Source organism: Pseudomonas sp. Sample_10, from assembly GCF_004321495.1.
Classification (GTDB): Bacteria; Pseudomonadota; Gammaproteobacteria; order Pseudomonadales; family Pseudomonadaceae; genus Aquipseudomonas.
In genome coordinates, this window is record NZ_RCOE01000209.1 from 1 (window position 1) to 96743 (window position 96743).

Annotated in this window: 94 protein-coding genes and 10 pseudogenes; 68 read left to right on the forward strand and 36 right to left on the reverse strand. The window is 55.3% G+C overall.

Annotated features, from left to right (window positions below):
* Positions 1 to 371 (reverse strand): annotated as a pseudogene (locus tag D8U18_RS20135) (glutamine synthetase); the annotation flags it as partial.
* Between the two features lie 161 nt (positions 372 to 532).
* On the opposite strand from D8U18_RS20135, the gene D8U18_RS20140 reads away from it, so the two are divergent.
* Entirely contained in the window at positions 533 to 1465 is a 933-nt protein-coding gene (locus D8U18_RS20140) for a helix-turn-helix domain-containing protein (RefSeq protein ID WP_130904817.1), read from the forward strand.
* Here D8U18_RS20140 and D8U18_RS20145 read toward each other — a convergent pair.
* Positions 1462 to 2058, reverse strand: coding sequence for a cupin domain-containing protein (locus D8U18_RS20145; protein ID WP_130904818.1), 597 nt, complete (start codon positions 2056 to 2058; stop codon positions 1462 to 1464). The two genes, D8U18_RS20140 and D8U18_RS20145, sit on opposite strands and share 4 nt — an antisense overlap.
* Before the next feature lie 76 nt (positions 2059 to 2134).
* A complete protein-coding gene (locus D8U18_RS20150; RefSeq protein ID WP_131108233.1) occupies positions 2135 to 4090 on the reverse strand; it encodes an FAD-dependent oxidoreductase in 1956 nt (651 codons plus the stop codon).
* 282 nt (positions 4091 to 4372) lie between these two features.
* Here D8U18_RS20150 and D8U18_RS20155 point away from each other — a divergent pair, with 282 nt between their 5' ends.
* The 18 genes from D8U18_RS20155 to D8U18_RS20240 all read left to right on the forward strand — a co-directional run bounded on the left by D8U18_RS20155 (position 4373) and on the right by D8U18_RS20240 (position 26788).
* Positions 4373 to 5167: a class II aldolase/adducin family protein gene (locus D8U18_RS20155; protein WP_131108234.1), complete on the forward strand. Its 795-nt coding sequence runs from the start codon at positions 4373 to 4375 to the stop codon at positions 5165 to 5167.
* A gap of 252 nt (positions 5168 to 5419) precedes the next feature.
* Positions 5420 to 6067 carry a TetR family transcriptional regulator C-terminal domain-containing protein gene (locus D8U18_RS20160; protein WP_056855302.1) on the forward strand — a complete coding sequence of 216 codons (648 nt, stop codon included), beginning with the start codon at positions 5420 to 5422 and terminating at the stop codon, positions 6065 to 6067.
* Positions 6068 to 6142: 75 nt separating this feature from the next.
* Positions 6143 to 6859, forward strand: coding sequence for a response regulator (locus tag D8U18_RS20165; protein ID WP_056855303.1), 717 nt, complete (start codon positions 6143 to 6145; stop codon positions 6857 to 6859).
* On the forward strand, positions 6859 to 7638 hold the full coding sequence (locus tag D8U18_RS20170; protein WP_131108235.1) for a transporter substrate-binding domain-containing protein: 780 nt from the start codon (positions 6859 to 6861) through the stop codon (positions 7636 to 7638). The genes D8U18_RS20165 and D8U18_RS20170 overlap by 1 nt, the downstream gene beginning before the upstream one ends.
* Positions 7635 to 9896 (forward strand): ATP-binding protein, encoded by a 2262-nt coding sequence (locus tag D8U18_RS20175; RefSeq protein WP_131108236.1) that lies wholly within the window; start codon positions 7635 to 7637, stop codon positions 9894 to 9896. Before D8U18_RS20170 ends, D8U18_RS20175 begins: the two co-directional genes overlap by 4 nt.
* Positions 9897 to 10102: 206 nt before the next feature.
* Positions 10103 to 11515 (forward strand): amino acid permease, encoded by a 1413-nt coding sequence (locus tag D8U18_RS20180; protein WP_130904822.1) that lies wholly within the window; start codon positions 10103 to 10105, stop codon positions 11513 to 11515.
* A gap of 330 nt (positions 11516 to 11845) precedes the next feature.
* Complete coding sequence (locus D8U18_RS20185) at positions 11846 to 12637, forward strand: enoyl-CoA hydratase-related protein (protein WP_130904823.1); 792 nt, start codon at positions 11846 to 11848, stop codon at positions 12635 to 12637.
* A 42-nt stretch (positions 12638 to 12679) separates the two neighbouring features.
* Complete coding sequence (locus tag D8U18_RS20190) at positions 12680 to 13840, forward strand: acyl-CoA dehydrogenase family protein (RefSeq protein WP_130907526.1); 1161 nt, start codon at positions 12680 to 12682, stop codon at positions 13838 to 13840.
* 18 nt (positions 13841 to 13858) lie between these two features.
* The gene (locus D8U18_RS20195; RefSeq protein ID WP_131108237.1) at positions 13859 to 15958 is read left to right on the forward strand and encodes an acetate--CoA ligase family protein; all 2100 of its coding nucleotides are present in this window, start codon (positions 13859 to 13861) and stop codon (positions 15956 to 15958) included.
* A gap of 10 nt (positions 15959 to 15968) precedes the next feature.
* A complete protein-coding gene (locus tag D8U18_RS20200; protein ID WP_131108238.1) occupies positions 15969 to 17576 on the forward strand; it encodes a 5-guanidino-2-oxopentanoate decarboxylase in 1608 nt (535 codons plus the stop codon).
* 24 nt (positions 17577 to 17600) lie between these two features.
* Positions 17601 to 18791, forward strand: coding sequence for an aminotransferase class I/II-fold pyridoxal phosphate-dependent enzyme (locus tag D8U18_RS20205; protein WP_131108239.1), 1191 nt, complete (start codon positions 17601 to 17603; stop codon positions 18789 to 18791).
* The gene (locus tag D8U18_RS20210) at positions 18784 to 20199 is read left to right on the forward strand and encodes an aldehyde dehydrogenase family protein (protein WP_131108240.1); all 1416 of its coding nucleotides are present in this window, start codon (positions 18784 to 18786) and stop codon (positions 20197 to 20199) included. The genes D8U18_RS20205 and D8U18_RS20210 overlap by 8 nt, the downstream gene beginning before the upstream one ends.
* Positions 20200 to 20297: 98 nt before the next feature.
* A complete protein-coding gene (locus D8U18_RS20215) occupies positions 20298 to 21899 on the forward strand; it encodes an ABC transporter substrate-binding protein (RefSeq protein ID WP_131108241.1) in 1602 nt (533 codons plus the stop codon).
* Positions 21900 to 22071: 172 nt separating this feature from the next.
* Entirely contained in the window at positions 22072 to 23031 is a 960-nt protein-coding gene (locus D8U18_RS20220; RefSeq protein WP_056855312.1) for an ABC transporter permease, read from the forward strand.
* A gap of 3 nt (positions 23032 to 23034) precedes the next feature.
* Positions 23035 to 23862: an ABC transporter permease gene (locus D8U18_RS20225; RefSeq protein WP_056855313.1), complete on the forward strand. Its 828-nt coding sequence runs from the start codon at positions 23035 to 23037 to the stop codon at positions 23860 to 23862.
* Positions 23863 to 23864: 2 nt separating this feature from the next.
* Positions 23865 to 25508 (forward strand): ABC transporter ATP-binding protein, encoded by a 1644-nt coding sequence (locus D8U18_RS20230; RefSeq protein WP_131108242.1) that lies wholly within the window; start codon positions 23865 to 23867, stop codon positions 25506 to 25508.
* A gap of 9 nt (positions 25509 to 25517) precedes the next feature.
* A complete protein-coding gene (locus D8U18_RS20235; RefSeq protein WP_131108243.1) occupies positions 25518 to 26225 on the forward strand; it encodes an NAD(P)H-dependent oxidoreductase in 708 nt (235 codons plus the stop codon).
* Positions 26226 to 26332: 107 nt separating this feature from the next.
* On the forward strand, positions 26333 to 26788 hold the full coding sequence (locus D8U18_RS20240) for a YMGG-like glycine zipper-containing protein (RefSeq protein WP_130907533.1): 456 nt from the start codon (positions 26333 to 26335) through the stop codon (positions 26786 to 26788).
* 13 nt (positions 26789 to 26801) lie between these two features.
* Here the strand turns inward: D8U18_RS20240 and D8U18_RS20245 are convergent, their stop codons facing one another.
* The 3 genes from D8U18_RS20245 to D8U18_RS20255 are packed head-to-tail and all read right to left on the reverse strand — an operon-like array spanning position 26802 to position 30505.
* Positions 26802 to 27845: a DUF2955 domain-containing protein gene (locus D8U18_RS20245; protein ID WP_131108244.1), complete on the reverse strand. Its 1044-nt coding sequence runs from the start codon at positions 27843 to 27845 to the stop codon at positions 26802 to 26804.
* Complete coding sequence (locus tag D8U18_RS20250; protein WP_131108245.1) at positions 27835 to 28974, reverse strand: HlyD family secretion protein; 1140 nt, start codon at positions 28972 to 28974, stop codon at positions 27835 to 27837. The genes D8U18_RS20245 and D8U18_RS20250 overlap by 11 nt, the downstream gene beginning before the upstream one ends.
* The gene (locus D8U18_RS20255) at positions 28967 to 30505 is read right to left on the reverse strand and encodes a TolC family protein (RefSeq protein ID WP_131108246.1); all 1539 of its coding nucleotides are present in this window, start codon (positions 30503 to 30505) and stop codon (positions 28967 to 28969) included. Before D8U18_RS20255 ends, D8U18_RS20250 begins: the two co-directional genes overlap by 8 nt.
* Positions 30506 to 30743: 238 nt before the next feature.
* Between D8U18_RS20255 and D8U18_RS29240 the strand changes: the two genes are divergently transcribed.
* The 11 genes and pseudogenes from D8U18_RS29240 (at position 30744) to D8U18_RS20310 (ending at position 43202) form a co-directional block, all read left to right on the forward strand.
* Positions 30744 to 32747, forward strand: coding sequence for an aminotransferase class I/II-fold pyridoxal phosphate-dependent enzyme (locus tag D8U18_RS29240; protein ID WP_131108247.1), 2004 nt, complete (start codon positions 30744 to 30746; stop codon positions 32745 to 32747).
* A gap of 27 nt (positions 32748 to 32774) precedes the next feature.
* Positions 32775 to 33557 (forward strand): transporter substrate-binding domain-containing protein, encoded by a 783-nt coding sequence (locus D8U18_RS20265; protein WP_130931825.1) that lies wholly within the window; start codon positions 32775 to 32777, stop codon positions 33555 to 33557.
* A 143-nt stretch (positions 33558 to 33700) separates the two neighbouring features.
* Complete coding sequence (locus tag D8U18_RS20270) at positions 33701 to 34414, forward strand: ABC transporter permease subunit (RefSeq protein ID WP_056855322.1); 714 nt, start codon at positions 33701 to 33703, stop codon at positions 34412 to 34414.
* An 18-nt stretch (positions 34415 to 34432) separates the two neighbouring features.
* Positions 34433 to 35131, forward strand: coding sequence for an ABC transporter permease subunit (locus tag D8U18_RS20275; protein ID WP_056855323.1), 699 nt, complete (start codon positions 34433 to 34435; stop codon positions 35129 to 35131).
* Complete coding sequence (locus D8U18_RS20280) at positions 35131 to 36096, forward strand: DMT family transporter (protein WP_131108248.1); 966 nt, start codon at positions 35131 to 35133, stop codon at positions 36094 to 36096. Before D8U18_RS20275 ends, D8U18_RS20280 begins: the two co-directional genes overlap by 1 nt.
* A gap of 14 nt (positions 36097 to 36110) precedes the next feature.
* Positions 36111 to 37127, forward strand: coding sequence for a succinylglutamate desuccinylase/aspartoacylase family protein (locus D8U18_RS20285; protein WP_131108249.1), 1017 nt, complete (start codon positions 36111 to 36113; stop codon positions 37125 to 37127).
* 245 nt (positions 37128 to 37372) lie between these two features.
* Positions 37373 to 37727 (forward strand): annotated as a pseudogene (locus D8U18_RS29080) (cupin domain-containing protein); the annotation flags it as partial.
* 285 nt (positions 37728 to 38012) lie between these two features.
* Complete coding sequence (locus D8U18_RS20295; RefSeq protein WP_131108250.1) at positions 38013 to 38696, forward strand: hypothetical protein; 684 nt, start codon at positions 38013 to 38015, stop codon at positions 38694 to 38696.
* Positions 38693 to 40717 carry a hypothetical protein gene (locus D8U18_RS20300; protein WP_131108251.1) on the forward strand — a complete coding sequence of 675 codons (2025 nt, stop codon included), beginning with the start codon at positions 38693 to 38695 and terminating at the stop codon, positions 40715 to 40717. Before D8U18_RS20295 ends, D8U18_RS20300 begins: the two co-directional genes overlap by 4 nt.
* Before the next feature lie 9 nt (positions 40718 to 40726).
* Entirely contained in the window at positions 40727 to 41725 is a 999-nt protein-coding gene (locus D8U18_RS20305; protein WP_131108252.1) for an ATP-binding protein, read from the forward strand.
* 97 nt (positions 41726 to 41822) lie between these two features.
* Complete coding sequence (locus tag D8U18_RS20310; protein WP_131108253.1) at positions 41823 to 43202, forward strand: hypothetical protein; 1380 nt, start codon at positions 41823 to 41825, stop codon at positions 43200 to 43202.
* Positions 43203 to 43976: 774 nt separating this feature from the next.
* Here the strand turns inward: D8U18_RS20310 and D8U18_RS20315 are convergent.
* A complete protein-coding gene (locus tag D8U18_RS20315) occupies positions 43977 to 44435 on the reverse strand; it encodes a helix-turn-helix domain-containing protein (RefSeq protein WP_131108254.1) in 459 nt (152 codons plus the stop codon).
* A gap of 230 nt (positions 44436 to 44665) precedes the next feature.
* On the opposite strand from D8U18_RS20315, the gene D8U18_RS20320 reads away from it, so the two are divergent.
* The 4 genes and pseudogenes from D8U18_RS20320 to D8U18_RS20335 all read left to right on the forward strand — a co-directional run bounded on the left by D8U18_RS20320 (position 44666) and on the right by D8U18_RS20335 (position 46899).
* The gene (locus D8U18_RS20320) at positions 44666 to 45244 is read left to right on the forward strand and encodes a hypothetical protein (protein ID WP_131108255.1); all 579 of its coding nucleotides are present in this window, start codon (positions 44666 to 44668) and stop codon (positions 45242 to 45244) included.
* Positions 45245 to 45292: 48 nt separating this feature from the next.
* Positions 45293 to 46021 (forward strand): annotated as a pseudogene (locus tag D8U18_RS20325) (metallophosphoesterase).
* A 67-nt stretch (positions 46022 to 46088) separates the two neighbouring features.
* A complete protein-coding gene (locus D8U18_RS20330; RefSeq protein ID WP_131108256.1) occupies positions 46089 to 46493 on the forward strand; it encodes a hypothetical protein in 405 nt (134 codons plus the stop codon).
* 49 nt (positions 46494 to 46542) lie between these two features.
* Positions 46543 to 46899, forward strand: coding sequence for a hypothetical protein (locus D8U18_RS20335; protein WP_131108257.1), 357 nt, complete (start codon positions 46543 to 46545; stop codon positions 46897 to 46899).
* 358 nt (positions 46900 to 47257) lie between these two features.
* On the opposite strand, the gene D8U18_RS20345 is transcribed toward D8U18_RS20335, so the two are convergent.
* Positions 47258 to 47557 (reverse strand): hypothetical protein, encoded by a 300-nt coding sequence (locus D8U18_RS20345; RefSeq protein ID WP_131108259.1) that lies wholly within the window; start codon positions 47555 to 47557, stop codon positions 47258 to 47260.
* A 197-nt stretch (positions 47558 to 47754) separates the two neighbouring features.
* Here D8U18_RS20345 and D8U18_RS20350 point away from each other — a divergent pair, with 197 nt between their 5' ends.
* Positions 47755 to 48054 carry a hypothetical protein gene (locus D8U18_RS20350; RefSeq protein ID WP_131108260.1) on the forward strand — a complete coding sequence of 100 codons (300 nt, stop codon included), beginning with the start codon at positions 47755 to 47757 and terminating at the stop codon, positions 48052 to 48054.
* Positions 48055 to 48145: 91 nt separating this feature from the next.
* Here the strand turns inward: D8U18_RS20350 and D8U18_RS20355 are convergent, their stop codons facing one another.
* Complete coding sequence (locus tag D8U18_RS20355) at positions 48146 to 48445, reverse strand: hypothetical protein (RefSeq protein ID WP_131108261.1); 300 nt, start codon at positions 48443 to 48445, stop codon at positions 48146 to 48148.
* Between the two features lie 347 nt (positions 48446 to 48792).
* Here D8U18_RS20355 and D8U18_RS20360 point away from each other — a divergent pair.
* The 3 genes and pseudogenes from D8U18_RS20360 to D8U18_RS20370 all read left to right on the forward strand — a co-directional run.
* Positions 48793 to 48957: pseudogene (locus D8U18_RS20360) on the forward strand (DUF4113 domain-containing protein); the annotation flags it as partial.
* Positions 48958 to 49160: 203 nt separating this feature from the next.
* Entirely contained in the window at positions 49161 to 49409 is a 249-nt protein-coding gene (locus tag D8U18_RS20365) for a type II toxin-antitoxin system PrlF family antitoxin (RefSeq protein ID WP_131108262.1), read from the forward strand.
* 135 nt (positions 49410 to 49544) lie between these two features.
* Positions 49545 to 50255 carry a hypothetical protein gene (locus tag D8U18_RS20370; RefSeq protein WP_131108263.1) on the forward strand — a complete coding sequence of 237 codons (711 nt, stop codon included), beginning with the start codon at positions 49545 to 49547 and terminating at the stop codon, positions 50253 to 50255.
* Between the two features lie 7 nt (positions 50256 to 50262).
* On the opposite strand, the gene D8U18_RS20375 is transcribed toward D8U18_RS20370, so the two are convergent.
* A complete protein-coding gene (locus D8U18_RS20375) occupies positions 50263 to 50583 on the reverse strand; it encodes a hypothetical protein (RefSeq protein WP_131108264.1) in 321 nt (106 codons plus the stop codon).
* A gap of 454 nt (positions 50584 to 51037) precedes the next feature.
* On the opposite strand from D8U18_RS20375, the gene D8U18_RS20385 reads away from it, so the two are divergent.
* Together D8U18_RS20385 and D8U18_RS20390 are read left to right on the forward strand one after the other, a co-directional pair.
* The gene (locus tag D8U18_RS20385) at positions 51038 to 51403 is read left to right on the forward strand and encodes a histone-like nucleoid-structuring protein, MvaT/MvaU family (RefSeq protein WP_131108266.1); all 366 of its coding nucleotides are present in this window, start codon (positions 51038 to 51040) and stop codon (positions 51401 to 51403) included.
* Positions 51404 to 51549: 146 nt separating this feature from the next.
* Complete coding sequence (locus D8U18_RS20390; RefSeq protein ID WP_131108267.1) at positions 51550 to 52326, forward strand: SDR family NAD(P)-dependent oxidoreductase; 777 nt, start codon at positions 51550 to 51552, stop codon at positions 52324 to 52326.
* 150 nt (positions 52327 to 52476) lie between these two features.
* Here D8U18_RS20390 and D8U18_RS20395 read toward each other — a convergent pair whose 3' ends face one another.
* Positions 52477 to 52917, reverse strand: coding sequence for a hypothetical protein (locus D8U18_RS20395; RefSeq protein WP_131108268.1), 441 nt, complete (start codon positions 52915 to 52917; stop codon positions 52477 to 52479).
* Positions 52918 to 53022: 105 nt separating this feature from the next.
* Positions 53023 to 53301, reverse strand: a complete 279-nt coding sequence (locus D8U18_RS20400) for a DUF1652 domain-containing protein (protein WP_131108269.1) — start codon at positions 53299 to 53301, stop codon at positions 53023 to 53025.
* 334 nt (positions 53302 to 53635) lie between these two features.
* Here D8U18_RS20400 and D8U18_RS20405 point away from each other — a divergent pair, with 334 nt between their 5' ends.
* Both D8U18_RS20405 and D8U18_RS20410 read left to right on the forward strand, forming a co-directional pair.
* Positions 53636 to 53890 carry a hypothetical protein gene (locus D8U18_RS20405; protein ID WP_131108270.1) on the forward strand — a complete coding sequence of 85 codons (255 nt, stop codon included), beginning with the start codon at positions 53636 to 53638 and terminating at the stop codon, positions 53888 to 53890.
* Positions 53891 to 53943: 53 nt separating this feature from the next.
* Positions 53944 to 55737: a thiamine pyrophosphate-requiring protein gene (locus tag D8U18_RS20410; protein ID WP_131108309.1), complete on the forward strand. Its 1794-nt coding sequence runs from the start codon at positions 53944 to 53946 to the stop codon at positions 55735 to 55737.
* A 95-nt stretch (positions 55738 to 55832) separates the two neighbouring features.
* Here D8U18_RS20410 and D8U18_RS20415 read toward each other — a convergent pair whose 3' ends face one another.
* Positions 55833 to 57173, reverse strand: a complete 1341-nt coding sequence (locus D8U18_RS20415) for an SDR family oxidoreductase (RefSeq protein ID WP_131108271.1) — start codon at positions 57171 to 57173, stop codon at positions 55833 to 55835.
* Positions 57174 to 57498: 325 nt separating this feature from the next.
* Here D8U18_RS20415 and D8U18_RS20420 point away from each other — a divergent pair, with 325 nt between their 5' ends.
* Positions 57499 to 57975: a hypothetical protein gene (locus tag D8U18_RS20420; protein ID WP_131108310.1), complete on the forward strand. Its 477-nt coding sequence runs from the start codon at positions 57499 to 57501 to the stop codon at positions 57973 to 57975.
* A gap of 38 nt (positions 57976 to 58013) precedes the next feature.
* On the opposite strand, the gene D8U18_RS20425 is transcribed toward D8U18_RS20420, so the two are convergent.
* Both D8U18_RS20425 and D8U18_RS29085 read right to left on the reverse strand, forming a co-directional pair.
* Positions 58014 to 58259 (reverse strand): hypothetical protein, encoded by a 246-nt coding sequence (locus tag D8U18_RS20425; RefSeq protein WP_131108272.1) that lies wholly within the window; start codon positions 58257 to 58259, stop codon positions 58014 to 58016.
* Entirely contained in the window at positions 58256 to 58510 is a 255-nt protein-coding gene (locus D8U18_RS29085; protein WP_131108273.1) for a DUF6555 family protein, read from the reverse strand. The genes D8U18_RS20425 and D8U18_RS29085 overlap by 4 nt, the downstream gene beginning before the upstream one ends.
* Before the next feature lie 275 nt (positions 58511 to 58785).
* Here D8U18_RS29085 and D8U18_RS29090 point away from each other — a divergent pair.
* Positions 58786 to 58980: pseudogene (locus D8U18_RS29090) on the forward strand (hypothetical protein).
* 359 nt (positions 58981 to 59339) lie between these two features.
* Here D8U18_RS29090 and D8U18_RS20440 read toward each other — a convergent pair.
* Positions 59340 to 59567 (reverse strand): annotated as a pseudogene (locus D8U18_RS20440) (arginine deiminase family protein); the annotation flags it as partial.
* A 388-nt stretch (positions 59568 to 59955) separates the two neighbouring features.
* On the opposite strand from D8U18_RS20440, the gene D8U18_RS20445 reads away from it, so the two are divergent.
* On the forward strand, positions 59956 to 61332 hold the full coding sequence (locus D8U18_RS20445) for a cytochrome ubiquinol oxidase subunit I (RefSeq protein ID WP_131108274.1): 1377 nt from the start codon (positions 59956 to 59958) through the stop codon (positions 61330 to 61332).
* A gap of 11 nt (positions 61333 to 61343) precedes the next feature.
* Positions 61344 to 62345: a cytochrome d ubiquinol oxidase subunit II gene (gene cydB / locus D8U18_RS20450; protein WP_131108275.1), complete on the forward strand. Its 1002-nt coding sequence runs from the start codon at positions 61344 to 61346 to the stop codon at positions 62343 to 62345.
* Between the two features lie 10 nt (positions 62346 to 62355).
* Here cydB and D8U18_RS29095 read toward each other — a convergent pair.
* Both D8U18_RS29095 and D8U18_RS20460 read right to left on the reverse strand, forming a co-directional pair.
* Positions 62356 to 62854, reverse strand: a pseudogene (locus tag D8U18_RS29095) (cupin).
* 37 nt (positions 62855 to 62891) lie between these two features.
* Positions 62892 to 63149, reverse strand: a complete 258-nt coding sequence (locus tag D8U18_RS20460; protein WP_131108276.1) for a hypothetical protein — start codon at positions 63147 to 63149, stop codon at positions 62892 to 62894.
* A 230-nt stretch (positions 63150 to 63379) separates the two neighbouring features.
* Here D8U18_RS20460 and D8U18_RS20465 point away from each other — a divergent pair, with 230 nt between their 5' ends.
* A complete protein-coding gene (locus D8U18_RS20465) occupies positions 63380 to 63616 on the forward strand; it encodes a hypothetical protein (RefSeq protein WP_131108277.1) in 237 nt (78 codons plus the stop codon).
* Positions 63617 to 63800: 184 nt separating this feature from the next.
* On the opposite strand, the gene D8U18_RS20470 is transcribed toward D8U18_RS20465, so the two are convergent.
* Positions 63801 to 64379, reverse strand: coding sequence for a chemotaxis protein CheB (locus tag D8U18_RS20470; protein WP_131108278.1), 579 nt, complete (start codon positions 64377 to 64379; stop codon positions 63801 to 63803).
* 142 nt (positions 64380 to 64521) lie between these two features.
* On the opposite strand from D8U18_RS20470, the gene D8U18_RS20475 reads away from it, so the two are divergent.
* Positions 64522 to 64746 carry a DUF2188 domain-containing protein gene (locus tag D8U18_RS20475; RefSeq protein WP_131108279.1) on the forward strand — a complete coding sequence of 75 codons (225 nt, stop codon included), beginning with the start codon at positions 64522 to 64524 and terminating at the stop codon, positions 64744 to 64746.
* 61 nt (positions 64747 to 64807) lie between these two features.
* Here D8U18_RS20475 and D8U18_RS20480 read toward each other — a convergent pair whose 3' ends face one another.
* Together D8U18_RS20480 and D8U18_RS20485 are read right to left on the reverse strand one after the other, a co-directional pair.
* The gene (locus tag D8U18_RS20480) at positions 64808 to 65251 is read right to left on the reverse strand and encodes a low affinity iron permease family protein (RefSeq protein ID WP_131108280.1); all 444 of its coding nucleotides are present in this window, start codon (positions 65249 to 65251) and stop codon (positions 64808 to 64810) included.
* A 159-nt stretch (positions 65252 to 65410) separates the two neighbouring features.
* Positions 65411 to 66631, reverse strand: a complete 1221-nt coding sequence (locus tag D8U18_RS20485) for a zinc-dependent alcohol dehydrogenase (RefSeq protein WP_131108281.1) — start codon at positions 66629 to 66631, stop codon at positions 65411 to 65413.
* Positions 66632 to 66941: 310 nt separating this feature from the next.
* Here D8U18_RS20485 and D8U18_RS20490 point away from each other — a divergent pair, with 310 nt between their 5' ends.
* The 6 genes from D8U18_RS20490 to D8U18_RS20515 all read left to right on the forward strand — a co-directional run bounded on the left by D8U18_RS20490 (position 66942) and on the right by D8U18_RS20515 (position 69388).
* Positions 66942 to 67220, forward strand: a complete 279-nt coding sequence (locus D8U18_RS20490) for a hypothetical protein (protein ID WP_131108282.1) — start codon at positions 66942 to 66944, stop codon at positions 67218 to 67220.
* 1 nt (position 67221) lies between these two features.
* Positions 67222 to 67716, forward strand: a complete 495-nt coding sequence (locus D8U18_RS20495) for a CinA family protein (protein WP_131108283.1) — start codon at positions 67222 to 67224, stop codon at positions 67714 to 67716.
* An 11-nt stretch (positions 67717 to 67727) separates the two neighbouring features.
* Positions 67728 to 68246: a hypothetical protein gene (locus tag D8U18_RS20500; RefSeq protein ID WP_131108284.1), complete on the forward strand. Its 519-nt coding sequence runs from the start codon at positions 67728 to 67730 to the stop codon at positions 68244 to 68246.
* Positions 68247 to 68253: 7 nt separating this feature from the next.
* Positions 68254 to 68700 (forward strand): YetF domain-containing protein, encoded by a 447-nt coding sequence (locus D8U18_RS20505; RefSeq protein WP_131108285.1) that lies wholly within the window; start codon positions 68254 to 68256, stop codon positions 68698 to 68700.
* 92 nt (positions 68701 to 68792) lie between these two features.
* Positions 68793 to 69020, forward strand: coding sequence for a PLD nuclease N-terminal domain-containing protein (locus tag D8U18_RS20510; RefSeq protein ID WP_131108286.1), 228 nt, complete (start codon positions 68793 to 68795; stop codon positions 69018 to 69020).
* A gap of 140 nt (positions 69021 to 69160) precedes the next feature.
* Complete coding sequence (locus tag D8U18_RS20515) at positions 69161 to 69388, forward strand: PLD nuclease N-terminal domain-containing protein (RefSeq protein WP_110749947.1); 228 nt, start codon at positions 69161 to 69163, stop codon at positions 69386 to 69388.
* Between the two features lie 271 nt (positions 69389 to 69659).
* Here the strand turns inward: D8U18_RS20515 and D8U18_RS20520 are convergent, their stop codons facing one another.
* The 3 genes from D8U18_RS20520 to D8U18_RS20530 all read right to left on the reverse strand — a co-directional run bounded on the left by D8U18_RS20520 (position 69660) and on the right by D8U18_RS20530 (position 70675).
* Positions 69660 to 70184: a DUF4142 domain-containing protein gene (locus D8U18_RS20520; RefSeq protein WP_131108287.1), complete on the reverse strand. Its 525-nt coding sequence runs from the start codon at positions 70182 to 70184 to the stop codon at positions 69660 to 69662.
* Positions 70185 to 70296: 112 nt separating this feature from the next.
* The gene (locus D8U18_RS29245; RefSeq protein WP_277752484.1) at positions 70297 to 70431 is read right to left on the reverse strand and encodes a hypothetical protein; all 135 of its coding nucleotides are present in this window, start codon (positions 70429 to 70431) and stop codon (positions 70297 to 70299) included.
* 34 nt (positions 70432 to 70465) lie between these two features.
* Positions 70466 to 70675 (reverse strand): hypothetical protein, encoded by a 210-nt coding sequence (locus D8U18_RS20530; RefSeq protein WP_131108288.1) that lies wholly within the window; start codon positions 70673 to 70675, stop codon positions 70466 to 70468.
* 359 nt (positions 70676 to 71034) lie between these two features.
* On the opposite strand from D8U18_RS20530, the gene D8U18_RS20535 reads away from it, so the two are divergent.
* From D8U18_RS20535 to D8U18_RS20545, 3 genes are all read left to right on the forward strand, one after another.
* Entirely contained in the window at positions 71035 to 71919 is an 885-nt protein-coding gene (locus D8U18_RS20535) for a manganese catalase family protein (protein WP_131108289.1), read from the forward strand.
* 225 nt (positions 71920 to 72144) lie between these two features.
* Positions 72145 to 73074, forward strand: a complete 930-nt coding sequence (locus D8U18_RS20540) for a ZIP family metal transporter (RefSeq protein ID WP_131108290.1) — start codon at positions 72145 to 72147, stop codon at positions 73072 to 73074.
* A gap of 136 nt (positions 73075 to 73210) precedes the next feature.
* Positions 73211 to 73711, forward strand: coding sequence for a ferritin-like domain-containing protein (locus D8U18_RS20545; RefSeq protein ID WP_131108311.1), 501 nt, complete (start codon positions 73211 to 73213; stop codon positions 73709 to 73711).
* Positions 73712 to 73770: 59 nt separating this feature from the next.
* Here the strand turns inward: D8U18_RS20545 and D8U18_RS20550 are convergent, their stop codons facing one another.
* Complete coding sequence (locus D8U18_RS20550; RefSeq protein ID WP_131108291.1) at positions 73771 to 74280, reverse strand: DUF892 family protein; 510 nt, start codon at positions 74278 to 74280, stop codon at positions 73771 to 73773.
* 195 nt (positions 74281 to 74475) lie between these two features.
* Between D8U18_RS20550 and D8U18_RS20555 the strand changes: the two genes are divergently transcribed.
* Complete coding sequence (locus tag D8U18_RS20555; RefSeq protein ID WP_131108292.1) at positions 74476 to 74694, forward strand: DUF2934 domain-containing protein; 219 nt, start codon at positions 74476 to 74478, stop codon at positions 74692 to 74694.
* 514 nt (positions 74695 to 75208) lie between these two features.
* Positions 75209 to 75361: a hypothetical protein gene (locus D8U18_RS28785; RefSeq protein ID WP_177435045.1), complete on the forward strand. Its 153-nt coding sequence runs from the start codon at positions 75209 to 75211 to the stop codon at positions 75359 to 75361.
* A 34-nt stretch (positions 75362 to 75395) separates the two neighbouring features.
* On the opposite strand, the gene D8U18_RS20560 is transcribed toward D8U18_RS28785, so the two are convergent.
* Positions 75396 to 76772: a saccharopine dehydrogenase C-terminal domain-containing protein gene (locus D8U18_RS20560; RefSeq protein ID WP_131108293.1), complete on the reverse strand. Its 1377-nt coding sequence runs from the start codon at positions 76770 to 76772 to the stop codon at positions 75396 to 75398.
* 249 nt (positions 76773 to 77021) lie between these two features.
* Here D8U18_RS20560 and D8U18_RS20565 point away from each other — a divergent pair, with 249 nt between their 5' ends.
* Entirely contained in the window at positions 77022 to 77231 is a 210-nt protein-coding gene (locus D8U18_RS20565; protein ID WP_131108294.1) for a hypothetical protein, read from the forward strand.
* 70 nt (positions 77232 to 77301) lie between these two features.
* Here the strand turns inward: D8U18_RS20565 and D8U18_RS20570 are convergent, their stop codons facing one another.
* Positions 77302 to 77538, reverse strand: a complete 237-nt coding sequence (locus D8U18_RS20570) for a hypothetical protein (RefSeq protein ID WP_131108295.1) — start codon at positions 77536 to 77538, stop codon at positions 77302 to 77304.
* A gap of 166 nt (positions 77539 to 77704) precedes the next feature.
* Between D8U18_RS20570 and ligD the strand changes: the two genes are divergently transcribed.
* Positions 77705 to 80257, forward strand: coding sequence for a DNA ligase D (gene ligD / locus D8U18_RS20575; protein WP_131108296.1), 2553 nt, complete (start codon positions 77705 to 77707; stop codon positions 80255 to 80257).
* A gap of 103 nt (positions 80258 to 80360) precedes the next feature.
* On the opposite strand, the gene D8U18_RS29250 is transcribed toward ligD, so the two are convergent.
* Positions 80361 to 80564 (reverse strand): DUF6555 family protein, encoded by a 204-nt coding sequence (locus D8U18_RS29250; protein WP_131108297.1) that lies wholly within the window; start codon positions 80562 to 80564, stop codon positions 80361 to 80363.
* Positions 80565 to 80607: 43 nt separating this feature from the next.
* A complete protein-coding gene (locus D8U18_RS20585; protein ID WP_131108298.1) occupies positions 80608 to 81024 on the reverse strand; it encodes a response regulator in 417 nt (138 codons plus the stop codon).
* A gap of 265 nt (positions 81025 to 81289) precedes the next feature.
* Between D8U18_RS20585 and D8U18_RS20590 the strand changes: the two genes are divergently transcribed.
* A complete protein-coding gene (locus D8U18_RS20590) occupies positions 81290 to 82471 on the forward strand; it encodes a zinc-dependent alcohol dehydrogenase (RefSeq protein WP_131108299.1) in 1182 nt (393 codons plus the stop codon).
* Between the two features lie 392 nt (positions 82472 to 82863).
* Here the strand turns inward: D8U18_RS20590 and D8U18_RS20595 are convergent, their stop codons facing one another.
* Positions 82864 to 87003: a CheR family methyltransferase gene (locus D8U18_RS20595; RefSeq protein ID WP_131108300.1), complete on the reverse strand. Its 4140-nt coding sequence runs from the start codon at positions 87001 to 87003 to the stop codon at positions 82864 to 82866.
* Between the two features lie 395 nt (positions 87004 to 87398).
* On the opposite strand from D8U18_RS20595, the pseudogene D8U18_RS20600 reads away from it, so the two are divergent.
* Both D8U18_RS20600 and D8U18_RS29100 read left to right on the forward strand, forming a co-directional pair.
* Positions 87399 to 88096 (forward strand): annotated as a pseudogene (locus D8U18_RS20600) (glycosyltransferase family A protein).
* Between the two features lie 28 nt (positions 88097 to 88124).
* Positions 88125 to 88370, forward strand: coding sequence for a hypothetical protein (locus D8U18_RS29100; RefSeq protein ID WP_131108301.1), 246 nt, complete (start codon positions 88125 to 88127; stop codon positions 88368 to 88370).
* Between the two features lie 603 nt (positions 88371 to 88973).
* On the opposite strand, the gene D8U18_RS20615 is transcribed toward D8U18_RS29100, so the two are convergent.
* Positions 88974 to 89696, reverse strand: coding sequence for an OBAP family protein (locus D8U18_RS20615; RefSeq protein WP_131108312.1), 723 nt, complete (start codon positions 89694 to 89696; stop codon positions 88974 to 88976).
* A gap of 245 nt (positions 89697 to 89941) precedes the next feature.
* Here D8U18_RS20615 and D8U18_RS29105 point away from each other — a divergent pair.
* Together D8U18_RS29105 and D8U18_RS29255 are read left to right on the forward strand one after the other, a co-directional pair.
* Positions 89942 to 90214: pseudogene (locus tag D8U18_RS29105) on the forward strand (transposase); the annotation flags it as partial.
* Positions 90214 to 90476 (forward strand): annotated as a pseudogene (locus D8U18_RS29255) (kinase); the annotation flags it as partial. The pseudogenes D8U18_RS29105 and D8U18_RS29255, both read left to right, overlap by 1 nt.
* Positions 90477 to 90681: 205 nt before the next feature.
* On the opposite strand, the gene D8U18_RS20630 reads toward D8U18_RS29255, so the two are convergent.
* Positions 90682 to 91251 (reverse strand): GNAT family N-acetyltransferase, encoded by a 570-nt coding sequence (locus D8U18_RS20630; RefSeq protein WP_131108303.1) that lies wholly within the window; start codon positions 91249 to 91251, stop codon positions 90682 to 90684.
* Positions 91252 to 91654: 403 nt separating this feature from the next.
* A complete protein-coding gene (locus D8U18_RS20635; protein WP_241664342.1) occupies positions 91655 to 91870 on the reverse strand; it encodes a DUF2934 domain-containing protein in 216 nt (71 codons plus the stop codon).
* Between the two features lie 455 nt (positions 91871 to 92325).
* Here D8U18_RS20635 and D8U18_RS20640 point away from each other — a divergent pair, with 455 nt between their 5' ends.
* Both D8U18_RS20640 and D8U18_RS20645 read left to right on the forward strand, forming a co-directional pair.
* Positions 92326 to 92553 carry a PLD nuclease N-terminal domain-containing protein gene (locus tag D8U18_RS20640; protein ID WP_131108305.1) on the forward strand — a complete coding sequence of 76 codons (228 nt, stop codon included), beginning with the start codon at positions 92326 to 92328 and terminating at the stop codon, positions 92551 to 92553.
* Between the two features lie 635 nt (positions 92554 to 93188).
* Positions 93189 to 93410 (forward strand): hypothetical protein, encoded by a 222-nt coding sequence (locus D8U18_RS20645; RefSeq protein WP_131108306.1) that lies wholly within the window; start codon positions 93189 to 93191, stop codon positions 93408 to 93410.
* A gap of 965 nt (positions 93411 to 94375) precedes the next feature.
* Here the strand turns inward: D8U18_RS20645 and D8U18_RS20650 are convergent.
* The 3 genes from D8U18_RS20650 to D8U18_RS20660 all read right to left on the reverse strand — a co-directional run.
* Positions 94376 to 95932, reverse strand: a complete 1557-nt coding sequence (locus D8U18_RS20650; RefSeq protein WP_131108307.1) for an IS66 family transposase — start codon at positions 95930 to 95932, stop codon at positions 94376 to 94378.
* Positions 95933 to 95993: 61 nt separating this feature from the next.
* Complete coding sequence (gene tnpB / locus D8U18_RS29110) at positions 95994 to 96359, reverse strand: IS66 family insertion sequence element accessory protein TnpB (RefSeq protein WP_347237907.1); 366 nt, start codon at positions 96357 to 96359, stop codon at positions 95994 to 95996.
* A partial coding sequence (locus tag D8U18_RS20660) for a transposase (protein WP_206663170.1) occupies positions 96326 to 96743 on the reverse strand: 418 nt, incomplete at its 5' end. The genes tnpB and D8U18_RS20660, both read right to left, overlap by 34 nt.

Here is a 96743-nt window from a genome sequence, read left to right on the forward strand (position 1 = left end):
ACTTTCTTCAGCACGTTGCGCGGCGACAGTTCGATCGGGTTGCCGAACTTGTCGAAGGTGTCGTGGATCACGATGGCGGTCGGCTCGATGGCCCATGGCACCACGTAGACGGCGTCGGCGTCCGGCTTGCAGACCATGTCGATGTCGGCCGGGTCGAGCAGGTCGTAGTAGATGTCGTCGTCGACAAAGTCCCCGGTTACCGTTTGCAAAAGCACACTTTCCGGCAGGCGCATGCCTCGCTCATGCAGGAACTTGTTGGTGGGTGCAATTTTGCCGCGTGCGATGCCGGTCAGGTCGCTGACGACGCACTCGACTTCGGTAATCTTGTGATCTTTCAGCCAAGTGAACAGCTGATCGAAAGGGACATTCATAAAGACCTCGTTATTGGTTTTATTAACGCCAGGAGAGGCCGGTTTCATCCGCCGGACACTTCCCCTGTAGCGCGTTGACGTCTATCTTGGGCGAGCCTCGCGGTTCCATCTATCCACTTTAAGCAGCACAAAGCGCACCAAAAGAGTGCGCAAGGTCACCCATGACAAACGGCAATTCACTCCAGGTTCAAGCGTTCAGCACCGTCGATGTGGCCGAGCAAATCCGTGTCACGCCGGGCTGGACTCAGCATTACCAACAGATGTCACCGGGGCATTTCGCCGGTCTGGTGCGCTATCTGGATTTACAGGGCGTGGAGATCTACGAAGAGCACATGAACACCCGGGTCGAGCAGAATTTCAGTGCACCGCAGGGGGCGCTGGCGTTCTGTTTCGATCGCAGTGACAACGCGCTGTACGTGTTGAATGGTGAAAGCCGCAACATCTGGATCACCCCGGAGAACTACCAGGAAATCGCCGTGGTGTTCGGTCCGGAGTTCGTGCAACGCAATCGCCTCGATGTCGCCCGGCTCGAAGGGTTGTTCATGGCGCCGCTCAACTCACAGCAGAACGCGTTGTTCTGCCGTTGGCTGAGCAGCACGCTGACGCGGCTGTCGCAGACGTTCGATCCGCCGACCCGGGAAGCGCTGACTCAGCAATTGCTGGATGACTGTCTGTTTATTCTCGACAACGCCTGCGTCTGTCTCGATCAAGGCGCGTTGCAGCGCCGGGCCGGAGAGCGGGCGATCATGAAGCGGGTAGGGGAATGGGCAGCAGACACTCCGGAAGAACACCTCAACCTGCTGGAGCTGTCCCGGGTTGCCGGTGTTTCACTGCGCCAGTTGCAGCATGCGTTCAAGGCCTATACGGGCATGGCGCCAACCCAGTGGCTGCGACTGCGGCGCCTGAACAGTGCCCGCCGTGAATTGCTCAGCCGCACGCCGACGCAAACCACCGTGGCAGAAGTGGCCATGCATTGGTCGTTCTGGCATTTGGGGCGGTTTTCCAGCAGCTACCGTGCACTGTTCAAGGAGTTGCCGAGCGACACGCTCAAGCGGGCAAGTGCCACTCAACCCATTGGACGTGGCCGGCGTTAAAACGTCGGCGGGGTAATCACCCAGATCACTACCGCATCGACTTCACCAGGGTTGCCGTAGCGGTGCGGTTCCCGGCTGGAAAAGCTGAAGCTGTCGCCTTCACAGAGCTGGAAATGGCGCTCGCCAACCCACAACTCGAAGCGCCCCGACAGCACATACCCGGCTTCCTCGCCTTCGTGGCTGTAGCTTTGCTGGCTGTAGGTGCCGGGCGGAAAACGCGAGTGGAGCATTTCCAGCTGTTGATTGGGTTGCGGCGTGAGCAACTGGTCGACGATGCCATCCTCGTAATGCACGCTCAGTCGGCTGTTCTTGCGCACCACGATGCCGTCATCTTCGGGGGCGGTATTGGCTTCACTGGCGAAGAACCACTGGATGGTCACGCCGAGGCTGCGGGCAATATTGAACAGCGCCGGGATCGACGGATAGGCCAGGTTGCGTTCCAGCTGGCTGATGTAGCCGGCGGTCAGTTCGCTCTGTTGCGCCAACGCTGCCAAGGTCATGCCCCGACGTTTGCGCAGGCCGCGAATTCGCGTGCCGAGAAAGTGCGGCTCTGCGGCGCCGGTTGCGGGCTGTGTGGTGTTGCTGTTGCTCATGGTCAAATCCGAACCGGAAGGAGTGGCGCAAACCCCTGTAGGAGCGAGCCGTTGATGGCCCGGAGTATAAACAGGCTTAAAGCTCCCACGCGACTTTCAGACCTTCATAAATCGCTTCTTCAGCCGTGCGCGGCGCGAGGCAGTCGCCGATACGGCGAAACTCCACCAAACCTTGCAGTTCGGCACCCAGCGTGTCGACCGGTTGATGGCCCTGGCACAGTACCAGCGTGTCGATATTTTCCAGCAGCATCGGCTCACCACTGGCGGTGTGTTGCAGATACACGGTGTTGTCATCACAACCGTACAACCGGGCGTACGGAATGATCGGGATGCCCAGTTTGTGCAATTCACCGGCCAGTTGATCGCGGACATACAACGGCAGGTTTTCCCCGCAATGGGTGCCGTTGACCGCCAGTTGCACCTGATGCCCGGCGCGGGTCAGGCGCTCGGCGATGCCGGGGCCGATCCAGTCGCAGCGCCAGTCGACCACCACTACCGAGCGGCCAATCTGCACCTCTTCGCGCAGCACTTGCCAGGCGTCCACCACCTGCAATTCGCCACCGCGTTCGAACATGGGCCAATAAGGTTCGGCGCCGGTGGCGATGATCACCATGTCCGGTTTTTCCTGCTCCACCAAGGCGCGGTTGACGCGGGTATTACGCACCACGCGCACACCGGCCAATTCCATCTCCCGTTGCAGGTTGGTGCTGGCCCCACCGAACTCGCTGCGCCGTGGCAGCAATTGCGCGAGCAATACCTGGCCACCGAGTTGCGGACTGGCTTCGTACAGCGTCACTTCATGCCCACGTTGTGCGGCGACGGCGGCCGCTTTCATCCCGGCCGGGCCGCCACCGGCGATCATGATCCGTTTGCGTGTTTTAGCTGTTTGCCGTTCGCCAAAGACCAGCTCCCGACCGGTTTCCGGGTGCTGGATGCAGGAGATCGGCAAGCCCTTGTGGAAGTGGCCGATACACGCCTGATTGCAGGCGATGCACGCGCGCACGTCTTCGGCGCGACCAGTATCGGTTTTGTTGGGCATCTGCGGGTCGCAAATCAACGCCCGGGTCATGCCGCAGACATCGGCCTGGCCCCGAGCCAGAATCAGCTCGGCTTCCTGGGGCTGGTTGATGCGCCCTGTGACGAACAGCGGAATATCCAGACTGGCCTTGAACGTCCCGGCTTCCCTGGCCAGGTAAGCCGCCTCGATCGCCATCGGCGGCACGATGTGCACGGCACCGCCCAGCGACGCCGAGGTGCCGGCGACGATGTGCACGTAATCGAGCTGAGTTTGCAGCGACTGCACGGCGGCCAGGGATTCGTCTTCGGTCAGGCCTTCGGGATCGCGCTCATCGGCAGAGATGCGCAGGCCGATGATGAACTGCTCGTCAGTGGCGGCGCGTATTGCAGCGATGACTTCGCGAAGAAAACGCAGGCGCTGTTCGAGTTCGCCGTTGTAGCCATCGGTTCGGCGGTTGACCCGTGGATTGATGAATTGCGCCGGCAGGTAACCGTGGCTGGCGACCACTTCCACGCCATCGATGCCGGCCTGATGCAAGCGGCGGGCGGCGGCGGCATAGCCGGTGACAATCTCATCGATCATCGCCTGGTCCAACGCGCGTGGCATCACCCGGAAGCGCTCGTTGGGCACCGCCGAGGCCGAGTAGGCCACCGCCAGCAAGCCGTCGCTGGACTCCATGATTTCCCGGCCCGGATGGAACACCTGGGACAACACCACGGTGCCGTGGGCGTGGCAGGTTTGCGCGAGTTTGCGATAACCCTCGATACAGGCATCGTCGGTGGCCATCAGCACATGGGAGGTATACCGCGCGCTGTCATGCACGCCGGCCACTTGCAGCACGATCAACCCGACACCGCCTTCGGCACGCGCCCGGTGATAGGCGATCAGTTGCTCGTTGACCAGATTGTCAGTGGGCATCGACGTGTCATGACCGCTGGACATGATGCGGTTTTTCAGGCGCTTGCCACGGATCTGCAAGGGTTCGAACAGGTGCGCGAAAGCAGGTGTCGGCATGGTGCGGGCTACTCCAGGCAGGCTGACTTTGTAGGAGCGAGCCTGCTCGCGATGGATTCAAACACGCCGCGGGGTATCAGGTTCACGGTGTCATCGTTGACGTCCATCGCGAGCGGCTCGCTCCTACAAAATTGTCAGTTGATGTTGTTTTTTTCTATAGAAATTTACCTGTAGTAAAAAATCAATCTATTTCTTTACTTTGGTGCACGGAAAGCGACTGGACGTTCAACACGTCCAGCCTTACTGTCTGCCCCAGCCGATCAACCTGGAGAACCATAAAAAATGATTGAGATCGCGAGCCATCTGACTGCCGCCCCGGGGCGCAGCGCCATCGAACAGCGACTGCGCGAGGAACTGGCCGCGTGTTATCGCCTGATCGCGCACTTTCGCATGACTGACCTGATCTTCACCCACATTTCGGTGCGCCTTCCCGGGCCGGACCATCATTTTCTGATCAACCCCTACGGGCTGATGTTCGATGAGATCACGGCGTCGAATCTGGTGAAGATCGGTCTGGATGGCCGAGCCGTCGAATCGTCGCCGTACCCGGTAAACCCGGCCGGTTTCGTGATTCACAGCGCGATTCACGGTGCCCGCGAAGATGCGCAATGCGTATTGCACACCCACACCCGGTCCGGCTGCGCGGTGGCGGCACTCAAGTGTGGTTTGTTGCCGGTGAACCAGATTTCCATGGAGTTCTATGGCCGCGTTGCTTATCACGAATATGAAGGCGTGGCGCTGGACATGAGCGAGCAACAGCGCTTGGTGCAGGACCTTGGCGACAAGCCGGTGTTGATGCTGCGTAACCATGGTTTGCTGACTGTCGGTGAAACCGTCAGCCAGGCGTTTTTGCGCATGTATTACCTGGAAAAGGCCTGTGAGATTCAGTTGGCTGCTCAGGCCGCCGGTGAGCTGGTACTTCCATCCGCCGAGGTCTGCGCGCACACCGAGCGCCAGTTCAATGATCCGGGGCGACCGTTGGAAGAGGGCGAACTGAGCGATCCGGATGCGATGCAACTGGCCTGGGCGGCGATGTTGCGGTTGCTGGAGCGGGTGGCGCCGGGTTATCGGGACTGATCTGGATTCTCGGCTGTTGAGGCGGGCCTCATCGCTGGCAAGCCAGCTCCCACAATGTTTTCAGGTGTGCATAGATTTTGCGTACACCCACTAACCCTGTGGGAGCTGGCTTGCCAGCGATGGGGCCCGATCATGCTCCGAAGTCTTTCAGGCTGGTAACTGACTGGAGGTTTTTCCTGTTCTTGCTGTACAGTCGTTCAACTCGCGGGCCATTCGCGAGTCCCCATGATTGAATCCAGGAGCGTAATGCCGATGAATCAGGAAGCCCGTTTTTCCCGCATGGAACCGGAGTTGCGCAAGGCCAACCTGATCGAGGCCACGTTGACGTGCCTCAAGCGCCACGGCTTTCAGGGCGCCTCGATCCGCAAGATTTCCGCCGAGGCCGGTGTGTCGGTGGGCTTGATCAGCCATCACTATTCCGGCAAGGACGAACTGGTGGCCGAAGCCTACATGGCGATCACCGGCCGGGTCATGACCCTGTTGCGTGACGCCATGGAGCAAGCGGCGCCCAATGCCCGCGAACGTCTGTCGGCGTTTTTCCGTGGGTCGTTCTCCGCCGAACTGCTCGACCCGCAACTGATCGACGCCTGGCTGGCATTCTGGGGCGCGGTGAAAACCGCCGAGGCGATCAACAAGGCCCACGATCACTCCTACGGCGAGTATCGCGGCATCCTGCGCAAGGTGCTGATGGAACTGGCACAAGAAGAAAACTGGGAAAACTTTGACGCCGATCTCGCGGCGATCAGTCTCAGCGCATTGCTCGATGGCTTGTGGCTGGAGTCCGGCCTCAACCCTGGCACCTTTACCCCGGAGCAAGGCATTCAGATTTGCGAAGCCTGGGTCGACGGTTTGCAGGCCGGTGGCCGCCAGCGTTTCTGCATACAGACGAGTAGCTGTTGATCACCCGTTCAGCAGTGGCTACTCTCTGGCGCTGATGCAACACCCTTCTAATAAGAAACAAGCAGGACACCAGCAATGACTCCTCGGGTACTGGTCGTCGATGACGATCCGCTGATTCGCGAACTGTTGCATGCCTACCTTTCGCAGGAGGGCTATGAGGTGCATAGCGCCGCCACGGCGGAACTGGCCGAAACCTTTCTGGCCAGCCAAAGCGTCGACCTGGTCATGCTTGATATTCGCCTGCCGGGCAAGGACGGCCTGACCCTGACCCGCGAGCTACGGGTGCGTTCGGAAGTGGGCATCATCCTGATCACCGGGCGCAACGATGAAATCGACCGCATCGTTGGCCTCGAATGCGGCGCCGATGACTACGTGATCAAGCCGCTCAACCCACGTGAGCTGGTATCCCGGGCGAAAAACCTGATTCGTCGGGTCCGCCACGCGCAGACGCCGCCACCGGTCGCCGCTGTGTCCAAACCGGTCAAACAGTTCGCCGATTGGGCGCTGGACACCGACCGCCGCCGACTGATCGATGCGTCCGGCAGTGAAACCTTGCTGACCCACGGCGAGTATCAGTTGCTCAGCGTGTTCCTGCGCAACAGCGGTCACACGCTCAGTCGCGACCAGTTGATGGACCAGATCCGCAACCGCGAATGGGTGCCCAATGACCGTTCCATCGACGTGCTGGTGGGGCGTTTGCGCCGCAAGTTGCATGACGATCCGGCGGAACCGCAGTTGATCATCACCATTCACGGCGCCGGTTATCTGTTCACCGCCAGCCTGGCGGCGTGATGGCTGCAGTCAGGCTGCTCTGCCTGATATTGGCACTGGTGGCGGGCAGTACGTCCGCGGCGCAGGCCGTGCGCTATTGCGATTACCCGGTGTACCCGCCGATTTCCTGGAGCGATGGCAAGCACGTCCGTGGGCTGGCGCCGAGCGTGGTGAAAAAACTGTTCGGCCAACTGGGCTACGAGGTTGAAGTGGTGGTGCTGGGCAATTGGAAGCGTTGCCTGCTCGATGCGGCCGAAGGACGGGTCGACGTGGTCCTGGCGTACAGCACCGCGCAGCGCGAGCAAAGCATGCTGTTTTCCTCGGTCCCGGTGCTGCGCGAAGAAGTCGCGCTGTTCGTCAACCGGCAACACCCGGTGCAGTTCGAGCAGTTGCAAGACCTGGCGCGTTACCGGGGCGGACTGTTGTTCGGCGAAAGCTACGGCGTGGAGTTCGATCGCATGGTCGCGCAAAACAACAACATCGAATGGGTCTCCGATAGCCGCCAGAATTTCGGCAAGCTGATTCGCGGGCGCATCGATTTCATCACCCAGGAACGCCGCACCGGCCAGCTCTACGTCGAAAGCCTGGCCGGCGCGCAAGACATCGTCGCGTTGCCCACCGCCCTGAGCGTCGATTATCTGCGGGTCGCCGTATCCCGCCGCTCGCCACTGGCCGGGCGCATGGCGGACATCGATGCGCAACTGCAGCGCATGGTCGATGCCGGTGACATCGAGCGCCTGCTCAATGAAAGCGAAGTCACCTACCGTGACATGATCAATCTGCCGGCGAACACCCCATGATCCGCGGCAGATCCGGTGGTTTATTGCGGCGTCTGCTGCTGTTCATTCTGTTGTTCAGCCTGTGCTTTACCGTGCTTGCCAGTAGCGTACAGCTGTATATCGAGTACCGGCGCGAGATGCGCGAGATCGATTCGCGCATGGAGCTGATCCGCGCCGGGTACCTGGCAAGCCTGGAGCGCAGCCTGTGGGATCTGAACCAGGAACAGTTGAACGTGCAATTGCGCGGGCTGGTGGACTTTTCCGACGTGGCACGGGTGCATCTGATCAGCACCGATTTCGATCTGGTGCAGGGCAACCCGCATCCGATCGGGCCGCTGCGTATCGAGCGTTTTGTACTGGACTATCAACCACCGTCCGGCCCGTTGCGCCAACTGGGCGAGCTGGAAGTCAGCACCGATCTGGGGGCGGTGTATCAGCGCCTGTATGCCAGCGGCTTGACCAGCCTGTTGTGGATGGGCGCCTTCCTGTGTGGCCTGGCGGTGGCGTTGTCCGGCCTGTTTTATCGCCTGGTGACCCGCCACTTGCAGGTCATGGCCGAATTTGCCCGGCGCATTGCCGCCGGTCAGTGGCAGGAACCCCTGCGCCTGGGCAAGAGCCGTAGCGCCAACGAAGATGAAATCGACACAGTCGCCCACGCCCTCGACGACATGCGCCGGGCAATCCTCAGCGACATCGAACGCCGCGAATCCGATCGACTGGCCTTGCAGGACAACCGCGACGAATTGTTGAAAATGGTCGAGCGGCGTACCGCCAGCCTGATGCGCGCCAAGGATGAAGCCGAAGCGGCCAACCTTGCCAAGTCACGGTTCCTGGCGACCATGAGCCATGAGTTGCGCACGCCGCTCAACGGCATTCTCGGCATGGCTGAGTTGCTGCGCGATGCCCGGCTGGACGAGCGCGACGGCAAACGGCTCGATGCACTGCACAAGGCCGGCGAAGGTTTGCTGACCATCCTTAACGAAGTGCTGTTCTTCGCCAAGTTGGAGGAGGGCGCGAGCCTGCCGGAGCCGGTGGATTTCTCGGTTCGGCAATTGCTCGATGAAGTGCTGACGCTGCTGGAGCCGAAGGCCTTGGCCAATGACACGGTGCTGCAGTGTCGAATAGATCAGCGGGTAGCCGAGCGTTATTACGGCGCCGAACAGTTCTTGCGCCAGGTCTTGAGCAATCTGTTGGCCAACGCGATCAAGTTCACCGAGAACGGCGAGGTCAGTGTCGATGTGGCGTTACTCGCGCAACCTGAAGGCAATCGCGCAGATCGCTTGCGGGTGAGCGTCACCGACAACGGCATCGGCATCGCGCCGCCGATGCAGGCAAAGATCTTCGAGCGTTTCACCCAGGCCAGCGATGAAGTGGCGCAGCGTTTCGGCGGCACCGGGTTGGGACTGGCGATCTGCAAACACCTGGTGGAGCAGATGGGCGGGAGCATCGGTGTCACCAGTGAAGTCGCGCGGGGCAGTTGTTTCTGGTTTGAACTGACGCTGCAACCTGCTGTTGGCCTGACGAGTCCGGTGCCGGTGGACGTGCCGGGGCCGGCGTTGAAGGTTCTGGTGGTGGAGGACGTGGCGCTTAATCGGGAAGTGGTTTCGGGTTTGCTGGAGCGCGACGGCCATCGGGTCTGGCTGGCCGAAGAGGGCGAACAGGCGCTGCGCCAATGTGCTGCGCAGGCATTCGACCTGATTCTGTTGGACGTGCATCTGCCGGGCATGAGCGGTGTGGAACTGTGCAAAAGACTGCGCAGCCTCGACGGACCGAACCGCACCGCACGTATTTTTGCCCTGACCGCCAGTGTGCAACCGGCACTGGTGCGCGGCTATCTCGATGCCGGCATGGACGGGGTGCTCGCCAAACCGTTGAAACTGGCCAATCTGCGCAAAGCCCTGAGGGAGCAACGATCGACTCCGCCACCGATGCACGAAGACAGCGCGATGGACTGGCCGCTGCTGCAAACCCATCGCGACTTGCTGGGCGAACAGAAAGTGCAGGGGCTGCTGGCAGTACTGCGCGAATCGATCCTGCAGCATCGTGAGGCGTTGCGTGAAGCCATTGGCGCCGAAGACGGGACCGAAGTCGCGCACCTGGCTCATCGACTGGCGGGAAGCTGCGATTCGTTGGGGTTTCGTGCGTTGGCCAATGCGTTGCGTTCGCTGGAGGACGCCGCACGAATCAACGATGAGGCGGCCGTGCGCCTGCTGGCGCCGCAGGCCGACGGGCAATGCCAACGGGCGCTGGACACGCTGGAACCGCTGTTGCAGAGCTGACGTACAAGTTTGTTACGACTTTGCACAACTTCGATCTTTACGTTCAACGCGACCTTACATGGCTTTCCAATAATCGACGCAACCGCCGCAGCGCGGTCTTCGAAGCTTATTGGAGATAATAATAATGAATGGCCGTAAAGCTGATTTCTCCCCGTGCCCTGACGTCCTGTCATGCACTGCGTACCTCACTGACTTGGGGTGCTGACATGAACGAAAATACTGATCGCAAAGGCATTCACCTGACCCGCGCCCTGAAAAGCCGGCACATCTTCATGCTGTCCCTGGGCGGGGTGATCGGCACCGGGCTGTTCATGGGCTCCGGCGTGACCATCAATCAGGGTGGCCCGGTTGGGGCGATTCTGGCGTATCTGGTGGCCGGTTTCCTGATGTACCTGGTGATGGTCTGCCTGGGGGAACTGTCGGTGCAGATGCCGGTATCGGGATCGTTCCAGACCCACGCCACCAAATACATCGGCCCGGCGACCGGGTTCATGATCGGTTGGGTGTACTGGATGAGCTGGGCGACCACCGTCGGCCTTGAATTCACGGCCGCCGGGATGCTGATGACACGCTGGTTTCCGGACGTGCCGATCTGGTACTGGTCGGCGCTGTTCGTGGTGGTGCTGTTCGGTATCAACGCGCTGGCGACCCGGGCGTTCGGTGAAGCCGAGTATTGGTTTTCGGGGATCAAGGTGGCAGCGATTCTCGGTTTTATCGTGGTTGGCGTGCTGGTGATCTTCGGGGTGATGCCGCTGAGCAGCGGTGCTCCGGCGCCGATGGCGAGCAACCTGATTGGCGATTCGCTGTTCCCTAACGGCTTGTCGGCAGTGTTCGCGGTGATGATGACCGTGGTCTACGCCTTCCAGGGTTGCGAAATCATGGGCGTAGCCGCTGGCGAAACCGATCAGCCGGAAAAGAGCATCCCGCGTGCGGTGCGCAACGTGGTGTTCCGCGTGCTGATTTTCTATGTGCTGGCGATCATCGTGCTGTCCGCCATCGTGCCGTGGCAGCAAGCGGGGCTGATGGAAAGTCCGTTCGTGCAGGTGTTTGACATGGTCGGCATTCCTTACGCCGCCGACCTGATGAACTTCGTGATCCTCACTGCGATCCTGTCGGTGGGCAACTCTGGCCTGTATGCCTCGACGCGCATCCTGTGGGCGATGTCGAAAACCGGCATGGCGCCCAAGAGCCTGTCGCCACTGAGCAAACGCGGGGTGCCGCTGCGTGCCTTGAGTATCACCTTGTGTTTCGCTTTGGTGTCGCTGATGACCAGCTTCATCGCGGCTGACACTTTGTTCATGGTGTTGATGGCAGTGAGCGGGATGTCGGGCACTGTGACCTGGATTGTCATCGCGCTGGCGCAATACAAATTCCGCAAGGCCTACCTGCGCGAAGGCGGCAAACTCAGCGATCTGAAATATCGCGCACCGTGGTTCCCGGTACTGCCACTGATGTGCATCACGCTGTGCTGCTCGCTGTTCGTGTTCCTCGCATTGGATGAAACCCAACGGCCATCGCTGTACTGGGGCTTTGGTTTCATTGCGCTGTGCTACGGCGCGTACTTCCTGATTCACCGCAAGCGCCAGGGCGTGTTGGCGCCGAGCTTGCCCACGGTGTAATCCCTTCAATCCGTACATCCCCTGTGGGAGCCAGCCTGCTGGCGATAGCGGAGCATCAGTCAACAGAGATGTTGAATGTGATGACGCTATCGCCAGCAGGCTTGCTCCCACATTGGTTTTGGGGAGGCCGTAGCGAGTTGTTCGAAGTTGTAACAGCGCCACCGGCTTGCGCTCGCGCCATCAGAAAAAATTCAACAAAACCAATGCTTTAGAGATCCATAGAGCTTGTTACAGCTCATTCCACCAACAATTGCTGCCTTGCTGAACACTCGTTTAGTATGGCTTCAAGTCGCATCACCTCAGACTCATCAAAATAATTCGAGGATTCGCATGACTACTCATGATTCGCTGCTCAGCCAGGTCGAAGCAGGCGTTGCCTGGATCACGCTCAATCGCAGCGCACAGCGCAACGCGCTGGACATCCCGACCCTGAAAAACCTGCAGGCGTTGCTCGATCGCTTCAACACCGATCCAGCGGTGCGCGTGGTTGTGTTGACTGGCAGCGGTCGCAGTTTCTGTGCTGGCGCCGACCTCGATGAGTGGGCCGACGCCGAAGCCCGCGGCGCATTGGAAACCTACGGCTGGACCGAAACCGCCCACGCCTTGATGACGCGTCTGCACAGCCTGGAAAAACCCACCATTGCCGCTATTAACGGCACCGCCGTCGGCGCCGGGATGGATTTGACCCTGTGCTGCGATCTGCGCATCGCCGGGCAGTCCGCGCGGTTCAAGGCCGGCTACACCAGCATGGCCTACTCGCCGGATGCCGGCGCCAGTTGGCATTTGCCACGCCTGATTGGCAGCGAACAAGCCAAACGCCTGCTGTTTCTCGACGAATTGTGGGGCGCTGACCGTGCTCTTGCAGCCGGGCTGGTCGGCGAAGTCTGCGCCGACGATCAACTGCTGACCGTTGCCAGCGAGCTGGCCGCGCGGCTGGCGGCCGGGCCGACATTCGCTTTCGCCCAGACCAAAAAACTCATCCGTGAAGGCGCCGAGCGCAGCCTGCCCGAACAACTGCAAGCCGAACTCGCCGCCGGACTGCTTTGCGGTCGCAGCGAAGACGGTGGCGAAGCCTTGCGCGCCGCCATGGATAAACGTCCACCACGCTTCATCGGCCGCTAAGCCTCGCCCCCCTTTATCAGCACACGAACAACAGGTAGCAGCATGAATTTCCAACTGACCCAAGAACAAGAAATGTTGGTGGACTCGGTACGCAGCTTCGTCGAGAAGGAGCTGCTGCCCTATGAGACCGAAGTCGACCGTGCCGACGAGGTTTCGCCGGAACTGGCGGCACAGATTCGCGGCAAGGCGATTGCGGCCGGTTTCTACGCTTTCAACATGCCGGAAGAGGTCGGCGGTGGCGGTCTTGATTACCTGTCCCAGGCGCTGATCGAGCGGGAACTGTCGAAAGTCTCCTGGGCGCTGCATGTGTTCGTTGCGCGACCGTCGAAAATCCTCATGGCTTGCACCGGCGAGCAGATCAACGATTACCTGCTGCCGTGCATCCAGGGCGAGAAAATCGATTGCTTCGCCCTCACTGAGCCGGGTGCCGGCTCCGACGCCAATGCGATCAAGACCCGCGCCGTGCGCGAGGGCGATGACTTCATCCTCAATGGCAGCAAACACTTCATTAGCCATGCCGGGCATGCCGATTTCGCCATCGTGTTCGCCGTGACCGACACCTACGAACACAACGGTAAAAAGCGTAACGCCGTGACCTCGTTCCTGGTCGACCGCAACACACCGGGCATGACCATTCGCCGTGGACCGAAATGTGTGAGTAACCGTGGTTACCACACTTTCGAAATGTTCTTCGACGATTGCCGCGTTCCTGCCAACAAAGTGCTGGGCGAAGTCGGCAAGGGATGGGAAGTGGCCAACGCCTGGCTGACTGCCGGGCGGGTAATGGTGGCGGCCAACTGTGTCGGCCAGGCCCAGCGCGCACTCGATGTTTCGTTGCAATGGGCGGCGGATCGCAAGCAATTCGGCCAGCCGATCGGCACCTATCAGGGCGTGTCGTTCAAGTTGGCCGACATGGCCACGCAGATTCGCGCTGCCGAACTGCTGACCCTGCACACCGCGTGGAAAATGGACCAGGGCACCATGACCGATGGCGAGGCCGGCATGGCCAAATTGTTCGCCAGCGAAGTGCTCGGACGTGCGGCTGACGAGGCGGTGCAGATCTTTGGCGGCATGGGCCTGATGGACGAGAGTCCGGTGGAGCGCATTTGGCGCAACGCGCGGATCGAGCGGATCTGGGAAGGCACTTCGGAAATCCAGCGCCACATCATTTCCCGCGAACTGCTGCGGCCACTGTTGCGCTGATCCGCCCGGAGAATTTCCATGTCGCAAACCATTCGTGACAACCTCAAACGCATGCTCGCGCCACAGCATGTGGCGTTCGTGGGCGGGCGCAGTATGGCGCGTGCCCTCAAGCGCTGCGCCGAAGGTGGCTACCAAGGGCAGATGTGGCTGGTCAATCCGCAGAACGACAGCCTTGAAGGCGTGCCCTGCGTACGCAGTATTGCTGACTTGCCCTGCGGCCCTGACGCGGTATTCATCGCCACCAACCGCGACTTGACCCTGACCTGTATCGCTGAACTCGCCGCCATCGGTGCGGGCGGCGCGATTTGCTATGCCTCGGGTTTTGCCGAAACCGGTGCCGAAGGCCAGGCGCTGCAACAACAACTGCTCGAAGCCGCCGGTGACATGGCCTTGCTCGGCCCCAACTGCTACGGCCTGCTCGACTATCTGCACAGCTGCGCGCTCTGGCCGGTGGCCCACGGCGGCAAAGCGGTGGAGAAGGGCGTGGCGGTGCTGACTCAAAGCGGCAACTTCGCTTACAACCTGTCGATGAGCGACCGCTCGCTGCCAGTGGCCTACATGGCTTCGGTTGGCAATCAGGCGCAACTGGGCGTCGCTGAGTTGATGGACGTGTTACTCGACGAGCCGCGGGTCACTGCTATCGGCCTGCACCTCGAAGGCCTGAAAAACGTCCCGGGTTTCGCCCGCGCCGCGCACAAGGCGCTGGAGAAGGGCATCCCGATCATCGCTTTGAAAACCGGCGTGTCGCAGATCGGCGCCGAACTGGCCCTGAGTCACACCAGTTCGCTGTCCGGCTCCGATGCGCTGTATGACGCGCTGTTCGATCGCCTTGGGGTTATTCGCGTCAGTGGCCCGGTGAGTTTCGTCGAAACCCTGAAAGCCGCGGCCTGCGGCAACTTGCCGGCGGGAAACAGCGTGATCGCGCTGGCGTGCTCCGGCGGTGATGCGGGGCTGATTGCCGACTACGCCGAACGCAACGATCTGGGCTTGCCAAAGCTCGATGACGGCCAGGTCGGTGAACTGGCCCAAGTGCTGCCGAGTTACGCCAACCTGGTGAATCCGCTGGATTTCACCACGGCGATCTGGGGCGACGGCGAAGCCTTGAACCGCATGCTCGACAGTGCCCTGCGTACTGAAGCCGATGCGGCGATGCTGGTGCTCGATTATCCGGCCGAGTTCACTGGCGAGCGCAAGGAATGCGACCTGCTGCTGGACCTGTTCTGCAAGGCGCTGGTACGGCACGGCAAGACCGGTTTCGTCACTTCGGCGTTCCCCGAATTACTCCCGGCCCATGCCCGTGAACATCTGCATGCCCAAGGCGTTGCGGCGTTGCAGGGTGTCGAGGATGGCCTCGCGGCGTGGGGGCGCATTGCCGGTTACCAGCGCAATCGCCGGGCTTTGCTGGAGCTGAGTGAATCGGCGTTGGTGCCGCTGTGCCCGCAAGCGCTGACAGGCGAAGGCGAATTGCTCAATGAATGGGATTCCAAACAAGCGTTAAGAGTCTTCGGCCTGCCGACACCCAACGGTGTTCTCAGCTCACCGGCCAATGCGTTGAAAGACGCCGAAGCATTGGGCTATCCGCTGGTACTCAAAGCCGTCAGCGCACAGTTGCCGCACAAGACTGAAGCCGGCGCCGTGGCGCTGAACCTCAAGGATGACGTCGCATTAAGCGCGGCCCTGGAAAAAATGCGTTCGAACATTACCGCGTATGCACCGGGCGTACCGTTCGATCAACTGCTGCTGGAGCCCATGGCCAAACCGCCGTTGGCCGAGTTGATTGTCGGCATCAAGCGCGAAAACGACTTTGGCCTGGCGCTGGTGATTGGCGCGGGCGGCATCCTGGTGGAATTGCTCAAGGACAGTCGCAACCTGTTGCTGCCAACCACCGACGGCGCCATCCGCCATGCCGTGCTCAGCCTGCGCAGCGCACCGTTGCTGCAAGGTTTCCGTGGCCGTGAAGCGGCGGATCTGGAGGCGTTGGTGGCAGCGATTCGCGCGGTCGCCGATTACGCCTGCGAAAACGCCTCGCAGTTGCTGGAACTCGATGTGAACCCATTGTTGGTCGGCGCCGATGGCACGACCGCAGTCGATGCGTTGATTCGCCTCGGCCATGCGTGAGGACATGAACATGCAAAGCAAAACCTTGACCGGTGGCCAGGCGCTGGTGCGTCTGCTGGCCAATTACGGCGTCGATACCGTATTCGGCATTCCCGGCGTTCACACCCTGGAACTGTATCGCGGCCTGCCGGGCAGCGGCATTCGCCACGTCTTGACCCGTCACGAACAGGGCGCCAGTTTCATGGCTGACGGTTATGCCCGGGTCAGCGGCAAGCCCGGCGTGTGCTTCGTCATCACCGGCCCCGGCGTGACCAACGCCGCCACCGGCATCGGCCAGGCTTACGCCGACTCGATTCCGATGCTGGTGATTTCCAGCGTCAACCACAGCGCCAGTCTCGGCAAGGGGTGGGGCAGCCTGCACGAATGCCAGGACCAACGGGCGATGACCGCGCCGATCACTGCGTTCTCCGCCGTGGCACTGACCGCCGAAGACCTGCCGGAACTGATCGCCCGCGCCTACGCGGTGTTCGACAGCGAGCGCCCGCGTCCGGTACACATTTCGGTGCCGCTGGACGTGTTGTCGGCGCCGATTACCCGCGACTGGAGCAATGACGTGGTGCGGCGTCCGACCCGCGGCCCGGCTTGTGCCACCGCCCTTGATGACGCAGCAGCCAGGCTCAACGGCGCAAAACGGCCGATGATCATCGCCGGTGGCGGTGCCTTGAATGCTACCGAGCAACTGCTGGAGATCAGCACACGACTGGCGGCGCCGTTGTTCACCAGCGTCGCCGGCAAAGGCCTGTTGCCACCGAACGCAGCGTTGAACGCCGGCTCGTCCCTGTGCGTAGAACCCGGCTGGAAGCTGATTGCCGAAGCCGACGTGGTGCTGGCGGTCGGCACCGAAATGGCCGACACCGATTTCTGGCGCGAACGCCTGCCGCTCAACGCTCAACTGCTGCGCGTGGACATCGACCCGCGCAAGTTCAACGACTTCTACCCGTGCGCGGTGGCTTTGCATGGCGATGCGCAACAAACCCTCAGCGGTTTGCTCGAGCGCCTGCCATCCAGCGTACGTGACGCCAGCGCAGCGATTGCCTCGGTTGCCGCGCTACGCGAAGCGGTCAAGGCCAGCCATGGTCCGCTGCAACAGATTCACCAATCGATTCTGGCGCGCATTGCTGCAGAGCTGCCGGAAAACGCGTTCGTCAGCACCGACATGACCCAACTGGCCTACACCGGCAACTACGCCTTCGACAGTCTCGCCATTCGCAGCTGGTTGCACCCGACCGGTTACGGGACGTTGGGTTACGGCCTGCCGGCCGGCATTGGCGCCAAGTTTGGCGCACCGCAGCGCCCCGGTCTGGTGCTGGTGGGCGATGGCGGTTTCCTCTACACCGCTCAGGAACTGGCCACCGCTGTCGAGGAACTGGACAGCCCACTGGTGGTGTTGCTCTGGAATAACGATGCATTGGGGCAGATCCGCGACGACATGCTCGGCCTCGATATCGAGCCGATTGGCGTGCTGCCGCGCAACCCGGACTTCGCCGCGCTCGCACGTGCATTCGGTTGCACCGTGACCCAGCCGCAAAGCCTGGCGGAGCTGCAAACCGACCTGCGCCACGGCTTCAAGCGCAACGGCGTGACCCTGATCGAACTCAAGCATGCCTGCGCCCATTGATCTGTATTTGAAGGATATGAAGCCATGCGCTTTTCCGATCTGACTCAACGTATCGCCGGGGACGGCGCTGCCGCCTGGGATATTCATTACCGCGCTTTGGCACTGCGCGAGCAGGGTGAAGACATCCTGCTGCTGTCCGTGGGCGACCCGGATTTCGACACGCCGCAGCCCATCGTGCAGGGCGCCATCGACAGTTTGCTCAACGGCAACACTCACTACGCCGAGGTGCGCGGCAAGCGTGCCCTGCGTGAAGCCATCGCCAGGCGCCATCAGCAACGTAGCGGGCAACGCGTTTCTGCCGATCAGGTCACGGTGCTGGCCGGTGCGCAGTGTGCGCTGTTCGCCGTTGCCCAATGCGTACTGAACCCAGGCGATGAAGTGATCGTCGCCGAACCGATGTACGTCACTTACGAAGCGGTGTTCGGTGCCTGTGGCGCCGTGGTAGTGCCCGTACCCGTGCGTTCGGAGAACGGCTTTCGCGTGTTGCCCGAAGACGTTGCCGCACGCATCACCCCGCGTACCCGTGCGTTGGCGCTCAACAGCCCGCACAATCCGTCGGGCGCAAGCTTGCCGCGCAACACCTGGCAAGCGCTGGCCGAGCTGTGCATCGGCCATGACCTGTGGCTGATTTCCGATGAGGTCTACAGCGAACTGCTGTTCGAAGGCGAGCACGTCAGCCCGGCGAGCCTGCCGGGCATGGCCGAGCGCACCGCGACCCTCAACAGCCTGTCGAAATCCCACGCCATGACCGGCTGGCGCGTCGGCTGGGTGGTGGCGCCGCCGTCACTGGCCGCGCACCTGGAAAACCTGGTGCTGTGCATGCTCTACGGTTCGCCGGACTTTATTCAAGACGCCGCGGTGATCGCGCTCGACAGTGACTTGCCGGAGCTGCACGCCATGCGCGAGGCCTATCGCCAGCGCCGCGACCTGGTGTGCGACAGCCTCGACGGATGCCCCGGCGTACGGGCGTTGAAGTCCGATGGCGGAATGTTCGTGATGGTGGATATCCGCGAAACCGGGCTCAGTGCCCAGGCATTTGCCGATCGCTTGCTGGATCGCCACGGCGTTTCGGTGCTGGCCGGTGAAGCTTTCGGCCCGAGCGCGGCCGGGCATATTCGTCTCGGCCTGGTGGTCGGCGCCGAACCGTTGCGCGATGCCTGTCAGCGCATCGCCCGTTGTGCCCAGGAACTGATGGAGGCCCAGGTTGATGCTTAACCACAAGACATTGTTTATCGATGGCCGCTGGCAAACACCTTCGGGGCAAGGCGTGGCCGAGGTCATCAACCCGGCCACCGAGGAAGTCGCCGGCAGTGTGCCGTTGGGCGATGAGCGCGACGTCGACAACGCTGTGGCCGCGGCGCGCAAAGCCTTCGCGTCATGGTCGCGCACACCTGCCAGCGTTCGCGCCGGATACCTCCGTGCCTTGGCCGAACAACTGCGCAACCGCGCCGACGAAATGGCCGCGGTCATCACCGCCGAACTGGGCATGCCGGTGCAATGGTGCCGCTCGGTGCAAGTGGACGGGCCGATCATCGGCCTTGAGCAATACATCGAGCTGACGCACTTGATGGACGAAGTGCGCGAAGTCGGCAACTCGCTGGTGATTCGCGAGTCGGTCGGTGTCTGCGCCTTTATCAATCCATGGAATTACCCGCTGCATCAACTGATCGGCAAGCTGGCCCCGGCACTGGCTGCTGGCTGCACGGTGGTGGTCAAGCCGAGTCAGGAAACGCCGCTGCACGCGTTTTTGCTGGCGCAAATGATCGAAGCCATTGGCCTGCCGGTCGGGGTGTTCAATCTGGTCAGCGGGCCGGGTTCGAAGGTTGGTGAAGCACTGGCCAAGCACCCGGATGTCGACATGGTGTCGTTCACCGGTTCTACCGGCGCAGGCGTTCGTGTGGCACAGGCGGCAGCGCCTTCAGTGAAACGGGTGTGTCTGGAGCTGGGTGGCAAGTCGCCGCTGATGATCGCCGAAGACGCCGACCTGGCCGCAGCGGTTCGTTATGGCGTGCAGGACGTGATGATCAACTCCGGTCAAACCTGCACGGCTCTGACCCGCATGCTGCTGCCAGCCAGTCGCTACGCCGAAGCGCTGGAGCTTGCGCTGGCCGAAACCCTGAGCCTGAAAATGGGCGATCCGCTCGACCCGTACAGTTTTCTCGGGCCGATGTGTTCGGCGGGGCAACGTCGCACCGTGCTCGATTACATCAAGGTCGGGCAACAGGAAGGTGCGCGGCTGTTGTGCGGTGGTGATACGCCGTCAGCATTTGAACGGGGTTTCTACGTCAGCCCGACGCTGTTCGCCGATGTCGACAACCGCATGCGCATCGCCCAGGAAGAAATCTTCGGCCCGGTGCTGTGCCTGATTCCCTATGCCGATGAAGCGCAAGCCATCCAGATCGCCAACGACTCGCCGTTCGGCCTGTCCAGTGGCGTGTGGGCCGGCAGCGCCGAGCGTGCCTTGCATCTGGGGCGGCAAATGCGTGCGGGCCAATGCTTCCTCAACGGCGCGGCGTTCAACTATCAGGCGCCATTCGGCGGTTACAAACAATCGGGCAATGGTCGGGAGTGGGGGGAAGAAGGACTGAACGAATTTGTCGAAGTGAAGGCGATCCAGGTGTGACCGTTGGCGATTCAAACGTTGTACGCACCGGGCCTTGGTCCGGTGTTTTGCGTTGTTTTGAATGGGTATTCCGTTAGCTTTTGATCAGGGGCAATCCAATGAGCGATAACAAAAACAAGATTACTCAAGCGAACCATGAATTCAGCTTCCCGCGTCGCGACTTCTTGAGGTACAGCGCCGCGGCGGCTGCCGTAGCCGGGGCGTTCTCCATGGGCCTGCCGTTTGGCGCCATGGCGGCGCAGGCGACGCCGAAACCCGGTGGTGTATTGCGCCTGGGCCTGGCCGGTGGCAGCACCACCGATTCGAAAGACCCCGGCTCCTGGGTCGATACCTTCACCTTCGTCGGGTTCTCGGCGATCTATAACACCCTGACCGAGATTGCCGTCGACGGCACGGCGATCCCCGAACTGGCCGAAAGCTGGACCTCGAGCCCGGACGCACGGGTCTGGACGTTCAAATTGCGCCAGGGCGTGACCTTCCACAATGGCAAGACCCTGACCGCCGACGATGTGGTCGCCTCGATCCAGCATCACCTCGGGGAAAAATCCAGCTCGGCGGCCAAAACCGTGCTGGGCGATGTGGCCAAGGTCAGTGCCAACGGCAGCGACAGCGTGGTGTTCGAACTCAAATCAGGCAACGCCGATTTCACCTACGTGGTTGCCGATTACCATCTGGTGATCATGCCGAGCAAGGACGGTGTGCCGGACTGGCAGGCTGGTGTCGGTACCGGCGGTTATCGTTTGAAGGATTTCGAACCGGGCGTGCGCATGACCCTGGAACGCAGCCCGGATTACTGGAAGGCAGGGCGGGCACACTTCGCCGGCGCCGAGCTGATTGCAATTGGCGATGGCGCGGCGCGAATCAACGCACTGGTCACCGGGCAAGTCGACGTGATCAACAAGGTCGACTTGAAAACCGTGGCGTTGCTCAAGCGCAACCCGAACCTGGTGATCGAGGAAACCAAAGGCGCGCAGCACTACACCTTCCCGATGCTCACCGACAGCCAGGTGTTTCAGAACAATGACGTGCGCCTGGCAATGAAGCATGCGATCAACCGCGAAACCTTGTTGGCCTCGGTGCTGTACGGCTACGGCCTGGTCGGCAACGACCATCCGATCCAGCCCGGTAGCCGCTTCATCAACACCGCACTGGAGCAGCGCACCTACGATCCGGAGAAGTCGCGCTTCTACCTGAAAAAGGCCGGCCTGGATACGCTCAAGGTGCGCCTGCAAGCCTCCGACGCGGCGTATACCGGCGCTGTCGACGCATCCGTGTTGTTCAAGGAGCAGGCCCGTGCAGCCGGGATCGACATCGATGTGGTGCGTGAACCGGCCGACGGCTTTTTCACCAACGTGTGGATGAAGCAGCCGTTTACCACCTCGTTCTGGTACAGCAGCCTGACCGCCGACCGCATGTTCAGCATCGGTTACGCCAAAGGCGCAGCGTGGAACGAAACCCACTGGGACAACCCGCGCTTCAATCAACTGCTGAATGCCGCCCGTGGCGAGATGAACGAACCGCTGCGCCGCGAGATGTACAACGAAATGCAGGGCCTGTGCCGCGATGAGGGCGGGGCGATTGTGCCGTTGTTCGCCAGTTCGGTGGCAGCGCGATCCAACCGTGTCGCGCACGGCGGGCAGACAGCGCCGTATGGCGAACTGGATGGCTTGCGGGTGATCGAGCGGTGGTGGCAGGCATAAAACCGGATCTTGAAACCTGTGGAGATCAACGGCTGATCGTTCCCATGCTCCGCGTGGGAATGTCTCTAGGGACGCTCTGCGTCCAGTGACGCGGAGCGTCACGGGCTGCATTCCCACGCGAAGCGTTGGAACGATCATTCAAGGCCTGCAATCCGTCTTAAGGAACTGCATGATGAGAAGTATTTTCAAGCTGTTGGGGCAACGTTTGGCCCTGGGCCTGTTATCGCTGTTCGCTGTATCGGTGATCATCTTCCTGGCTGTCGGCCTGCTCCCGGGGGACATCGCCCAAGCCATGCTCGGCCAGTCCGCCACTCCGGAAACCGTGGCGGCTTACCGCGCGCAATTGGGCCTGGACCTGCCGCCGCTGACCCGTTTCGGGCATTGGATCTGGCAATTGCTGCAGGGCGATCTCGGCGTGTCACTGGCCAACCAGCGACCCATCGCCGACCTGGTCGGTTCGCGCCTGGGCAACACCTTCAGCCTCGCATTGCTGGCGGCGCTGGTATCGGTGCCACTGGCGTTGCTGCTGGGCATGCTCGCGGCGTTGTATCGCAATAGCTGGTTTGATCGCTTGCTCAATACCTCGGCGTTGAGCGCTGTGTCGTTCCCCGAGTTCTTCGTCGCCTACATCCTGATTCTGCTGTTCGCGGTCAAGCTCAACTGGTTCCCGAGCATCTCCAACCTGTCGCCAGACGCCTCCCTCGGCACAGTGCTGGAACGTTCGGTGCTGCCGGTGGCAACCCTGAGCCTGGTGGTGATCGCGCAGATGATGCGCATGACCCGCGCATCCCTGATCAATTTGCTGGCCAGCCCCTACATCGAAATGGCCCGGCTCAAGGGCATCAGCCAATCGCGGATCATCTTTCGCCATGCCTTGCCCAACGCCCTGGCGCCGATCGTCAACGTCGTCGCGTTGAACCTGGCGTACCTGGTGGTCGGCGTGGTGGTGGTCGAGGTGGTGTTTGTCTATCCGGGGCTCGGTCAGTTATTGGTGGACTCAGTGGCCAAGCGCGACATTCCGGTGGTACAGGCCTGCAGCCTGATCTTTGCCGCGACGTACATCCTGCTCAACACCAGCGCCGATGTGCTGTCGATCGCCAGCAATCCACGCCTGATGCATCCGAAGGGGTAGTTCATGAACCTGTTCAAACAATTGATCCGGGCGCCGCTGAGCGCGAAATTCGGGCTGCTGGTGATTGTGCTGTACATCCTCGTGGCGTTGTTCGCGCCGCTGCTTGCACCGTTCGGTGAAACCCAGGTCGTGGGCGAGGGCTTCGCACCCTGGGGCGGGCAGTTCCTGTTGGGCACCGATAACCTGGGGCGTGACATGTTCAGCCGTCTGGTCTACGGCGCCCGCAACACCCTGGGCATTGCCTTCCTGACCACGCTGCTGGCGTTCTTGCTTGGTGGTTCGTGCGGGTTGGTTGCAGCGATCAAGGGTGGCTGGATCGATCAGGGTTTGTCGCGGGTCGTGGATATCCTGATGGCGATTCCGCAATTGATCTTCGCCTTGCTGATCCTCAGCGTGGTCGGCACCACGGCGACCTCGCTGGTGCTGGTGATTGCGCTGCTGGATGCGACCCGGGTGTTTCGCCTGTCACGGGCGGTGGCGATGAACGTGGTGGTGCAAGACTTCGTCGAAGCCGCACGCCTGCGGGGTGAAGGCCTGTACTGGCTGGTGACCCGTGAAGTGCTGCCGAACGCGGCGGCACCACTGATTGCCGAGTTCGGCTTGCGGTTCTGCTTTGTGTTCCTGTTCATCAGTGCGCTGTCGTTCCTCGGCCTGGGCATTCAACCGCCCACCGCCGACTGGGGCAGCATGGTGCGCGACAACGCCGTGCTGATCACCTTCGGCGACATCAGCCCGCTGCTGCCCGCCCTGGCCGTGGCGTTGATCACGGTCAGCGTCAACTTCGTCGTCGACTGGATGCTGCACAAGTCCAGCGGCCTAAAGGAGTGCTGAACATGACGACGTCCAAACCATTGCTGGAAATCCGCGACCTGCACATCGAAGGTCACTACGAAGACGCGTGGCATCCGCTGATCAAGGGCATCGACCTGACGTTGCAACGCGGCGAGGTCCTGGGGCTGATCGGTGAGTCCGGCGCGGGCAAGTCGACCCTCGGGCTGGCGGCCATGGGCTACACCCGTGACGGCTGCCGGATCACTGGCGGCTCGGTGCATTTCGACGGCATCGACTTGCTCAAGGCCAAACCCGAAGCCCTGCGCAAGCTGCGCGGTTTGCGCATCGCTTATGTAGCGCAAAGTGCGGCGGCCTCGTTCAATCCTGCCCATCGGCTGATTGACCAGCACGTTGAAACCGCCGTGACAAACGGAGGTATGAGCCGCGATCAGGCCATGGCCGAAGCCGTTGAGCTGTATCGCGTGCTGCGTCTGCCCAGTCCGGAAACCATCGGCCAGCGCTATCCGCATCAAGTGTCTGGCGGTCAGTTACAGCGAGTGATGACCGCCATGGCCATGGCTTGCCATCCGGACCTGATCATCTTCGACGAACCGACCACCGCGCTGGACGTCACCACCCAGATCGAAGTGCTCGCGGCGATACGCGATGCGGTGAAGACCTACGGCAGCGCGGCGATCTACATCAGCCACGATCTTGCGGTGGTCGCACAAATGGCCGACCGCATCATGGTGCTGCGTCACGGCAAACGGGTGGAAGAGGCCGTGACCCGCAAGATGCTCGGCGACCCGCAGGAGGACTACACCAAATCGTTGTGGGCGGTGCGCAGTTTCCGCACTGACCCCAAGGCGTGTCCACAGCAGGAACAGCCGCTGCTTGAACTGCGTAAGAGTTGCGCCAGTTACGGACATCAACCGGTGCTGCATGACGTTTCGTTGCAGCTGTATCGCGGCCAGACCCTGGCGGTGATCGGCGAATCCGGTAGCGGCAAAAGCTCTACGGCTCGGTTGATCACCGGTTTGCTGCCGCCCACCTATGGCGAGGTGCTGTATGACGGCCAGCCACTGCCGGCGGACTTTCGCCAGCGCAGCAAAGAGCAACTGCGGCGCATCCAGATGATCTATCAGATCCCGGATACCGCACTGAATCCACGTCAGCGCATTGTCGACATCATCGGCCGGCCCCTGACGTTTTATCTGGGGCTCAAAGGCAAAGCGATGCGCGCACGGGTCGCCGAGTTGCTGGAAATGATCGAGCTGGACCCGGCAACCTTCATGGAGCGCCAGCCCCGGGAGTTGTCCGGAGGGCAGAAGCAACGGATCTGCATTGCCAGGGCATTGGCGGCCGATCCGCAATTGATCATCTGCGATGAAGTGACGTCCGCCCTCGATCAATTGGTGGCCGAAGGTGTGCTCAAGCTGCTCAACCGCATACAGCAACAGCTCGGCGTCGCCTACCTGTTCATCACCCATGACGTTGCCACCGTGCGGGCGATTGCCGATCACGTGCTGGTGATGCAGCGGGGCAGGGTGGTCGACCAAGGCACGCGCAGCCAGATCTTCACGCCGCCGCACGAGGACTACACCGGGCTACTGTTTTCTTCCGAACCGCAAATGGACCCGGACTGGCTCGACCGTTTGCTGGCGAGCCGCACCACGAATTCAAACCCTACGCTGGAAAAAGTCTAAGGAACCACCATGAAAGTATTGATCGTCCACGCTCACCCGGAGCCGAAATCCTTCACCGCCGCCCTGCGTGATCAAGCGCTGGCCACCCTCGAAGCCCAAGGCCATGAAGTGCAGGTCAGCGACCTGTACAAAATGAACTGGAACCCAGTGGCCAGCGACGCTGACTTCTCGTCGCGGGAAAACCCGCAATACCTGGTCTACGCCCTGGAACAACGCCTCGGCGTGAAAAGCCAGTCCCTGGCGCCGGACATCCAGGCCGAGCTGGACAAACTGCTGTGGGCCGACCTGCTGATCCTCAACTTCCCGATCTTCTGGTTCTCCGCCCCGGCCATGCTCAAAGGCTGGATCGACCGGGTGCTGGTGTCGGGCATTTGTTACGGCGGCAAGCGTTTCTACGATCAGGGTGGTTTGGCAGGCAAGAAAGCGCTGGTGACGGTGACGCTTGGCGGGCGTGAGCACATGTTCGGTGATGGCGCCATTCACGGACCGCTGGAGGACATGTTGCGGCCGATCCTGCGCGGCACCCTGGCTTATGTGGGTTTCGATGTGCTGCAGCCGTTCGTGGCGTGGCATGTGCCGTATATCAGCGAAGAGGCTCGCCAGCAGTTTCTGGCTGATTACGGGCAGAGGTTGCAGCATTTGAATGATGAGCAGCCGCTGGTGTTTCCGAAACTGGCGCAGTTTGACGAACGGCTCTATCCGTTGACGAGCAACTGAATCCGTCGATGCCTCGCTGACCGTTCAACGTCCGGGGCAGGAGCGGGCCGGGGGGGTGAACTACACTGTTTCTACTTCACCCAGCCCGACTCCTTTCGGAGGTCAACATGAAACGCTTGTCACCGATCGGCCTGTGCGTTGCCTTGTCTTTTTTCAGTGTCCAGGGATGGGCGCAGACGGTGACGCCGTTGAAAGGCCAGAGTTCGCAGCAGACTCAAATGGATATCACCGAGTGCAACAACATTGCCGCCAGCCAGACGGCGTCGACCTCATCGACGCCCTCCGGAGGTCGGGTCAAGGGCGCCGTGGCCGGTGCGGCTGCCGGGGCTGCGGGCGCGCAGGTGCGCGGGCGGCAGCACGACGAGTTTTATGATCGCGTCGATGACGACACCAAACAGGATTACCGCCAGAACCGCGCCAAGGAAACCGCAGCGGCCGGTGCCGTGGTCGGTGGCTCGCGCCAGCGTCAGGAGCGACGCGCGCAGGAGAAGACCAACACCGCGAACACGGCGACGGCTTATACCAGTTGCCTGCAAGGCAAGGGTTATCAAGTCAATCCCTGAGAATCGCCGGTTGCTATGGAGCAGTGGCGGCATCCGCTCGGGTTGGTTTTTGCCGCTGTTCAAGTAAATGAACCATCAAGCACGCATACAGCGTTACGCCGATGAACAGCGCCATGCGCACGGCAAATGCGGTCTGTACGTCCTTGCCTTCTGCGCTGTCCTGAACAGATTGGCCCAGCAGGATGATCAGGGTCAGCAGGCTGTTGAGCCAGAATCCCGGGCTAAAGCGGCCCGATTTCAACCCGTAGAGCTTGCGCGCGACGATCAGGGCGAACAACAGCATCCACAAGAAGAACATCCACAAGTGGGCGAACAGGCTGAGCGCCCACCAGAACATCACGGCCAACAGCCCCCCGAGCAGGGTCGATCCGATCAGCTCGCGTGCGGCGTTTCGCGCCGAGGTCGTCGAACTCTGTTGCCCCAGGTTGACCGCCTTGAGGACGATGGGCAGGTAACTTGCCGGATCAATCAAAGCGAGCAGGAATGCCGGAACCACGATCAAGGTGGCGCGCAAGGCGATTCGGTCCACTTCGCTCGTCGGGAGGGCTGGGGAAGGGGGCTGAGCCGGTGCGTTGACCGGTTCGGGGAACAGCCAGTGACTGAACATGCCGACGATCACTGCCAGAAGCAGTCCCGAGACCATGGCCGTGATGACCATGACTGCCAGGCCAAAATCGGCAACACCCGCCGAGGAAATCAGGGTCAGGCCAATCACCAGAAACGTGACGATCAGGTTATTGCCGCCCCGCAAGCCGAAGCGAAAAACCAGGAACAGGCACAGGCCGATCAACAGCACCCCGGTGTTGGGGTAGTAACGCAGTACCGGGATCAACAACAGGCCGGTGCCGGTGGTCAGCATTGCAGCCAGCGCCAATACCACTGCTGTCTTGAACGGTAGCGGCCGATTGGCGGAAGCGAGCAGCAGTGCACAGAGCACCGGGGCTAAAAAAGGGATCGGCAGTGCCAGGCCAAAACTGGCGGCCAGGCATACCGACGTGCCAGTGGCCAGGCGCAATGCACGCTGAGCCCTGGGCGTGCGCTGTGCGCTAGTAAACATACGACAGCCAACTCATCAGCCGCAGGAACACCCGACCCAGCGGGTTCAGCAGATTATCTTCAGAGGGAAAAGCCATGACTTCCGCCTGGCCGCCAGCGCGGATGCCGCGGTTGTCACGCAGCTTCGCCAGGGCGTCAGGGGAAAACTCGATGATCACCGGGAAGCGTTGCGCGGGACGCAGCCAGTCGCGGCTGTTCTGCACGGTCGGCAGGCTGCCGGGCGCGGCGGGTTGGCCAACGCTGACGCCGTAACCGATGCTGCGTATGCGCCCCTCGAACACTTCACCGGGCAGGGCATCGAGCACAATCGACACCGGGGTTTCGGGCTTGACCAGGCCGAGGTTGTTTTCAGTCATGTCGGCGCTGATCCATACATCGTGGATGGCAATCAGGGTCATGACCGGGTTGCCGGCTGCGGCGAATTGGCCGACATCGGTGCGCAGGTCAGTGATCAAACCGGCCGAAAGGGCGCGGATCTGCGTGTTGGAAAGGTCCAGTTCAGCTTTTGACAATGCCGTCGCGGCGCTACGCAGCAGGGCGTTGTCTTCCGCGCTGCCACCCTCCGTTTCACGGGCGCGCTGGACCTCGGCGCGGGCGGCGGCCACCTGGCTGACCGCCGCTTCGCGGTTGGCGCGGGAAACTTCCAGCAAACGCACGGAAATGGTTCCCGGGTCCTCTCGATACAACCCTTCCAAGCGCTGATTGTCCTGGCGCGCCTTGAGCTCGTTGGCTTGCGCCGCACGCAAGCTGGCCTGGGCCGAAGCAATGCCGGCGGTACTGGCGCCGATCTGCCGGCGGGTGGATTCGAGGTCGGCGCGGGCACGGTCGACGGCAATCTGATACGGCTGCGGATCGATCTCGAAAATCACTTCCCCGGCCTTGACGTCCTGGTTGTTGCGCACATTGACGCGGGTTACCCGCCCCGCGACTTCCGCCGCCACCGGAATCACGAACGCACCGACCCGTGCCTGTTGCGTATAGGGCGTGAATCGGTCTGCCAGCAGGTACCACGCAAGGCTCAGGACGATCAGCAACAAAACCCACTTGATGCCTTTGCCAGTCGGGTCGGCAGCCGGTTCGGCGGGCGGCGGGGAGGGCGCGTCGGGCGTCACGGGCGCGGCTTCACTCATGGTTTTTCACCTGGTCGGGCAAAGGGGATACGGGAAGGTCGGCAGAGGGATCAGTCAGCAAATCGCCCCAGTCCGTGCGTTGCTCCATCTGCTTGCGTGTCGTGGAGTCGACTCTGGCTTGGGCGCTGTACCAACCGCCGCCGAGTGCCTTGTACAGGGCAATCACGTTGCTCACGGCATCGCCGCGACTGAGCAGGTAACTGTCCTGGAGTTCGAGCAGTGCGCGCTGTGCATCGAGTACGCGCTGGAAATCCGAATAGCCTTCGCGATACAGCGCGTTGGCCAGCTCCAATGAACGTTTGGCCGCGCCTTCGGCCTCACGCAGGATGCGTTCGCGCTGCAATGCGCGAACCAGACCATTGGCCGCATCATCGGCCTCGCGCGCGGCCTGGCGGACTTTGTCGCGGTAAGCCTCGATCAATTGCTGCAACCGTGCATCCTGCACGCGCACGTTGTTGCTGATACGGCCATAGTCGAACACGTTCCAACGCAGGCTTGGGCCGCCAATCAGGTCGAGACTGCGGGATGTCCCGCTCAAGGTATCAGCGGACCAGACGATACTGCCCAGCAACGTCAACGACGGGTAGAAATCGCTTTCGGCCACGCCGATCAGTGCCGATTGGGCGGCGACATTCAGTTCTGCGGCGCGTATATCGGGGCGACGCAGCAGCAGATTGGCCGGGACATCCTGCAGCACCGCACGGTCCACCAACGGAATCAACCCAGTGTTCTCGGCCATCAGCGGCAGCGCCCCGGGTGGACGACCAATCAACACCGCCAGGGCGTTGCGGATTCGACCGATCTGATCCTCGAGAACGGGGATTGTGCTCAAGGTGCCCAGGTATTGGGTCTTGGCTTGTTGCAAGTCGAGTTCAGCCGTCTGGCCACTCATGAACAGTTTTTCCGTGATCTCGTAATTGCGCTGTTGCTGGCGGGCGTTTTCCCGAGCCACACGCAAACGCGCTTCGGTAGTGCGCAGGGAAAAATAGGTATCGGCAACCTGAGCCCGGAGCAATACCAGCGCATCTTCATAATTGGCTTCGGCAGCGAAGTAACTGGCATCGGAAGACTCGATGGCGCGGCTGAAACGGCCCCAGAAATCCAGTTCCCAGCCCACATCGAACCCGGCGCTGTGCTGCCAGAAATGGCTGTCGACCGGGTTATTGCCGCCGGACTGGCGCCGGTTGACGTAAAGGCTGTCAACGCTGACCTGCTGCAGTTGCGGGTAGAGACCGCTTTGGGCAATGCCCAATTGTGCGCGAGCTTCCATGACGCGCAACCCGGCGATCTTCAGGCTGGCGTTGTGCGCATCGGATTCGGCAATCAACTGGTCCAGCGCCGGGTCGGCGAACACTTGCCACCACTGGCGGATGTCCGGATTCACTGTACGTTGGCTGGCGTGCTCAAGGGCCGGGGTGTTCCAGTGATCGATCCACGTTTCGCCGGGCGGTTGAAAGTCCGGCCCCAACCGCACGCAACCGCCAAGGACAAGCACGGCAGACAGCAGCAGCTGGAGGGTACCTGAATGCATTACGCGTTTTCCGACCAAGAACATCACAGCAGCATAGACGCCCGGACGACTGCCGCTGTGTTTCAACGTCACGCGGCGTAAAAACGCCACCACTGTCGCAAAAACGACCTGTTTACGCTGAACGCGAACCACCACGACTTTTCTGTTGAACGAGTGTTCAGCCTGGTCTATGTTCGTTCCACCTTCTTTCCCGGCTGGTTGCGGGCTTGCGTTTCTTCTATTTGAACGAGGCACTGGCATGCGGTTTTCACCTTTTGTTGAGCGGATCTCAGGTCAAGGTGTCGCTGCCTGGGATATTCACAATGCGGCGTTCGAAGCCCGCCGCAATGGTGAGGATGTGATCATTCTCAGTGTCGGCGACCCGGATTTCCCAACCCCCGATTTCATCACCGAAGCCGCCATCCAGGCGCTGCGCGAAGGGGACACCCACTACACCGAAATCCCCGGTCGTCAGGCATTGCGCGAAGCCATCGCGGCGCGCTACGGCAAGCTGTTCGGGCGCGAGGTGCAGGCGGCAAATGTGATCACCGTGGCCGGTGCGCAGAACGCCTTGTTCGTCACCTCGATGTGCCTGCTCAGTGCGGGGGACGAAGTGATTGCCCTCGATCCGATGTACGTGACCTACGAAGCGACGCTCAAGGCTTCTGGCGCCACCCTGGTGCGGGTACCGTGCTCGGCGATGGATGATTTCCGTCTCGACGCTGCCGTATTGGCAAAAGCCATTACTCCACGAACCCGGGCGATTTTCCTGTCCAACCCCAACAACCCCACTGGCGTGGTGCTCAATCGCGAAGAGCTGCAAGCCATCGCAGACCTGGCGATCGCCCATGACCTGTGGGTGGTCGTCGATGAGGTCTACGAGAGCCTGGCTTTCGAACGCGAGCACCTGAGCCTGGCAGCGCTGCCGGGCATGGCCGAGCGTTGCGTGGTCATTGGCAGCCTGTCGAAATCCCACGCCATGACTGGTTGGCGGATCGGCTGGATCGTTGCCGACCCCGCCCTGATCGCGCATGCCGAAACCCTGGTCCTGAGCATGCTCTACGGCTTGCCGGGGTTCGTCATGGAAGCCGCGCTCAAGGCTGTCGAGGCCCACGCTGAAGTGACCCACGGCATGCGCGACATCTATCGCCGCCGCCGTGATCTGGTGGTGAACGGGCTGTCCGATTGCCCGGGCATTTCAGTGCTCAAACCCGATGCCGGCATGTTCGTGCTGGTGGACGTGCGTGGCACTGGCCTGACTTCGCTGGAATTTGCCTGGCGCCTGTTGCGGGAGGCGAGGGTATCGGTGCTGGACGCGGCGGCTTTCGGCGAACCGGCCCAAGGCTTTGTGCGCCTGTCCTTCACTTTGGCTGAAGAGCGGCTGGCCGAGGCTTGCCAGCGCATTCGGGATTTCGTCCTGGTATTGAAGGGCGAAGCGCCGCGACCGGTGATCAACAGTGTCGCAACCGAGCCAAGGGTCGAACCGGTTGCGGCGCGGACCATGATCGAAGTCGAAAAACTGCACAAGCGTTTTGGCAATATCGAAGTGCTCAAAGGCGTGTCCCTGACCGCCCGTGAAGGGGAAGTGATTTCACTGATTGGCGCCAGCGGCTCGGGCAAAAGTACCTTGCTGCGTTGCATCAACATGCTTGAAGTGCCGGACCAGGGGCGCATTCTGGTGGACGGCGAAAGCATTCACCTCAATCACACCCGCCCCGGCGCGCCGCTCATTTGCGACGCCAGGCAACTGGTGCGCATTCGGTCCAGCCTGGGCATGGTGTTCCAGAATTTCAACCTCTGGCCCCATCGTACGGTGCTGGAGAACCTCATCGAAGCGCCGACCCAAGTCCTGCGCGAAAGCAAAGCGGAGGCCACCGAACGCGCCGAAGCCTTGCTCGAACGCGTGGGGCTGGCGGCCAAGCGCAACGAGTACCCGGCGTTTCTTTCCGGGGGACAGCAACAACGGGTGGCCATCGCCCGGGCCCTGGCCATGCGGCCCAAGGTCATGCTGTTCGATGAACCCACCTCGGCTCTCGACCCGGAACTGGTCGGGGAAGTGCTGCGGGTGATCCGCTCCCTCGCCGAAGAAGGCCGGACCATGATCCTGGTGACCCATGAAATGGCCTTCGCACGCGATGTCTCTTCCAAAGTCGCCTTCTTGCATCAAGGCCTGATCGAGGAAACCGGTTCGCCGGACGAAGTGTTCGTACACCCACGCAGCGAGCGTTGCCGGCAGTTCGTCAACGCTCATCAAACTCGCTAACGCCACATAAAAAGACGGGAAAACACCATGGGAAATCGACGTTTTGCACACTGGTTGACTGGCGCCGCCTGCGTATTGCTGGCCGGCATGAGCGCAGCTCAGGCACAGCCCATTCGCTTTGCAGTCGCCGCGGAACCTTATCCGCCGTACACCGAAAAACAGGCCAACGGTGAATGGAAAGGTTTTGAGGTCGACTTGATTCACAAGCTGTGCAGCGAAATGAAGGCCGAGTGCGAGATCAAGGAAGTGGCGTGGGACGGGATCATTCCATCGTTGTTGGCGAAGAAAATCGACGTGATTTTCTCCTCGATGTCGGTGACCGAAGAGCGCGAAAAACAGATCGCATTCAGCAAAGCCTATTACGACTCGGTGGTCGCGGTGGTGGGGCCGAAGGACGCCGTCGTCAAAAAGTACCCGGATGACCTCAAAGGAAAAACCATCGGCGTGCAGAACTCGACAGTCAGTGCGAGCTACCTGAAGACCTACTACGAAAAAATTGCCGATGTGAAGTACTACGACACCCAGGACTCGGTGAACGCCGACCTGCTCGCTGGCCGCATCGACCTGATGATGGCCGACGGCACGGCCATGGCTGCTTTCGTCAAGACCCCGGATGCCAAAGACCTGGCCTACCTCGGCGCGGTGCCATACGACCCGATCTTCGGCAAAGGCGTGGGCGCCGGTCTGCGCAAGGACGACACCGACCTCAAGAGCAAACTCGACAAGGCGATCCAGGAGTTGCTGGCGAGCAAGGACTATGACGACTTGTCCCAGCGCTACTTCGGTACAAGCGTGAAGCCGACGTTCTGACCAACCGGGCGCATATAGAACCCTGTGGGAGCTGGCTTGCCGGCGATTGACGCGACGCGGTGTGCCTGACGTACCGCCTTCGCTGGCAAGCCAGCTCCCACAAAGGCTATGCGGTACGTTCACGGTTGTTACGGGAGACTGAAATGCCTGCAATGTTCGATTTGATCAATTTCAGCGAGCAAGGGTGGGGCGGGGCGCTGCTCAAGGGGCTCTGGATGACCCTGCAGATCTCGGCCGGAGCATTCGTGCTCGGGCTGGGGATCGGCTTGCTGGTGGCCTGCCTCAAGTTGGGTGCGCCGAAACCGATTGCAGCACTGGCTCGCGGTTACACCACATTGTTCCGCGCGGTGCCGGAGCTGTTGCTGATTCTGTTGCTGTACTACATGGGTTCGATGCTGCTCAACTCGCTGATGACCTCGCTGGGTTACGAGGTGGTCAATGTCAGCGGCCCGTTGGCGGCGATCGTGGTGCTGGGACTGGTGCAGGGTGCCTACGCCTCGGAGATTTTCCGTGCGGCGATCCAGGCGATTCCCTATGGCCAGATCGAAGCAGGCAAAGCCTTCGGCTTGCACGGTTTTGGCCTGTTCCGGCGTGTCACGTTGCCAATCATGGCCCCTTACGCAATGGCGGGGATGGCCAACCTGTGGATCAACCTGATCAAGGACAGCGCCCTGATCAGCGTGGTCGGCACCAACGAGTTGCTGTACACCGCCAAGCAAGCGGCGGGTTCGACGCGTCACTATCTGTTGTTCTACCTCACGGCCGCGGCGTTGTATTACGCGGTGACGCTGGTGTCGAACTACCTGTCGGGACGGTTGGAGCGGCGTATTCGTCGCTGGATGCCTCTTGTTGACTAAACCGGCTGAGTAAATGAAATGATTCCAGCGTGGACAGTTGAATACGCATCGCTGTTGATCAGGGGGCTGCAAACGACCCTCATGATTCTGTTGATTGCCAGTGTGCTGGGTTTCTTGCTGGCGATTTTGGTAGCGCTGGCGCGAATCTCGAAGAACACAGTGATCGCCAGGGTCAGCCTGTTTTACACCAGCGTGACCCGCGGCACGCCGCTGCTGATTCAGATTTACATCTTCTACTACGGACTCGGCAGCCTGTTTGCGCAGTTCCCGCTGATTCGCGGCAGTTTTCTCTGGCCGTACCTGCGCGATGGTTACTGGTACATCGTGTTTGCCCTGGTGGTGTCGGTTGGCGCCTATGTCGGCGAAGTGATCCGCGGCGGTCTGTTGGCCGTCCCGAAGGGTGAGATGGAAGCAGCCTCGGCGTTTGGCATGACGGCTCGCCAGGCACTGTTGCGCGTGCGGCTGCCGCGGGCCTTGCGTTTGCTGTTGCCGACCCTGGCCGGGGAAACCGTGATGCTGCTCAAGTCCACGGCGCTGGCCTCGACCATCGCGGTCATCGATTTGCTGGGTGCGGCCAACGTGGTTCGGGCGCAAACCCTGCAAGTCTACGAACCGTTGTTGCTGGTGGCCGGTGTCTACGTCTGTCTGACGTTCCTGATCGAAGCCTTGTTTGCCTTTTTCGAGCGCCGGGGAACGCCGGTACGCAGGTCCGCATGATGAACAAACCGTTGGTTGACCGCTCGCTGCAAGGCATCGGCCTGTGCACCTTGGGCTACGCGTTCCTGTCGTTGCAGGACGCCGGCATCAAGTGGCTGGTGGCCGACTATTCGGTGGTCAGCATTTTGTTCTGGCGAGCCTTGGTGGTTGCGGTTGCGTGCTTGCTGATCGGGCGTTTGTCGCTGGTGCGCCGTGCGTGGCAGTCGTCCAGTCGCCGCTTGCTGGTCGTGCGCGGGTTGCTGTCGATCGCTGCGTGGCTGCTGTATTACACGGCAGCCCGGGACCTGACGCTCGCGGAAATGACCACGTTGTATTTTTCGGCGCCGATCATGGTCACGGTGCTGGCGACTACGATACTCAAGGAACGCGTCAGCGGTTGGCAGTGGTTTACCTTGCTCATCGGTTTTGTCGGCGTGGTGATTGCTTGTCGCCCCAACAATCTGGCCGATCCGCTGCCGATTGCTCTGACGCTGTTGGCGGCGATGTGCTGGGCATTCACCTATATCCAGCTGCGCCAGGTGGATGACCAGACCTCGGTGCTGGAGCAGATGCTGATCACCAACGTGGTGTTCGTCATTTGCATGGCGGTGGCATTGCCCTGGACCCATACGCCAGCGCCGACCCCGGCCTGGCTAGGCATGCTGGGAGCGGGCCTGTTGGGCGGCATCGGCCAGTTCCTGCTGTTCGCCAGTTTCCAGCGCGCCACCGCGACGGTATTGGCACCCTTCGAGTACACGGGATTGATCTGGGCGTTCCTGCTGTCGAGCCTGATCTGGGGCACGCTGATGGATGTGTCGTTGATGATCGGCGCCGGTTTGATCGCGGTCAGTGGCACCCTGGCGATGATTTTCGGCCGGCATCCCTCACAGGACGTCGTCGGTGCTGAATGCTCCGTGTCGCAACCCCTTTATCCAGCAACGACAGAACTGGAGCCTGTTGACCAGGCTGAAAAATTACGTTCATGACAGAGGGGAAGGGCATGGCGCAGGACGTTTCATTCAGCGTTCTTAACAACAATGGTGACGCGGTGCAGGTCGGCGCTTGGCGTTTCGAGGGCGCCAATTCGGGGCCGAAGGTGCACTTGCAGGCTGGGGTGCATGCCGATGAAATTGCCGGAATGCTGGTCTTGCACGTCTTGATGCAACGACTTGCAGTGGCCGAGGCCGAGGGCCGACTGAAGGGCAGCGTGACCGTGGTTCCACAGGCCAATCCCCTGGGCATCGGCCAGTTTCGCCAAGGTCGGATTCTGGGGCGCTTTCACGATGCTACCGGCCATAATTTCAACCGGGGCTTCGATCAATCAGCCGCGATGGAACAACCGGCTACGAATGTCCAGCAATGGCAAAAGAAACTGGTAGAACTGGCCGCGTCGGCAGACGTGATGCTTGATCTGCATACCGATGACGAAGCACTTCCCTATCTCTACGTGCATCGCAGTTTCTGGCCCCGAGGTCACGAACTGGCGACAGCGATGAAGATGGACGTGGCAATCATCTGGGACAATGGCGGCGATGGCTCATTCGAAGAAACCATCATCGCTCCGTGGTTGCGCGAAGGTACGACGCAAGGTCGCATGGCCGCTACCCTGGAGCTGCGAGGGCAGGGCGACGTCAACGACCGGTACGCCACGCAAGACGCCGATGGCCTGTACGCCTGGCTGTGTGGCTACGGAATTATCGACGAAGTGACCGCACTGGCCGAATGGCCTGTCGAGATCAGGGACATGGCGCAGATGGAGACCATTCTCGCGCCACAATCGGGCGTACTGATCTTTGAAAAAGAGCTGGGCGATGTCGTTGAGCAAGGCCAGCGGTTTGCTCGAATCCTGCGCCGGCCGGGAGATCCGTCTTCGCAAGTCGTCTTGTTGGCCGAACAAACCGGGCGCATGGTCACGCGTTATCGCGATCGCCTGATCCCACAAGGCGCGGTAGTGGCCAAATTCACCGGTAGCCGTGTTTCACGCAATTGGAGCGGCGGGTTGCTGGATCCGAACTGAGCGTTGAAGGGATGAATTTTATAACTACGCTAAATGCCTGTTTAGTCGAGTTAATCGCCTATCGTCGGCGAAAACACGTAAATACAAGCCAAAAAACGTTAGCAGTGCGCGACGGACTCAGCCGGACAATTGATCGTCGCACTCGAACTGGCACTGCACCAGATGCAGCGAATACCATCGACGTTACGCTCCGACAAACAAGCCATACCGACCAACAGGGACGGCTCACGATATTGCGGATGGCTGAAGATTCGCCCACAGGACATTTTCCCCCAACCAGTCAGGCGTGATGCATTACTACCATTTGGGTGACGCCATCGAGTACTCACTGATTTTCCCAGCCGGCACATTGAAAACGCAACGACGTTGTTGCCGGGTGGAGTTTGCAAATGCACATAGCTGGCGGAATCTGGAAAGCGTCATCGGCTGATGACGGGCTCATCAGGATTCGGTCTGGCCAGCGAAGCCATTTCGCCAGGGCTTGATTTTTGCCGATATGGAAATCGTCAGCCAACAAAAGAGCGCCGAAGTAACTCAAGTCCTTTCCCCCCTAAAACTAAATGCCGACAGATCATCATCTTAACCTCGATTTCAAGATAAAAAATCAAGTTGAACATTCATCATTGCTTCAAGTTGTTGGAAGTAAAATTGGCTACTTTGCAGCGCATAGAAGTGAATCTGTATCGCTGTCAGCATAACTGAATGCTTGCGATTTTTTCCTCTCGAAATACAGAGAGAAAAATACATAATTAGGCCGAAATAGTCATTTTTATCGCCGATCGCAATTGCGTAGATCTGGCTAGGTTCGAAATGGTCTCTCAACCTAAATTCATCGCGCGTAGAATAAAAGAAGCAATATTTTACCTATGCAGCAGGTGCAGTTCCATGAAGTCGACGAAGGCGGTGAAGGGACATTTGCGGAATCGTCTCATACGGACTCGGAAAAAAACTGCAGGACAAGCCAACATATGGTTGTTCTACAGCCTAAAGCTCAATCTTGACGTGCCGATAATTGGTGATCTCGAGATGCTGCATTGGGTCTCCGAGTTGGAGACACAGCCACAGGTGAGGCACTTCACAATGGATTTCCAAGTCGAGATCTCACTTCAAGAGACAGGTGAGAGCTTTGAAGAAATTACTGTAATTCGAGTTGAGAATGTAGATGGGTCGATTGAATTCCAGCAAGTCGATTCAAAGCAGTATGATTCTTGTGAGAAAGTCAGCGTACCTGTTCGATACAAAGTAGAGAATCGTATTGAGAAGAGTCGTCTGGTTGTTGTTCCGGCCGCTCACCTACAGGCTTTTTCTAAGTTGTCACTTAGTTTCTGGCTAAAAGTCATTGCATTCGTATCTCAGGTGAGAGGTTACGACCTCAGCTATGAAATGGGACAGGTTGGCATCTCAATCAGCATTTGTCGTGGCGGTACCATTGGAAGCCTCTTAGATTCGATGTCTATCGCAGATACCGCGCTAGCAGTCGGCGCTATTTGTAGATGCGTTCTCCAAGGAAATATCATTGTCGATGGCCAGGAAAGTTTTGGACTTAACACTCAGTGGAAAACACCATGAAATCCAGAATCTCTAGGGCTGAGAAAATTAAGCTTATAGCCGCGTCGATGCCATGGGAAGAAGTACGTGACGATCTGTTGGAAGCTGAAGATGCGGCGACGTTCAAGCATAGAAAACAAGCGATCACTCGATATTTGACAGGAGAACCGCTGGAGCAAATTACTGTCGCAACAGGGGTGGGGGGTAATTTCCTTAGAAAGATTATTAACCGATGTCTGACTATAGCGCCGGATGGGCTGCCTTATGGTTATCGAGCATTAATAAAAAATCGCTCCATAAAAGACTATGTGAGGAATAAGAAAGAGTGCCTTTCCTCTGGCTCGAAAAATCCTGGTATGGCCGGAATACTAGGCCAAACGTTTCATCGCTATACAGAACTGAAAGAAACGTTGGATGCTTATATATTAAAAGTAAAGGTAGTAACCCAGGATAAGAAAGCCGGGGTACAAAGCAAGGATAAAAAAAAAGAAATTGAATTAGAAAAATTTTGCAATCGCCCTAAGGACGTCCATAAAAAATTCATAGAATTGCTTGAAAGCTACCACCACCCAGAGACAGAATGGCCATTCAATACCAATTTGTTAGGGGTCAGGAGTATCACTACTTATGTAAAAGAATTACAAAATGCGAATAGTGAGAAAATTGTTCGTATGAGCGGGGACGCTGCGAAGATAGCGCACTTGTCTGTCGGAACGGGTAAGGTTCCACTAGTTGGGTTTAAGGACTTCAATGATTGCTGGATGATTGATAGCCACACCTATGACCACATTTGCACAATAGAAATATTAAATGATCAAGGGGTCCCATCGTTTGTACCTGTGACACGATTACACGTGCTTCTTATTCTTGAGCCCATATCCCGGGCTTGTGTATGGTATCGGGTCGTCTATGGTGGGGATGTTACAGCGAATGATATTTCGGCATTGGTGCGACAAGCTTTATCGAAGGTTCTACCAAAGCCTGTAGAAGTTATTCCAAACCTAGCGCCGAATCCCGGCGCGGGATTTGTAGCTGAAATGTTTCCTGAACTCGCTCAATCGCCTCCTTCGTTTATTAGCATGGATAACGCTTGGGCGCATTTAGGGGACAAAGTTTGTATCGATTTGCGGAAGGAGACTGGCTGCGCATTTGATTATGGAGTACCAAAGAAGTTCGAAAGGCGAGCGCTGATAGAAAGTCGTTTCGGGGTATTTGAGTCAGTACTTTCTCACCGCTTGAGAAGTACTGTTGGGTCTGGCCCTGGTAAAGGTCGCGCCAAAGACGCCATCGAAGCATCGATAAAATTCCGCATAACTAGCGACGTTTTGGAACATTTAACGTACGTGACTTTCGCAAATTTTAATGTCCAGTCATCCGAGGGCTTAAGATTTTCTAATCCCAAGCAGGTTATTGAACATTATCTTTCCAAAAGAGATAGCCATTTCCTTGCCCGTGTCCTTCCTGCGGACAAGCTCGCATTACTCGGAACTGCTCTTGTCCGAGAGAAAGTTTTTATCAGAGCTAGCCCGAGGCCCTTTATCAATTTTGAAAGAGTGAGGTATAGATTCACCAACCCTGACCGAGTTTTCCAACTTATTGGACAACAAATTATCATCGAGGTGAACGAATCTGATATAAGAGGTTTTAATGCTTTTTTACTAAATGGTGAGCCGTTGGGGTGGATGACCGCTGAGAGCTACTGGGGGGAGCAGCTCCACTCAAGGAAAACCCGTATAAGCATCAATAGACTAAAGTGCAGAAGAGTCCAAGAGTTTGTCAATGGCGGTAATCTGATCAAGATCTACACTAATTTTTTAATCTCTGAAGCAAATCGGAAATCCGCGGCGGAACTTGATCGCCTTAGGCATGAAGTTTCTAGAGCCAGCGGTGAACCTGTAGAGAATCCTGTAAAAAAATATGCGGACTCAAGTGCACCGCTAGAACAGCATGCAGTGGCACCTCCAGCCGCTTCGCCCGCTAGTGGTTGGGTTGTGTCAGCATTAGATTTTGATATTCATGTCTTGCTTAAGAAAATCAGGTGATGCTTGATTATGAACGAATTCGACCCCTGTGATCACGAAGCCCGTCAGTCCTTAATACGACATCATCCTTTGGTAACGAATGAGTTTACGACCTATACGCCTAGTATTCCAAAGGTTATCGGCATCGTCCTTGATGCTGTGATGCTTCACAAAAAGAGCATGTGTTTCAACGCGTTACCACAGATGGGTAAAACGAAAATCCTTCATAGTTGCGTTGCTGCGCTAGAGGGGCACCCAGATTATCAAGATCGCTTAATCATAAAAATATCGGTTGATCCATATAAGCATGAAAATGTCATACGAAACGTGTTTCGAACCTTTGGGCTAGAAATGCCAAAGATATTTAATTTGGATCTAGCGCGTGAGGATGTGATAGCAACTATTAATGGTCGCTTGAAATTAATTGAAGGAAGGCACGTCGTTTTGTTTATCGACGAGATGCAAGCTCTGAAAAATGATGATTTTGAGTGCCTTCGGTTTCTACAGAACGAATTAGCCGTAAGAAACATTAGCATGACAGTCATTGGGTTTGCGCAAACTGATATCGAAGTATGTTTGAACAATCTGCGTAAGTCCGGGCGCCCCGAGCTAATCATTAGATTTCTTAATGAGGTTGTGGCTGTGCCTTTTTGCGATAATGAGGAATGGATTAGACTGACAATCGCTCCATATGATGACGTATTAACTTACCCTGTTGGAAGCCAGTGCACATATACTCGTTTTTTTCTTCCAATGGCCTATGAAGCTGGTTTTAGGTTGGCAAATCACGCTCATGAAATATTTGTTGCTTTGGACGAAGAAAGGGTCTCTAGCAGTTTGCCGTGCATTCCCACAGTTTGTGCATTTGAAGTGTTCCGACTCATTCTATATCGGGCGCATGAACGTGACAGCCCATTTTTTACCCTTGACGCAAAAAGCTTAGCGAAAGCTATTAAGGAGTGTCAGATTGCCGGCTATGCCGCGAACTTGAAAAAAGCGAGTGCTGGTCATGCTAATGTCGCAGAGTAAGACTCTCATTCATTCAGGGTGTCGGTTCCCATATGCATCCTCTTGGCTTATTTTTATCGATCTTCTCAAGTGGAATAGGTTTAAAGGCTGCAGGCGCATGAAGGAGTTTTTGAATCCTTGTACAGATCAGAGTTATAAGAGAATTTTCTGGGAGTCTGGAAACAATGTTAATATAAAAGAATTAGAGTTAGCTATGAGTCTTGCTTCAGGGTCACTCAAATACTCATTTGTAGATGGATGGTTTCCAGGCGAGTATCATTCAAAATATCTAACATCTTGGCACAGAATGCGAATTCGCCATTGTCCTGAATGCATCGGGATGGGATATCATTCAGTGGTTTTCTATTTTTCTCGGATTACTCACTGTCCCTGGCATGGCCTTGCACTTGAATTTTGCGACAAATGCACGCGCTCTCTTGATATTGATTTCCCAGTTAGACAGGGAATTTACAAGTTTGCAAATCAATGCGCGCATTTGAGCGTTTTGCTTGACCTTGTACCATCAAACCCAATGACACCTAATTTTCTCAATGAGGTTGAAATTTGGGTAGTAAGATTTATTGAATGGGTTCAAAGCAGTATCGCATTGCTCGGTCAGTCAGCATATGAGGTGATTGCTACAACTGTCAACAATGACTTCATGGATGTATCAATTGCGATTGATTATTTGGTTCAACGCATAGGCCCACCTGGTTTTAACCATGAGCGGAGACGAGAGGCTACAATTTTATTGTTGCCACGATCTAAAAAGCCTCTCTTGAGCTACGATCATAGCATGCAGCGTTCGAAATCCGAGAAACTCGAGCCTGAAATCGGAGATAGCGAAATGAGGAGCTGTCTGAAATCGCTCCGCAGGTATATTTATCGCCGATTTGTGCGCTTTCATATGAAATGCTTTAATAGGATGAGAAAGCTGAGTCAGCCTCAATGGTATAGGCTGAACGCCAATACCATATGTCCATGTATAATGTCTTATTTGTTGGTTGTATCAAAACATTGGCATGTCACTCCATTTGATTTGCTTCATAATAATAAACATTTGGATGTGGGAGGGTTCTGGAAGATGAATTACAAAGATCGCTTGCGTGTTCGTAGCGATTTCGAATATGAAGTTATCTGCATCCTAAGTGATTTTTATAGACATTGGGACAGTCTAAGAAATCATCGCGTTACTGATGCTCACTGCATGCCTTGTCTAGATAGATTTTCAGGGAGGGTTTGGGTTTACAATTCAGGTGTTTATCAAACTGGTTCGAGAATGAGCGCTAGCGAGTTTTGGGATAGCCATCTCTTTATGGAAGATCCGTCCTTGCTTATACATAGCAGTCAAAGTCTTTGTCGGCAGTCTCTCGCCTCTTCGCTTACTGTCAATATGAATGACACTAAAGCCAAATCTTTTGTTAGAGTCGAAAATGTACTTTGTGTTCTATATAATCTCGATTCTAAACAAATTAAGACAGCTAACATAGAAATCTAGTAAACTTTCGCCTGTTATCGTGGTTGTTTAGTTCTCGCCGTAATTGGTCGCTTTTCAGCGTACCCATTGCTGACGTCAACCCCAAGCTAGTGGCAGCCTGATGGACTGTTAATCCCTCAGCCCTAAGCGCTGCTACCACTTTCAAAATGTCAGCGCTCAGCGGTCTACCAGGAGATCTCATGACCAAGAAGTCGCGGGCCTCAAATTGCTCCCGCGTCAGGCTCATACTTCCGGTGGTGTCAGAGTGGGACAGCTTTGCTGATGAATCGCACGTCCGGGCAGTCTCGAGTTCAGCAATTTTCCGAAGACGAGCGGCGTGTCCAAAAGGTCGGTATACCGTCCATCACGGATGATACGGACTGCTCGCAGCACTCCTGCGAAAGCAGATCTACGTACCCTAACTTGGCCAAAAGTGGAATTAGTTACATTTGAGGTTTACGAATTAACGCCGAATCAGTGCATTACTTGTAATTGCCGAATTAATGTAGAGCCGCGTGTTGAGGTAGCGGAGGCTGTCAGAACGATGTCACCGAGAAAACGTCGCTTGAAATTGTCCCCACCTTTCATTCCAAGATTTGCCAATGACGACGATGGATTGAGTGGAGAGACTCACCACATTTCTCTCGTCTAGCTGACGCACGCATGAGCTCTTTGATACACACCGGTTTTTAGAATCTTCCTTCTCCCCAGAGACAGCTCGCTATTTTTGTCCGCTACAGGTTTCAACACATCTAGCCAGCGATGACTCGAGTCCAGATGAGTTGATGGCAACAATCAAACCCAGAATCTCTGTACGGAAGACTTTGAAATACCTAGTGCTTCCGCGACTTCCTTTCTTGATTTACCTTCCTCTTTGAGACGCTTGACAGCGAGTCTCTTGCTGTCAGCAATTTCGCGAGCCTTAGCTTTTGATACGAGGCTGGAGCTTCGCTGCTCCTCGCGTATTTCTTCATCTAAGCCGATCGAGCGGAGATGACGAAGCTCCTCCTTCAGCTTGCCTATGACATCCAAAGAGTCCTGTCCACTCTCGATAGACTCGCACAACACCATAAGCGCCAGGGGCGTGATCTCAAGGCTCTTTGAAAGCTCCTGTAGCTTGCCTAGCGATATATTTTTCGGTGCGCCTGACTCCAAGGCAAAGGCGTAGCTCCTACTAGAGGGGAGTCGTTCCTGAGTGAGCTCTCTAGTTTTTCGTAGCGCGCGAAGCACCACTGCGAGACTCTGAGTCAGCATGACGACTTGTCCTCAAAGCGGAGGATAAGGCCAGCAAATTATTGACCCAGCTACTCTGTACATAGAGCCATTGGGTCTGCTATCGTGATCGTCTTCTTGTCTTAATCATACTTTCAAGAAGGATGCAACAAAAACATTAGGCATAAATTGACACCTGGCGAAATGGACGCGAAAAGCCGGCAAGGACTCATTCCTTTTTGTCCGAAAGCCACATTCCCCAGGCTCTTTGAATGCAGAAGAAGCGCTGTAGGGCGTGTTATGGCATCACTCACGCCTTCAGAGCTCTCAAACCAGATATTGATGTTACGGGTATAACCATCATGTTTATTTCAGATGAAACTTGTCTTCTCGGCCTACCGGGCTTTCCCGGGCCTGGCCGCACGGCTTGGCGGATGGTCGAGCGACTTTCGGAAGATTCTTGGTATCACGTTCGCTTTCGCATTTGTGAAGGAGCGAGGGCTCGGTTCAGAAAATTGATGCCATCAGACCCTTCGATGCTGAAACACCTACTCTCGCAGCGGAGCCCAGAGCACAAGATTGAGGTGGTTCAGGTTGTGACTCCCCCTTGCATGAATGGGAGTTCTTTAGAACGTATGGAAAAGTTGATCAGTGCGATCGTCGGCTACGACGGAAACGGTGAGTGCGTACTGCTTCATAAAGTCGATAGCGGAGCAATCTACAGCAGCTCTCCCGGTGTGACCGACGCAGGTTTGCTCAGCAATATTCGAATGATTTACGACGCCACGACTGCTGCCGGGAAGCATTTCCATAGCGCCAACTATCAGACCCCAACAAGAGTGACGCTCTGATAGAGGCAAGTGAACCCTGCCACGACAACGCCACCAGATGGTTAATCCATGAAGATCCAAATCTACTCAGATCTGCACCTCGGCTTCGCTGGATTCGAGCCCACCCTTAGCCACGCGGACGTCGTCATTCTCGCTGGTGACATTGATATCAAATCGCGTGGCGTGAAGTGGGCAAACGACGCATTCCAGTGCCCAGTGATTTACGCGTGTGGCAACCATGAGTTTTACGGTGGTCACATTGATCACACGCTGCGAAAAATGAAAGAGGCCGCAGCTCCTCACGTGCACGTACTCGAGAACGAAACGTTGATCCTAAATCAAACCCGGTTTTTGGTCACAACGGCCTAGACAGATTACTCATCGACGGGTGATGTCGTGGCCGCAAAACGTATTGCTTGGGACTGGATGAATGATTTCACCGTGATCAGAACCGATGTAAGTTTCCGACGTTTGCGTCCTGATGACTTGATCGCTAAATCTCAGGCGGCGTACGCCTGGCTAACTGGCGAATTAGACAAGCCCTTCGTGGGTAAAACTGTTGTCGTCACGCACCATGCACCCGCTTTGGAACACGTGAGTAGGGATTTCCCTGCACATCTCATTGCTGCGTACGCAAACAATTGGCCTGAGCTTTTGGAGAAGGCCGATCTTTGGATCTATGGACATACCCACATCGCTGCGGATTTCGTTAAACAAGGATGCCGAGTTGTGTCGAATCCTCGCGGATACCCGACCGAAGAGACCGGTTTCGATCAGGATTTTCTGATCGAGATTTGATGAGCCGTCTCTCAGTTATGAACCTTAGCGAACTGAATTTCGCTGCGTACGAATTCGAGAAAATTACATGGTTACGTTAGAAGAAATCTCGCAGCTACTTTACGGCGCAGGCGCGGAGATGGCTGGCTGGTTGGGGTCTGAGGAAGACCTGATCTATTTAGCAGCAAAGTCATTCCCAGGCAAAGCATTCTGCGTTGTTCGGCAATGGAATTTGATCGACCTTACGGTTAACCCTGATGAGAAAGAAAAGCTCACCGGGCTCGGTCTACTGCCCGCGACTCTGTTCGCGCATGAAGTCGTTTTTGATAGTCGAAATCGATTTCAGGCGGGCATGTGGGTACGCAGTAATTTCGGAAAATCCTTCGCAGAAGGCTGCATGTTTGAAACCAACAGTACGGTCTACCTTCTGCTAGGGGCAGGACAGAGAAAAGAGGCTAGCATTGGTGCTGCTTTTTCGATGAAAGCAGGGTGAGCGATGCTCGCCGGCAATTTATACAGAGTCGTATTGGAGCGTTGGCCGGATGACTGAAGTAATCGAAGTGGAGTTTCATAGTAAGGATGTGAGCGACTTTCAAATGAGGCGCTTGGTGCGAGCAAGTCTTCGAAAATACAGCGTACCCATCACCGCTTTTATCAGCGACGCGATGATCGCAGATGACAAATGTTTCGGGGTGTCTTTCGACCATTCGAAGCATGACGATGCTTACCACAGAGCGGATGGTTCCATTCTCCTCACAGGTAAAATTCAGTCAGCGAGAAAAGAAGGCCGGTTTTGGTTGCTCGATACTCAAGATGGTAATTACGTCATCGCTAGCTTCAGGCGAGACTTCGGAAGAGCTAGCTTTTTAAAGCTCCTCCAGTCCGCCGATAGATTCTAATCGGCAGTATGAAAGCCATCATTTGATTACCTGGTAGGGCCGAGTCATATGGCAGATGAACGATGGTCAGTCGTTAGGGCAATAGCCCATTTTGACGAGTTGCTCGATCAGTTGATCACGACTCGCAAACCAGTATTCGTTGATGGAGAACGCGGGATTGCGGTGTTCATTTCATTGGAGGAATGGGAGTCGATTCAGGACAAGCTCATTGCTCGAGCTCCGTCAGACCTCTGAGCATTCGCGTGCTAGGCCTCTTACGGTTTTAGTCTGCTGCGCTCCGAGTTCACCATGCGGAGCGCTTCAAGCGGCATCTGTCCTGTAATGCTCGCCATCGAGCGGAGTCACCGCTCGCCTTAGCTCAGTAACCGAGCTCGTTCAGCAGCTGTTGCAAAAAACCACGGCGCCTACGAACCGCGCACAGGATTAGATAGTCGCGGTCGGTATCGGTTGTTGAAAGATGCCCGGCGTCCACCAAGCCATGGATGTAGCCTTCAGCTTTTCCTCTCGCCTCCAGCAGGGCTTCGATGGAAGTGCTTTTGAAAATGTCGCCAGCGATGAGCTGCCACCGCTTCTTCTGGCGGTTCCCAACGGGGTCGTCGGAAAATTTCGGTGCGTTGATCAGTGTGTTGAAATCGGCACGTGCGTCAGGTGTGTTCAAAGCGGATTCTCGGAACGGTAATAACTGAGCTGAGGCTATCATGCGCACACTAAATCGCTTGTTGTTAGCTGGTTTTTGTAGGCGCTGGCGCGAAGGGACGACTTCAATGATGGTGCACGCTATCGGTGGCACCTTTGAACATTGCGGAGCGTACAGGCAGTGCTATTCAGCGAGTACATTCTTAGCTCGGAGTTGGTATGGGATATCTCAGCCTAGAGGACATCTACCCGGATGACGTACACAAATATGGCCATATGCGGGTAGGAATGACCGATCTCTATGTAAAGGATAATCATGCTATTTATGGTGTGGTTACGCGTGGCGAATACCGCCAGCTGACCAGTAGGTTACTGCGTGACGACGCGGTGCAAATGATCATCAGCGCTAAGCTCACCGCTTTGCCCGCGGACTACGATCCGTGGATGAGGCGAATCGAGCGCAATCGCGCGTTACACGCTAGGTATGGGGACAAATTCGATCCCTGGGGCGACGACTGAGAGCTCCTCACGTCCATTCACAAATGCAGCGGCTGCCTCTGTCTTGTGATGACCATTTTTGCCGTCGGACGGATTCACTGCTTGCCTGGGCTCAGTAACGGTACTCGTTCAGCAGTTTCTGCAAAAACTCACGCCGCCGCTGGACGATGCTCAAAATGAGATAGTCGCGCTCGGTGTCTCTCGTCGACAAATGCCCCGCGTCCACTAGGCCATCGATGTAGCCTTCGGCTCTGCCCCTAGCTTCGAGCAATGCCTCTTTGGATGTGCTTTTAAAGATGTCTTCAGCGATGAGCTGCCACCGCTTCATTTGACGCCGACCAACCGGGTCGTCCGAAAATTTTGGTGCGTTGATCAGTGCTTTGAAATCGTTAGGTAGGCTAGCTGTGCTCAAGGTGAGTTCTCAGAACAGTGATATCTGAGTCGAGGCTATCATGCGCACACTTAATCGCTTGCTGCTGGCTGGTTCATAGGTAGTCCTCTTCCGCGTGAACACCGTTCCAGGCAAGGGCTAGGCGCTTACGCGAAGAAGCGACTGCATCACGGCAGGACTGGTAGCAGGCGCATTGTTAGTGCGGTGGATGGGCCCGGGGGCTGCATTGACGTAGGGTGCACTTGCCGGACGCTGTTGTTAAATGGGTGTAAATGGGTGTGTAAATGGGTGTGTAATTGGGTTTGAGACGCTGAAGCTCGTTCCAAATCAATTCCTCGACTTGGAGGAGGTGCGCCTTAGCCTGCGGCGAGAAAGTGATGGGTGTTCTGGATGCCATCAACAGTCGATGGGGGCGTGGCACCCTGCGGGTAGCGAGTGTGCCGACCGATCCGGAATGGGGGATGCGCCGAGAGATAATGAGTCAGAGTTTCACTACGCGTGCTGATCAGCTTTGGACGGTGTACTGCAAGTGAGGCGGCGGTGGCGAATGACAGGAACGTTCGAAAAGTCAGCAAAACCGAATTATCCTAAATTATGGCTCAGCAATAATTATTGATGAGCCATAATTTATCGCTTAAAAAAGCCACTGGTTGGGCTCCGGAGCGACACGTCACCAGTAAAAGGGGAGGACATCCCGCAGTTGCTGCAACGTCGAACCTGCAGATAAGATTTGGTCATGAATGATCCTCTTATCCCTATCATCACGTCTGCGAACAGCATTCAGATCAAGACCGCATCCGCGCGTATCTACCCGATGGACGCGCATCTCTCCGCATCCCGAACTCTGGAGCTATTGGCGGCTGACATGACTGCGCATCCGGAGCTCATTCAGCCCGTAGATACCCGTCTGGTCGATCGCATCATTGCGCTAGTCGGTCAGGTGGATGTTGACCTCAATTTACCGCTCTCAACGGAGGACGAGTAAATCAGGGCCGCGAAACTACCCATTCCGGAAGTGGCAGGGAAGGGCCTGATCTGCGACTCGTCGGCTAAAACTAGCTCGAGTCGATCGCTTGTAATACTGTACATAAAACCAGTATCTGTGCAGTGAATCCAATCCATGAATTTTGATCAGGCCAAGGCGCTCAGGCTTCAGCAATGGCGCTCAACCCTTGACGACCACGATTTTCGTATGGAGAACCCAGAAGCACACCGGCAAACGCTCCGCGAAATGTCCGCCACGCTAGCGTCCGAAGGACTCATTGATGAGCTTCAGTGCTTCGACATGAACGAAATGGCGAATGCTGCCTATTGGCACGCTGTAGAAGAGTTGATTGACGCTCCAGCTCGATACTGCGGTGCATCGGCGTACGACGTTGTGAAACATGGCAGTGCAGAAATATTGGGCATAGTCAGGCGGTCGATTTTCTACCACACGAGCACTCTTGCTGAGGCCAACATCGCAACGTACGACGGCAAGATTTACCGAAATGCGGATGGCGCGAATCTAGTCTTCAGCCCATCCGGAGTGATTGCGGGGATCAAAGGGCTGACGCTAACTTTGCCTGATGGGCAACGGTTCGAGCTCGTCGAAACCGGGCGGACTATCGAAGGAATCTTCCGGGAGCCAACGGACGATCCAGATGTCTACCGTGGCCTGATCGACACCGCTCTCGTGGCCAAAGAAAGCCGAGACTTGCGCTCGTTCGAAAAGCTTCGCCCATTGATTAACCTAGCGAAGTTTCGTGTCTGCCCGGTATGCCTTGATCGCTTCGAGCTTCAGGAGGACTGCGCCGCTTGTGGTGGTCAAGGATTTGTGGCGAAGCTATAGGTGCTGGTCAGCGATTGGTGCTTAGGGAGCGGTACCGCTCCGCATAAGGTGTATTGGCCACCTGATACCTATTGAAGTCCGGACTGCCATCGTTCCACCAAACCGGCCCGCGCTCCCCGAGCGCCACCTTTGCCGCTTGGACATGCTCCCGGGCTACTGTCAGCTCTCCATCATCGCCAGATGCTTTCGTTGCCTTTACATCACGCCGCGCTGTCATCAAGTCTTTGACCAAGCGCTGCCGCACATCTTCATTGAGCGAGGTGTTGCTGCAGCGCCACAGCTGTCCTTTGACTACAAAATAGCGACCGTCAGGAGTCGTCGGATACATGTCTCAAACTACTCTGAGTACCGTGGTTTAGCTCGGACTGAACCGCTAGCGGCGTCACCAGAATGGGCTTCAGCTGGGGCAGACTGACTATACAAGGCCGACAAACGACAGGATGACTAGGACGATCACCACTGCCCCAACGATGTAGATGATATTGTTCATGAAAACTACCTCTTTATCTGAACGGGATTCCGACACCAAGGTGTCTAATACAAACGACACCACCGATGACAATTCCGTTCCGAAAACCAGAGTCAGATGCGGCACCATCTCACCAATGTTCTGTTGCGATATTACGAGCCTTCGCTCGTCGCCAAATGTCTATTAATGTACGTTTGCTCAAGTGCTAATTCTGCAACGGAGACGACTTAATGAGTAAAGTAAACGCACCTCGCTTCATGCAAATTGGAGTTTTTGGTGTAACGTTAGAATAACAATCACGGAGAGATTTCCCATGTCCAAGCTCGCAGAGTTCCGTCAGCTCGAAAAACACCTAGCTGAACAGCTTCAAGCACTCGAAGCCCTCAAAGGTGACGCGGGCTTGAAGGCCGAAATCGAATTCGAAACAAAGCTCCGTGCCTTATTGGCGAAGTACGGCTTCAGCTTAAAAGACATCGTCAACCTACTTGATCCAAAGGCAAATCGTCGCGCACCCACTGCTGAGTCGAAGAGCGGCACCCGCAAGCCTCGCCAAGTGAAGGTCTACAAAAATCCGGAATCTGGCGAAGTCGTGGAAACCAAAGGCGGCAACCACAAAACGCTGAAGGAATGGAAAGCGAAATACGGTTCCGACACTGTCGAGTCGTGGCTGACCAAGTGATCTTGGTTTGAGTACAAAAGGGCCCTTCGAGGGCCCTTTTTATTTGCAGTTGTCGAGCTCAGCAACCAAATTCCCAGCCGGCGTTTCCGGCTATCTGCTACACCTCCATTCGTGTGCTTCGCAAACCTTCAACAGAGGCAAGGACGATGAATTCAAGCTGGGCAGGGCAGGTGGCGCTCGTGAGCGGTGCGGGCAGTCAGATCGGAATCGGTATGGCAATTGCCCATCGTCTTGGGGCTCAAGGGGCCAAGCTGATCGTCACGGCAAGCAGCGCACGCATCTCTGAGCGGGTTGCGGAGTTACGCGCCGCCGGCTTCAAAGCAGAGGGTCGACCGGTAGACTTAACTCAGGAAGCTCAGGTTAGTGAGTTCGTCGCTTGGGCTGAGGCCGTCTGGGGCCGCATCGATATTCTTGTAAATAATGCCGGTATGGCGATGCAAGGGAGTCCTGAACCGTTCGCCGAGTTCACGAATACGAGCCTCGAAACCTGGAATCTTTCCATCGCTAGAAATCTGACTACTGCGTTCCTGTTAACTCAAGGGGTGTTGCCTGGGATGCGGGCTAGAGGATATGGCCGCATAGTGAACATCAGCTCAACTACAGGCACCCGAGCCAGTAATCCAGGAGAGGCTGCTTATAGTGCAGCAAAGGCCGGAATGGTAGGGATGAACATGAGCCTTGCCCTTGAGGTTGCTCAATTTGGTATCACGGTGAATTCGGTAGCCCCTGGTTGGATAGCTACAGGGTCGAGCACTCCTGATGAAGTAAAAGCAGCACGCTCTACACCCCTTGGAAGGGCGGGTCGGCCAGAGGAAGTGGCCGCTGCCGTTGTATTCTTGGCTTCACCTGAAGCGAGTTACATCACAGGTGAGTTGCTCGTGGTGGATGGCGGCAATTGCTTGGTTGAGAACAAAGCTTATTAAGACTTTTTTTTAATCCCTTCTGCGATCGTTGAGTCCTGGCTGATCAAGTGATTCTGGTTTGAGTACAAAAGAGGGCATTTCGAGGGCCTGTTTTTGTAGGCTCTTAGTCTGGGGAGACAGCTTTAGAAGGGGGCCATGTATCACAGGGCGCTAGCTACAAGTGATACTGACTGCCTTTGCGGCGCGTTCGAGCTGTTGTTTAACATCGACGGGTATCCGCTGCTTCTTTAATCGTTGTTCGAGGAATGCTTGATCTCCTCGAGCATCCACCTCTGCCTCAACAGCGGCGTCCTCCGCTTTTATAGCTGCAGCGTGACTTTCCATGACCGAATCAATATCCGTCGCGCTAGTGGCACCTTCGAGGGCGCTGATCAGTTTCGCCACTTCCTCCTCTTCAGCATTAGCGTAGGCCTCTACGGTCATCCCGGCAGCCGACGCTCGCGCGCGAATCTCCACTCCTTTTAAGGTTTGCTTTGCTTCACTGAATGAAAATTCTTGATTCTGCTTGTCGATGGCTCTCCATTGGAGCAGTCCATAGGTGATCGTGCCGATGATTGCTAGGGTGAGAGAACTGATCAGGATCCGCTTCATAATCTTTCTCGAATGTTTGAGAGATGTCGATAGGGGGTACTTCATCTCATTCGAAGAAATTAAAGCTTAGCATTGCCATCAGTTTAAAGAGCAGTCAACGTCATATCACCGACGGTGCAACGTAGAACCTGGATCACTAACTGTATAGCCAGGAGCACAAGAAACGAGTTCAAGATCCTGTCGTAGTCCTTCAACAAGACCTGCGATGGCAAGCCCGTTACACAGTTGAGCTAAAGAGATACCAGTGACAACAAGAATTTCTTGATTCGAAGTGTCGTGGAATAATCGCACCGTCAGAGCGGTTCCCGAATCGATTGTGCATTCGCAACGAGTGGGCAGAAAACTTTGTTCTATCAAGTGACGGATTTCTAAAGTAGATAGCATGTGGCTTGTCTCGACGGGAGCCAGCCAAATGACTTTTGTCTAAAGAGTATTGAGGAAGCGCCGCGGAGGTACGCGCTTGATAGGGCTTAACCTAATTCATTGGCTAGGGGCTCACCGATGAGTGTATACCCCGTGCCTTCCGATGCTTTAGATCCTTTCGGTCTGGGGGTCATGGGTTCTCCCGCTTGAGAGCTGCACCTTTCAATACGACTCATCTCAACAATTTGACCTTAAAATCGGTAGTGACAGTCGCATTCACCATTCGTCAATTGAGCTGCACTCTGGCGTTGACCCTGCATCCAAAAAGTCTCATGACTTTGCGTTGGAGGCATCTATGAAAACCGATCCATCTACTGACCCGAACAAACCCATCAAGGATCTGGGCAATCCCAATGACGATGGCTGCGTGATAGGCACGGCTGGCCGTAATGAAGACCCGAATGCCACCACCGATTGGGACAAGAAAAAGAACCCGTCAGGCCGTCGCCAAGGGCCGAATGACGCCCGTGGGTTACCTGGTTATCCGCACGAAGCCCCTGAAGAACTTGGTATTGAAACGCCTGAACAGGACAACGACAAGGTTGGTTGAGCTGCCACGGCGTTCCAGCAGCATCTCTACGCATCGGTGACAGGAGGATCTTAATGACAACGACAGTCAGCGATTTTCTGGTTGAACGACTCAGCCAATGGGGCGTAACGCGGATTTTTGGTTATCCGGGTGACGGTATAAACGGGATTTTTGGTGCGCTAAGTCGTGCCCAAGGAAAGATCGAATTCGTTCAGGCCCGGCACGAAGAAATGGCAGCGTTCATGGCCTCCGCTCACGCCAAGTTCACGGGAGAGCTAGGCGTATGCATTGCGACTTCTGGCCCCGGTGCTTCGCATCTGATCACCGGTCTTTACGATGCACGAATGGATCATATGCCGGTGTTGGCCATTGTCGGACAGCAAGCGCGTGCAGCCCTCGGGGGACACTATCAGCAAGAGCTGGATTTACTGTCGATGTTCAAAGATGTCGCCGGAGCGTTCGTACAACAAGCCTCGACTCCGTCGCAAGTCCGTCACTTGGTTGACCGGGCAGTGCGTATTGCGATTGGCGAGCGTAGGGTGACGGCACTGATCCTACCCAATGACTTGCAGGAAGCCGAATACAAGGCGCCCGGCAGGGAACACGGTACCGTTCATTCAGGGGTTGGTTATAGCAAGCCGAGGGTTGTTCCGTATGAGGCGGATCTACAGCGAGCGGCGGATGTGCTGAATGCCGGCGAGAAGGTCGCCATCCTGGTGGGCGCTGGTGCGTTGGCTGCGACCGATCAAGTCATTGCAATTGCCGAGAAGCTCGGTGCCGGCGCAGCCAAGGCCTTGCTCGGTAAAGCGGTACTGGCTGACGATTTACCGTGGGTCACCGGCAGCATCGGCTTGCTCGGTACCGAGCCCAGCTACAAGTTGATGACCGAGTGCGACACCTTGCTGATGATCGGGTCAGGCTTCCCTTATTCCGAATTTCTGCCTAAAGAAGGCCAGGCGCGCGGGGTTCAAATTGATCTTCAACCGGACATGCTGAGCTTGCGCTATCCGATGGAGGTGAATCTGGTGGGCGATGCCGCCGAAACTCTGGCGGCGCTGCTGCCATTGCTGGAGCATAAGACCTCACGCAAGTGGCGTAAAAAGGTCGAAGGCTGGCACGCCACTTGGGAGAAAACGTTGGAAAAACGCGCCTTGGCCAAGGCTAATCCGATCAACCCGCAACGGGTGGTTTACGAACTCTCACCACGTCTTCCTGAACACGCCATTATCACCAGTGACTCAGGGTCGTGCGCCAACTGGTTCGCGCGCGACTTGAAGATCCGTAGCGGCATGATGTGTTCGCTCTCCGGTGGCCTGGCATCCATGGGCGCCGCTGTTCCCTATGCGATTGCAGCAAAATTCGCTCACCCACAACGCACCGTGATTGCCCTGGTGGGTGATGGCGCCATGCAGATGAGCAACCTGGCCGAGTTGATCACCGTTGCCAAATACTGGCGGCAGTGGGAAAGCCCAAAATGGATTTGCGCCGTTTTCAATAATGAAGACCTCAATCAGGTTACATGGGAGCAGCGAGTCATGGAAGGTGATCCAAAATTCGAAGCCTCGCAGAACATCCCCGATGTTCCTTATCACCTGTTCGCCATTTCCATCGGACTAAAGGGCATTTTCGTAGATCGCGAGGAAGACGTTGCCGATGGTTGGGAGAAAGCGTTGGCTTCAGATACTCCCGTGCTGATCGAATTCAAGACTGACCCGAACGTTCCACCGCTGCCGCCGCATATCAAATTCGAGCAGGCGAAGAAATTTGCCTCGACCCTGCTGCAAGGTGATCCGGATGAAACTGGCGTCATTGTGCAAACTGCCAAGCAGATTCTTGGAGCTGTAATACCTGGAGGTTCCAAAAAGTAAGCAACGCTCCAGCTGTCAGGAATACCTGGCAGCTGTTTTTTTGCGTTCGGTGACATCGGGCGAACCATTAAATAACCCGAGATTTGCAATACCCATCAGTTCTTTGGTACGTGCGCACGCTCTCGCCGTCCACGACGGCTAAGCGCTAACAGAGCTCCGCCAAGTAATAGGGTTGAGCCGACTGCTAATAGCAACGAAGGTCTCTGCTTGGCTGCACGCCAGCCACCTTCAACGCGACGCTGACCATTTGGCGGCATGAAAAGATTGCCTGATGACGATGCCGACTGGGGGCTGTGTTTCAAGCCCATACGAGTCAGCCATCCATACAGTAGGGGAAAGCCGGGCACCAAAAAATGCGCCAGCCGCGCCATCGTGGCGGCACCACCCACGGTGGTACTCGGCCTTGGACGGATCGCGCAAGCCACCATCGCTTGGGCGACGAGATGCGGATCATAAATGGGTGGCGGTGGCTTGAGTGCATGACCAGTGAAGTTACCTGCGTCACGAAATCCGGGAGTGTCCATGACGGCTGGATAGATGTCGCAGACATGGATATCGGGATATTCATTCAGTTCACCTCGTAACGCTTCGCTCAAACCGCGCAACCCGTATTTGCTTGCCGAGTAAGCTGCTGCATAGGGTTGTGCGACCCAGCTCCCGAGTGAAAGGGTATTGATCAAAATGCCACTTTTTTGCGCCTTGAAGTAAGGCCATGCCACATAGGCGCCGCGCAGGTAACCGAGCAAATCCGTTTGCAGCACCTGCTCATGAGCCTCAAGAGGTGTTTCCTCGAAATTGCCCACCGCACCGACACCTGCATTGTTGATCCAAATGTCGATGCGGCCATCACCAAATGCAGCCGCTTGATCAGCCAACGCTCGCATTTGTTCGCTGTTCGTCACATCAGTTTGGACGGGTAGGGCCTTGGCACCACGTGCGGCGCATTCTTCGACAACTTCAGCGAGCGCCACTTCATCACGAGCACCGAGCACTAGACGGGCGCCCTCGCTGGCGAACGCATGTGCCGCCGCACGACCTATGCCGCTTGATGCGCCGGTGATGACGACCAGTTTGTCGTAGAGCAGGCCAGATGCCTGGCGACGGTAAAGATCAGGGATGGCGTTGATACCTTGTGTCGGGGGATCTACCTGAGCGGTATAGCGCATCTGGTTCAACTTCAGGCGCGCACCATCGGCCAAGGTTAATGTCAGGTCTTCGATGGTGCCCACCACCCGATTTGGAAAGACCGGTTTGCCAGTAGGATCCAGTTCGTCATACAAAAATTGCTGGCCCTCGAGCCACCCTACGGCGGTCATTAACTCGGGCTCCAAGTAATACTTTCCATCGAGAAAAAAGCCTGGAAAACCATGAGTGTGTTCGAGTCTTTCGATGGTGTAACGCTCGCCTGACTTCATACCGGTTAGTGAGTTGATCATGGTGACATCCTCAGATTAGCTGGTGTTGCGATAGAGGATGGGCTGTAAACAATGTTCCATCGATCTGACTAAAAGGGCGCACAGATCGTTGGGGCCATCGTCTATCCATCCGCACTTAGGGAGCAAGTTGCATAGCTCATCATTTCATTGGAACTCCCCATAACGCGCTCCGTCATCTGGAATGAGGGGGGCTGCGGGTATTTCGTGGCGACACAGCGTTAGGCTGAACATGAGCTTCGTGTTAACTGATCAGAGGAAATTTATCTTGCCGAAAATTTTGACATCCCACCTGGACGACACTCAACTGACCGAGCACAACGCCAAGATGTTCGGATCGCCAAAAGAGCGGTTGGATTTTTATCGGAGGGAGATTCAGTACGAGACGAGCATCTTGGCCAATCGAACGGATGCTTATCTCGCAGCTCAATCCTTTTTGGTCATCGCCTTTGCGTCTTGTATGGCCAATCTCAACCCTGAATGGGGAAAACTCTTCACCTTGGTGGTGCCGCCGTTTCTTGCGCTACTGGGAGTGCTCAGCTCGTTGAATGCCTGGCCAGGCATTCGAGCGGCATATGACATCATCGACCACTGGTATTACAAGCAGAGCGAGCTTCTGAGAAGTGAACCGATGATGGGGCTTGCATATGACGATTCGCCGCTGTTCAGCGAACGTGAGTCGACCCACAAGGGGTATCGAAAGGCGTTGCTATTTTCCGTTCGTACCCCTTGGATCTTCGCGACATTTTGGGTGCTACTAGCTATTTGGTCTGTGTATATTCAACTTACAAATCCAGGTGCATAGCAGCGTTTTACACGCCAGGCTTTCCTCTGACAACGTGCCTATAGCTCATCGTTTTTCGGACGTCTTGCTTGTGTAAAAATCCGAGATGCGTCGGCTCGCTTGGCATCAGCGATAGCTTTCGCTTCCGTGAATTTTTTCAAAATTTCCTCGGTTCTGGCATCAGTATCTAGAATGCTGTAAGCGAAGGCGTCCAGTCGATCCGCCTCAAAAAAAAGCGCTGTGGATCGATCTACTTCAGCGTCTCCAGCCGAGTCGGAAACGTTTTTTGTAGTGTTTACGCTCATGACGTTGAAACCTCCGTCCAATCTAACGTTGCGGATTCCCGCCATGTGACGTCAGTCACCCCATACTTTTCCGCTTGAGGTTTCGAGACGGCTTTTAGTGGCGGTCTCCCAAGCTTTGGTATAGGAGCTAATCCAGCATCACAACTCGCCCAATGCCAAGCATCCGCATTGCGCATTGTTTTTGTCCGGGTGATGAAGGACTTCGGCTCCCCATGGAGCTTGTATTCAATGACGAAAAGTCCGGTGTTCATGAGACCCCTCCTTATGCTCATAGACAAAGGAGTGAGCGCGCCAAAAAAAATTCAAAACGTTTGTCGGACAATCGTAGGCTTCTGAATCTCGGGTTTTTTTCTAGAATGTTGTACTAGCGAACGGTGTGGCCGACTGAGCGTTTTAGCCTCTTGTCGGCCCTCCTGAACCTGTACCGAACTCTCCTGATCCATTCCGAAATACCTCTGGGATTCCGGCAGCCATGAACTCATTCAGAAACTTGCTGACGCTGGCTCAATAACGAAAACTTCGTGCATTGGACTCCTGGCATCGAGCGCTCGAAAACTGCTCGCTGCGTATGGATTGTCCAGATGCCTATCACGAAGAATTGCTGCGACAAGCTGACGAGATGGATCGCCAGGGAATCGTAAGTTGGGAGGAATGGTGAGACTTACGAATAAACGCGGATCAGGCCTATTTGCGTGCAGTCGCAGGAGAGGACTACCACTGATTTGCTCGTGGTACATACCGGGCGAAATGTCCGCTGGAACGGGTGATTCACGCAGTGGCTTTCTCACAGGAGACTCCAATGAACAGAACGCTGAAGTTCGGTATTGAAGAGGAATATTTCATAACTGACCCTGTCACCCGACGTATGCCGGAAACTCTATCCGGCGCAGTGGTGGAAAAGTGCAAGGCTGAATTGGGACAAGGCTTCGCTTATCCTGCCCTGATCCTTGGCACTAAGTCCAAACTCTGGTTCAAAGAATCTCAAAACACGATTTTCGCTGGATTTCAAAGCGCAACCGAATCGATGCCTGTCCCGTCGATAGCTCCGAAGTGTGCAGCCTCTCCAAGATTAGTATCTGCAACGAGCTCGGTCAGCAGGTTACGCATCTCGAGCACGTCGATGTTGCGTTCGCGCATTTTGGTCACAAAGTCGAAATTTCCGCGCTTGGCCTGTGCGACCCAGAGGACGTCATCAAACAGCAATTCGTTGCAGTTGCCCGGAGTCAGCCTCTGGTGGGCCAGACCGGGTGAGCAAACCATGACCTTGTGGAGTGCGCCGGCTTCGACGCCGAGTTTGAGCTTTGGCATGGCGGGATCCTTCAAACAATCGCCAATCGAGCGAGTAAGTGGTTTTTACCCAATCGGCAGAAGCGAGCCGGCTAACGCGAATCGGATTCCCTTTGGCGATTTGTCGAGAAGTCGCGACGAACGTGGAGTTGCCCTTATTTAACTGATAACCGTCTGTCCGCTGTGAAGAGAACACAGCTCAATCTCTTGACCGGTGATCGCGCAGTTGTACTCCGTTCAAATTTTTGAATTTCGGAATCATTGGGACTGCCGCGAGTCAACCGACAAATACTGCACCGGACACTTGCCATGCCTATTCCGGCCAATACTTTTGGCTACCTCGGTTGCCTGTGCTTGCTGCTACCAACAGCTTTTTCCTGCCTGTGTTGGATAATGGTGAGTGAACAGCATGGACGCGGTTGATTCGGCGCTGATGGCGGCGCGTGCCCAGTTCGCGATCACCATCAGTTTTCATATTGTGCTAGCGGCACTGACCATCGGGCTGGCCAATTTTTTGATGGTGCTCGAAGCGCTGTGGCTATGGCGAAGACGAAAGGTCTACCTGGACGTCTACCGTTACTGGCTAAAAGTATTTGCCCTCAACGTGGCGGTGGGCACCGCCTCAGGTTTGATACTGGAATATCAGTTCGGGCTCAATTGGTCGCGGCTTTCGACTCAGGCGGGAGATATCCTCGGCCCATTGATGTTCTACGAGGTGCTGGCCGCATTTTTCCTGGAAGCAGGCTTCCTTGGCATCATGCTCTTCGGGCGAAAGAAGGTAGGCCCTCGTCTGCATTTTTTTGCCACCTGCGCGGTCGCTGTCGGTTCGCTGATCAGTGCATTTTGGATCCTGTCGGCCAATTCCTGGATGCAAACGCCCGCCGGTTATGCCATAGGCGCTGGTGGCCGTTTCGTTGCCGAGGATTGGTGGGCGATCATCTTCAATCCATCGTTCCCCTATCGGCTGGTGCACATGACATTGGCGGCGTTGCTCGGCACCGCCACACTGGTGGCCGGAGCCAGCGCCTGGCAATTGTTACGTGCGCCAAAGAATCCGCGCGCATGCCTTCAATACTCAATGGCGTTGTGGACAATCGTCATGCTCACACCTGTCCAGATCGTGGTGGGAGACCTGCACGGCCAGCACAGTCTCAAAGTTCAGCCGCAAAAGGTTGCTGCTATCGAAGGCTCCTGGACTCGCCCGCCCGAAGGTGCAGGTGAGCCTTTGCGCTTGTTCGCACTGCCAGACATGGCCGAGCGGCGCAATCATTGGGAAGTGGCGATTCCGCGCATCGGTTCGCTGTACCTGACACATGACCTGAGTGGCACCATCGCCGCGCTGGATGAGTTCCCGCCCCAGGACATCCCGCCGGTGCCAGCGGTGTTCTTCGCTTTTCGCATCATGGTCGGTCTGGGCGTATTGATGTTGGTGCAGGGTCTGAGCAGTTTGGTATTGCGATGGCGACAACGGCTGTACGCTGCGCGTTGGATGCTGCGCGGGTGTGTACTAATGGCGCCGGCTGGATTGGTGGCGATGCTCAGTGGCTGGGTAGTGACCGAGGTGGGCCGCCAACCCTTCACGGTCTACGGTTTGCTGCGCACGGCTGACAGTCTGTCTTCGGTGTCCCGACAGCAGGTCGTAGGGTCGACATGGACAATCCTGTTGTTCTACCTGCTGATATTCGGCATTGGCCTTTGGGTGCTGCTGCGACTCCTGCGTGAACCACCGCACAAGGACGAGTCCGGGCCGCAGCCAGCCCTGGCTGACGAGACGGGTGAATCCTGAGGGCATGATCCATGGCGGACAATGACTGGATAACACTACTTTGCGCTGCGGCCCTGGCATTTTCGGTGTTGAGCTATGTGCTGCTGGACGGAACTGATCTTGGCGTCGGCGTACTGCTGGGCCTTACCCGTTGCGGTAAACACCGCAGTGCCATGGTAATTACCATCTTGCCGATTTGGGATGCTAATGAAACCTGGCTGGTGCTAGGTGGCGGGGGGCTTCTAGCGTTATTTCCGCTGGCCTACGCCATCCTGCTGCCGGCGCTGTATCTGCCGTTCATCCTGATGTTTTTGGCGTTGATTCTTCGCGTGGTAGCGCTGGAGTTTCGTGACTACGCACCCAGTGACGGAATCAAGCGCGCTGTCGACGGTTTACTGTCGGTCGGTTCACTGCTGGCCGGTGGATGCCAGGGGCTTGTCTTGGGTTCGCTGGTTCAAGGCATACCCAATGATGGCCGGCAGTTTAGTGGCAACGGCTGGGAGTGGCTGGGTATGTTTCCACTGTTCTGTGGAGCCGTGCTCGTGCTGGGTTACACGTGGCTGGGCGCTTGTTGGCTTTATTGGCGTACTGAAGGAGAACTTCAGCAACGATCAGGTCGTCAGGCGAGCGCGTTGGCAATCGTAACCTTGTTGCTATTGGCCGTGCTGGTGGTCTGGACAACGACACTGGACACTCGGTATGCGTACCGGTTGTTTGATCGCCTGGTCTGGCTGCCGGCCGCGACAGTGCTCATTGCACTGCTGATCGGCTTTATCCTGGGCTTTCAAAGCCGTAGAGAGTATCTGCCGCTGTTTGCTGCTTTGGGCGTTTTCGTTTTGGCGTTCGCATTGATGATCGCGGCGCTTTATCCGCTGATTATCCCGCCGCATTTGACGTTACAAGCCGCCGCCTCCAGCCCGACCAGCCAGATTTTCATGTTGGTCGGTTTCGCTGTGCTGATACCGGTGACGCTCTTTTACAACACCTACGGCTTTAGCGTTTTTAGCGGGAAGGTTCGTGCCGCTCGCGATTGACTGCAACCTTTCAACGCTTGCTAACCCAATACCTGCATACCGCGCCTTGCAAGCCCTGCACGGGGTCTTGGTCGGGAAACGGTAGCTTGTCGATGCTCGCCAGTTGGGCCTTGGTCGGCGCGTATCGGCAGATATCCGCCTGCTGACCCGGTGGGCAAGTGCCGACACCAGAAAGTCATCGCTGGAGCCTACATTGCAGTGGCCGGTGCCAGCAGGCAGTAGCAATACTTCGCCTGGACTCACTTCACATACATGACCATCCGGGCCACCCAGCATCAACCGAGCCCGACCGCTGGCGACGCCAAGCACTTCATGACCTTCTGTATGGTAGTGGTGATAGTTGTAAACCCCATATCGCCATTGTGGTGGCCAGCCATTGGCGATGAAGGTTCCTCGAACAGCGCAGTTGGGTAAATGAGTACCGGCAGGCGCGGGTTGTTAGGAACCCATTGGTTGCGTTCAAACATCAGGGTTTGAACGGCTGCTGTCTCAGCTCGCGGTTTGTTCATTTAAGGATCACCGAAACCTAGATGCGGCAATAGATTTTCATCTATCGATCTGCAACTCCAAATCAGCATTTGCCAGTCTGCGGGAGAGAGCCACCGTGCCGTTCAAGCGCTCTCCTGAAGAAAGAATAATGGTCAAGGAGTGGGCCTTGTGTAGGTCATCTGGCACCGGCGACATCACCTGTACCTGAAAGAGACCTCGTGTGATGGGCGTGATGATTACGTCGCAATCAATCGTTTTAGCGATCGGGCCGAAAAGGGTGTCGTTTAAGTAATTCAAACGTGCGCTGTCGGTCATGGATATGTCCATTGACGCTAGGGATTAAAGCTTAACTTCTGTGCTCCATCTATGTGCTAGACGGGAGCCACGATAGAAGAGTTCAACCCCAAGGGCTGACGGCTCCTCGCGAGAGAAGGCCGTGTACCAAAGCGCATGAAACTCTCAGTAGCCAATTTTGGTATCTGCAGCTGAACTACAAAACTGACCATAAAGTCAAGATTGTAAGTGACGCCTACGGAGGATCAACAATGCGCATCTACACGATTGAATATCTGTTCGACGGCGAACGCCGCACACATCAAATTGAGCTCAAGCAGCCTCAGTTGCCCGTCCATGAGGCGGCTATGCACTTGCTAGAGCTGCATTTTGGAGATGGCGAGAACAGCTTGGTCATGCCCACTGCGGACGCGACCCCGGGAGAGATTTTGAATCAGGCTGAACTGGTAGGGGTGGCACAGATTATGGTCGTCGATCAACCAAGTTGAGGTCAGGTTTAGAAAAAGGTAATGCTCGTCTCTACCGACCTGAGCGATTGCCTTTAGCCGCTTGCTGCCCTTGGCGAAAGTAATAAAACGGCCTAGAGCCGTCGTGCACATGGCATTACTGCTAAGGCGATGCCTAGTAAGGTCGGTTGTCACTTATCTTTAAGGTAGTGGCCATGCCGGTGAGCTATCTCACAGCTCCTACGGCATGTATAAGCACCTCTACAAGCGCCGTCGTTCTCACTAAACACTCAGGGTGATCATTCTCTATCGCCTTTATCGGCATGCTTGGCACCACAGCATCTCCGGGATCTTGTACGAGACACAATCCTCCGGCCATCCGCACGGCGTTCGCGCCCTCCGTCCCGTCGCCATCGTTGCCTGACAGAATCAAACTGACCACGCGATTACCAAACACGGAGGCGGCAGTCTCGAACAGGCGATCTGCTGCTGGCCTTGAGAATTTTACCTTCGGCCCGTCACTCAAATGTATGACTCCTGGTTCGACCACCTCAAGATGTTTATCCGGCGGGGCGACATACACGTGACCATGTTCAATGCAGTCACCGTCCTTCCCGTATGCCACCGGCAAGGTTGACCAAGTATTGAATATTGAGGCCAGTAATCTCGGGCTCGAAGGGCCGGTATGCATGACGATCAAAATGGCTGCCGGGATATCCTTGGGTAATCCGGTGAGAATTGCGCGCAGGGGCTCAAAGCTGCCCTCAGACCCGCCAATGACGATGATGTCTCTGATCATATCCATCTCCAACGCACGCCTTGTTTTACGCCTCTTCTCAGAGGTTTGAGCTGAGCCGCAAGCCCCTGTTCAAAAATTCAAACTCGTTGAGAGCGTAGAGGTCAACCAATGACAACGTTGGATAGTGCTCAATGCCATAGGAACGATCATGGAAAATTACCACATCACAAAAAATGGAGACCTTTGGACACTGGTTAAGGAAGGGGCTCAACGTCCTTCTAAATCGGCAAGTACCAAAGCGGAAATCACCGCAATCGCCAGTGAATTTCTTCAAGGCAAAACCGCGTCGCTCAAGATTCATAAAGAGGACGGAACGCTGCAGGAAGAAAGAACATTTCCTCGTTCTGCAGACCCTCGAAAGTCCAAGGGTTGAAGCTGCGATCTGGCGGCCAATCAATTGCCTTGTCAATGGTAGATCCCGCCCAACCATGAATTCATTGGCTGGTCTGGTTGCCTTGATCCGAGCTGACTTGGGTTGATAAATTAGGCACCTGTCCATGCTCACTCTGGATCGGGTCGAGACTTATCTGATCCGTTTCGCCCAAGGAACTGTATTGCTCCCGCAGTTTTCTGAGGTCGCGCGTACCCATTTTTTCCAAGCACAAGGAAGCATTTTGCGCATCCTTAGTGGCTCGAATCAGCTCATCGATTTTCAAATGCAAAATATCGTTGTCACGGTTTTGTGTATTTTGAATCAGGAAAACCATAAGGAACGTAATAATGGTGGTCGAGGTGTTTATGATCAGTTGCCACGTATCGTTGTAGTGAAAAAGAGGGCCAGTGAAAGCCCACATGATGATCAGTATAACGGCAGTACCAAAGGTTTTCGAACTCCCAGCCCAGTGAGAAAGTGATTGGCAAAATTTTGAAAATTTCATGATGGCGATCTCTTGGGGACTTACCCCATAGACCAACTCCGTACGATGAAATTCTTTTTTACATTTCCCCACTGGTCTGGGTACCGCTCACGTTTGTTTGCGGAGAAAGACCTCGAGCCCGGCGCGATTCATTTCGCCTCTCCTCTCATCCGCAACAAACTAAACACCGACAATCACCGCTTCATCGTCGTTGGGAAACGCCGCTTTGTTATCACCCGGCGTGAGAATGACCTTCCTGCAATCCTCTTCCTTCTTGTCGAATATCTTGTACCCCTCGGCAGCCTGCTCAAGCCCCATCCGATGACTGATGATGATTTCGGGGGACAGGCGACCGCTCTCGATATGTTCGAGAAGTTCCGGAAGATAGCGCTGAACGTGGGTTTGCCCCATTTTGAAAGTAAGGCCCTTGTCGAAGGCGTCGCCAAACAAGAAACCATGGATGAATCCGGAGTACACGCCAGGCACGCTTACCACACCTCCGCGCCTTACCGCCGCAATACACTGTCGCAGTGCCTTACCACTGCTGCCTTCGAGCTTGAGCGTGGCAAGCACGGTTTCGGTGGTACTGCCCTTTGCTTCGAAACCAACGGCATCCACGACGCCGTCGACACCGCGCATCCCTTTGGTCTGGCGGATAATGGTGTCTGCAGGATCGTCGTCTTCGTCGAAATTGATCGGTATTACCCCATAGGTTTCTTGAGCGTAAGCCAGGCGGTAAGGGTGGTGATCGACCATAAAAATCTGATCCGCGCCGAGCATTCTTGCGCAGGCAGCACTCAATAGACCGACGGGCCCGGTGCCGTAGATAGCAATGCTGGAGCCTTTTTGGATTCCGGTATTAGTCACGGCTTGGAAAGCGGTTGGCAGGATGTCAGAGAGGAACAATACCTTCTCGTCCGAGAGTGTCCCAGGCACTTTGAAAGGCCCTGTGTTGGCTTTGGGGACGCGCACGTATTCTGCTTGCCCACCGGGTATGCCGCCGTACATGTGACTGAAACCAAAAAGCGCGGCGCCTGGGGGAATGGCCTTTTTATTCAGGATCGCACCACGCCCTGTGTTGGTCGTTTCACACGCCGCGTACAAGTCCATCTGGCAGAAGAAGCAACTACCACAAGCGATCACGAAAGGGATCACGACGCGGTCGCCGGGCTGAACGGCGGTCACTGACGATCCCACATCCTCAACGATCCCCATGAACTCATGGCCGAAGATATCGCCATGTTCAACGGTAGGGATTTTTCCGCGATAAAGGTGAAGATCGGAGCCACAAATTGCAGTAGCTGTGACTCGGAGGATGATGTCGTCACTTTCCTCAATTATTGGGTCGGGAACCGTATCGACTTTCACGCTATGGGCGCCGTGGTAGGTAAGTGCTCTCATAACCAAACCCCTTCATAAGCCTATTGGTAAATGGGAGAGGGGCAAAAATCGATACAAGTTCAGAGTGATAGAAAATGTTGAGACTGGCGGTCAGGCAATAGCTGAAATAGAGATGTCAGGAGGGTGTAGCAAAACTACAACCGTGGCCGAAAGGAGCGCAGATTTTGGCGGCAGAAATTTTGATCCGTACCACTCCGATGGCCATGATTGGTTGAGACTAAAGCTTAAAAATTACCACTTCGTCAGATGTAGTGAACCTATGCGGTAGCCGAGCGCTCCATCAAGAAATATCCGGGTTGGGGCGAATGAGATGAATGCCTTCAAAAATCTACTTACACCCGCTCAAGAGACGAGACTGCGTGCCCTTGATGCCTGGCATCGCGCACTGGAAAACCGGCAGCTTCGTATGGATTGTCCCGATGCTTATCATGACGAATTGCTTCGCCAGTCCGATGAGATGGATCGACTGGGTATCGTGACTTGGAGCGAGTGGCGGGATCTGAGGATGCAAGCTGACCAAGCTTATCTCCGTGCTGTCTCGGGAGAGGATTATAAGGCTGGTCACACAAAAAGAACTTTCGAGAATTGATATGGCCATCGCTGACGACACAGTCGCTTACCTGCGTAAACACTCCTTGATACTGACAACGGCGGAGTCGTGTACCGCCGGTAAAATCGTAACGCTATTGTCGGAGGTCGAAGGCAGCGGCGAGTTCATCGAATGCGGTTACGTCGTTTATTCCCCACAGGCCAAGAAACGTCTCTTGCATGTCAGCGCTCACACCATCGAAACATTCAATCTGACGAGTGTGGAGGTTGCCAGGGAGATGGCCTTAGGCGCCCTACAAGACAGTACGGCTAACGTCGCCGTTGCCACCACGGGCATTCTTGGCCCTGAAGACGTTGACGGTATTCCTGCAGGAACCATTTGTTTTGCTTGGGCGTTTCAATCTAAAGACGCCAAAAGTGTGTTTAGTCACGAGCATCGTTTTTTTGGTACCCGCTGCCAAGTGCAAACAGAGGCAACAGAGTTTGCCTTACAACGTTTACCCCATTTTCATAGTCAGGCATCGCTTGGAGAGTGAGGTACAAAACGATGAAGGATGATACCGAGCACCCGGATCTTAAGAGTCGTGATTACCCAATTCGCGAAGACATGCCCTATCAGATTAAGGTTTGGCGTTTTGAGCGGCTCGGTTGGTACATGCTGGTCTTGTTGATGTTTTTTGGCTTGATTGGTCTGTTCTCGCGAGGGCTGCTCAGTTCTCGGGATGTACACAGCGCGGATGGCAACATCAGGGTGGAATACGAGATGTTTCACCGCAATGGCTCGATGAATTCGATGAAGGTAAGTGTCAGCGCAAAGCCGGAAACCGAAATCGAGTTGGATCTATCTGGTGAAATGCTAGAGGGCTTCAGCATCGAGTCGCTGCAGCCTGAGCCGTTGCGCAGCAGAAGTTTGTCCCAGGGCATGCGCTTATGGGTGCAAGCCGACAATCAGGGGCAAGCCACCTTGTATCTCACGCTGCGCGGCGACGGATTAGGTTTTTTTCGTAGTCACGTCACAACGCCCGGTAGCCTTGGCGTAACACTTGATCAGTTCATTTTCCCCTAGGTGACCTATGGATTCGGTATTGCGTGCGGCAGCGATGTATATGGCGTTAATGGTGCTGTTCAAGATTGCCGGCCGACGCTCCTTGGCCGAGCTGACGACCTTTGATTTTCTATTGCTGATGATCATTGGCGAGGCCACTCAGCAAGCGCTGCTGGGAGATGATTTTTCACTGACGAATTCGATGCTCGTTATCGTCACCCTGATCGCTATCGATGTTGGGTTTTCATTGCTCAAACAACGTTCGAACTGGGTCTCACGTTTGATCGATGGCGAACCCACGATCATCGTCGAGAACGGCAAGCTGTTGCATCAACGGTTACGTCAGGCGCGACTGGTGGAAGCCGACATTATGGAGGCTGCACGATCTAGCCAAGGCATTGAGAAGCTGGAGGAGATCAAGTTCGCGATCATCGAGCGAAATGGCAAGATTTCAATCATTGCCCGAGAAAACTGACCGGCTATGGTATTGCGAATTTTTTCATGAGAATTGTGAACACCCTGAAACTTGCCGGAGCCTTATTATTATCAGTCCATGGAAGTTGAATCATGTCTGACGCAGCCAGCCAATTTTCGATCATTGTCATTGCGATCATCGCCATCGTTGACTCATGGGCTATCACCAGCGTACTCCGCAGCGACAGCGCTCTGGGAGAAAAAACCGCTTGGCTTATCGGCATCGTCCTCTTTCCCGTTGTGGGATGGATCGTATGGAGCAACGCCGGGCCGCGTTATACAAAGAAAAATCTGGCCTCACCCAAACACAACAAGGTTTGAGTTTTACCCATGACCCATGTGTTGAATTCAACTCTTCGCACAACGCAACACCCGTCGACTCACAACTCATACCAGTGATTCGTTTGAACACCCGGCACCGCCTAAGGCCTAAACACTATCAGTCACAGGAGGGTTGAGTCATGTCTGAAGCTACCAGCTATTTTGCTATTGCAGTCGCCGTTATTATCCTGCTCGTTGACCTATGGGCGATGATCAGTGTGTTCCGCAGCGACAAATCAGTGGGTGTAAAAGCCGCCTGGGCCATCGGCCTGATTGTCTTTCCGGTGGTCGGTTTGATCGTCTGGGGTGTTGCTGGGCCTCGCGGCATCAAGGAGGGGCCGACGTCACCGGAACACAGTAAAGGCTAATTTCGCTTCTTAAGTCATGTTGAAGGTTCTGGAATTAACCGAACTTCGCTTGCTTCCGATCGATGTGGGCTCGACGACTTCAGTCGAGCCCTTCACACCGAAGGCGAATGATGCAGTCCAGACGGGAGAACACCGTTACGCTCTTGGTGACTTCATGACGGTATGATCAACACCCGTCATGAAGGCAAGATCTCCATGGACGCGTACTGCGTAAGAGATTAGCCAGGGCGGAATTCGAGGAAGCATCTTTTACAATTATTTTGTTGCCTCATTATTGAGCCGGCGTGAGTTTGCCTGCCGAAGGCTTGATTTTATCTTGAAGACTTTTCACTGCCTGCTCCTGCTTCAAAATGTCCGGCAACTCGTTTTCGGCAAATTTTTTCAGCTCCGGCCTCTCCGAAGACATCGCTTCCTTCTTGAATAGGAAAACTTTCTGTTCAAGAGTTTCAGCCTGACTGTCTATATAGATCCGGTCGAAAGAATCATCCCGTGATTCAAGGCGCATCTGCTTCGCTTTGCCTGCCAGAGAAGCTTCTGCTGGTACCTCCATATGCAATTGCTCACCGAGTGCCTTGAGTTTGTTGTACAGCTGCGCATTCTTGTCGATCATCTGATGGGCGAAACTCTTCACTTCTGGCATCTGGCTTTTCTCCAACGCCACCTTCGCGCCTTCGGTCTGGAACACGGTCTGTTGCGCGGCTTCTTCCAGGAAAGCGTTGACGGTGACGGCGTTAGCCATCGCACCGCAAAGGCATAAACCCAACGCCACAATCCATTTCACTCTATTCGAATTCATGTGGGACGGTCTCTGTGTGCACAGATTCAGGGCTGTGATAACGCCCAGGGATATTGTCGCCTTCTTCCAGCTTGGTTCTTTTTTGAACCTGAATGTCACTCAAGCAGGCGCCCTAGAGCTCAGCAAAGGTTTGTTTGACCAACGCCTCTGCTTCGTTAGGCGCTAGGGTTTCTCTGCCCACCAAAATTCGGTTTTGTGGCTGGTTGTCGATGATGAGACTGACGATGAATCTTGGTTTATCAAACATTGTGTACTCCTTTTAAAAATGCAGAGCCCAACGATCAGCGTTTCGGTTGTCGATCATAGTCAGCGGGGCCGGGAGTTACACGAGCACCGTTCTGCTGATCAGCCTTTTCACGACTCACTCGTTGATCATCCGTCAGGCCGTCGCTCTTATCTGCGTTCTGCGGCTGCTTTTCGGGTTGACTGGTCGACTGTCGAATAGGGTCATTTGCTTTTATTTTGGACATGCGTACACCTTGATTTTTCATTTTTTTTCTCCTGCCGGGTGGGGAGGAAATCGCTCAAGCGCTTATAGGGGCTGACGCTGCAATTGATAGTTTGTTCCTTTGATTTGCTAAATGGTGAAGGCCGTTCCATTCATCTTCTGAGTCCCAATCGTGGCGTCTATTCCCCACAAATTCGCGCCTAAAGAGATAAAGCAGTCGGGAAAGAACGCATCGCCAATCGAGTACCTTCACTATCGCCGCAGGGCGCCATCCATGCCTCAACCACTTGTCGTCAATCAGAAGAGATTTTTGAAATTTCTAACGGGCTGTTGCTTCACAAGAAGTAGGCGCGTGAACCCGCTGGGGGCGGCGCCACATTCTTAAGCCTGAGGAGATTTGTCATGTTTTTGCATAACAAGCGACTTCAATACACCGTGCGCGTCGCCCAACCCAATCCCGGATTGGCCAACCTTTTACTTGAACAATTCGGTGGGGCACAGGGCGAGCTGGCAGCAGCTTCGCGTTACTTCACCCAAGCTCTGGCGGAAGACGATCCTGGTCGAAAGGATCTGTTGATGGACATCGCCACCGAGGAGCTCAGTCACCTGGAAATTGTCGGCTCGATCATCGTCATGTTGAACAAAGGTGCAAAAGGCCAAATGGCCGAAGGCGTCGAGGAAGAGGGGGAGCTATATCGCGCCATTAACGGCGCCGGTAACGACTCTCACATCACAAGTCTGTTGTACGGCGCCGGCGCACCCCTGACCAACTCGGCAGGTGTTCCATGGTCGGCAGCTTATGTCGATACCATTGGCGAGCCCACAGCTGATATGCGCTCCAATATTGCTGCCGAGGCGCGCGCGAAAATCGTCTACGAGCGCTTGATAAATGTCACCGACGATCCAGGCGTGAAAGAAGCGCTGGGTTTTTTGATGACGCGAGAGATTGCGCACCAGTTGTCTTTCGAAAAAGCATTGCATGCCATCCAGCCAAACTTCCCGCAGGGCAAGTTGCCGGGTATGCCCGAATTCACCAACGTGTATTTCAACATGTCTCAGGGGGAAGGCAGCACGCGTGGCCCTTGGAACCAGGGGGGCGATTGGGATTTTGTGGAAGACCCTATGCCAGCGGTCGATGGCGGTGACGGCATGGCCAGCGTGCAATTGAGCGCTGAGGACGACGCACTACTGATGGAAATGAAAGCCAGAACAATGTCCGACCCGGACAGTAACCCGGTCACCGGTGCCGACCTTGGCGCGGGTGTACAGATCGAACCTGAAGCTTGAAGCATTCACCGCGTATCGCTGTGGGACGCGGTGTTCCTTTCCTCAGCTTATAGAGGTGAACGTGATGATCAACTATTCCAGAACCGAGCGATTCCATTTGGACTCGCGAAATCTGTTTCTTGCGACGGCTTCGTCCTTTGAACGTGAGGCCACGCGTATCTCAAGAGAGTTACGCGCTAGCCTCAACGAATCTGTGATCCGTATGGCTGTTAGTTAGGAGGTCGTATGTCCGAACCGTCCGCTCCTCTTCGGTCACCGGGACGGTCTTGGTTTGTCCAGATTTCTCAGTCGGGATGGATGGGCTGGTTCTTTTGGTGTGTGCTGGCAAGCGTCGTGGTTCTGCTGATCATCAGTGGCTACGGCGCCTTCGTGAATGCTAGAAGAGACTATCTGCATCTGGCTTTCCTGGGCGGCCTAGCAGGCTTCGCCGCAACAGCGTTGGGGGCAACCGTCGCGATCATCCTTCGCGACATTGCCTCCCGCACCCAGGACATTATGTTGGGCTTTGCCGCTGGCATGATGCTCGCCGCCAGTTCTTTCTCGCTCATCCTTCCGGGGATCGAAGCGGCCCAGCAGATATCGAACAACAAGTTGCTGGCGGCAAGCATTGTGGTACTCGGCTTGGGGCTGGGGGTGGCGTTGATGATTGGTCTGGATCGCTTTGTGCCGCACGAGCATGTCGAAAGCGGAAAACGCGGCCCCGAGGCTCGGCGCATCAATCGCATCTGGCTGTTTGTGCTTGCCATCACGTTGCACAACCTGCCGGAAGGCATGGCGATCGGCGTCAGCTTCGCTACCGGTGATATGAAAGTAGGTCTGCCGCTGACCACCGCCATTGCCATCCAGGACATTCCCGAAGGGTTGGCGATCGCCTTGGCGTTGAGGGTGACCGGAATCTCGGCGCTTCGCGCAGCGTTGATAGCCGTCGGCTCAGGATTGATGGAACCCTTGGGCGCAATCATCGGTTTGGGCATTTCTAGCAGTTTTGCCTTGGGTTATCCCGTCGCGCTCGGACTCGCTGCGGGTGCGATGATTTTCGTGGTCTCGCACGAAGTTATCCCGGAGACCCATCGTAACGGTCATGAAACTCCGGCAACGCTAGGGCTCATGCTCGGGTTCGGCGTAATGATGTTTCTCGACACGGCGTTGGGATGAAATGCTGGATCACCAGCGCAAAAAATTTGAACCCATGCCGACGACCATCAGTCATTTTTTCATGCATACCACAAGCGTGGAGATGCAAATGATGCGTTCCGCTACGGTGACGCGCACAGTGGAGAGGAGATTTCCAATGGCTAGAAAAACTGTTGAAGACCTGTTTGTCCATGAGCTGTCCGATATTTACAGCGCCGAGAAACAGATCACCCGCGCTCTGCCGCGCATGGCGCGAGCAGCTACCAACCCGCTATTAGCTGAGGCCTTTAATGCTCACCTGGAAGAAACCCAAGGGCAAATTGAACGCATCGATCAGCTGATCGAGTTGACCGGGTTAAAACTCAAACGCATGAAATGCGTGGCCATGGAAGGGCTGGTTGAAGAATCCAAGGAGCTGCTCGAGGAAATCGAAAAAGGCGCGGTGCTTGATGCGGGGTTGATCGGCGCCGCGCAAAAAGTTGAGCACTACGAGATCGCGAGTTACGGCACCTTGATTGCCATGGCCAAACATTTGAATTTATCAGACGCAGCGGATCTTCTTGCCGCCACTTTGGCAGAAGAAAAAGCTACGGATGAGAAGCTGTCGAAGATCGCTGAACAAGGCGGCAATCAAGCGGCGACAATGGAATCCAAATAATATTTGCGATCGAACCAAGACGACGTTGTGACTGCAACGTCGTCTGGTTTTTCTATTTTCTATTTTTTCGCTTCAAGGTTCGGATCTTCTGAGCGAGCAAGGAACGCTTGGGTGAGCTCAGGAAGATGTTCCAAAAGCCACTCAGCCATTGCCTGCTCCTGCGGCAAGATTTCCTCGCAAGCAGCTTGAGTCAGCGTGTCTCCAGCGGCTTTTGCGGCAGCAATCAAAACGGTGTAGGAGGCGATCTCTACGTTTTCAAAAACGTAGCCTGCCATCGCACCCTTGATGACTTCATCACTCATCAATGACCCGCCAACGGCTTGGCCAAACGCCATTAACTTTCCAGTTATGTCCTTGATCGTGGATGAACTGCCGCCGAGCCTGCTCAGACATTCCTCTATCAGCTTCTGCTGTCCCAGCGTCTCTTGGATGTGAAAGTCGATTCGGGTCTTGAGCTTCGGATAATGCTCCAACCGCTCGGATTGGGCCCTGAGCATTTTCTCGGCTTGCTGTTCCATCGCGTGCGCATCCCGCAACCAATCAAGCAAATTTTCTTGTGGGGTAGCCATGTTTGCTAATCCTCCTAAGCGTATTGTTTGAGGTTGATGCATGGAGGCGCGCTGAGTTCATCACGATAGATAACCGGTAAAAAAATTGAGCATGGAGGAAAAGGAGGGTGGTCGAAATACCAGGCGTCTTCGCGCCGTTTGTATTGTTCTGCTTCAGCCTCACGACCGCTGGATTTAAACCGCAGGAGAAAGGCAATGATTGACGAATCGAAAATTCGCGAAAGAGCGTATGCACTTTGGGAAAAGGATGCCTGTCCCGACGGTGCTGACCACTTTTATTGGTATCTGGCTGAGGATCAGCTTAAAACTTCGTTGCAGCTATCGCACGGCGAGCACGCTCGTGTGGCAGGTGACGAACAGGTCAGCTTGGTTGATGAAACTGCCGCGATAATGGAGGAAGCAGATGCCAGCTAAAGCAGACTTCTCACTCCTAAGCGTGGACGATGCTTTTCGCACGGCTGTGTTTACGTTCACTGCCTGAAGAAGCGGCTTACACTCAAGAATATTAAGGTTGGCATCCAATAAGGATGTTGGCGTATCTCAGTTATCCCGGAATTTGCAGCAACCATGCAAAAAAAGCCCGCACATCGATGCGGGCAAATGAGGAGTTACACGAGCAGCCTGGCATGGCCTGCACAGGCATACCTTTAAGAATGTTTTTAATCGACCGAGGTTCGATTCACTTTTTGCGTCTTGGAGGATTACTGACGGACGGCTCTGCTATCGAGATTATGCGCTCGAGACATCCCTCACCTATCTTTCATTCTCGGTTTGTCGACTGCGCCGGATGCACGCTCAAATTTCTGGAAAACAGTCGTCGTCATGACTCTCTACTGAATACCAACCATGGAGTCATGGCCAGTACGAAGATCGAAAAGGGCAAGCATTAGCAACCTGGCACAAACTTCTGGAAAGGCCAGAAATCCGAATGACCGCTCAAGAGCAATATGAGCAACTGCTCCGCCTCGCCGAGGAGTGTTTGAAACAAGGATTCATTGATCGAGACGAAAGAAAACGCCTGGTGACCGAAACCACTCAGCGCTATGCCCAGGCGGTCGAGGGCTTTAGAGAAGGAACCTGAAGGTTTGATGGACTCTCGTTGCTTCTCCGTTCAGTCACCAGTTCGCCCGAAAATTACGAAATTGCCACGGGTCGTCTGGCTCGATGTTGGGCTGAGGAAACATCGATTGACGTCCTGCGAGTGGCGTCCAGTCGCTATAAAAACCGTTCAGTTCGCCCAGGTAAGGAGCGCATAGCTCAAGAATGTCGCTGTGTGGTAATTCATCTGGCTCAAGAATCCCTCGCCTTGGATTACGAAGACTCCAGACAACTCCCGCCATGACCGCCGCTGTGACCTGCAGGCTGGTAGCACTGTTATGTGGGCATAGTGCTCGTGCCGTTTCGATGTCGAGGCGGGATCCATACCAGTAGGCGTTACGCTTATGACCAAGCAACAGAACACCTAATTCGTCGCTGCCCACCGTGATGTCATCGTCGAGCAGTCGTTGGCGAGTTTGTGGCTGCCAATGATGCGCTGCCAGCTCGTAGAGCGAGAGGAGCGCATCGTCGCAGGGCCGATAAGCATAATGTACCGTCGGCCGGTAGCTCGGATGGTGACCTTCACCTATTGTTAGGTATTCGGCGATGGAGATCGCTTCGCTGTGCGTGACCAGCAGGCCCAGTGTCGGCCCAACACCGGGCGTCCAGGTATACACAGGCGTAGCGGCGCTTAGTCGTTCCAAAAAGATTGCGGCTTGACTCCCATAGAGATGCCGGCGTGCGTCTGCAGGCAGTGAACGTTCATGAGTGCCCCAGCCCAGTTCAGCGGGCTGGCATGCCTCGGCAATAAAGCCTTCCACCGACCATGTATTGACGAACTCACCCGCTTCCTTGCGGCGATCAGCACATTGCGAATCGTATTCGGCGATGTGAATGACTTTCACGCCAAGCGCTTGTGCCAACCGGGCCCAGTCCTGACGTTGCATGGATGGAGGTAGCGTTTGGCCGAGGTCGCTTGCAAGATTTTCCAGCGCTCGCTTCACCAAATGGGATACCAGTCCGGGGTTCGCGCCATGCGTAATAATCGCCGTTGCCGTTTCGTTACTGCCACGCAGGGCCAGCACGCCATGTCGCAACGCGTAATTGGTGCGTTCTTCCGGTTCCTGATCTGTCTCGTTATAACCGCCTGCCCAGGGTTCGGTGCAGGTATCCAGATATAGAATTTGATGTGCCTGGCAGAAGGCGAGTAACGCTTGGCTGGAAACCTCCACTGATAAGTTGAGCAAGAAGTCTCCGGGTTGAAGCTGCGCTCCGAGGCATTGGCGAAAGTTGTCTTCAGTCAATGCCTCCTGCAGAACTGTCACACCGTACTGTTGTGCAGCTTCGCCAGCAGCGGCAGATGGACAAATGATGGTTAGCTTGGAGGGAGCAATTGCAATATGCCGCAGCAACAGTGGTAGTACCCCTCGTCCAATGCTGCCGTAACCCACCATAAGCAGGCAGTCCGGAAAACGGCTGTTGCTGTGTTTTTCTCATGATGGAACCTCCAAACTCGACCTTCGCTGCACTGCAGAAATATCAGTGCTGTTTAAGTTGCGACAACTGTTTTCTTGTAACGGTGCCATCGACGCGATGTATGCCGAGTCAGCCGAAAGCAGGTGAAGCGTCAACCGTATGTCGACGGAAGCGAACAGGAGCCTGCCGCATAAGTTCTATACCTATGTGGAATGGAGGGATCGGTCATGTACACCGAAGCGAAAATGCTGGCGTATTCCAAATGGCATGAGCTGTTGACGAACCTCGAAAACTCTGTGGACGCGGAGGAGCGGTATGACGAGCTGCTCAAACTGGCTGACGAATATTGCAGCCGAGGGAGAATAAACTCGTCAGAGCGAATCACTCTGATAGAAGTGGCAACAACAGCCTATACGCGCTCGATCGCCGAATCCTGAATTGGTCAAACCGTTGGTTGGCAGACCACGATGGCTACGCCTGAGTGGGCTGGTGGACGCGCATGGTTAATCAGAGCTTACCGATTTCGCCTGTGGCTTCTGCGATCATCAATAATGTGTCTTCCATCTCCTTTATGGCGGCCTGAAGCTTTTGGAAAGACAGCTGAATAGATTCCGAGCTATCCACGGTTTGGTGCCCCCGCAGGGAATGATTTCGCTCCTCTTTCTTTAGGAACTCCACAGCATTTCGCAACGACTGAAGCTGGTCGAATAAGCCATCAAAATGTGTCCGTAAATGATCGCTCACGTTAGCTCCCCTTTTTGAGTTGCCCTTGATGAAGAGACATACCAGCAAGCTAAAAAGTGCTGTGGATAGATAGGAGGAGGCGGGATTCGACGAACACCAGCTCCACATTGGCGGAACTAGCGACCGATGATGGGTTTCTCACAAGAAGGATTTGAGGGTAGCCTCTATGAGCGATGCCTTGGATGACTATCACAAAAAGCGTGATTTTGATGCTACGCCCGAGCCCTCAGGCGCGAACAAGGTGCCCACAAAAAAATCAAGAGCTGATCATGCGTTGCAATTTTGCATACAAAAACACGATGCGACGCGGCTGCACTACGACTTTCGCCTCGAATTAGAAGGCACTCTCAAAAGCTGGGCCGTACCCAAGGGCCCAAGCCTCGACCCCCAAGTAAAACGACTGGCGATGGAGGTCGAAGATCACCCACTTGATTACGCCACATTCGAAGGCAGCATCCCCGAAGGTCACTACGGTGCCGGAGACGTCATCGTCTGGGATCGCGGCGTGTGGAAGCCCATCGGTGATCCGATTGAATCCTTCAAGAAGGGAAGGCTCAAGTTCGAACTAGAAGGCGAAAAGCTCAATGGCGTTTGGAATCTCGTGCGAACGCATCAAGAAGGCAAACAGAAGCCTTGGTTTCTCATTAAGCATAAAGATGCGTCAGCGAGACCAGAGGCTGATTTTGACGTTGTAGTAGCGTTGCCTGACTCCGTCCTCAGTGATCGCACTATCATCCCTAAACAACGCGCCGGCAAGGCTGCCGAAGCCAAACCGGTAAAGGCTTTGCCTTCCCAACGGCGTAAGTCATCCTCAGGAAAGCTGAGTGGCGCGAAGGCCGCTGCACTTCCCGATTTAATAAAGCCGCAGTTGGCAACATTGGTCGAGACAGCTCCGATTGGGGAATGGCGCTACGAAATAAAATTTGACGGTTATCGGATGCTCGCTCGTATCGACAACGGATCAGTGAAACTGTTTACCAGGAATGGTCATGACTGGACGGCCAAGCTCCCCCGCCAAGCAGAAGCATTGGCAAGCCTGGCGCTAGACTCTGCATGGCTGGATGGTGAAGTAATCGCCGCCGATGAGAATGGCGTACCAAGTTTTCAGATTCTGCAAAATGCCTTCGAGTCGGGAAAGAGCGGAGCCATTGTTTTCTATCTATTCGACATGCCCTACCTCAACGGCATTGATCTCAGAGGGGTAGCGGTCGAGGATCGCAGGGTCGCGCTTGCGAAGGTATTGGAGCGCAGCGACGACGATATTCTTCGCTTCTCGGAAGACTTTGGTGAAGACGCCAGTGATCTGCTGACGAGCGCCTGCCAAATGAAGATGGAAGGCTTGATAGGTAAGAAGCTCGGAAGTCTGTATGTATCCCGCCGCTCGGATGACTGGATCAAGCTCAAATGTAAGCACCGACAGGAATTTGTGGTGGTCGGTTACAGCGAGCCCAAAGGTGCCAGGAGTCTATTTGGAGCTCTGCTATTAGGACTTCACGATAAAGACAGCGGTGAGCTTCGATATGCCGGGAAGGTGGGAACCGGCTTCAATGAGAAAACCCTCAAATCTATTTATACCCAACTTACACCTTTGGAAGTCGATAAGCCGGTTATCGTGAATCCACCGAAGGGGTTCGAAGCAAAGGGTGTCCACTGGCTCAAGCCAGAATTGCTTGCAGAAGTGGCTTTCGCAGAGATAACGAAGGATGGCTCGGTCAGGCACTCGGTGTTCCATGGCCTTCGCAACGACAAGCCGGCAAAAGAAATCACCGAGGAAAAAGCAAAACCTGCAAACGAAGTGGATGGTATGGCTCCTCCGAAGCGCCCCACAAAAAAGAAAAGCCAAGAGCTCACTGGCAAAATTCGGATTACCCATCCCGACCGCGTGATTGACGCCACCAGTGGATCGACGAAGATGCAGCTTGCGCAATACTACGCTGGCATAGCGCAATGGATTCTTCCTACGCTTAAAAATAGGCCTGTGGCTCTTGTCCGGGCGCCCGAGGGAGTAGCGGGGGAATTGTTCTTTCAAAAAAACGCGGAGCGATTGGCTATACCCGGTATCGAAACAGCGGAAGCCGAACCTGTGATGCTAGTCAACAACGTCGAAGCGTTGGTGGGCGCCGTGCAGATGAGTACGATTGAATTCCATACCTGGAACGCGACTTCGCGGAATTTGGATCTGCCTGACCGTTTTGTATTAGATCTCGATCCCGACCCAGCACTGCCATGGAAAAGCATGGTCGAGGCAGCAACTCTCACACTCACAGTCCTTGATGAATTGGGGTTGAAGTCTTTTATCAAAACTAGCGGTGGCAAAGGGATTCACGTTGTAGTCCCACTGACACCAAAGGACGATTGGCAGTCGGTGAAGGACTTCAGTCATGCGATTGTTAAGTATATGGCGAAGCTCATACCTGATCGGTTCTCTGCCCTCTCTGGGCCAAAAAATCGAATTGGCAGAATCTTTATTGATTACCTTCGTAACAGTAGAGGCGCTACAACGATCAATGCGTTTTCGGTAAGAACCCGAGAAGGCTTGCCGGTCTCAGTACCTATTTTTAGGGAAGAGCTGGACGAGATCAAAGGTGCCAATACTTGGAATATTCACAATCTTCATGAGCGCCTGGGACAGCTTGATGCGGATCCTTGGACGGGGTTTTCCAAAACCAAACAGACCATCACGAAGGAAATGCGTCGAAAAATTGGAATGAAAATTTAGGTTTGCCCGGGCTTTGATTAGTCCTTCTTAATTCATAACTGCTCTTTGATTGTTATATTCATGATGATGCTTCCGTCCATTCCAATGCGGCGGTTTCACGCCATTACACGTCGGTTATACCGTATTTCCTGCGGCTTAGAGATGATATTAAGCGGTGGTCGTCCGGGCTTTGGGATTGGAGCGATGCCACATCGCAGCTTGCCCTATGCCACGCCTCTACGTTACCCATGGCATGGGCACGGATGATGAAAGACTTCGGCTGACCATGAAGTTTGTAATCGATGATAAAAATATCTGTACACGCCATGAGTCTCTACTTCTTACGGAAATGAGTCGCGTCGTCAAAAAATTCAGATTGTTGTTTTTTGGATGGGAGAGTCAGGCTGAAGGAGTGACGTCACTGCAATGACCAGATCATCGAGCGACCATGGCTTAAGCAGGTAAATGCTGGATGCGGGCACCATTTCTGGGGCGATTAAATAGCCCGACGTGAGGATGGTCTTGATGTCTGGCCACCTGCTGATGACCATTTCGATGAATTCAATACCCTGAATTTGTCCCGGTACGCTTTGGTCGACGATGACCAGGCAGCACTGTTCATTTGCCTGTAGCAAATGTGTTATTGCGTCGTCCGCTGAGTCGAACGCCGATACCTTGGCGCCCATCTCCGCAACGATCTCTACCATAAGCGCGCGCAAGGTAGGGTCGTCTTCAATAACGAGCATTTCGCCCTGAATCGGCAATATTCCTTCCCAATTTACATTCACTCAGAGGCTCCTTACCCGTGCAAGCGTGACGATCGATTTGAATTCTGGCTTTGAGTGTATGCCCAATTCCGCATTTTGCAGGGATGACAATCGATCCTTTGATCCAAGTCAGGTTTAGGCTTTTGACAGAAGCAGCCGCAGCCATTTGAACCTGACGCGCACAAAGGGGACGCCGTTTGTCAGCCTTCCTCAATGTTTAATGAAACCTTGTCCGCACCGTTTTCTCAACCATCTACGTACTTCACAAAGATGCCGAGGTGAGAAAATGAAAGCGGTCGTGTTTCATGGTGTGGGCGACATCAGACTGGATGACGTCCCCAATCCAACTATTCAATCACCCACAGATGCAATCGTCAGACTCACTGCCTCGGCTATCTGCGGGACGGATCTGCACTTCATCCGTGGCAGTGCCCCAGACATGCAAGCGGGAACCATACTTGGCCATGAGGGCGTCGGGATTATTGAGGCGTTAGGGGATGATGTACGCAATCTGAGGGTAGGTGATCGGGTACTGATTCCCTCGACCATCGCTTGCGGTAATTGCTCATATTGCCGAGCCGGCTATTTTTCGCAATGCGATGTAGCCAACCCCAACGGAAAAACAGCGGGCACGGCGTTCTTCGGAGGCCCAAAAACCACTGGCCCATTCAATGGCCTCCAGGCAGAACAAGCACGCATCCCGTTTGCCAATATCGGTCTGATCAAACTTCCGGAAGAAATCACAGACGACCAGGCGATCGCCATGTCGGATATTTTTCCGACGGCCTGGTTTGGCGCTGAGATGGCAGAGATCAAAGATGGTGACACAGTCGCCGTGTTTGGCTGTGGCCCGGTTGGACTGTTCGCGATTGTGAGCGCCAAGTTGATGGGTGCTGGCCGAGTGATTGCAGTAGATGGCCTGGACGACAGGTTGAGTCGCGCTCAAGAGCTCGGAGCCGAATGCATCAATTTTGAAAAAGAAGATCCAGTAAAAACCATTGCTCGCCTGACCGCCGACATTGGCGTTGATCGGGCTATCGATGCAGTCGGCATAGACGCGAATCATGTGCATCATGGGGAAGCTCATGAGCATACACAGTGGCAGCCAGGTGATGAGCCTTCCCAGGCTTTGCAATGGGCAGTGGAGGCTTTGGCCAAGGCAGGCACGCTTTCTATCATCGGGGTATATCCAGCCGGGTTCGACAGCTTCCCGATTGGCGCTGCGATGAACAAAAACATCCGCATGAACATGGGCAACTGTCATCACCGGAAGTACATACCCAAGCTCATCGAGATGACGCTTGCAGGTCGCGTAGACCCCTCAAAAATTCTCACTCAAGTCGAACCATTGACCGATGCGATCTCTGCCTTCAAATCGTTTGACAAACACGAGTCGGGTTGGATAAAGGTCAAGCTCGAGCCGTCTGCGACTTCATCGCAAGAGAAGCAAGAAAACGTTAAGGATTGAATCCATCAGTGGCCGTAGATCTTAAAAATAGTGCTTAGGGAAGGCGATATGGGCGATGGAATAGCCTATCAACGGATTGTCGGCTACGTGGGGGCAATGACACTCAGGGCTTTGTAGCCAACTTCCCATAGCAGGTGAGAGTTGTGTGGGGAGCAGGTATTACCATAGGAGTGGATAAGGGCGCGCCTGGATATCGACAGCAGTATCCAGGAGATTACTTCGGTGCGATTTGCTATGCCTGAAGAAAACTAAGCTGTGATTTGTCCTTGCCAATGTAATGGCGTGATCCCAGCGCTGCCATAATCCTCAGGCGCAGGATGGAATAGTGCATACCTGGCAGCGCGATCTCGATCTGTCCCTGGCAATCGTTGCAGTGGGCCTTTGCAATGAACCTATTTACGCCTCAGCTCGTCGATAGTTTCGATCAAGCTGTCGTAGGACACAGGTTTACCTAAATGGCTGTCGAATCCTGACTTCCTGGCTTCGTCGATATCGCTTTGAGCCCCATATCCGGTCAATGCAATCGCCGGAACACCCTGTACGTGCGGAATCTTGCGCAGTTCGCGCATCAGTTCGTGGCCATTCATCAGCGGCATCCCCACATCAGAAATAATCACGTCGTAGTGCCCCGTCCTCGCAGCTTCCAGCGCCTCCAATGGCAACGCAAAAGCGCTGACTTCGGCCTCCTCCATTTCCAAAAGCATCTTCAGCGTTTCCAACACGTCAGGGGAATCATCCACCAGTAACACTGTAACGCCGTCCAGGCGTCCCAATGGCGCTTCCTTTCGCGTTGTTGACACTGCGTCGTTATTAAGTTGGTTCAAGGGCAAACGGATGGTGAACGTCGCTCCCAAGCCTACACCAGGGGAAGTGACCTCGACATCACCTCCATGGGCTTCGGTGAGTTGCCTGACCAGAGACAGTCCTATGCCAAGACCGTCCCGTTGATGCGTTGCATGCTGATTGGCGGCCTGACCAAAAAGGTCGAACACTTCAGTCATGCTTTCGGCACTCAGCCCCATGCCACTGTCCTTTACATCGAGTCTGGCCATTTCGCCATCGCGAGAGGCTCGAAGCTCAATCTGGCCGCCTGACGGTGTGAATTTCAGGGCGTTGTTCACCAGATTCCAAATGATTTGTTCTACCCGTAATGGATCTGCGTTGACCACCAACGGGGGTAGTGCCGCGTCGGGAAGGTGCAGGGTCACGTCGACGGCAGGGTGGGCATTGGTCACCAAGGTGTAAATGTCTTGGAGAGTCCGGCCCAAATCAATGTCGGTACGTTTGAGATTGAGCTTGCCGGTGCGCACCCGTGCTACGTCGAGTAAATCGTTGATAATTCGAGCCTGGCTGACGACCGCCTCGCAAATGGTATCCACGGCCTTGGCGGCAGGTGCTATTGATTTGGTAATGGGTAGGCGTCGCAGAAGTTCGGCATTGAGCTGAATCAGATTCAGCGGGTGCTTGAGTTCGTGTGACATTACTGCGAAGAACTCATCTTTCAGGTGACTGGTATTTTTGGTTTCAACCAGTTGCTGGTTTTGCTCTTCAAATAAACGCTTGTGGCCCGTCAGATCGCGGGCAATTTTCACATAGCCCTTAAGATTGTCACCCTGGAGCAAAGTCACCTCGCCACTGCAGAAGAAGCGACTGCCGTCTTTGCGTATATGCCAGCGCTCGTCTTCATTGTGCCCATGGGTGCGCACTGCCAAAAGCTCCGTCTCAGGCACCCCGCTGATACGATCCTCTTCCGAGAACATGAAATCGTAATAAGCGCCTTCAGCCTCTTCTTTGGCATAACCGAAGATCAGCTCGGCGCCTTGATTCCAAGTGGTGATGATGCCGTGTTCGTCCAGTGTGATGATCGCGTAGCCGCGCGTACTTTCGGCGACCAGTCGCATGCGTTCTTCGCCCAGGCGCAACTCCTCTTCAGCCGCATGACGCTGAGTGATGTCGATGAAGGTCAGCACAGTGCCGTCGATTTGATCTTCGCTTGAGCGATAGGGCAGCAGACGAGCAATGTACCAACGACCGTCGCTGCTGCCGACCTCGCGTTCGATCATGTTGAGCGAATCGAACACCGATGCCGCGTCACTGGCCAGCTCGTCGTAATGCAGGCGATGGGTGATGTCGAGTAACGAGCGCCCAGTATCCACCGGCAACATGCTAAAAATGTCCGTAGCGCGTGGTGTGAACCACTTGATCCGCATTCGGCGGTCGACAAACACTGTAGCAATGGAAGTGGAGGCGATCAGGTTGGTCAGGTAATCGTTTACTTTGTCGGTCTCTTCGACTTTGCTTTTCAGCTCGAAGTTAACCGTTAGTAGTTCCTCATTCATCGACTGCAGTTCTTCCTTGCTGGTTTCCAGTTCCTCGGTGGCTGAACGAAGTTCTTCGTTGATTGCCTGCATTTCCTCGTTGGAAGCCTTGAGTTCCTCACTGGAGTCCTCCGAGTGTTCGATGGTGTCCTGCAATAGCAACTTGGTGCGTTGCAGTTCGCGCTCAAGGCTGGACAGCACTTGGCTTTCAGTTTGCTGCGCGAGGGTGGAGGCCACTTCGGCTGGATCAAGCTCCAGTTCCTCAAAGATGACCAAGACGTAATCATTGTCCGATGCTTCGTCGTTATAGGGTTGGGCAATCAGGTCGACCAAATAGGTTCGATCCCCCCGCATGATCGATACCCCACGGGACTTCACCCTCAAACCGCATTGCTGAATCTGGAACAATAGAGTGCGGAGTTCAAGACGCAATTCCGAAAGAATTAGGGTTAATAGATTGCGTGAAAGCTCACCTCCGACATGGCGTAGATAACGCCCGGCACTTTCGCTCATGTGCAGGATGTCGGCATTCGCATCAACGATTATGCTGGGTGGCGCCGACAGCTCAAGTGCACGCTGGTGAATGTCGGCAAACGATAGCTTTTGCGGCACATGCCTTTTCGGCACATCACGAGCAATGGTTGTGCGCACGTAGCCACCGCGCGGCATGGTTGGCGTGCGACGACTATTGGCGGTGCCGGTCTTGGCGCGGAAGATGCGGTTGCGTTTGTCCACTGGTGCGAATAGTTCGTCACATGCGTCCGGGCTCTCGGAGGAACCGAGAAACAGAAAACCGCCAGGACGAAGTGCGAAGTGGAACATTTGAAGAATCTCGCGTTGTACTTCGCGATCCAGATAGATCAGCAGGTTGCGGCATACGATCAGGTCGATCTTTGAGAAGGGCGGGTCAGTCAACAGGCTGTGTTTGGCGAACAAAACTTTCTCACGAATTTCCTTGCGAATACGGTAGTGCGCGTCTTCTTTAACAAAGTAGTGCCGTAACCGCGTCGGCGGTACATCGGTGATGATTGCTTGGGGATACAAACCGGCCCGCCCGACGCTAATGGCTCGCTCATCAATGTCGGTGGCGAACAATTGCATTGACGCCTGGCTGGAATCCAGTTGCAGTTGATCATTGAGTAACATCGCGAGGCTGTAAACTTCCTCACCCGAGGAGCAGCCAGCCGACCAAATGCGGATTTCCTCTTCCTCGGGTTTAGCTGACACGGCGGCGTTGACCAGTTGCGGTATCACATCGCGCTCCAAAGCCTCGAAGGCCTCGCGGTCGCGGAAGAAGTTGGTCACGCCAATCAGCATATCTGCCAGTAAGGCTTTGGTTTCCTGTGGATTGTTTTGCAGATAGCGGTTGTAGGCTTCCAGGTCAGGCTGAGTCGTTACCAGCATCCGCCGCTCTATTCGACGCAACACGGTGGCGCGTTTGTAATGTTTGAAGTCATGACCGGTTCCAGTGCGCAGTTGAATTAGAATGTCCTGCAGCAGCTGCTCGGCGACCAAGGCTTCACGTTCCGCTATCGAGACAATAGTTTGTCTGTTCGGGTCATTGGCGCTGGGTAGAGAAATGTTCTTCGCATTGCGCCACAGTTCCAGCAATTTTTGTGGCATTTCCACAACCGGAAGCACCAAATCGACCATATCTGTATCAATGGCCGCCCTCGGCATGCCGTCGAACTCGGCATCCTCCGGCGCCTGCACCAGCGTGACGCCGCCATGTTCCTTGATTCTGGATAATCCCACTGCACCGTCGGATCCACTACCCGACAGCACAACGCAAAAAGCTCGCTCACGATGTGCCGAGGCCAGGTCGCGAAAAAACAGATCGATAGAGGCATGACGCCCATGGAGCGGATCGATTGAGCTGACCTGGAGATAACCGTCATTCATGGCCAGCCGATGCGCCGGTGAAACGACATAGACATGGTTTTTTTCGATAGGCACCGTTTCGCTCACCTGCAGAACCGGCATCTTGGTGGATTCCTGGATGATCTTGTCGGCAACGCTCTCGTGATCCGGCGACAAATGAAGAACGATCACAAATGCCATGCCGTTGTCATTGGGCATGTTCTCAAAAAACAGTTTGATGGCTTGCAGACCGCCCGCAGAAGCTCCAATGCCTACTACGCCAAAATCCACTTTGCGAGAAGGATTTGGTTTTGAATTCGAGGCATTCTGCGATTGATCAAAGGAGGTTGTCATAAAGGTGTGCCTTGAAAAGGCGACGCCCTAACGCCGCTTGCTTGGTTCGCGTCAGCCGGATGAACAGTCGATGACGCGACTTTTTTGGCCTTAACTCGCAAGGCAATTCCTCGCTATGCATTGAGCCAGACGTGTAGGTATAGGAATTTCGTTCCTATGCACAGAATTTGGGGATTTGCTTGAGGGACTGAATCCAGGTTGTCAGTGCTTTACAGCCGCCCAATGACCGCAGCTCAGTACCTTAAGCGTAGCCGATAATTAAAGGGATCATTTGTCATGGGAAAAGGTTCAGTTGGTACCTGCTGAGTGCTGATCACTGACATTTTTTAAACCTTCTAATAAACGGGCATGTCGATATCTGAAGACCACAGGCTTCGCTATATCGAGGTACGTTAATGATCGGTGTCGTGATACCCGCCCATAATGAAGAGAAGCACATCATCGCTTGCCTTTCGTCCATCCCGATCGCCTCGAAGCATCCATGATTAAGAGGTCAACAGGTCAGCGCGCTTGTCGTTTTGGACGACTGCTCAGACGACACCAGTAGGTTGGTTTGCGCGATGGAAGTCACAACGCTGCAAGTCTCTTTTCGCAATGTGGGTAAGACCAGAGCGACGGGAGCCGAGGAACTGCTCAGCGGCGGAGCGCAGTGGTTAGCGTTCACTGATGCCGATACTGTCGTTCCACCTGATTGGCTTGTCCGTCAAATTGAGTTCCTGGCTGACGCGGTCTGTGGAACTGTCGAAATGGATAGTTGGAGTGAGCATGGGGAACTGGTTCGCTCCACATACATGGAGCGTTACCAGTTCATCGAGCACCATCGCCACATCCACGGCGCCGATCTTGGGCTGAGCGCCGCAGCGTATAGAAGCTCCGGCGGCTTCCAACATCTGGTTGCCCACGAAGACGTCCACTTGGTTGCTGATCTTGAAGGGTCAGTGCGCGCATCGTATGGACGGCAACAAACCCAGTAATCACCAGTGCGTGCAGGGATTATAAATGCCAAGGCGGCTTCGGTGAGTACCTGACGCCCTCGGTATGGATAGAAATGATCATCCTCCAATCGCAGACAAGTATTGAGGTGGCACCTTAAGGTGCTGAGCACAAGTGGAGGAGGGGATTTGGACTACATCGATCTTGTGCAATGGCCTGCCATGGTGGTGACTGTAGTTTCTGCATGGTTTGTTGGCTCACAGCGACCGCATCGACGGATGATCGCGTTCTGGGGATTCATCGCGAGTAATGCTTTGTGGGTTATCTGGGGACTTAACGCAGACGCCTATGCTCTGATTCTCCTTGAATGCGTACTTTTTGGCATGAACGCCCGAGGCTTCAAAAAGAACCTTAACGGGCATCGAGCTTCCTAATGACATGGCGCTAGCCACGTGCACCTGTCTACCCGGAAGAGCTGAGAGGTAATAAGGGTAAGCGGTGCGTCTTATCGGAAAAAGGCGAAGGCCTTCGTTCAGTTGACCTATGGTGTAGGTAGTTCAGCGAGGAAGTGAAGATGATTCCGAGATTCGTAGTTGTCCCAGCAGTCCCCACCGAAACTGGCTCCTCGCGTAATGGAATGCACGGATACTGCAAAACCGCGCCTATAGGTTTTAACATTTACGACAACGAGAAAAAGCTACGTTGCAAAGCTACTTTTCTGAACCGAGAAGAGGCTGAGGCTGAATGTCTGAGGTTAAACCTACGGCGATTGCAGAGCATTCCCTCACAACCGGACACCTTCTAAAGTGTTCTCAATCTCTGAGTATGGAATGAGGCTTTTGGTGCCTATACATCGGAATCTGAGTGAACTTCTGCGGTGGGCTCGTCGATCTGGTGATCGCAATAATGGCAGCCATGAAACAGTTCACCCCGACAGCACCGTTCGCCCAAGCATGATCGCGGACGTTTAAAATCAGCAAGAACGAGAGATCATCAAAATGACTCTCGCAAAGCAAGAACTTAGGTGCAAATGACATTCAGTGCAGATGCCGACTACCAGTCGGATCTTCGATTTGAATGACGTCTCCCTCGCGCCAGGCATCTGCGCCCGGATCAATCGTGGGGGTAGGAATGTCGGCCCGCACTTTTTTCTTGGCAACGCTATCGACGCCAAATCTTCTGTCCCGATCCGTAACCAGTGTCTGATCGATCTGGCCATCAGCGGTGAACCCCATCATCAGTTGCGGAACACCCAACGGTAGATCTTTGTTGAGGTCGGTGTGCCACGTATGCCACGTCTTGCCATAGGTATGAATGAGCTTTTCCATGAGCGCATGTTCTGCAATTTCCGGAATACCTGGCGCAACTAATTGGCCAGACTTCACTTCATGAACATGGCTGTGCCAGAGTGCTTTTTCAGCTTGGGGCAACTTGGCGAATAGCTGCTCGCTGATGATGTATTCCACTCCCATGAGCTTCGCGTCTTTGCGATTTCCGTCGTAGATTACGCATTGGATCACTTCTTCATTCAGGATGGAGCAGTAGTGGTGAGCCTCCATCTGAACTTCGATGTGGCCATTGTAAAAATGAAATCCGTCAAGGTAGGCATTGAGCGCATCAATGGGCGGGCGCGATTGCATTAACGCTGCACCCGCAGCCAGGGTTTTGGTCGTGGGCGTCTGTTGCGCGCCCGGTGCAACTACGTTGGATGGCGTATTGCTACCGGCGCAAGCAGTCAACAGGCCGATGATCGTCAGCATCAATGATGATCTGGAGGCGATGAAAACCGTGCGGTGAGGATTATTTTTTTTCATTGCAGATCCTTTATACGACAAATCCCAAGCGTTGAGGACGAACGATGACCACGTTGGTACTGGCGCCCACATACATGGATAGAAAGCGCTTGAAAGCACGCGTTCAAATTGTTGCTGTATGAATTGAATGAGATGCTCGAGAGCTACAGTTGTTGTCAGGCACCGAAACGATGAGAAAAACAGCTTCAACCATTGACTCACTTCATACTTAGATGATCGCCTAGAAGAAGCTCGTGCCCGAGGGATCAGCCATCGCCAAGGCCAGGGATTACAGCCTCAAGCGTTAGATATCGCTGAAGCGCTATCTCAATGAACATGCTGTGCACATCGGCAACAACTGGGTCGAAAATCAAACCCGTGCGAGGGCAATTGGACGCTCGGACTGGCTGTTCGCGGGCTTGTTGCGAAGCGTTAAACACGCGACGGAGATCATGAGGTTGATCCAGTCGGCACGGCTCAATGGGCCCGAAAGGGGTGGAGCGAAGTTCCACACGCTCTGGTGCTGCATTAGTGAATATGAATATGGTCTGCTCTGATAAACATAAGTATCAGTGACGGGTAGAAACTAGGAAAATTGATATTTCTAGGCTGACGCCCCAACCTGGCAATCTGTATTGGATCATGAATATAAGCCGTGGGATTACGCTCCGTTTGATGTAGACACAGCCCGGACGTCTTCGGCAGAGGCAGGCGATGATCACCAAACGATTTTTATCTGAAGAGTAGCGCCAGCTAAAAGCCAACGTTGTAAGGGCTGAACAACAGACGCTTACGATTATTTCGCAAGACAGGAGATCAAGCGCCGGATGATCAGGCTGCAAGAGATCCGCTTCGATCATCTGAACCAGTGACCATGGCTTGGTCTATGACGATCAGATTTGTAGCGATGTTCGGCCATGTTGTTGCTCTGAATGAGTTTACAGTCTCTAAACTACGGAGCCAGGACGTACTCGTGAAAAATTTTTGGCCCATGCGTATTATCGCTATGGCTGGTAAATCCCATACTAACTGCCAATCCGTGCATCGCCTCGTTACCTGAGGAATCCAATGATGAGATTTTGCCGAAGCCCTGGCGTGTTGCGGTGTCCATTAAATGTTGTAGTAGCTTCGTAGCAACACCCCGTCTTTGCCAACGTTCACAAACAGCAACGGCGAACTCGCAGTGAGCATCGCCTTCGTAAGCCCCGTAACGCGCAGTGCCGATCTCAACGAGCTCGTTGCCTTCGTAAACCAAAGCGATGTAGGCCATGCGATTGTGCAGGTTGATGTCCATGAGCCGATCGTGAGGCTCGACTAAATTGCTGAACGAAGCTAAAAATTGAAAATGTGGCTTGCCTTTGCCAAGGTCGTTAAAAAAAGCTAAATCCCGCTCCCGATCAGTCTCCACCAGTTCGCGGATCAGTACCGGGGTACCATCCCGCAGGGATTCGACCCAGAATTCTCCTGTCAAACCATCTGTTTCATCCTTGAAGCGCTTGATAATGCTTGCGTCGTAAGACATGTGATTAACTCCAACTCATTTATAGGTGCTGCTCATTCAGCCTAGTCCTTGGCAAGGTCAGGTGTAGCGATATCGGCCCACTGACAGGGAAAATGGACAGCCGGCGCATTCGTCTGTTGAAGGGTGTGATGGAACTGCGAACGAAGGAACCAGGCACGTTTGACTTGCGCGCATAGAAATCTATAAATTCCTTACACGCAAAAACTAGATTCCCGACCATCTGTAAGCGGAAATTTTAAGATGCCTGGCCCTAGGCATCGGTGATTGCTTGTTGAGGGATGAACCTTAGGTCTGCCAAATTACTTGGATGGCCGCTTAAATGAAGTAGCGCCTAGGAACTCTGGGGTAAGTGTTCACTCACGGTGATAGCGCGCATTCGATGGTGCGCGCTATCGATGAGAGCTTAACGGCCATCGTTATCTTGGTTTTCAGTCTCGGCAGTAGTGTCAGCTTGAGACGGGGCATTTTCGCTGCTTAGGGTCGAATCGGAGGATGAACGGTCAAAATCCTCTTCGCCGGCTGATTCAGCAGTGAACCAGTGCTCCAGATCTTGCCCTTGCGGCTTTCCTTCTTTCTCCCAAAGCCGATACGCAGCTTCTCGAATTTTTTGCTCATCCATCGTCAAATTCCTCCCATTGCTCATTGAGTGAATTTAGGGCAAACGGGAGAAAGCGATGGTGACTCCCTATTCGTCCAAGCATTGAGGATAGGCGCCAGTACAGTCTGCATCATTGCTGTTGGTCAGATTTCCCATGCACACATCTGTCGCGGTTGAGCCATGAGACTGTCGCGGCGCTTGGGGAAAAAATAGCCGACTAGCGGCTGGTGTCTACTCCCACACGAATCCGTCTCACCCGATTGTCGGAAACCGACCTCAAGGAGGGCGCGCGTGCCAGCCATGGGCGTCAAAATCCAAGAGGAAATCAAGTTTGCGACCATTGAGCGCTACGGCGAGATACCGATCATTCTGTGAAACCTGAAATTTGCAGCCATTCGCACTCTGCGAATCAAAATTGGTTGAACACAGACGTGATGCAGAGGCCTAAGTTTTAGTAGCCGCAGGAGGGTCAGATCATGTCGGAAGCAACCAGTTACTTCGCTATTGCCATAGCTGTGATCATTTTGCTTGTAGACCTTTGGGCATTGATCAGTGTGTTTCGTAGTGACAAAGTCGTCGGTGTAAAAGCAGCCTGGGCTATCGGCCTCATCATCTTTCCAGTGTTGGGTCTGATTGTTTGGGGAGTTGCAGGCCCACGAGGAATCAAGGAGGGGCCAACTTCACCTGAGCACAGCAAAGGATAGGCTACGGGCAGGTGGGTTTTCTGCGCTCGATTTGTTTCGGAGGGCAAGAAGCATCCAATTCAAATTGAGGGCGGTGGAGCATTACCTAGATCCCTTGAGGAGAATGGCAATGATTGACGAATCAGCTATCCGCGAGCGCGCGTATGCGCTGTGAGAAAAGGATGCTTGTCCTGAAGGAGATGAGAAATTCTATTGGTACCTTGCTCGGGAACAACTTCAAGTGCACTTGCACGTTCAAGCATTGGTGCATGCGCAAGTACCGGATGTACATGACGGGGACTTTTATAGCGTGAAAAGCTCAACGTGCTTGGTAGCCTTGCCTTCAGCAGGTGACATGTATGAAGACACTACAACCTAGACGGACAGCCGAATAAGGCGCGTCTACGGGCTTAGCACCCTGGCTCTTCTCCATGGGGTAAAAGGTGCTTGGGGGACACTTTGTATCTACCTCACGCCGATCGCCTGTCGTGCTTGTCACGTGTGGATAAACCAAATCCCCTCCATGGGCCATTCTTTGGAGGTAGGAGGTCTTTGGGTCTCAGATGCTGCTGACCTGACCTGCCACACGTCGTCCAAAGTGAACATCGCGTCGCTCCACGTCTCTACCGCAACACAGCCCTATGGGAGTTGTTGTCATGTACGAAGATCGGAAAGCGCAGGCGCTTGAGACGTGGCGTTCATTGATAGACAAGCCTGAAATTCGAATGACTGCTCAAGAGCAATACGAAGAATTACTTCGGCTTGCCGAAGAATATTTAAAGCAAGGTTTTATCAATCTTGACGAGCGAAGGAGTTTGGTGACTGAGGCGACGCAGCGATATGCACAGGCAGTGGAAGGCGTCGGTGCAGGAACGTAGTCCGATTTGGATGAATCATTGGAGCCTATGTGCAGGAGACGTAAGCGTCCGGTAAACACGCCTTCCTCACGCCGTCGCCTTTATGGTCAGATCGGTTAGTTGACCGAGAAAATGCACGGACTTGCCCACCCATTCGCATCCGATTTCACCACCGGTCTTGGCCACCAACTCGCCTAATCGTAGGCGCCCGGCGAGGTAACCTTGGACGTTCTAACTGGTTGTAATTCACGCCGGATGATTACTCCTCCAGATGATGGTGTTTGCGCCTCGCTACTATGAATTCAATCGAGTGCACTCAGCATTCGCCGATTCTCGGCAGGAGTAGGTTGTCTGCATTCGGAGCTTGTCGAAATTGTCATAGATGTTAAATCCCGAAGAGATCGTCCTGATTACATAGCGACCAATGATCTAGCTCTGGAAATTCATAGGTAGGGAAGCGTATGTCGATGCAGCGATGGGCGGCCAAATCTTGGTGGGGCAGGAGCTGGATTTTTGTATGCGTCCGAATAATTCGCCGCTCTCACTCCGACGTCTACCCGGTACGAACACTCCGTCGCCACTTATCAACGGACGCGAATGCTCGGCATGTTACCGACGTATGGCTTGGTGAGGATCAAAAACTCAACGCCATGGGCTCTGGCTGATGGCACTATGAAGGTTGACTTCGACGGTGAGTGACAGCGATGCAAACTGGGCGACTGGACAACGAGCAGTTACGCGCGATGATAACGAGCCAGATAGGCCTTCGCGATGCCCTTAGGACATTGGCAGCTCGCGCACCTGGGATGAATTCGCGCCGCCTAGAGTCTGCGTATTGGGATTTGCTCTCACTGCTAATCCTCAGCGCAGACCTTTGGGCGTTGATGATTGGCGAAATGATCGTCAAGGAAATGAACTGCCAGGACGATCAGCGTGATTGACATTCAACCATCGGAATGTTGACCGCTTCAATTTATGGTAAGCGTCTACCCGACACTCTGCGTGATGAAACGGTCGAACCATCGGTGCGGGAGCAATTCGGTAATTTCACTCGCTCGCTGCGTTGGCAGTCGCGTCAGCACATCTTTGAGATAGGCATACGGATCATGCCCATTCATGCGCGCCGACTGGATCAAACTCATGATTGCTGCTGCTCGTTTGCCGCTGCGTAGAGACCCCGCAAACAACCAGTTTGAGCGCCCAAGTGCCCACGGTCGGATCTGGTTTTCGACCGGATTGTTGTCGATGGGCACAGCACCGTCATCAAGGTAGCGCGTCAGCGCGACCCAGCGTTTCAGGCAGTAATCCAAGGATTTGGCCGTGGCTGATCCATTGAGCACCAAATCCCGCTGGGCCAACATCCAGTCATGCAGCGTTTTGATTATCGGCGCTGCCTTTTCCTGGCGTATTCGCCATCGATCCTCGTCGCTCATGTCCCGCACTTGGCGTTCAACCTCGTACAGTCCGCCAATCGAATGCAGAGCCTGTTCGGCCAACTGGCTTTTGTTTGCTACGTGCAGATCGAAAAACTTGCGGCGTGCGTGAGCCATGCAGCCAATTTCGGTCATGCCTTTCTCAAAGCCGGCTTTGTAGCCAGCGAAGTCGTCACATACCAGCTTGCCATTCCACGAGCCTAGAAAGTTACGTGCATGCTCGCCCGCTCGGCTTGGGCTGAAGTCATAAACGACTGCCTTGAGCGCCGAAAACGGTGTGGTGCAATAGGCCCAGACATAAGCCCGGTGAGTTTTCTTTTCACCGGGCGCAAGCATTTGAACCGGTGTCTCATCGGCATGGATCACGCCCTCGGCTAGCACCGTTTCGCGAAGGGCATCGACCAGCGGCTGGAGTTGCACGCCGGTTTGCCCAACCCACTGTGCGAGCGTCGAGCGAGCGATCATCAGGCCCGCGCGGCCAAAGATTCTCTCCTGCCGGTACAGCGGCAAGTGATCAGCAAACTTCGCCACCATCACATGGGCCAGGAGGCCAGCGGTAGGAATGCCCTTGTCGATTAATTGGGCCGGTACTGGTGCCTGGATCAATGTTTCGCACTGGCGGCAGGCCCATTTTCCACGCACATGCTGCTGGACGGTGAACACGCCGGGCGTGTAATCAAGCTTCTCGCTAACGTCTTCGCCGATGCGCTGAAGTTGGCAGCCGCACAAGCACTGAGTATTTTCTGGCTCGTGACGGAACACGGTGCGTGGAAATTGTGGTGGCAGTGGCGCACGCTTAGGCTTTTGACGTGGTTCAGTCTGTGCAGGTAGCGGATTGACGGCCTTCAGCTCGGCTTCGATGGCCGCTATATCAGTATCGAGCAGCTCGTCGAGCAAGCTGCCTTGGTCAAGGCTTAGCTGTTCGCTACGCTTGGCAAACTTGTGTCGTTTGAGGATGGCGATCTCATGAGCAAGTTGCTCGTTGACCGTTTCGAGGCGGTGGATCTTCTGGCCCAACGAGTCGACCTGGGACAGCAGCTGCATGGCCTGCTCGGCCAAGGCGCGAAGCTGTTCCGGGGGCATTTGGTCGAGGTAGGACGAGGAAATCATGCCGCTGATTTTGCCAGAGCAGGCTATCAGCGGCGATAAAACGATAGGCTAATAGCTGGTGCTAAAGCACTGTGATTGAGCCTCCCGCGCCGACCCGCTGCCAAGGCAAACCTAACACCAAGGCTTGAAGTTGCTCGTTATCGAGTTCGACTTCCGATCCGCAACGAATACCGGGCCAGTGAAATTTTCCTTGGTTTAAACGTCTCGCTGCAAGCCAAACACCTACCCCGTCATGCACCAGAGCTTTCATCCGATTCGCACGGCGATTGGCGAAGAGATAAGCACAGTGCGGCTTCGCCGCGCCGAATACGGCAATCACTCGGGCCAACGCTGTCTCAGTACCGGCGCGCATGTCCATAGGTTCGGTGGCGAGCCAGATGGCATCAACCCGGATCACTGAGCCAGCTCTCGTATAAAACGGGCGCACCCTTCAGGATCCGAGGACGGCCACTTCACGGTAAGTTTTTGCTGCCCGAAAGGAACCTCGATGCTGGCAGATGCTTGCTGATTGAGCTGGGCTCTGGAGTCTAGTTTCATTGGAACGAAAGCGGGCAACGCAGACTCCTGAGGATCACGATAAGCGGGTATCCATTTGCGAACTAGGTTGGCATTGATGCCATGACGCAGCGCTACGCTGGCCATGGACACCCCCGGTTGCAGGCATTCCTGGACGACTTGAGTTTTAAAAAGTTTGGGATAGGAAGTTCTTGGGCGCATGGCAATCCTGACGATAAGGGCGATGGTGTCCACGTATTTTGGACTGCACCCCAAAGGTTGGACACAACCGATGGGGTGTTTCATGGGGAAGTAC

Excerpts from the sequence above, each read along its gene's own strand:
- D8U18_RS20320 (WP_131108255.1), top strand. The coding sequence starts at position 44,666 with ATGCAGAAGAAGCGCTGTAGGGCGTGTTATGGCATCACTCACGCCTTC.
- D8U18_RS20535 (WP_131108289.1), top strand. The coding sequence starts at position 71,035 with ATGTTTTTGCATAACAAGCGACTTCAATACACCGTGCGCGTCGCCCAA.
- D8U18_RS29245 (WP_277752484.1), bottom strand. The coding sequence starts at position 70,431 with ATGTTTGATAAACCAAGATTCATCGTCAGTCTCATCATCGACAACCAG.
- D8U18_RS20250 (WP_131108245.1), bottom strand. The coding sequence starts at position 28,974 with ATGAGTGAAGCCGCGCCCGTGACGCCCGACGCGCCCTCCCCGCCGCCC.
- D8U18_RS29250 (WP_131108297.1), bottom strand. The coding sequence starts at position 80,564 with ATGGCGTGTACAGATATTTTTATCATCGATTACAAACTTCATGGTCAG.
- D8U18_RS20480 (WP_131108280.1), bottom strand. The coding sequence starts at position 65,251 with ATGAAATTTTCAAAATTTTGCCAATCACTTTCTCACTGGGCTGGGAGT.
- D8U18_RS20465 (WP_131108277.1), top strand. The coding sequence starts at position 63,380 with ATGCGCATCTACACGATTGAATATCTGTTCGACGGCGAACGCCGCACA.
- D8U18_RS20300 (WP_131108251.1), top strand. The coding sequence starts at position 38,693 with ATGAAATCCAGAATCTCTAGGGCTGAGAAAATTAAGCTTATAGCCGCG.
- D8U18_RS20315 (WP_131108254.1), bottom strand. The coding sequence starts at position 44,435 with ATGCTGACTCAGAGTCTCGCAGTGGTGCTTCGCGCGCTACGAAAAACT.
- ligD (WP_131108296.1), top strand. The coding sequence starts at position 77,705 with ATGAGCGATGCCTTGGATGACTATCACAAAAAGCGTGATTTTGATGCT.
- D8U18_RS20235 (WP_131108243.1), top strand. The coding sequence starts at position 25,518 with ATGAAAGTATTGATCGTCCACGCTCACCCGGAGCCGAAATCCTTCACC.
- D8U18_RS20200 (WP_131108238.1), top strand. The coding sequence starts at position 15,969 with ATGCAAAGCAAAACCTTGACCGGTGGCCAGGCGCTGGTGCGTCTGCTG.
- D8U18_RS20615 (WP_131108312.1), bottom strand. The coding sequence starts at position 89,696 with ATGCTGACGATCATCGGCCTGTTGACTGCTTGCGCCGGTAGCAATACG.
- D8U18_RS20205 (WP_131108239.1), top strand. The coding sequence starts at position 17,601 with ATGCGCTTTTCCGATCTGACTCAACGTATCGCCGGGGACGGCGCTGCC.
- D8U18_RS20555 (WP_131108292.1), top strand. The coding sequence starts at position 74,476 with ATGATTGACGAATCGAAAATTCGCGAAAGAGCGTATGCACTTTGGGAA.
- D8U18_RS20415 (WP_131108271.1), bottom strand. The coding sequence starts at position 57,173 with ATGATCAACTCACTAACCGGTATGAAGTCAGGCGAGCGTTACACCATC.
- D8U18_RS20635 (WP_241664342.1), bottom strand. The coding sequence starts at position 91,870 with ATGGATGAGCAAAAAATTCGAGAAGCTGCGTATCGGCTTTGGGAGAAA.
- D8U18_RS20160 (WP_056855302.1), top strand. The coding sequence starts at position 5,420 with ATGAATCAGGAAGCCCGTTTTTCCCGCATGGAACCGGAGTTGCGCAAG.
- D8U18_RS20155 (WP_131108234.1), top strand. The coding sequence starts at position 4,373 with ATGATTGAGATCGCGAGCCATCTGACTGCCGCCCCGGGGCGCAGCGCC.
- D8U18_RS20495 (WP_131108283.1), top strand. The coding sequence starts at position 67,222 with ATGGCCATCGCTGACGACACAGTCGCTTACCTGCGTAAACACTCCTTG.
- D8U18_RS20500 (WP_131108284.1), top strand. The coding sequence starts at position 67,728 with ATGAAGGATGATACCGAGCACCCGGATCTTAAGAGTCGTGATTACCCA.
- D8U18_RS20405 (WP_131108270.1), top strand. The coding sequence starts at position 53,636 with ATGAAAACCGATCCATCTACTGACCCGAACAAACCCATCAAGGATCTG.
- D8U18_RS20255 (WP_131108246.1), bottom strand. The coding sequence starts at position 30,505 with ATGCATTCAGGTACCCTCCAGCTGCTGCTGTCTGCCGTGCTTGTCCTT.
- D8U18_RS20470 (WP_131108278.1), bottom strand. The coding sequence starts at position 64,379 with ATGGATATGATCAGAGACATCATCGTCATTGGCGGGTCTGAGGGCAGC.
- D8U18_RS20225 (WP_056855313.1), top strand. The coding sequence starts at position 23,035 with ATGAACCTGTTCAAACAATTGATCCGGGCGCCGCTGAGCGCGAAATTC.
- D8U18_RS20510 (WP_131108286.1), top strand. The coding sequence starts at position 68,793 with ATGTCTGACGCAGCCAGCCAATTTTCGATCATTGTCATTGCGATCATC.
- D8U18_RS20175 (WP_131108236.1), top strand. The coding sequence starts at position 7,635 with ATGATCCGCGGCAGATCCGGTGGTTTATTGCGGCGTCTGCTGCTGTTC.
- D8U18_RS20170 (WP_131108235.1), top strand. The coding sequence starts at position 6,859 with ATGGCTGCAGTCAGGCTGCTCTGCCTGATATTGGCACTGGTGGCGGGC.
- D8U18_RS20215 (WP_131108241.1), top strand. The coding sequence starts at position 20,298 with ATGAGCGATAACAAAAACAAGATTACTCAAGCGAACCATGAATTCAGC.
- D8U18_RS20485 (WP_131108281.1), bottom strand. The coding sequence starts at position 66,631 with ATGAGAGCACTTACCTACCACGGCGCCCATAGCGTGAAAGTCGATACG.
- D8U18_RS20230 (WP_131108242.1), top strand. The coding sequence starts at position 23,865 with ATGACGACGTCCAAACCATTGCTGGAAATCCGCGACCTGCACATCGAA.
- D8U18_RS20220 (WP_056855312.1), top strand. The coding sequence starts at position 22,072 with ATGAGAAGTATTTTCAAGCTGTTGGGGCAACGTTTGGCCCTGGGCCTG.
- D8U18_RS20180 (WP_130904822.1), top strand. The coding sequence starts at position 10,103 with ATGAACGAAAATACTGATCGCAAAGGCATTCACCTGACCCGCGCCCTG.
- D8U18_RS20330 (WP_131108256.1), top strand. The coding sequence starts at position 46,089 with ATGGTTACGTTAGAAGAAATCTCGCAGCTACTTTACGGCGCAGGCGCG.
- D8U18_RS20475 (WP_131108279.1), top strand. The coding sequence starts at position 64,522 with ATGGAAAATTACCACATCACAAAAAATGGAGACCTTTGGACACTGGTT.
- D8U18_RS20185 (WP_130904823.1), top strand. The coding sequence starts at position 11,846 with ATGACTACTCATGATTCGCTGCTCAGCCAGGTCGAAGCAGGCGTTGCC.
- D8U18_RS28785 (WP_177435045.1), top strand. The coding sequence starts at position 75,209 with ATGACCGCTCAAGAGCAATATGAGCAACTGCTCCGCCTCGCCGAGGAG.
- D8U18_RS20505 (WP_131108285.1), top strand. The coding sequence starts at position 68,254 with ATGGATTCGGTATTGCGTGCGGCAGCGATGTATATGGCGTTAATGGTG.
- D8U18_RS20445 (WP_131108274.1), top strand. The coding sequence starts at position 59,956 with ATGGACGCGGTTGATTCGGCGCTGATGGCGGCGCGTGCCCAGTTCGCG.
- D8U18_RS20590 (WP_131108299.1), top strand. The coding sequence starts at position 81,290 with ATGAAAGCGGTCGTGTTTCATGGTGTGGGCGACATCAGACTGGATGAC.
- D8U18_RS20210 (WP_131108240.1), top strand. The coding sequence starts at position 18,784 with ATGCTTAACCACAAGACATTGTTTATCGATGGCCGCTGGCAAACACCT.
- D8U18_RS20400 (WP_131108269.1), bottom strand. The coding sequence starts at position 53,301 with ATGCTATCTACTTTAGAAATCCGTCACTTGATAGAACAAAGTTTTCTG.
- D8U18_RS20280 (WP_131108248.1), top strand. The coding sequence starts at position 35,131 with ATGAACAAACCGTTGGTTGACCGCTCGCTGCAAGGCATCGGCCTGTGC.
- D8U18_RS20560 (WP_131108293.1), bottom strand. The coding sequence starts at position 76,772 with ATGGTGGGTTACGGCAGCATTGGACGAGGGGTACTACCACTGTTGCTG.
- D8U18_RS20595 (WP_131108300.1), bottom strand. The coding sequence starts at position 87,003 with ATGACAACCTCCTTTGATCAATCGCAGAATGCCTCGAATTCAAAACCA.
- D8U18_RS20550 (WP_131108291.1), bottom strand. The coding sequence starts at position 74,280 with ATGGCTACCCCACAAGAAAATTTGCTTGATTGGTTGCGGGATGCGCAC.
- D8U18_RS20390 (WP_131108267.1), top strand. The coding sequence starts at position 51,550 with ATGAATTCAAGCTGGGCAGGGCAGGTGGCGCTCGTGAGCGGTGCGGGC.
- D8U18_RS20630 (WP_131108303.1), bottom strand. The coding sequence starts at position 91,251 with ATGTCTTACGACGCAAGCATTATCAAGCGCTTCAAGGATGAAACAGAT.
- D8U18_RS20370 (WP_131108263.1), top strand. The coding sequence starts at position 49,545 with ATGAATTTTGATCAGGCCAAGGCGCTCAGGCTTCAGCAATGGCGCTCA.
- D8U18_RS20245 (WP_131108244.1), bottom strand. The coding sequence starts at position 27,845 with ATGTTTACTAGCGCACAGCGCACGCCCAGGGCTCAGCGTGCATTGCGC.
- D8U18_RS20385 (WP_131108266.1), top strand. The coding sequence starts at position 51,038 with ATGTCCAAGCTCGCAGAGTTCCGTCAGCTCGAAAAACACCTAGCTGAA.
- D8U18_RS20240 (WP_130907533.1), top strand. The coding sequence starts at position 26,333 with ATGAAACGCTTGTCACCGATCGGCCTGTGCGTTGCCTTGTCTTTTTTC.
- D8U18_RS20640 (WP_131108305.1), top strand. The coding sequence starts at position 92,326 with ATGTCGGAAGCAACCAGTTACTTCGCTATTGCCATAGCTGTGATCATT.
- D8U18_RS20645 (WP_131108306.1), top strand. The coding sequence starts at position 93,189 with ATGTACGAAGATCGGAAAGCGCAGGCGCTTGAGACGTGGCGTTCATTG.
- D8U18_RS20305 (WP_131108252.1), top strand. The coding sequence starts at position 40,727 with ATGAACGAATTCGACCCCTGTGATCACGAAGCCCGTCAGTCCTTAATA.
- D8U18_RS20540 (WP_131108290.1), top strand. The coding sequence starts at position 72,145 with ATGTCCGAACCGTCCGCTCCTCTTCGGTCACCGGGACGGTCTTGGTTT.
- D8U18_RS20365 (WP_131108262.1), top strand. The coding sequence starts at position 49,161 with ATGAATGATCCTCTTATCCCTATCATCACGTCTGCGAACAGCATTCAG.
- D8U18_RS20335 (WP_131108257.1), top strand. The coding sequence starts at position 46,543 with ATGACTGAAGTAATCGAAGTGGAGTTTCATAGTAAGGATGTGAGCGAC.
- D8U18_RS20140 (WP_130904817.1), top strand. The coding sequence starts at position 533 with ATGACAAACGGCAATTCACTCCAGGTTCAAGCGTTCAGCACCGTCGAT.
- D8U18_RS20515 (WP_110749947.1), top strand. The coding sequence starts at position 69,161 with ATGTCTGAAGCTACCAGCTATTTTGCTATTGCAGTCGCCGTTATTATC.
- D8U18_RS20395 (WP_131108268.1), bottom strand. The coding sequence starts at position 52,917 with ATGAAGCGGATCCTGATCAGTTCTCTCACCCTAGCAATCATCGGCACG.
- D8U18_RS20310 (WP_131108253.1), top strand. The coding sequence starts at position 41,823 with ATGAAGGAGTTTTTGAATCCTTGTACAGATCAGAGTTATAAGAGAATT.
- D8U18_RS20520 (WP_131108287.1), bottom strand. The coding sequence starts at position 70,184 with ATGAATTCGAATAGAGTGAAATGGATTGTGGCGTTGGGTTTATGCCTT.
- D8U18_RS20295 (WP_131108250.1), top strand. The coding sequence starts at position 38,013 with ATGAAGTCGACGAAGGCGGTGAAGGGACATTTGCGGAATCGTCTCATA.
- D8U18_RS20145 (WP_130904818.1), bottom strand. The coding sequence starts at position 2,058 with ATGAGCAACAGCAACACCACACAGCCCGCAACCGGCGCCGCAGAGCCG.
- D8U18_RS20375 (WP_131108264.1), bottom strand. The coding sequence starts at position 50,583 with ATGTATCCGACGACTCCTGACGGTCGCTATTTTGTAGTCAAAGGACAG.
- D8U18_RS20460 (WP_131108276.1), bottom strand. The coding sequence starts at position 63,149 with ATGACCGACAGCGCACGTTTGAATTACTTAAACGACACCCTTTTCGGC.
- D8U18_RS20190 (WP_130907526.1), top strand. The coding sequence starts at position 12,680 with ATGAATTTCCAACTGACCCAAGAACAAGAAATGTTGGTGGACTCGGTA.
- D8U18_RS20195 (WP_131108237.1), top strand. The coding sequence starts at position 13,859 with ATGTCGCAAACCATTCGTGACAACCTCAAACGCATGCTCGCGCCACAG.
- D8U18_RS20275 (WP_056855323.1), top strand. The coding sequence starts at position 34,433 with ATGATTCCAGCGTGGACAGTTGAATACGCATCGCTGTTGATCAGGGGG.
- D8U18_RS20285 (WP_131108249.1), top strand. The coding sequence starts at position 36,111 with ATGGCGCAGGACGTTTCATTCAGCGTTCTTAACAACAATGGTGACGCG.
- D8U18_RS20420 (WP_131108310.1), top strand. The coding sequence starts at position 57,499 with ATGTTCGGATCGCCAAAAGAGCGGTTGGATTTTTATCGGAGGGAGATT.
- D8U18_RS20350 (WP_131108260.1), top strand. The coding sequence starts at position 47,755 with ATGGGATATCTCAGCCTAGAGGACATCTACCCGGATGACGTACACAAA.
- D8U18_RS20490 (WP_131108282.1), top strand. The coding sequence starts at position 66,942 with ATGAATGCCTTCAAAAATCTACTTACACCCGCTCAAGAGACGAGACTG.
- D8U18_RS20410 (WP_131108309.1), top strand. The coding sequence starts at position 53,944 with ATGACAACGACAGTCAGCGATTTTCTGGTTGAACGACTCAGCCAATGG.
- D8U18_RS29085 (WP_131108273.1), bottom strand. The coding sequence starts at position 58,510 with ATGAACACCGGACTTTTCGTCATTGAATACAAGCTCCATGGGGAGCCG.
- D8U18_RS20150 (WP_131108233.1), bottom strand. The coding sequence starts at position 4,090 with ATGCCGACACCTGCTTTCGCGCACCTGTTCGAACCCTTGCAGATCCGT.
- D8U18_RS20425 (WP_131108272.1), bottom strand. The coding sequence starts at position 58,259 with ATGAGCGTAAACACTACAAAAAACGTTTCCGACTCGGCTGGAGACGCT.
- cydB (WP_131108275.1), top strand. The coding sequence starts at position 61,344 with ATGGCGGACAATGACTGGATAACACTACTTTGCGCTGCGGCCCTGGCA.
- D8U18_RS20565 (WP_131108294.1), top strand. The coding sequence starts at position 77,022 with ATGTACACCGAAGCGAAAATGCTGGCGTATTCCAAATGGCATGAGCTG.
- D8U18_RS20270 (WP_056855322.1), top strand. The coding sequence starts at position 33,701 with ATGCCTGCAATGTTCGATTTGATCAATTTCAGCGAGCAAGGGTGGGGC.
- D8U18_RS29240 (WP_131108247.1), top strand. The coding sequence starts at position 30,744 with ATGCGGTTTTCACCTTTTGTTGAGCGGATCTCAGGTCAAGGTGTCGCT.
- D8U18_RS20650 (WP_131108307.1), bottom strand. The coding sequence starts at position 95,932 with ATGATTTCCTCGTCCTACCTCGACCAAATGCCCCCGGAACAGCTTCGC.
- D8U18_RS20545 (WP_131108311.1), top strand. The coding sequence starts at position 73,211 with ATGGCTAGAAAAACTGTTGAAGACCTGTTTGTCCATGAGCTGTCCGAT.
- D8U18_RS20165 (WP_056855303.1), top strand. The coding sequence starts at position 6,143 with ATGACTCCTCGGGTACTGGTCGTCGATGACGATCCGCTGATTCGCGAA.
- D8U18_RS20530 (WP_131108288.1), bottom strand. The coding sequence starts at position 70,675 with ATGAAAAATCAAGGTGTACGCATGTCCAAAATAAAAGCAAATGACCCT.
- D8U18_RS20265 (WP_130931825.1), top strand. The coding sequence starts at position 32,775 with ATGGGAAATCGACGTTTTGCACACTGGTTGACTGGCGCCGCCTGCGTA.